Genomic DNA, 115,343 nt, shown 5'->3' with positions numbered 1-115,343 from the left:
ACCTGACTCAAATCAGGAGTATCGGTAGCGGTTATAATTAGCTGATAGCACGAAAAAAAAGCATGTTCCATACTGGTCCATTGAACATCTCCCCATTGCTGAATATAATATAGCTTAACCGCTGACGCAGGCATTGTTGAAAAATCTATTCTTCCAAATGTACCAGATATAGTAACAGTATGTAATTCATCACCGCCAATAGACTCAAAAACATGACTACAAGGCCCGGTTTGATTGGTTAACACAGTTCCATCTCCAAAATCTACAGTATAGTTATTACCAGCCTCATCAACTATCGGTATATTTATCTGATAAGATGGTGCTGTGGCCTGCCATACAGTAATAAAAGGTTCCTGAGCATAAATAAAAGACGTTAAAAAAAATAAAAGTAAAGTAAGGCTGTTTTTTTTCATAATTTAAAAATTGGTTTACGCCCTGCAATATAACACTTTACATATTAATTTTAACATTTTTTACTTACAAAAAAGTCCCGCTCATTAAGCGGGACTTTTAATCAATTTAAATTCTATTTATACTATGCTACAACACCTTTTGGTTTGTCGGTATATTGTATTAGTACAAATGATATGAATGAAGCGGCGATACCAAAAAAGTTGGCATCAAGCCCCAATGGCAGTTTTACCTGAGTTATAATAAGAATTAGTGTTGTAAGTCCGCCCACAACCATAGCTACAACAGCCGCCCTTGCCGAAGGCTTTTTGAGTATTAGCGTACCCAAAACAGGCACTAATAACCCCGATACCATAAAAGCATACGAGTAAAGCATTAGTTCCAGTACGTTTTGCATATTGGTGGCCAGTATAATGGCTAATGCCCCTATTATTAAAGTAATAATTTGTGAGTATTTTATGTGTCCGAACTTTCTGGTGCCTTTAAAATATTCTAAAATATCGGTAGTGAAGTTACCCGAAGCTGCCATTAAACAACTATCGGCTGTAGACATAATAGCCGAGAAATAAGCCGAAAGCATAAGCCCCATTAATCCTACCGGCAATATTGTTCTTAAAAACAGTGGTAATCCCAGTTCGGCATCCAGTTGTGTACCGGGTGCATAACCTATGGCAGTAAATAATCCCTGTTCATAACCTACCCTTGCAAACAACCCTAAGGCTATTCCCATAAAGGCCATTATAGGCCATTCAAACAACCCCGCAATAAACCATGCTTTTTTAGCTGTTTTTACGTCCCTACAGGCAAAAATACGCTGGTACAAAGTCATCCCTACAAACCATATAGGTACTATGGTAATAAGCCAGTTAAAAAACTGTACGAATGAAAGGTTGGACAGTGACATAAACTCTGTAGGAACGGTTTTGCTAATGGCTTCCCATCCGCCTATGTAAGCGTATCCTACCGGAATACCAATAAATATGAGTCCTCCCATCAATATTATCCATTGTATGGTATCGGTATAAATTACAGCCTTAATACCTCCTATTGCCGTGTAAACCACAGCAATTACCCCCATTATAAGCACTGCCATATTTATGGAAACCGAAGGAAATGTAGCTTCGACCAATTTGGCTCCTGCCAGTATTTGCGAACTGGTAAAGCCTACATAACCTATAAGAGAAATGAATCCTGCTATAAGAGCTACTTTACCATTATAATGGTGTGCCAGTGACTGAGGAAATGTAAGGAATTTGTTCTCCCTTGCTACAGGATATATTTTAGGAATTAATAATACCGCGCTTAACCATGCACCTAAAAGTCCTGTAAAAAGCATCCAGCTACCCGATAGTCCCATCATGAAACCAAGACCTCCTAAACCTATGGAGAAGCCTCCGCCTACATCAGTCGCTACTACCGAAAGGCCTATATGCCCAGCCGACATGTTTCTGCCCCCTACATAATAATCATCTTTAGATTTATTACGTCCCATAAAATAGAAGCCAACACCCAGCATTACTATCAGGTAAACTATAAATATTATTAAATCAACAATATGTATTTCCATTATTAAAAAAAGTTTTAGCGTATTTATACATGGGATATATACATATCCCATTATTAATTTTAATTATTTATGCTAATAGCCTTTTTTGTAATAAGCCCCAATTACCATACAGATACTAAAATTTGGTAATACAGATAAGGGCTGAAAGGCATGAAGAATGCGATATGCAATTCTAAAAAGCGATTGAATATCAGCAAATATAATAATTTAGGCTCGCCTAAAAAAATACCCCTTACACTAATGCAGTTAAACACTCTTACAGTTTGTTTTAAAACAGGTTACAAAAAACAATCCCCTGCTTATAGGCAGGGGATTGTTAAAAAAATAACTTAGTTATAGTTCCCAGCCAAATGTAGCCTGGAGAACATAATCTTCCTTACTGGCACCTTCCGGTGGCCTTCTGTCGTAATTATACGTAAACCCGAATTTAATAAAAAATTCAAGTGGTAAATCGTATTTCAGGTCGAGTTTTATATCACTCCTAACCCTATGCTTTTCTGTTAAACTGGGATAAACCACTGCGTTGGTTAACAAGCTGAAATCTTTAATATCAAACATATTAAGCTCAATACCTCCAAATGCCTCGGCACTGTTCCTGTCAGCATTCAGTATTGGTTCATATCTCTCATTATTCCATGCACCACCTATTACTCCGCCAAAGTAAAGCTTGTTGGTATGTACAAAATACTTACCAAAACCAAGCTTGGTAGTTACCCTCATATCCAGTTGCTGCTCATCATTTTGAAGCAGTTCTCCTGATAAGTTTAGAAAATAGTCATGTTTTAAAAACACCCTAAGTCCCAGGCTGGCATCGGTACGGCTAATATCATTACTGTTATCCTGCTTTGTTTTAATGGCATTATAACTTCCCTGCAGGCTCCAGTAGTTTGCAGTATACCCTAAGGTACTCCTCATGGTAAACTGTTTAAAGTTGTCACGCTGTGTTAGGTTTACACCCAGAGACAATGAGGCATCAAGCCTGGAGATGAACCCCTGCTTGATAGATTTGACATACACAATATCGTGTACTGATGTATAAATATATTTCTTTTCGGTTACATCATACAACACTACCCTGCCTCCGTTTATGGAATCGGTTTGCAGCATACTGTTTAACCTGTCTCCGTTCCTAAGGGTTATAAGGAAAGTTTGCTGACTGCTTAGTTTTTTAATATCAAGCCATTTGACATTAAAATCACTATCACTGTAGTCTGTTTCAATAATCAGGACGCCTTTGTCCATCTCTTTAATCTCTCCGATAAGCCTATCCTTATTCTTAAGGATAATGGTATCGTTTTTCTGGGCGCGAGCATTAAAACAACAGCATAAACATACTACCCAAAAAAGGGTAGTATGAAAACGTGGGGTTAAATTGCTAAGCCAATTTTTTGTGTGGGTCATCAGCTTAAATTATGTGGGACAAATAATTAATTTATTCTCTACATAATAGCTTTAGCATTTAATTTTCAGAAATAAGTGGGGACCTGATTTCTTATTCTTAAATATAAAAAATAATCCTTTATTTAACACATAAAGGATTACTTTTAACAAAAAATTAGACCGTTTTTTTATGAAAAAAACTGATTTTTAAAACAATAGCTTATTATTTTTTTTACCTCTTACAGAAAATATATAAACCCACCCAATTAAAAACACCTGTAACGGAACCCTAAACCATAAATAACCTACCCCATTACCGGTATAATTTGCCTCCTTAAGGTTCACATTATGCAGAACGGCATAAATATTTGCTGGAAGTACGAGAACGAAAAACAGTATTATAATAACTCCTGTAGTTGTTCTATAAGCAGGGAACAATAAAAGTATTCCAAATATAAATTCAGCCACTCCCGTTATATACACCAAAGCCTCCCGGTAAGGTATAAAGTCAGGCAACATCATTGCCATTCCCTTTGTAAACAAAAAGTGTCCCATACCCGTAAAGCATAGCATACAACACATGGCAAGATTACCGTTAAAATGCCATTTAAAATCTTTTTGGGTAAGCTTACTTATAAGTATACCTACAATAAAAGCTGTAAAAAGTACTATTAATACATCCATATAACTGTCCGTTTTTTGATCAATGCAAAGTTGGGACTGTTAGAAGAGATAAAAAATGATGTATGTTAGTTTCGTGCGTATTGCTTTCTTATCCGGCTAAGGCTTTCGGGCTGTATTCCTAAAAAGGAAGAAAGGTGTTTTACAGAAATAGCCGCAACAAGCTCAGGGTTTCTTTCCAATAGTCTTACATAACGTTCTTCGGCAGTAAGAGAAAGTAAATCCATTTCCTTTTCCAACCTGTGAGCATACTGCATTTCTGCCATTTTTCTGCCCACTGTGGCACCGTGAAATGATTTTTGGTAAAACACCTCTAAATCTCTGTAAGGTATGACTATTACTTTGGAATCTTCTAAAAACTCAATAGTAACTACACTTGGCGTGCCTGTTATAAGGGAATAAAAAGCTGTAACAAATTCGCCCGAAAAATGAAAAGCAACAGTAAACTCTTTCCCTTCTTTTAAAAAGTAGTTACGTGTTGCTCCCTTTTCTAAAAAATAAATATAGTATTCGTACTCACCTTCCTTTATTAAGGTATCGCCTTTTTGAAAGGTTTTAAAGGTAAGTATTTGCACAAACATATCCCATTCGGCATCGGGTAAGCGATGCAAACTAAACACGGTTTGTTGTAATTTTATAAGCGAATCCATATTTCCCGGTTAGGAAAACTAAGATACATATTTATCTTACTTTGTAGGCATTCATTACATTAACCTCATAGCTGTTTTTATCTAAAAACAGTTGCAGTGTAGAACCATCGGGAGAGAACCATGCCATATTAACCCTTGCTTTACCTTTCATAATAAGTTCATTTAAGTCATTAGAACTCTTATTTGCTGTTCCTTCTGCTCCCACACTTTTGTAAACATCGGGTTTGCCTATTTCAAGGTTGTTCTCAATAAGCATACGCTGTACCAAGCCTATTGCCTTATCAAGTCCCTGTTCGGTTTGTTCAAATTTCATGGTAGCATCAAAGGTATTCCCTATCCTTAACCACTTGTTATAATCTGTTTTTGCAGATGAATAATCTCCTTTAACACTAAGTCCGCTGGCTCCAAAAGTTTGAGCCTGCATGGTTAATGCTCCTAATAAAAAAACGAATGTTATTACAATCTTTTTCATGTTGTTGGTTTTTATTATTTATTAGTTTCCACTAAGTTAGCCAATCTAATATTCATTTTGTTTTAACAAAATCACAAAATAAGCCCTGTTAATAGTTAACTTGCACCTCTAATACAAAAACATGTCTGCAAACTATATACTCGACACACAAATAAACAATACAGTATTCGGCCCTGACGATATTATGTACAAGGATTACGAACGCTGTACTTTTACCGATTGTGATTTTACACAATGTAATTACCTTGGGGTAGCATTTACCGATTGTGAATTTATAAACTGCAACTTTACCGAAGCAAAAATAAACTATGTATCGTTTAGGGACGTGATGTTTACCGGGTGTAACTTTACCGGAGTAAATTTTGCCATGGTAGATGCCTTGCTGTTTAAATTTGAGTTTAAAGAATGTATACTGGATTACACCAAGTTTTATACCCTTAAAATGAGGGGAACGGTATTTACCGGATGCCAGATTATAGCATCTGACTTTATGAATGCCGATATTACCGACGTAATATTTGATAATTGTAACCTTCACAAAACCGTTTTTCTGGATACAATTGCCAATAAAACTGATTTTTCTACCAGTTATAACTTTACTTTAGACCCCGAAAAGAACAAACTTAAAAAGGCAATATTCTCAGAAGCAGGACTTAAGGGGTTACTAACGAAACACGAAATAATAATCAGATAAAATAAAACAGATTTTTGTAGTGTTAATCAAATTTTAGCAATACATTTGCCGCTCATTGCTGGTCATGTTATGGGCCAACAATTTAAAGACCCAGGGGCTTCCACCCACGGGTCTTTTTTATTTAAAAAAATTACACTTGAAGTATTAAAAGATATTATTAATTAAAACCATATTCTAAGTCTTGTACTTGTTTTGACGACAAATCTATTATAGTATCTAGAGCTGCTATTAGTCTTACAAATTGATCATAATTATTAGCCTTTGGGACATATCTATTTGTTATATACCAATACATATAAGCATTCATTGAATTTGAAAGCCAACGAAAATATTTTGCTTTATCTTCTCCAATATATTGTACAAGCAAATTTTTAAGTTCATTCTTTTTAGAATCAGACAGCGATGATGACTTTATAGCGGAAATAATAATTTTTACACTATTGGAAACAGACATGATAAAATTAAATATAGCTTCTAAATCTTTCAAAATAAAAGGTATATTTTTCAGAACTATATCGTAACTATCATTGACAATTTTAGAACCAGTATTTTCTGGAGTTACAGGTAATATATTTGTTTCAAACGGATAAAGATTAGCACCAAGTCTTTCTATTGCTGCATGCCCTGTTACACCTTCAATAATCATTTTATCTATTAATGATTCAATTCTATCAGTCTGATTCAATATTAAATCAGTTATTCTGCTTATTTCAAACTCTTCTCTTGTCTTTGACATTTCCTCCCTTTGAAGATTTAAATCATGTCTTTGATATTTTAAAGCTAAATAAAACAACAATACACTAGCCAAAGTAAAAAAAGGAGTCACCCAATTACTTATTAAACTTGCAATATCTGAGCTTTCGCTTATATTTATACCTGAAGCATCAGCAATAGAGTAATGTGGCTCTATGATATAAAATACTATTATCATAAAAGCAACACAACCTAAAATTATAGAAAAGGCTAAAAACTCATAAAGTGAAAATTTTTTATTCATATAATTATGTACATTTTTTATATAAAAAAAGCCTCTCAAATGGAGGCTTTTTCAATTTAGCTAGTAAACAAAAATAGGTCTTTCACCCATCATACCGTTTACCTCATCAGCTACTTCTTCAATAATTTCTTCATTAGTAAAGTTAGTGATAACCTTATCAATAAGAGCAACAACAGTTTCCATATCAGCCTCAACTAAACCACGTGTAGTGATTGCAGCCGTACCTACACGGATACCCGATGTTACAAACGGAGACTTATCATCAAACGGAACCATGTTCTTATTAACTGTGATTTCAGCTTTTACTAAAGCATTTTCTGCCTCTTTACCTGTAATGTTTTTGTTTCTAAGGTCAATAAGCATCATGTGGTTATCTGTACCTCCTGAGATAATGTCATATCCTCTCTTAACAAAAGCCTCGGCCATAGCCTGAGCATTTTTTTGTACCTGTAGTGTATAACGGAAAAACTCATCACTTAAAGCTTCACCAAAAGCAACAGCTTTAGCAGCGATAATATGCTCTAACGGTCCACCTTGGTTACCAGGGAATACAGCAGCATCAAGTAAAGATGACATCATTCTTACCTCGCCTTTAGGAGTTTTAATACCCCATGGGTTTTCAAAATCTTTCCCCATTAATATCATACCACCTCTTGGCCCTCTAAGGGTTTTGTGAGTTGTAGTAGTAACAACATGACAGTGAGGAATTGGGTCACTTAAAAGACCTTTAGCAATAAGTCCTGCAGGGTGAGAAATATCGGCAAGAAGTAAAGCACCTACGCTGTCGGCAATTTCCCTAAAGCGTTTAAAGTCCATATCACGAGAGTAGGCGGAAGCACCTGCAATAATCATTTTAGGCTGTTCCTGTGTAGCTATCTCCTGTATTTTGTCGTAGTTAAGCCTTCCGGTTTCTTTCTCCACACCATAAAATACAGGCTGGTATAGCCTACCTGAAAAGTTTACAGGAGAACCGTGAGTAAGGTGACCACCGTGAGAAAGGTCGAAACCTAATATTTTATCACCCGGTTTAAGGCAAGCGTGGAATACAGAAGCATTAGCCTGAGATCCCGAGTGTGGCTGTACGTTTGCATACTCAGCACCAAACAAGGTTTTCGCCCTGTCTATGGCAATTTGCTCGATAACATCTACTACCTCACATCCGCCATAATATCTCCTTCCCGGATAACCTTCGGCATATTTATTAGTAAGTACAGACCCCGCTGCTTCCATTACCTGGTCGCTCACAAAGTTTTCTGATGCAATAAGTTCCAGTCCGTTAATCTGCCTGTCTTGTTCTTCAAGGATCAGGTCGAAAATTTGTTCGTCGCGTAGCATTTTATATTTTTTCGTTAATTTGCCGTCAAAAATACAAAAAATCGTTTGTCAAAACGATATAGCAAAGTATATTTGATAATTGAATAACAAAATCATACACAAACAAAGTAATATGACATTAACAGCAAACGACCCTTTCAGAAAATCGTGGCTTGATGTACCCGAAAACAGCGATTTCCCTATACAGAATATTCCTTTTGGCGTTTTTATCACTAAAGACGATGTAATCACCATAGGAACTAGGATAGGAAACTACGCAATAGACTTAGGTGCACTGCAACAGTTAAACTATTTTGAAGGCATTGAGCTTACAGATGATATGTTCATGCAGGATACCCTTAACGATTTCATATCAGACGGTAAAAAAACATGGCGTTTGGTAAGAAACCGTATTGCGGATATTTTCGACATTAACAACCCTAAACTAAGGGATAACGAGAAACAAAAAGAAATCGTAATATTTGACATTAAGGATGTCGAAATGCAGCTTCCGGTACTTATTGGTGATTACACTGATTTTTACTCAAGCCGTGAGCATGCTACAAACGTAGGTAAAATGTTCCGTGATCCTGATAATGCCCTTTTACCAAACTGGTTACATATTCCGGTAGGTTACCACGGTAGGAGTTCTACCATTGTACCATCGGGTATACCGGTACACCGTCCTAACGGGCAAACACTTCCTCCGGGAGAAACCCAACCGGTATTCGGTCCGTCAAAAAGAGTTGACTTTGAGCTTGAAATGGCTTTTATCACTACCGATGCCAACATAATGGGCGAACCAATCCCTGTAAACGAAACAGAAGACCATATATTTGGTATGGTATTGTTTAACGACTGGAGCGCACGTGACATTCAAAAATGGGAATATGTGCCACTAGGCCCGTTCCTTGCTAAAAACTTTGCATCATCAATGTCTCCATGGATTGTAACACTGGATGCCTTAGAGCCATTCCGTACTGCAGGACCAGAGCAAAATGATCCTAAGCCATTAGAATACCTTCAGCAAACAGGAGAGCACGCATTTGACATTAAGTTACAGGTAGGTTTAACTCCTGAAAACGGAGAAGAAACCATAATATCTAACTCTAACTTTAAGTACATGTACTGGAGTATGTCTCAGCAACTGGCTCACCATACTGTAAACGGTTGCCGTGTTAACTCGGGCGACTTAATGGGTAGCGGTACTATTTCGGGACCAACACCAGATAGTTTCGGTTCTATGCTGGAGCTTACATGGGGCGGACAAAATCCGCTTAAATTAAACAGCGGAGAAGAGCGTAAATTTATTGAAGACGGAGATACTGTAATTATGCGAGGTTACTGTCAAAACGATGAGGTTAGAATCGGTTTTGGTGAGGTAAGCAGCAAATTATTACCGCCTTTCAGCAAAAAATAATACATTAAGCCCCTCAAACGAGGGGCTTTTTTATACCACTCCACTACTTTTTTAGCTTAAAAAAATTAATATTTAAAAATTTTGACCTCAAAAAAATTTAAAATATTAAATCAAAATCGGTTTTTGCCTTTTTTTAGTTAAAAATAACGGCTTACATAAAATTTAACAGCCATCGTTTAATTTAAGTTATAAATTTGCAACGATGAATAAAAATAGATTTAATACTAAACTCCCTAAAAATCAAACAGCTATCCGGCTTAACTACCGGGTTGTGCGGTTGGTATAACTATACCTGCCACATACTGGGTGTACTTTATTTAGTATTAATTTTATTTTAACGGAATTGAAAACACTATCTGTTTTTTTAAGGTCTGTAGTAAAAGACCATTCTTTTATATCTAATCCTAATTCTTTAGAGAATCGACGACGATTCAGGCCGTAAGGTCTGCAATATCACTATGGTCCGGTCCGTCCAGCACCGTTTTACCCTGTTTATTTTATTGATCATATATTAATTTATTTCTATTAGTACTGAAATGAATGTATCTATTGTAATAGCTCACGAAGAGCACTACAAATTTGCAGAAGAAATTTGTGAAACCATCAACGCTTCTGCCCTGCAAAGAGGTACGGGTATTGCCCGAAGAACCCCTGAGTATGTTATGAAGAAAATGGAGAACCGCGATGCTGTGGTAGCAACCGTAAACGGAAATTTTGCTGGCTTTTGCTATATAGAAAGCTGGTCTCACGGCAAGTTTGTGGCTAACTCAGGCCTTATAGTGCATCCTGATTACAGGGCGCTGGGCCTTGCAAAAAAAATAAAGGAAAAAGTATTTAAATACTCTCAGGAAAAATATCCGGGAGCAAAAATATTTGGTATCACCACAGGACTGGCCGTTATGAAAATCAATTCTGATTTAGGCTATAAGCCGGTGCCTTTTAGCGAACTTACAGACGATCCAAGCTTTTGGAACGGATGCCGTGGCTGTTCAAACTTCGATATACTTGAGCGCAAAGAGTACAAAATGTGCCTTTGTACCGGTATGCTGTATGATCCCGCCAAAAAGAAAACAGAAGAAAAATACACGTTTAACAAAAAAGTGCTGCTAAGGCTTAAAAATATAAAGCTGGCACTTTTCCTTAAAAAAGAAAAAGTATAATGAAAAAAGTAGTTTTAGCTTACAGCGGCGGTCTTGATACCTCTTACTGCCTTAAGTACCTAAAAAACGAACTGGGGTATGAAGTGCATACCATACTTATAAACACAGGCGGTTTTACGCCTGAAGAATTAAACGGTATAGAAACAAGGGCTTACGAACTGGGCAGTGCTCACCACGTAAACCTTGATATTATTGATAAATATTACGAAAAAGCAATTAAATACCTTGTATTTGGCAACGTGCTTAAAAACAATACCTATCCGCTTTCTGTAAGTGCTGAAAGAGTTTTTCAGGCACTGGAAACGGTTAAATATGCAAAAAATGTAGGTGCCGAGGCTATTGCTCACGGCAGTACAGGTGCAGGTAACGACCAGATACGTTTTGATATGGTATTCCAAACCATCGCTCCGGAATTGACTATTATTACTCCTATACGTGATCTTAAGCTTACGCGTCAGGAAGAAGTGGCTTACCTACAGGAAAACGGTGTGGAATACAGCTGGGAAAAAGCACAGTACTCTATTAACAAAGGAATATGGGGCACCAGTGTAGGCGGTAAGGAAACCCTAACTTCATCACAACCGTTACCTGAAGAAGCCTACCCTTCTCCTTTAACAAAAACACAACCCGAAAAAGTTGTTCTTCATTTTGAAAAAGGCGAACTTACAGGTATCAACAACGAATTTGATAAGCCTTCGGTTAATATCCAAAAACTTGAAGCACTGGCTTCTGCCTTTGCCATAGGCAGGGATATACACGTAGGCGACACCATTATAGGTATTAAAGGGCGTGTGGGCTTTGAGGCGGCTGCTCCGCTTATCATTATCAAAGCACACCACCTTTTAGAGAAGCATGTACTTGGCAAATGGCAACTGTACTGGAAAGAGCAACTGGGCAACTGGTACGGAATGCTTTTCCATGAAGGGCAATACCTTGACCCGGTAATGAGAAATGTGGAAGTGTTTTTAGAGGACACTCAAAAAACGGTAACAGGTACGGTAACGGTAAACCTTAAACCTTATCACTTCACACTGGACGGAATTGAGTCAGCTCACGATTTGATGAATGCTAAATTCGGACAGTATGGCGAGGTTAATAACGCCTGGACATCTAACGATGCCAAAGGCTTTATTAAGATATTAGGTAACGCACAAAACATTTATGCACAGGTAAACGGAGAGAGTTATGATTAACATTGGTATTATAGGCGGATCAGGATATACAGCAGGCGAATTGTTACGACTGCTGGCAAACCATCCGCAGGCAAATATTGATTTTGTTTACAGCACCACAAACGCGGGCAGTCCGGTAGCGAGTGTGCACCAGGACCTGTTTGGTGATCTTGAACTTAACTTTACCGATACGGTTAACCCGAATGTTGATGTGGTTTTCCTATGCTTAGGGCATGGTAAGTCAATCGCTTTTCTGGAAGCTAGTCTCTTTTCAGAAAGTACTAGGATAATAGATTTAGGAGACGATTTCCGTTTGGAGAAAGATGCTGCCTTTAACGGTAAAAGCTTTGTTTACGGTCTTCCGGAACTGAATAAGAACCAGATTAAACAGGCACAGTACATTGCTAATCCGGGGTGTTTTGCTACAGCCATACAATTGGCTTTATTACCACTCGTAGCAAACGGACTGCTAAACAATGAGGTACACATCAATGCTACCACAGGCAGTACAGGTGCAGGAGTTCAGCCATCGGCTACTTCACACCATCCCTGGCGTATAGGCAACATGTCACACTATAAGGCTTTTGAGCATCAGCACATGGGCGAAATCATTCAAAGTCTTGGTCAGTTGCAAAACGGTTTTAATCAGGAGGTATTATTTATCCCAAACCGTGGCGATTTTACCCGCGGGATATTTGCCACTTTATACACCAAAGTAAGCAAAAGCTTTGATAAGGTTACAGCACTGTATGAAGACTATTACAGTAACCAACCTTTTGTTAGGGTAACTACCGATAGTATTCACCTGAAACTGGCGGTACAAACCAACAAATGCTTTATAAGCCTGGAGCAAAAAGGTGATTATCTTTTAATCACATCGGTAATAGATAACCTTATAAAAGGTGCTTCGGGACAGGCAATACAAAACATGAACCTAATGTTAGGGCTGGAAGAAACCACCGGACTACAGCTTAAGGCTACCGGTTTTTAATTAATTCTAAAAAAGTAACATACAATGAGCTTATTCAATGTATACTCTATATATAATATAACTCCGGTAAAGGCACTGGGGGCAAAAGTTTGGGACGATAAAGGACAGGAATACCTTGATTTTTACGGAGGTCATGGGGTTATCTCTGCCGGGCATTCACACCCGGTATACGTAAAGGCTGTGAGTGAGCAGGTAGCTAAGCTTGGCTTTTATTCTAACTCTATCGAAAATCCGTTACAGGAAGAACTAGGCAAAAAACTGGTTAGCTTTTCGGGTTATCCTGACTATAGCCTTTTCCTGTGTAACTCAGGTGCCGAAGCTAACGAGAATGCCCTTAAACTGGCATCCTTCCACAATGTTAAAAAGAAAGTTATTGCTTTTAACAAAGCCTTTCACGGGCGTACATCTGCTGCGGTAGCCGCTACCGATAACCCATCGATAGTTGCTCCAATCAATGCAGGGCACGAAGTGGTTTTCCTTCCGCTTAACGATGAGGAAGCTTTAAAAACAGAACTGGCTAAAGGTGATGTTTGCTGTGTTATTATAGAAGGAATTCAGGGTGTAGGGGGGCTGGACGAGGGCACTACCCTTTTCTTTAAGGCTATAGAGAAAGCCTGCAACGATAATGATGTAGTACTTATACTGGATGAAATACAGAGTGGCTACGGGCGTTCGGGTAAATTCTTTGCACACCAGTACCACGACATAAAGCCGGATATCATTACAATGGCAAAAGGTATGGGTAACGGTTTTCCTATTGGCGGTATCCTTATCTCACCTAAGTTTAAGGCTTCATTCGGTTTACTGGGAACCACTTTTGGCGGTAACCATCTTGCCTGTGCAGCAGCAACCGCGGTGCTTAATGTTATAGAGCAGGAAAATCTTATGGACAATGTTAATGCCATGAGTACCTATTTTAAGGAACAGGCTGCCCTTATACCACAGGTTAAAAACATAAAAGGACGCGGACTTATGCTTGGGCTTGAGTTTGATTTTGAGATAAACGAATTACGGAAAAAACTGATTTATAACGAGTTTATATTCACCGGTAGCGCATCACAAAAAAACCTGTTGCGCATACTACCGCCACTGTCTATAAACAAGGAGGACATAGACCGCTTTTTTATCGGTCTTAAAAATGCATTAAAGGATTTATAAGTTATTTTTCAATTAATTACAAAATGAAACACTTCACTTCGGTAGACGACATTCAGAATCTAAACGAACTGATTGCGTTAGCTAAAAACATAAAGCAGGCACCATTTGCCAACAAAAAAACAGGAGAAAACAAAACCCTGGGACTATTGTTTTTTAACCCGAGCCTACGTACCAGGCTCAGTACACAAAAGGCTGCCCTTAACCTTGGGATGGATGCCATTGTGATGAACCTTAATACCGAAGGCTGGGCACTGGAATTTGAAGACGGCGTAGTAATGGACGGCAACAAAGCCGAACATATTAAAGAAGCCGCACAGGTTGTATCACAATACTGTGACATTATTGCTGTAAGGAGCTTCCCTACTCTTACCGATAAGGATAAAGATGAGGAAGAGCAGGTAATTTCTGCATTTAAAAAATATGCATCTGTTCCGGTAATAAGCCTTGAAGGCGCTACCGAACACCCTTTACAGGCTGTAGCCGATGCCTTAACCATAGAGGAATACAAAACCGTAAAAAGACCTAAAGTGGTACTTACATGGGCACCACACCCTAAGGCGCTGCCACATGCAGTACCTAACTCTTTCGTTAAAGTGATGAAAAAGGCCGATGTTGATTTTGTTATCACACATCCCGAAGGTTATGAGCTAAATGCTGAGTTTACCAAAGGGGTTACAATTACACACAATCAGGATGAGGCTTTTGCCGATGCCGACTTTATTTATGCAAAGAACTGGAGCAACTATATGGATTACGGGCAAATAACCTGTAAAGATCCGTCATGGACAGTAACAGCCGATAAAATGAAACTTACCAACGATGCCAAGTTTATGCACTGCCTTCCGGTAAGGAGAAATATGATTGTTACTGATGAGGTACTGGACAGCGAAGCATCTATCGTAATAGCTCAAGCCAATAACAGGACATATGCCGCACAGGCGATACTAACCAAAATACTGGAACATGGAGAATAAGCCAAAACTTACCGTTGTAAAAATAGGCGGCAATGTGATTGACAGTAAAACTGTCCTAAAGGTATTCCTAAAGGATTTTGCAGCACTAAACGGTTACAAAATACTGGTACACGGCGGAGGTAAAATCGCAACCAAAACAGCCGAAGGTTTAGGTATTATCCCAGTTTTTCATGAAGGCAGGAGAATTACCGATAAGCCTATGCTGGATGTAGCGGTTATGACCTACGCTGGGCTTATCAATAAAGATATAACAGCACAGCTACAGGCGTTGCAAAACAACGCCTTGGGCTTTACTGGAGCCGATGGTAACATGATCCTTTCTGAAAAAAGGAAGAATACAGCTGTAGATTTTGGTTGGGTAGGTGATATCGTTTCTGTAAACCACGAGTTGATAAAAGTGTTATTACAGCAAAATGTAGTCCCTGTATTTTGTGCAATTACGCACGATGGTAACAGGCAACTGCTTAATACCAATGCCGACACTATTGCCAGTGCACTGGCTGTTGCCTGCAGTAACGACTTTAGTGTAAACCTGCTGTATTGTTTTGAGAAAAAAGGCGTGCTTAGCAATACCGATGATGACGATTCAATTATAAAAAATCTTAATTTTAGTAAATACAGCCAGTTACGTAAAGAAAAAGTAATCCATTCGGGCATGCTACCCAAGCTGAAAAACTGCTATGATGCCCTTAATAAAGGGGTATCGGCAGTATATATAGGCAGTCCCGAAATGATAAAACAGAACGATACCGCCTGCACACAGGTATTGCTCTAAAAAGAAAACTTATGAGTTTAAAAACGATACATACCCTAACCGAAGAAGCAATATCCCTCCTTAAATCACTTATTGCTACTCCGTCTTTTTCATCGGAAGAAGAGAATACGGCAAAGGTGATTGAGACATGGTTTAATAATAACAGTATCCCTTTTAAACGGGAAAACAATAATATATGGGCTTTTAATAAGCATTTTGCCGAAGGTAAGCCTACCCTGCTGCTTAACTCACACCATGATACCGTAAAACCGAATCAGGCTTATACATTAGATCCGTTTGAGGCTATAGAGAAAGATGATAAACTGTTTGGACTGGGTAGTAACGATGCAGGTGGATGCCTGGTATCGCTAATGGCTACCTTCACCTACTTTTATGAAGCCGAAAACCTGCCTTACAATCTTGTAATGGTTGCCTCGGCAGAAGAAGAAAGCAGCGGTCCTAACGGACTGAACAGTGTACTGAAACATTTACCCGAACTAAACTGCGCCATAGTGGGCGAGCCTACCGAAATGCAGCTTGCTATAGCAGAAAAAGGGTTACTGGTACTGGATGTAACCATAACCGGAACTCCGGGGCATGCTGCACATCCTAACGATGACATGGCCATTTACAACACCTTAAAGGTTATTAAATGGTTTAGGGACTATAGTTTCGAAAAAGTATCTGACGTATTAGGTCCAGTTAAAATGACGGTAACCCAAATCAATGCAGGAAAACAGCATAACGTGGTTCCGGCAGAGTGTAATCTGGTTGTGGATGTAAGGGTAAACGACTGTTATACCAACCTCGAAATACTAGAGATCATAAAATCGGGTATTGAGAATGATAAGGTAATGGTAAAACCAAGGTCACTGCACCTCAACTCATCATCTATCGCAAAAGAGCATGCTCTTGTACAGGCAGGAATAGCATTGGGGAGAACCACCTATGGTTCCCCTACCCTTTCAGACCAGTCGGTACTAAGCTGCCAGTCGTTAAAACTGGGGCCGGGATTATCACTGCGTTCACACTCGGCAGATGAGTTTATTTATATCAATGAAATTAAAGAAGGAGTTGAACTGTATATAAAGATACTTTCCCAATTCCTTAATTATACTACCAAAACGGCCAGTGAGGCCACATTAAAACAACAGTAATGAAACTTTGGGATAAAGGCATACCAACAGATAAGAAAACCGATATATTCACCGTAGGCAATGACCGCGAACTGGATCTTGTACTGGCAGAATATGATGTTATGGGGTCTATGGCTCATGCCAAAATGCTTGGAAAAACAGGACTATTAAACGATAAGGAAGTAAACGAACTACTTACCGGACTGGAAGAAATACTGGCAGACATTAAAGCCGGAAACTTTGTGATTGAAGACAGCTTTGAAGATGTACATAGCAAAGTAGAATACCTGCTTACTGAAAAGGTGGGTGATGCCGGAAAAAAAATACACACAGCACGTTCCCGTAACGATCAGGTTCTTACCGATGTTCATTTATACCTAAAAGCGGAGCTCACCACCATAAAACAACAGGTAAAGGAACTTTTTGACCTGCTTATGGCTATGGCAAATGAGCATCAAAATATATTGTTACCAGGGTATACGCATTTGCAGGTTGCAATGCCGTCATCATTCGGGATGTGGTTTTCTGCCTATGCCGAAAGCCTCATTGACGATGTTGTTATGCTGAATGCCGCTCTTACCGTAACCGACCAGAATCCGTTAGGTTCGGCAGCAGGATATGGAAGCTCTTTCCCTATAGACAGGACTTTTACCACAAATGAATTGGGCTTTGCTACATTAAAATACAATTCGGTAGCCGCACAAATGAGCCGTGGCAAAACCGAAAAGACGACAGCTTTTGCACTGGCATCGGTAGCGGGGACATTATCAAAACTGGCTATGGACATTTGCCTGTACCTGAGTCAGAATTTCAATTTCATAAGTCTGCCACAGCACTTAACCACAGGGTCGAGCATTATGCCACATAAAAAGAACCCTGATATTTTTGAGCTTATACGTGGTAAGTGTAACAAAATACAGGCACTGCCCTATGAGCTTACCCTTATAACCAATAATTTACCAAGTGGTTACCACAGGGAATTTCAGTTGCTTAAAGAGGGCCTTTTTCCTGCTTTACAAACTTTAAAATCCTGTCTTGAAATGGCACATTATTCCATTAAGGAGATTAAGGTTAACTATACTATACTGGACGATAAAAAATACGACTACCTCTTTACGGTAGATGCACTTAACGAACTGGTAGCTCAGGGTATACCTTTTAGGGATGCCTATAAAATGGTAGGCGAACAGGTAGAGAACGGTACGTTTGTTTCTCCTAAAGCCACAAAACACACTCATGAGGGTAGCATTAACAACCTGTGTCTGGATGAGATTACACAAAAAATGAAAAATATAACTTAATTATTTATTCCCTAAAGGGAAACAATACGTTGTAATATCCTATTCTCTACCAATATAAAATCCCTAACGGGATTTAGAAATTAGCTTGTAATAATTTTATTAAAACCTATATGGATTTGTAATCTAGTATAAAACTCGTATTAACCCTTATTCTATTAAATAAATGTTTAGATGATTTTCTATATATAAATTATTTAATCCCTTTAGGGATTTTATCTCGGTAGAAATTTATATTATCATATTTTTTTCCGTTAGGGAATAAATAGATTTGTTATGTTTGTAGTAAACACCTTACCCATAGCAAATACCTACACTCAAATACATTTACAATTTGTTTTTGCAATTAAATATAGAGCTTCTCTAATTTCTCCTGTCTGGAAAAAAGAACTCTATCTTTATATTTCTGGCATTGTAGAAAATAACGGACATAAACTTTTAGCCATTAACGGCATGCCCGATCATATACACATTTTTATAGGAATGAGACCTACACAGTCAGTTTCTGATTTATTACAGGACATTAAACGAAACTCTTCTCTATGGATTAATAAAAAGGGATTTGTCAAGGGAAAGTTTGAATGGCAGGAAGGCTACGGAGCTTTTTCTTATAGCAAATCACATGTACAAAATGTTATCAACTATATCCACAAACAGGAAGAGCATCATAAAAAGCAATCTTTTAAGGAAGAATATCTTGAATTTCTGAAAAAATTTGACATTGACTATAATGAAAAATACATATTTCATGAGCCCCAATAATATCTACTCCAATATATTTTAAGAATATTAACTATACACTATCCTCTGTACCACACCGGCATCAATAGCACTGTGAGAAGTATCATATATTGCCTTTCCTTCTTTAATCAATATAATTTGTGGTGATTGATGCATCACATCAAATCGGTCGGCAATTTCGTTAGATATATCCCTGTGAGCCAACAGGTCTAAAAAGTACGGTTTAGCCTTATCGGCATCAATGGCATACTCCTGTTCAAACTGCTTTAAAGCCATTCGGCTAACGGCGCAGCGGGTACTGTGTTTAAAAATAATAACAGGAATTTGCTGTGACTCCTCCACTATCTCGTCTAACTGTTTTATTTCTGTTAAATCGTTCCACATTTCTGCTCCAGAACCGCTATCTTTACTGTTAGAATCACCGAATATCTTATCAAAAAAACTCATAATCGTCATGTTTTCAGACACTTTGTCTGTTTAAAAATTAATTTTTCCGGCAAAAACCGACATTTCGTCAGATTTTACTTATTGGAATATAAATTGAATAAAGTATATCAAATTTAAACAATTCGAATATGAACTTTAATAATTATACAATAAAATCTCAGGAAGCCATACAAAGAGCACAGCAAATTGCTCAGGGTTATGGCCATCAGCAAATTGAAAACGAGCACATTATAAAGGCTATTCTTGAAGTAGACGAAAATGTGACTCCGTTCTTACTTAAAAAGCTCAACGTAAATGTACAACTGTTCCAGCAAATACTGGACAGTACACTGCAAAGTTTCCCTAAAGTATCGGGAGGTGAAATGTCGTTATCCCGCGATGCGGCTACAGCATTGACAGAGGCATCAAACATTGCCCGCAAAATGAACGACGAGTTCGTTTCTATAGAGCACCTGTTACTGGCTATTTTCAATTCTAAAAGTAAAGTAGCCCAAATTTTAAAAGATCAGGGCGTTACAGAAAAAGGACTTAAAGCGGCTATTGACGAACTTCGCAAAGGAGAAAGGGTAACATCGGCCAGCGCCGAAGAAACCTACAACTCACTAAACAAATATGCTAAAAACCTTAACCAGTTGGCTAACGACGGTAAATTGGATCCGGTAATTGGTCGTGATGAGGAAATTCGCCGTGTGTTGCAAATACTTTCAAGGCGAACCAAAAACAACCCAATGCTGGTGGGTGAACCGGGTGTGGGTAAAACCGCTATTGCCGAAGGTTTGGCACACCGTATCATTCAGGGTGATGTACCCGAAAATCTTAAAAACAAAATTGTTTACTCTCTGGATATGGGTGCCCTTATTGCAGGTGCAAAATACAAAGGTGAGTTTGAAGAAAGACTTAAATCGGTTGTAAAGGAAGTTACTTCTGCAGAGGGTGATATCGTACTATTTATAGATGAGATTCATACTCTTGTGGGTGCAGGTGGTGGTGAAGGTGCTATGGATGCCGCAAACATCCTTAAACCTGCCCTTGCCCGCGGTGAACTAAGAGCCATAGGTGCCACTACGCTTGATGAGTACCAAAAATACTTTGAAAAAGACAAAGCACTGGAACGTCGTTTCCAAAAAGTATTGGTAGACGAACCGGATACCGAAAGTGCCATTTCCATACTACGTGGTATTAAGGAAAAATATGAAACCCATCATCAGGTACGTATTAAAGATGATGCTATTATAGCTGCGGTGGAGCTTTCACAACGTTATATTACCAACCGTTTCCTACCCGATAAGGCTATCGACCTTATGGATGAGGCGGCATCAAAACTACGTATGGAAATCAATTCCAAACCGGAAGAACTGGATGTACTGGACCGTAAAATAATGCAGCTTGAAATTGAGATTGAAGCCATTAAACGTGAAAACGATGAAACAAAACTTAAATCGTTAGGACTGGAACTGGCTAACCTTAAGGAAGAACGCAACGAGATATATGCCCGATGGAAAAGCGAAAAGGATATTGTAGACAACATTCAGGCTACAAAAACAGAAGTGGAAAACTTTAAACTGGAAGCCGAACGTGCCGAACGTGAAGGTGACTACGGTAAAGTAGCCGAGCTTCGTTATGGTAAAATCAAAGAGGCTCAAGAGAAACTGGACGAAATGGAGAAACAGCTTCAGGAAAGCCAAAAAGGAAACAGCCTTATAAAAGAGGAAGTTACCAACGAGGATATTGCCGAAGTTGTTGCCAAATGGACGGGTATACCGGTAACCAAAATGCTACAGAGTGAGCGCGAAAAACTACTCCATTTGGAAGAAGAGCTGCACAAACGTGTTGTGGGGCAGGAAGAGGCTATACAAGCTGTGAGTGATGCCGTAAGACGTAGCCGTGCCGGGTTACAGGATCAAAAGAAACCTATTGGTTCGTTCCTGTTCCTTGGTACAACCGGTGTAGGTAAAACCGAACTTGCCAAAGCCCTTGCCTCCTACCTGTTTGATGATGAAAATGCCATGACACGTATTGACATGAGCGAATATCAGGAGCGTCACAGTGTGAGCAGGCTGGTAGGTGCGCCTCCGGGATATGTGGGATATGATGAGGGCGGACAGCTTACCGAAGCCGTAAGGAGAAAACCATACAGCGTGGTACTGCTTGATGAGATAGAAAAAGCCCACCCTGATACCTTTAACATACTGTTACAGGTGCTTGATGAAGGTCGTTTAACGGATAATAAAGGACGCTTAGCCGACTTTAGGAATACCATTATCATAATGACCTCAAACATGGGTAGCGGCATTATACAGGAGAAATTTGAAAACCTTAAAAGTAGTATTGAAGCGGCTACCGAGGCAGCTAAAACCGAAGTGCTTGGATTGCTGAAACAAACCGTAAGGCCGGAGTTTATAAACCGTATTGATGATATAGTAATGTTCACTCCGCTTTCACAGGATAACATTAGGGAAATTGTAAGCCTTCAGCTTAAATCGGTTACCAAACTGTTGTCTAAGCAAAACATTACACTCGATGCTACTCCTGAAGCTATTGACTACCTAGCCAAACGAGGTTATGATCCTGATTTTGGAGCACGACCTGTAAAACGTGTAATACAAAAAGAGGTGATGAACGAACTGTCTAAAGAAATTCTTAGCGGTAAGGTTACCACCGATAGTATTATACTACTGGATAGTTTTGACGGTAATCTGGTTTTCAGGAATCAAACCCCGGAAAAGGATAGTGAATAATAGTAGTAAATATAAAAATGAAAAGGGACGCTTATCAGCGTCCCTTTTTTATAAACATTTTCTATATATTTGTTTTTAATAACATACATCACCTTACATGATACATAATAAAGAAGATTATAATAATCTGATAAAACTCTATATGCACCAAGAGTGGCTCATCACAAAAAAAGTTGAGATGTATGATTTATTAGGTATTTGTGATACTTCTGTACACAAAAATCTCATTTTTTCTTTATTAGAAAGATTCTACTACCTAAATGGAGAGAAATTAAACTATTTATATAATGAAATCTGTGATTACATTATCAATGAATCTGGTTTTGACGAAAACTCTACTCAATTACTATCATTAACATATGATGATGAAGCTGACAGCAGTCAAAGGATAATTGATAGCATTAAAGTACCACTTTATAAAGCAGGGTGGAAAAACTTCAAAACAGTTAATCTTTTTGGAAAAGGTGTAAGCAACTATAAGAAAGGAAAAAATCAAATTTTAATTATAGATGAATTTATTGGCAGCGGAAGCACTTTATCAACAAGACTTGATTGGTTAAAAAAGAATATAATTGGTGATTTTGAGCTCAAATGTTGCTTTTTAGCAGGTATTAAAAGTTCTGTAGACATATTAAGAAATAAAGGTATTGAAATCTTTTGCCCTTTAGAACTTGACAAAGGTATAAGTGAATTTTATAAAGGAAACGAATTGATTGAAATGGAAAAAGCCATGCAAAGCATGGAATCCAAACTTGCCGAAAAAATAAATGAAAAAGAATTATCTGAATATTCATTTGGATACGGTAACGCTCAGGCCCTATATAGCATGGAAGGCTGCCAAGGTAACACACCTAACTCAGTTTTCCCTATCTTTTGGTGGACAAAGGATAAAAATGATTCTGAAAGAAAAACAATCTTAACAAGATATGAAACAGGTTTCTAATATGAATAAAACTGAAAGAATAATATTGAAAGATCTCTATGAAAGTACAAATGGTTTATATACTTATACATTCTTTTCGAGATATAAAATAGAGCCTGAAGCTATATTTTTTTTCATAAAAAAATATAGTGAAAAAAAAATACTAGAATACAATAATGACAGATTAAATCTAACATCAGAAGGCAGAGATATAATACTAAAGCAATTATTTAATAATAAACCTGAAAAAGGAAAATTTAATAATATTCCATCAGATTTTTTAAAAGAAAGAATTAATATTAACTCTCCTTATTTACCAAATTTATTTAAATTTAACAAGAAATAAACCCAAAGAAGGTGGAAATGAAACTAGCATATTGAAAGCGAGTCGCTTTTACAAGTTAAAGTCAAATTCAACCGAGATCAAAACAAATCAAAGATTTATTTTGATATCTCACTAGGCAAAGCCTAGATTCGCTCCCAATAATTAAGCTTTATTGGCGCGAGGCTCCAATAAAGCTTAATTATTGGGGTCGCTAAAGGAATGAAAGTAGTTCTTCCACCTTCTATTTTTATATTATATTTTGAATAGTAAACCCTTAAATACAACTAATGAATGGAAACTTTTTTTTAAAAAGAAAGGTGTTTCTAATGATGTTATTGAAAAGTATTTAGAATATATATATCCTTTACTATCAAATAAAGTTCCTATAATATTCGAATTTGATCATTTAAGTCTATTACTTGGCAGACAAATTGATTATCTAGCTTCTGTAATTAATAGTCCTGATAATCATTACACATCTTTTAATCTATTAAAAAGAACCGGAGGAAGTCGAGAAATAACAATACCCTATCCGGCTCTTTTAGAAATGCAATATTGGATATACAATAATATCTTAAAAAAAATTAGTATTGACTCTTCAGCACATGGGTTTGCGAAAAAAAAATCTATTATCACTAATGCAAAAGTTCATATTGGTCAAGAAGAAATTTTAAAATTAGATTTAAAAGACTTTTTCCCTTCTATAAATATTAATAGAATAATACACATATTTAAAAGCTTAGGGTATTCAAATCATATTTCTTTTTACTTAGCTTCAATATGTTCATATAACAAATCTTTACCTCAAGGTTCACCAACAAGTCCTCAAATAAGCAATATAGTTGCCAAAAAATTAGACAAAAGATTAATATCATTATCCAAAAAATTAAATTTAAAATACACTCGTTATGCCGATGATTTAACATTTTCTGGTAAACATATTTCTGTAAAGACTATTGAATATATAACAGAAATAATAATTGATGAAGGCTTTGAAGTTAATAAACACAAAACTAGACTATATAAAAAGCCCGGCAAAAGAATAATAACTGGTGTTTCTGTCAAAAAGGACAGTATTAATATTCCATCAACATATAAAAGAAATCTAAAACAAGAACTATATTATATTTTCAAATATGGGTACGAATCTCACATATCAAAAAAGAAAATAAAAAAATATAATTACTTACTTTCTTTAATAGGAAAGGTTAATTACTGGTTATCTATAGAGCCTGATAATCATTATGCAATAAATGCTAAAATAGAATTAGAAAAAATTTATTCATCAATCTATTTTTCAAATAAAAAAAGGGACGCTTAACAGCGTCCCTTTTTTTATTGTTAAAGGCTAAGGCGATATACCTTATCCAAATCATTGTTATCGCTTACGTTAACCCCAAGGTCTTTTACAATCCCCGAGCCTACTCCATATACCCATCCGTGTAGGTGAAGCGACTGTCCGTTTTTCCACGCACCCTGTACGATAGATGTCTTAGCAAGGTCATACACCTGCTCTTTTACGTTTATCTCTACAAAGGTGTTAAAACGATCGTCCTCGTTTACAATTGAATCAAGGTATGTTTTATGATGACGGTAAACATCTTTAATATGCCTAATCCAGTTATCAATTAACCCTATCGAAGCATTACCCATAGCAGCCTTAACGCCACCACAACCATAATGTCCGCATACAATAACGTGCTTTACTTTAAGTACATTAACAGCATAATCCAGTACGCTAAGCATGTTCATATCAGAGTGAACAACCATATTGGCAATGTTACGGTGTACAAACACCTCTCCCGGCTGTGCTCCTACAATTTCATTTGCAGGCACACGGCTGTCACTGCATCCTATCCATAACAACGGTGGCGACTGCCCCTCGGCAAGCCTTGCAAAATACTCAGGGTCATTGTCAATTTTGCTCTCAACCCATTTCTTGTTGTTTTCCAATAATTGTTTATAAAACTCGCTCATATTTATTTTAGTAAATTATATTCTTTAAACTTAGTTGTTTTTAGTGTTCCTTTTTAGTGTGTTCGAAAAAAACATGTTCAGTATCATCCAGGTCATAAGCATCCTTAAAGCCTACCAGCTGTACCTGTATGTTATTTTCTTTGGCACGTATATTTTTAAATTCTTTGATAAGATCCTGTACATCATGGGCTATATATACAGTATCTGATGCATTTATAACCACTTTTGAGTTTTCAGGAATATCGTTTAAGGTAGATTTTATTGCTGCCTTGTTAAGGAAAGACACTTCCTGTGCCAATTCTATATGTATTACATCGCCTTCCTCATACGCTTCTTTCCTAAAATGGTAAGCCCTTTGCAGGTTACCTTTCAGGATAAATATAATACTTATAACCATACCAAGTGCTACGCCTTTTAAAAGGTCGATCGCTACAACGGCAATAAGTGTAGCCACAAATGGTATAAGCTGGTATTTCCCTTTTTTCCAGAAAAGCTTCAACTTAGCAGGGTTTGCCAGTTTGTAACCTATAAGCAACAGCACAGCTGCCAGTGTAGCAAGCGGAATTCTGTTTAGTACAAAAGGAATAGCTAGTACACATATCAGTAATAAAAATCCGTGAATTACTGCCGACATCTTGGTTTTTGCTCCCGAGCTGGCATTGGCCGAAGAACGTACTACTACCGATGTAATAGGCAGTCCGCCAATAAAGCCGCTTACCATATTACCTATACCCTGAGCCTTAAGCTCCCGGTTAGTATCAGTATAACGTTTCTGTACGTCCATCCTGTCGGAGGCCTCAATACAAAGCAATGTCTCTACCGATGCTACTACGGCAATGGTAGCTGCCGATATCCAAACATCAGGATTTGTAATAACAGAAAAATCAGGGGTGATTATAAAACCGGCTATATCGCTAAAAGACTCCGGCACCGGTAAAGTAACCAGGTGCTCACTGCTTAAAGCGAAATGACTTCCCGTTCTTGTAAAAATCTCGTTAAGTAGTATACCGGTAATTACCGCCACAAGGGCTCCCGGTAACAGTTTCAGTTTTTTTAGCGCAGGTACTCTCTCCCATACTATGAGTATAAGCAGGGATATAATGGTAATGATAACCGCTCCGCCCTCAAAACGCTGAATAATATCGGGGATATCCGAGAAAGGATTACCTCCGTCCAGCCTGAAAAGCGATTCGTTACCGTCATAACTTTTATCATACCCTACAGCATGTTCCATCTGTTTGATAATGATAATAACCCCAATCCCCGCAAGCATACCCTCTATCACATTGGCAGGTATATAATTGGAAATACTACCTGCTTTTAAGAAGCCCAGTGCAAGCTGAATTACCCCCGAAAGGAATACAGCTAGCAAGAACGCCTCAAAAGAGCCAAGGGTAGCAATTGCTGTTAATACTATGGCGATAAGCCCGGCAGCAGGACCGGATACACTTATGTGTGAATTGCTAAGAAAACCTATTACAATACCACCTACCACACCGGCAATAACACCCGATAATGGTGGCGCACCCGAAGCGAGGGCAATACCAAGACACAGCGGTAAAGCCACTAAAAAAACAACGAGACCTGAAGGAAAATCAGACTTAAAATTGGCAAAAAGATTATTCTTTTTTGTCATAACCGATAAAATATAATACAATTAATACAGTATTAAACATCTGCAACAAGCAGACATCCCATTCAAAACCAACTACATAGAAATAGCGGCAGTAATTGAATTATACTCTCTCGGGAGGTGGAGAAAAAATATCTCCAAAGGCATTATCAAGCCTAAGGAGATATTTTGAATTTATAACTTTAGATTTTTTTTCAACTATAATAAGAGGCATTTCGAACTCCGTTTCGGGTCCGGCTTTAATCTCTTTTATTTCTTTGTGAATTTCTTCCTCATTAAGGCTGTATACCATAGAAATATCCGTATCATCTTCCAAAAGGCTTATAACCGTAGGGGTTGCCAGGAATGACAGAAAAAGGAATATTACTATTTTTACAATAAATTTCACATTGCTAAAATAGCGAATATATTTTAAACGGTTCTAAATAAGTTTTTAATTCCGTATGTTAAATTTCCTCTTCGCTCCAAGCCTTCATCATCCAGATGGTTTTTTCCTGCTCGGTAATAAAATCACTCATCATAGAATTTGTACCCTCATCATTAATTTTATCACTTTCGTCCAGTATCACCCTTTCTATCTTTAATAAATCGCTTAATGAGCTCATAATAAGCTGAACAGCATCTACATCTTTAGAAACATTTTTACCTACTTCAAGTCTGTTATTTTTAATATAATCTTCAAAAGTATGTAAAGGTGTTCCTCCCAGTGTAAGTACCCTTTCTGCTATCATATCTATTTTTAGCTGGGCATCATTATATAATTCTTCAAATTTTACATGCAGGTCAAAAAAACGTTTACCGCGAATATTCCAGTGTATTCCTCTCAGGTTTTGGTAATATACCTGGAAGTTAGATAAAAGTATATTTAACTCTGCTGCAATAACTTCAGTTTCTTTTACTGGTAAACCCAATATGTTCGTGGCTTCTGTTTTCTCTTTTTTCGTTTTCATGTTTTACTTTTTATATTATTTATTAGGTTATCTACACTCTCAAAGTTACAGAAAATAACCTTAAAAAAATATAAGCGTTATCGATGATTTTTATAATTTTATCATAAAAATCTATACTTAACACTTTTTAATAATGACCATAACTCAACTGCACTATGTATTGGCTGTAGCCGAATACAAAAACTTTACACTTGCTGCCGAAAAATGCTTTGTAACCCAGCCCACCCTGAGTATGCAAATACAAAAACTGGAGGAAGAACTGGACGTACAAATTTTTGACAGGGGTAAAAAGCCTATTCAGTTAACCGATGTGGGTCAGCAAATTGTAACACAGGCAAGGAGTATTGTCAACGAGTCTAACCGTATTAAAGATATAGTAGACCAACAAAAGGGATACATAGGCGGTGATTTTAAAATAGGTATTATACCAACAGTTATGCCTACCCTACTCCCTATGTTTATTACCAACTTTACTAATAAGTACCCAAAGGTGAATCTTATTATTGAAGAACGAACTACGGAGGAGATTATAAAAATGCTGAAAAGCGGTCAGCTTGATGCAGCTATAGCAGCTACCCCGCTTAGTGAGGAAAGTATTAAGGAAGTGGTACTGTACTACGAACCGTTTGTGGCTTACATACCGGAAAACAACCCGGCTTTTGGTAAAAAAGAATTTAGTGTAAAAGACCTTGAAGATAACCTAAACAATATACTACTGTTACAGGACGGACATTGTTTCCGTAATAATGTGCTAAACATTTGTAAGGCGGCATCACTGCCACAGCATAATCGTTTCCACCTGGAAAGCGGAAGCTTTGAGACAATGGTTAAACTAGCCGACGAAGGTTTAGGGATGACGCTGTTACCATACCTTCATACTCTGGATATGAGTGAAAAAGGCAAATCAAAACTACGTCACTTTACCGAACCAAGACCATCCAGAGAAGTAAGTTTAATATACTCCAAAAAGGAGCTTAAACTACACCTTATAGAGGCATTGCGTACCACCATAACAGGAGTTGTTAGAGGGGCTATTGCCTTCCATAATGTAGAGATTACTTCTCCGCTTCATAAGTAATTATAAAGTGGTTATAAAATAAAAAGGAGCCTTGTGGGCTCCTTTAATTTTTATTGTTCTACATATATAAGACAAGCTTTTAATTCAGGCTTTTCAGTCGTAAAATTATTAAGCCAGTCTACAAGCTGTTCTACCTCATATGGTAATAACAACTTAATTGCTTTTTCTACTTCCTTACAAAACAACTTTGGGTCAAAACTTACGCTTTCCAAAATTGTTTTTGTGTAAGCAAACATACTTCTGGGCATAATTAAAAAAATAATATTGTGTTAAATGGTTAGTGCTTCTATTAGAATGCATGTAAAGATAATAATAAAAATAACATATCGATGAAAATTAACTATATCGATTGCGTTAAAATTCTAATTAACTCAAAGTTTTAACATAATATTAATGTTTAAATGCCCTTAGCATTTCTCTTTTTCCGGGTGGCCCGGGAAGTTTTTCTGTAGTAAAACCCGCTTCCTGCATAGCTTTTTTAATACTTGTTCTGCATGCATAGGTTACCAGTACACTATTGGTTTTTAAAGCCTTATACATTTTAGAAAAAATTTCGGCAGTCCACAATTCGGGTTGGGCATTAAAGCCAAAAGCGTCAAAATAGACAATATCATACAATTCGACATCTTCTATCTCACTAAAAAACTGTTTCCTTTTTAGTAAAGTAAACTTATCATTTATTTCAACCTGTTTTTCCCATTTGGTACCGTGCATGGCCTCAAAAACGGCACTGTGTTGTTGCGCTTCAAGCTGCTCTACATAGTTAAGCAGTTTTACCTCATTTGCTTCTACCGGATAAGCCTCTACCCCTGTGTAGTTAATTTGTTGCCCTGTTTTAACCGACTCCAAAAAAGTAATAAAAGCATTAAGCCCTGTACCGAAGCCTATTTCTAAAACAGAAACAGGCCGATCCTGTAGTAAGGTCAGCCCGTTTTGTATAAAAACATGATACGCCTCTTGGATAGCTCCAAATTTAGAGTGGTAACTTTCCTTCATATCAGGAAGATGTATTGTTACCGATCCGTCCAGCGTTTGTATAATTTCTCTTTTCAATTACTTAATGTATAATTTTTTAATCCTAGGTATAGGACCGCCACATTTAGATGCATGACAGTTAAGGCATGAGGTTACCCCTTCATTAAAGCGATCCTTAACGTTAACCGTATCAATATAAATACGCTTTTGAGCCTCAATATACTCTTTGGCATGCTCTTCAAAAAAAAGATCACGATCTGACTCATCAGTCATCAAAGTAGTATGTATCCTTAAAAAATGTTTTGGAAAAGCCCCTATGGTATCCCCTTTTATAATACGTTCCCTTAGCCTCATGTTGTCAACATACATCTGTTCCATTAAAGCCGCCATTGGAGACATTTCATACATCTCAAATTTCTTTTCGGCTTTAGCTTCCTTTACAGGAGCTTCAGCCTCCGGAGCAGCTTCTTTGACCGTTTTATCGTTACATGATGCCAGCATTATAAAGGCCGACAATACCGGTAATAACTTCCTTCCCATTATTTAGTGATTAAAACACCATCGGCCATAAAGCCGTATGTTATTTCCGGTTCAGTAATTTTAGCAATCTCAGCCTCTGATTTACCTCCGTCTTTAGCATAATGCCTTAACTCATTTACCGATATTTCACTAACAAAAGCCTTACCGCTTACAACAGCGTCCTGCCCTGCAGCGTTTAACGGTACAAAGAATGCATAATCTTTAAACTTCACGAAAGATTCGTTTTCATCTTCAAGTCCTAACGACATCCAGCAGCCTTTCTTTTGGCAAACATCGTTTATATGAGCACGAAATTTTACATTAACCGTATCGCCCGGTTTAAGGCTTTTGTACTTGGCAAACATTTCTTTGTTTGTTAATGCCTGACTGGCATCAATTTCATCGCCAAAAGATGCATATAAACCATCGTTTGTTGTTGCATCAATATGTAATGCCTCTTCATCTTCGTTAATAGAATCGGTATCAATGTTTATTGCTCCGTTTTCAGTTTCAACAACAGTGTCTTCTGATTCCACATTTGTATTGTTTTTACAGGCTGTAAGTGCCAAAAGTAATGACACTGCAAATAATGATTTTTTCATTTTTTTTAGCGAATTATGTTTAGTGTATGCAAATTTATACAGAAAATTATAAAGGCTGCAAAAAGCTAAGCATTATTTATTTTTCTAACATCCAATAATTTACACCCGTTTTACTGCGTATTTTTTAACAAATTCTGCTTTTTGGACTTTTTTTAGTAAATTTGCAAGAACACTACTATTATAACTAATCTAATAAATGAACGAAAACGACATTACAGTAAACCTTGCCCCAGGTTCTAAAATTGATTCAGTTGATTTTGAGAATCTTACTTTCGGCAACGTGTTTACCGACCACATGCTTATTTGTGATTACAAAAACGGTGTGTGGGATAAGCCTGTTATCAAACCTTATGAACCTTTTTTAATAGATCCGTCTGCAAAAGTATTCCATTATGGTCAGGCCATTTTTGAAGGCATGAAAGCCTATAAAGATGATAATGACGATGTATGGTTATTCCGTCCGGATCAAAATTATGAGCGTTTCAACAAGTCGGCCACAAGGCTTGCAATGCCTGAAGTACCTGAAAATGTATTTATGGACGGACTTAAAAAGCTTATTGAAATTGAAAAGGCATGGGTACAAAAAGGCAAAGGTAATTCGCTTTATATCCGTCCGTTTATGATAGCAACAGGACCTGGTGTTTTAGCCGCTCCTGCTAACTATTATCGATTCATGATTATACTTTCTCCTGCTAAGTCATACTACTCAGGAGAGGTTAAAGTACTTATAGCCGAACATTTTAGCCGTGCTGCAAATGGTGGTATTGGTGCTGCAAAAGCGGCAGGTAACTATTCGGCACAGTTCTACCCTACTAAGTTAGCTAACGAGCAGGGGTACCAGCAGGTAATATGGACTGACGATGCTACACATACCAAGCTTGAAGAAGCAGGTACAATGAATGTATTCTTCAGGATAAACGATACGCTTTATACTGCTCCAACCAGCGAAAGAATTCTTGACGGTGTTACCAGAAAGAGTCTTATTGAGGTTGCTAAAAGAGAAGGTATTAATGTAGAGGTTCGCCCGGTACTGGTTAGCGAGCTTATAGAAGCTGCCGAAAACGGTACTCTACAGGAAATATTTGGTGCAGGCACAGCCGCTGTAGTAAATCCTATTGTAGGCTTTAGCTACAAGGAGAAGTACTACGAGTTACCAAAACTGGAAAATTCTGTAGCATTATTCCTTAAAGAGAAATTAAACAATATACAGTATAAACTTGCCGAAGATACCTTTGGCTGGACTGTAAAAATATAATTGCCTTTAAACAGGTATAAAAAAGCCTCAGCAAATGCTGAGGCTTTTTATTTATTTTGTGCTTAGTGTGCTGTATAACTTCTAAACTGAATACTATTTAAGTATTTCTTCAAAGTTTGGTTTAAAGTAGTTAGGACCTTTCATTACCTTACCGTCTTCACGGTAAATAGGCTTACCATCCTCACCCAGTTTACTCATATTACTACGCTGAATTTCATCAAAAACCTCTTCAATTTTATGCTGTAGTCCGTGTTCAATAATAGTTCCGCATAAAATATAAAGCATATCGCCCAGAGCATCGGCAATTTCTGTAAGATCATTATTTTGTACAGCCTCAAGGTATTCCTCATTCTCCTCTTTCATTAGGTTAAACCTTAGCATATTTACAGCCTCTCCTAAATCGGCTTTAGGCTGTTCGCTTATTCCTAATCCAAAAGCACTGTGAAACTCCTTTACGGCATCTAATTGTTTTTTCATGATAATCGTATTTTAAGTTTTAAAAGTATAGAAAATTAAACAGGCTTATTGTAGCTTTGCAAAAAAGATTTCAACATGTTTAGTACAGGCCAATTGTATTTTGCTGCATTTTTCGTTGTAGTGTTTGTAGCAGTCATGATATACGTTTACAGGAAAGACCTTAAACTTCACAAAAAATATTATAAAGGAAGTTACTGGATACTAATAGCTTTCCTTGCATTTATAGCAATTTTATTCTGCATTAAGTATTTTGTAAAAGAATAATCTTACTAAAATTGTTAAAAAATTAAAATTAAAATCCCCTCTAATGGGGATTTTTTTATTACCTTTTGTGTTACAATTTTGTAAACCAACCTTTTAAAACAAAAAATATGAGTGCAACAAATCCCTATGAAACATCAGGAACTTACAGCTCTGCATCAAGGAGCTTAAATCTGGACTTCCACATCACAAAAGAAGATCCTTTAAACAAGTATCAGTTTTACCAGAAGTTTGACATCTCACAAACCATAACCGATGAAAACGGCGACCAAAAGTATTTAAGTGCCGTTTTGATTTTTATGAAAAAGAAAACTGATAACGGAGGAACATTACTAACAAACCTGTCTAACCACAACCTATTGGTTAACAATAGTGATTTAATCCCTTACAGTTCAGAAACATTTGATTATGATGCTGAAGAAGCAGTAGTAGTTCTTTTCCATGATAACACTTTTAACATTGCTTATGCTACTTATTTCTATACTATACTAAATAGCATGTACAACGATATGAAAAAAAACGGACTGACTTTTAAGCGTCAACAGGCACCTGATTTTAAAGCGTTGTCTATCCCTAAAGCAAATATCCCTAACCTTCATAACGATAATCTTGACGACGACGATTTCCCGTTCATCAGACCACGAACTGCAGGTTTAACCATAATTAAAAGAAGCTTTACACCATAACATTGAAAATACATATACAAAAATTAAAAATTATATTCATGCTCATGGCTTTAACAGTCATGGGCATGACCTATGCCCAACAGCCGGGGTTTGAAGAAGTAGAAAACGATATTAATGAAAACAGGCTGGAATCGGCTACACAAAAACTAAAACTGTTGGAAAATGATACCACCGGTTTTGAAAACAGAGCCTGGTATCATTTACTAAAAGCTAAAATTTACGACTACAAATACATTGATTCCTTAGCGTTGCAAAACTACATGTCGGCACGCGACCTTTACAACAAGGCGGGGTTAATAGACAAGGCAATACAAATTAACCTTAATATTGCTTACCTTATCAAATCGCAAAAAAACAGCGATAAACTACATCCCGAAAAGTACCTTAACGAATACCTGGACTATGCCAGAAAAAGTAACGACTCATTAAAGTTAGCCAAGGCATACATAGAGATAGCTTCAATAAAAATATCTTCAGAAGAAAGCGAAGAGAGCTATGAGTACTTCCAAAAAGCAAAGAAAATAAATAAAATACTGGGCAATAAGGAGCTTGAGTCGCAAATAGACAACAATCTTGCTGCTTTATATAACGACTTTTTAAACGAACCGGATTCGGCACTATTCTACCTTAAAAAAGACCTTATTTATATTAAAAGTAAGCCCAATAACAATTATGACATCTGTACAAATTATATAAATCAGGCAGCGTCATATTATTATCTGGGAGATTTTACCACCTCCATACAACTATTAAAAGCTGCCGATACCATACCAATAAATGAGTATCCTATTGGTATTAAAAGCATGATAAATAAAATTTTATCACTCAATTATGTCGAAAAAAATGATTACAAAAACGCCTATGAGGCTTATATAGAATATAAAAGTTTTGAAGATAGTATAAGCGCTCACGAACAGAGCCTTACCATCTCTGAAATGGAAACCAAATACCAAACACGAGAAACTGAACTAAAAAATGAAGTATTAACTGCCGAAGTAAAGACAGGTAAAATTTTGGTATATATATTTATAGGGCTTCTTATAGCCAGCTTAGTTATAGGATTCCTCATTATTAAAAATGCCCGCAGGCGTGTATATATTTCCAAACAGGAAAAACTTATAGAGCAGCAAAAACTTGAAAAAGCATTAAAGGAGTTTGAGCTTAACAGCATTGACCTTATGCTTGAAGGACAGGAAAAAGAACGTGAGCGTATCGCAAACGACCTTCATGACAACCTTGGCAGTATGCTGGCTACACTTAAAATGAATTTTGAACACCTTCGCATGCGTAAAAATGAAATACGTGAAGAGGAAGACAAACTATACGACCGCACAGACCAGCTTATAGAAGACGCTTATCAAAAAGTACGTAGCATTGCTCATGCCAAAAATGCAGGGGTATTTGCTAACGAAGGGCTCATACCTACCATAAGGAAAATGGCAGGAAAAATATCAATCCCTGGCAAGTTAACTATTGAGGTTCTGGCAGTTGGATTTAATAAAAGATTGGAAAATAAAATTGAAATTGCTATCTTTCGGATGGTTCAGGAGCTGAGTACCAACATTATAAAGCATTCTAAAGCAACAGAAGCTTCCATTCAGCTTACCAACCATGACGACAATATCAATATCATAATAGAAGATAATGGTGTGGGCTTTAAAAGTACTACAGCACCATCTTCAAACGGAATGGGCTTAAATACCATTACTAAAAAAGTTGAACAACTTGGCGGCACCTTTACTATAGATTCCACTCCGGGTAAGGGCACTACCATAATAATAGACTTACCAATATGATACGATTAGCTATTGCAGAAGACCATCAGTCGCTTATAGACGGTATCAGGATTTTTCTTGAATACGAAGATGACATTAAAGTTGTGGGTGAAGCTAACGACGGCGAAAGGCTGTTGGAAATTGTACGTTCCAAAAAACCCGATATTGTACTTACCGATATACGAATGCCGAAAACCGACGGCATTGCAGCTACAAAAGAAATAAAAAAGGAATTTCCAAACTGTAAGGTTATCGCCTTTAGCATGTTTGAACAGGAAGAAGCCGTTAGCCAAATGACTCAGGCAGGTGTAGATGGTTATATTATGAAAAACTCTTCCCTAAAAGTAGTTTTAGCAGCCATTAGGGCAGTTATGAAAGGGGAAACTTTTTTTGATGATTCTATAAAAGCGGCCACTCCAAAAAAAGACGAAGGCGATGTACCTCTAAGCAAACGTGAAAAAGAAATTGTAAATCTTGTAGGACAGGGAAAAACATCGCAGGAAATCGCCGACCTCCTTTTTATTGGAAAAACAACAGTAGACACTCATAGAAAGAACATACTTAAAAAATTAAGCCTGCATGGTAAAAGCGAACTCCTTCGCTATTCCATGGAACGGAAATATGATTTTTAGTTTTGGTAGAATTAACAAATCATTTTGATTTTTTTTGTAGTAAAATACCCAGCAATGGGTATTTTTTTGCTTTACCCTAAAATGGAACTTTGTAATAAATAATTTAAAGTACTAACCTTAAAATCAATTTATTATGAAGACAATCAAAACTATCAAAACAATCATGATCTTGTGTATGCTACTAACTGTACCTATAGCATTTGTATCTTGTGAAGAAGAAGAAACTACAGAGGTAAGCGGTAATGACGCCTGCCTTGATCAACTGGAAATACTGGCAGATATTCTGTATGAAAAAACGCTTGTTTTCAGTAACAATGCAACTCCTTCTACCTGTAGTGCCGTTAGGACTGCTGCCCTAAACCTTATCAATGCTGCCGAAGACTGTGGTTACGGTTACCTGTATCAGGAACAGGCACAATTCTGGATTGATTATGACTGTAGTATTTTTAATGATTAATTATCAAAAAAAAATAACAGACTGAAAAACAAACCATTAATTGGATTAATATAAGCTAAACACCTTTTCGGGCATTTAGCTTCCAAAAAACTGGCATCAATGTTGTAAAGAGGTTTTAGTATTATTTTAACAATAACCTTTTTTAAACTATTTTTGAATTATTAATCAAACCGAATAATTATGAAAACTTCTTACAAATTTATTTTAGCTTTTGTTTTAGGATTAGCCCTAACCAGTTGTGCTTCTAAAGTTCAACGTGTAAATGAGGACAGTGTTATAGACCTAAGCGGAAGATGGAACGATACCGATTCCAGACTAACTGCAGAGGAAATCACTGCCGAACTTATGTCACACTCTTGGTACAGTACTTATGCTGCCGAAAACGGAGGTAAAAAACCAGTTATTATTGTTGGTATGATTACTAATAAATCACACGAGCATATTGCTACCGAAACTTTCTCTAAAGACATTGAAAAAGAGATTATCAACTCAGGGAGAATGAAGCTTGTTCAGGGTGGCCCAATGAGAGAAGAGATCAGAGCCGAAAGAGCTGATCAGCAAAACTATTCATCTCAGTCTACCATGAAAAAATTCGGACTTGAAAACGGTGCCGATTTCATGCTTCAGGGAACAATAAACTCTATTGTAGATCAAAAATCTAAAGAAAAAACTGTTTATTACCAAATTGACCTTGAGCTTACTAATATCCAGACTAACGATAAAGTATGGATTGGTGACAAAAAGATTAAAAAATACATTGGTAAGAAAAACATGTAATTTTTGTTTCAATACCAAATAAACAACCAACATGAAAGCAACCAAAAACATACTTAAAATGCCCGCAAAACTGGCATTACTGCTGTTATTGATTGCCTTTCAATCCTGTAGTACCTATAACACCAAAACCGCAGATATTGAAAGCGATTTATTTAATGGTGATTTTAATAAAGCCATAAAAGGCATTGATAATAATAAATTCCTTAACAAAAACAGAAACAGGCTTTTATACCTGCTGGAAAAAGGAAAAGTAGAGCATCTTAGCGGAAATTATGAAGCAAGTAACACTCTTTTTGAAGAGGCTTACATTATGATTGAAGACAGGATGACTAAAACCAATGCAGGACAGGCCATAGCTGCGAAATTTACCAATCCTATGGCCGAGCCCTACAAAGGTGAGGATTTTGAAAAGGTAATTATTCACTATTACAAAGCCCTTAACTATTTTCATTTAGGACAACCTGCCGAAGCACTTGTGGAGGCAAAAAGGATTAACATTAAGTTATATGAACTCAATGAAAAGTACAAGGAAAATAAAAACAGGTATAGTGAAGATGCCTTCTCTCAAATCCTGCAGGGTATACTTTACGAAAGCACAGGCGATATAAACAATGCCTATATTGCCTACAGAAATGCCGAAGAAATTTATGCCCGCAACGGCGACCAGTACTTTGATGTACCTACTCCCCTACAGCTTAAAAAAGACCTGTTAAGGACTTCTAAGTTAATGGGCTTTAGGGAAGATTATGAAAAATACAGCAATAAGTTCAAGCTTACAGATGATGCTGCCACTAAAGCAACCGGAGAAGCCATAGTATTTTGGGAAAACGGATTTGGTCCTGCTAAAGATCAAATTGTGATTACTGCCAGTGGTACCGACGGTTTCTTTTACGGCACCTATTATGACGGAGCCATACAGGAAGAGATATTCATCCCTATACCTGTAGGTTTTGATATAGGTAGTGTAAATGCCATAGCCATCCCTAAATACAGGGAAAGAGGTACTTATTACAGTAATGCAGCCATAGTGGTAAACAACCAGGATGTCCCTTTTAACTTAGCCGAAGACATTTATCCTATTGCAAAGCAGTGCCTTAAAGACAGGATGCTGCGTGAAACCATAGATCTTGTTGCACGTTTTGCTACAAAAAAAGCAGCAAGTGCCGGTTTAGGCGCCTTAGGTAAAGAACTTTTTGGCGATACCGCCGGAGACCTTATTAAACTGGGAGGCGATGCTGCCGGAGCGGCTACCGAAAAAGCCGATACCCGTAACTGGCAAACTCTACCAGCTACCATTAGCTACATTCGTGTACCGTTGCATGAAGGCGAAAACAAGTTCCTAATCAAAAAACAGGGACCTCAGGGTATAGATAGAGATACGATTTATATTCCGTATAAAAAAGGGCTTCAAATAGTCAACTATTTTGATTTTGGAAGAACTCAGCTTATTCCTGTTGCAAACAATAATGCTACAGCAATGGCAACTCCAAAAGCAACTGCTCCGAAAAAAGAGGTCTCTCCAACTATGTCATCGGGACTTACGGCACAAAACCAGTCTGACTTAAAGGTTAAAAAAGCACTTGCTATACCGGCAGAGAAAAGAGCATTCAATCCGGCACCAAGCCATGTAACGGTGAAGTCGGTTATTGATAATTATATTGCTGCTTCCGGTGGTGAGGACAAGATAAGGAACATGAAAACCCTTATGTCGAGAACAAATACGCTAAGCGAGTACAATGGTACTACCACAAAAATTGAAGTAGTATCTAAAATGACAAGTCAAAACGATATGTTTATTCAAAGCTATACAAACGGCAAACTAACTTATACCCTTGTAGTGAATGATAACGGAGGGTATATGAAAATGCCTGACTTAGAACCTACCGAACTGGACAAAACCCTGTATGAATCTATTAAAAACGGAAATACAATTAGAGATAATTACTCTGTTCCGTTAAAAGATCCAAATGTAAGGCTGGAAGGCATAGGTTTTGTGGATAAAAAAGAAGCCTATGTTATTAGTTATAAAGATGCTAAAACCAATGCCGATATGCTAAACTATTATGATGTCGAATCGGGGCTTCTTGTAGCAAGCTCGGCAACAATTGATACGGTAAGCAGTACCTCATATTTTACTGATTACAGAAAAGTAAACGGTCTTGCTTTCCCTTTTAAAACCAAAACAGTAACACCTACAGGTAATACTGAAGTGGTAACGGCTGAGATAAAAATTAACGAAGGAGTAAACGCAACAGATTTCCAATAAAAAAACATTGCTCATGAAAAAGTTTATACTACTCGCATTTTTCTTTTTTGCTCTAAACACTGCTTTTGCCCAAACCGATAACGGATGGGGAGAGTGGCAAAAAACAAGCTGTTACTCAAAAATTGAGTTCCGCTTAAAATATGACGGAAAAAACGGAGAGCAGCACCACTGGAAAGTGCAGTTTAAAAACAATTACAACAATCTTATATCATTTAACTATACAGTGACAGATAAGGTACAGCAATATACATTAACTACTCACAGGAAAACACTTAACGGTGGCAAACAAAGTGATGAAGCTGATTTGTTTACTGATATGGAAGATATTTACATCCTTGTAGACAAAGTGAGTATGACACCTTATCCCGAGAACTTTATAGAATGTGAATAAGACATAAAAAAGTTATAAAAAACTCCGTTTAACGGAGTTTTTTGCTTTTTAGTACTTAAACCTAACAGTTATTTGCTTTCTTACAGGAAATTTATACATTTACGTAAAATAAGAAAGTCACCGCCTATATGAAAATTGTTAAGTACCTATTCCTTCTCTTGTTGCTGGCATCAATAGCAGGAACTGTATTCATAGCTACCCAAAACGGTAAATATGATGTTACTGAACAGCTAACCATAAAAGCCCCAAAAGACATGGTTTACAACTTTGTAGGAAATTTAAAAAACTGGGAAAACTCAGGAATTCTTACAAAAGATACAACTGCAGTCTATACTTTCTCTGACACAACCACCGGAGAAGGTGCCTATGCCAACTGGGCTACAGGCAGTGTAAAAAATCTTGCCACATACCCTAACGACTCCATAACACAAACATCTGTATTAAACGACAGGGAGATTGAAGTACACTGGACATTTAAAGATACCTTAACCGAAGCTACTAAAGTTAACCTTAGAATGAAAGGACAACTTAGCTTTATGGAAAAGGCTTATGCCATACTTAAAGGCGGAACCGATAAAAAGGTATCCAACCTAATTAATCATAGTCTTAAAAGGGCTAACTACATGCTTGTAAACCGTGTCAACTTTTTTGAAATAAAGGTAAACGATGTTATGATAAAAGAAGGAACTTATTATATAGCCGACTCCACCAGTTGCAAAATATCTGAAATGCAACAGAAGATGCCGGGCATGTTTGCCAGGGTAAACAAATTTGTTACCGATAACAACATTGCCACAAACGGAAAACCTTTTACATACTATTATACTTTTGACGAAGCTAAAGACAGTACTGTGTTTATGACCTGTATTCCGCTTGAGGATGAAATACTAATATCTGAAGGAAGTGAATTCAAAGCAGGAGAGATAAAGCGTTTCAATGCGCTTAAAACGACTTTAAAAGGCGATTACAAACATCTTAAAAAAGCTTGGGACGCTGCCTTTAAAAACATAAAGAAAAATAAACTGGAAGAAAATTTTGAACTTCCGTACCTTGAAGTATATACTAAAGGCCCTGCCGATACTAAGGACACTACCGAATGGATTACCGATATTTATATTCCAATAGGTACATTATTACCAGAGGAAGAAGCTACACAGGTTAACGACAGTACTGTAACAGTTACTGAGGCACCTACAGTTTCCAGACCACGCACTACGAGAAAGAAAACTCCAACGGTTACGCCTATAAGCACACAGCCTGTTAGTGTACAGCCTACCATAGCCTTACCTAAAAGGGACACAACATCTAAAAAGAAACCCGTACAGGATACCACAAACCAGTCGGGATTAAAATAAATACCCTTTTTATAAAAAGGGTGCTAACCCTATCTTAACTAACATTACAAACAAAAAATCCCCTTAACGGGGATTTTTTAATGTTTTAGTATATACTTTACAACGGTCTCGGCGGCATGAAGCCCAAACAGAGCGGGCATCCAGCTATTAGTCCCGAAAAATGACTTCTTGAAGTTTTTACCGTCGGTCATTTTAAGGCTTGTCTGATCCGGTTCTTCGGTAGAGAAAACTGCCTTTACGCCTTTTGTAATACCTTCTTTCTTTAAACGCTTCCTTATATTTTTAGCAAGCGGACAATATTCGGTTTTACTAATGTCGGCTACCTTTACCTTAGAGGCAAGGTATTTCCCTCCTGCTCCCATATTGCTAATAATTTTTACCTTCTTCCTTTTTGCCGCAATAATAAGGTTAAGTTTTGGTGTAACACTGTCTATACAGTCCAGTACATAATCAAACTCGGGTGTTACAAGTTCAAAAGCTCTTTCGGGAGAAAGAAACTCCTCTATCCTTGTAAGGTTAAGCTCGGGGTTAATATCCATAAGCCTGTCGCCCACTATTTGCACTTTTGGCTTTCCTACAGTAGAGTGCAGTGCCGGTAGCTGGCGGTTAATATTTGTAATATCTACAGTGTCACCATCAACAATTGTCATGTTACCTACTCCTGCCCTGGCAAGAAACTCGGCTGCAAACGATCCTACTCCGCCAAGTCCCACAACCATTACCTTTGCGTTTTTTAATCTATCAAGCCCTTCTTTTTTAAATAAGAGCTCTGCTCTCTCGGTCCATTCAGCCATTCTTAAAAACGGTTTTAAAATTATTGCTTACTATATTCTTTAATTCTTCTATATCTATATTTTTTGCAGTTGCAGCCTTTTCATATACCTGTTCCAGTCCTTCTTCAATGGTATCTGTCTCCATAAAAAGCCTGTCATTAGGTACTGTGGCAAATACAGCCGAAAGCTCGGGATTACGCAACAGGTACTTTCCAAACGAAATATAAAAACCGTTATCCAGCAATTGTTTTACTACCTGAGCATTTTTGGAAAACCCATGTATTATCATGGGTACCTCCATTTTTAACTGCTTTTTAATAGCTATTGCTTCCTGATAAGCGGCAACGCAGTGCAAAATTACGGGTTTTTGGTATTTTTTTGCTAACAGAAGTTGTTTTTCAAACACTTCCTGCTGCACATTTAAGGGTATTTCAATGCGTTTGTCAAGTCCGCATTCGCCAAGAGCAAGGCAATTATCCGTTGCCAACCTTTGGTCAATTATAGCTAAATGTTCATCCAATTTCTCTAAATCAATGTACCAGGGATGTATACCTGTAGAGAAATAAGGCACATCTATTTCCTCATATGGGTAGCGGTTTACTACTTCAAATATGTCGCTATTAGCCGTGTAGTTATGGGTATGTAAATTATAGAGCATTAAAATTCAGGTTCGTGTTCAATTATTTCTTTAATGACAGCCTTCGAGCCAAATTTACTCAAATAAATCTCAAAAATAATATTAGCACTGCCTTCCTGGTATTCCCTATAAATATTAAGGGTAAGCGTATCGCCTACTAATGATGCTCCTTCAAATGAATCAATCCATCCGTCATGACTATCATATGTAATATAATCACTTACATAATCGTCATTCTTATCCTCTATGGGAATAAACTCCTCTTTTTCAAATTTAGAATTGTACAAAACCATTGGGTTATCACTTCCACAAAAGGTAAGTCCCTCTTCATCATAAACCCCTACGCTAAAATTCTTTGTTGGTATTAATGTAAATTGTACATCATTAACCGTAAAAGTAGTATCCCTGCTCATATCATATTCATATACATCCTTACCATATACCCAACCCCTTACATCAGGATGACTGAGTTTTACAAAATTATGCAACTTGCAGTAATCATTAGCGCCGGTAAGATCATACCTGTTTTGCGAAATACTGTCTGTAGTTACAATCAAACCATACAAGCCTGCTGCCTTTCCGGTTTCCTTCAGGTTTTTGTTATATAGTTCCAGCTCCCCTTTCAGTATAAGTACTTTATTATTGTGCTTTAAAGACTGTATATATTCAGGAGCATTTACCATTTCTTTTTCTTTCCCTTCCATTTCCCCAGGCTCTGCTACAATGGTTTTTCCCTGAACAGTCATTAAATCTTCCTCCTTAGCTTCTTTACAGTTAACAAGCAGTAAGGGAACTAATAGTAGTAAAATTCTTTGCATTAGCTTTTAATTGGTTTTAGCCTGTTTGTTGTCTTTCAAAAAAGTTTCAAACACCTCTTTCTGATTATGACTAAAAGCCATAGCTCGTGTTTGAAATATTATTACATAATTATTAATATAACAGGCATAAGGGAATGTATTAAAATATATGCGGTCTCCATAAGTTTCTACAACAGCAACAGCCTCTTTTGCCTGTTCTTCCGTTTGAAATTCCCATTGTTCAATTATACCGTCTGTTATAAGCTTTTGCTCATTTTTATTATAATAAAAATACCCTATTATACTTTTAGCCTTTTGAAAAGCCTCACAGTTCACATGACCTAAACCTCTTTTTTGCCAGGTATTTTTATAATCAATCTTATAAAAATTCTTATTTGCTACAGATACAACAGAATCTCCCAAGAGTTGTTCATAAAGTTGAATTTTTTGTAACCTTTTATCATCAGATATCCATCCCTGCTGTTCAATCTTACCAACAAAAGTCGCGACCTCGTTAAGAACTAAAACTCCTGAATGATTTTGATTAACTAATGTATCTTTTTGATTATCCTGAACGACATTTGGCAAAGAATCTGTCGCAGATTCCGGAACCGTAATGACAGTAGGCATCTGCTCTGATTTTTTACAGGAAACAAAAAATGACAATATAATTAAAGATAATAGTACTCTTTTCATATTAACAAATATACATTTTACAGCAATAAAAAACCCAACACTTATAAGCATTGGGTTTATATATAAAATATGATATTCTTTATTATGAAATAACGCCCGAACCAATAAGTTCGTCGTTACTATACCAGGCAGCAAACTGCCCTTCGGTAATTGCCGACTGTGGTTCTTCAAAAGCAATGTACATTCCGTTATCAAACATATGCAGGGTTGCTTTTTGTAACGGCTGGCGGTAACGTATTCTTACCATTACTTCCATGGTTTCACCATCTTTTAAAGTTAGGTCTTCACGCACCCAGTGTACCTCGTTACCCTGTATGAATAATGCTTTCCTGAACAGTCCCGGATGGGTGTGCCCCTGCCCGGTATAAATAGCATTACTCGCCACATCAGTAGCTATGATAAACAAAGGCTCTTTTGTACCACCTACATTAAGGCCTTTACGCTGCCCTATAGTATAGTAATGCGCTCCCTGATGCTTGCCTACCACTTTACCCATTTCAGGCTTGTAGTCAATGTTTTTAGCCTCAAAAGCCAGTTGGTCTTTTACGCTATCAAATACCGGTTTGTCTACATTATAAGTATCCTGAGTGGCATCAATCTCATAGATAAGACCTTCTTTAGGTTGTAGCTGCTGCTGAAGAAACTCCGGCAGGCGAACCTTACCTATAAAACAAAGCCCCTGAGAGTCTTTTTTCTCTGCAGTGACCAAATCCATCTTAGCTGCGATTTCACGTACCTGTGGCTTGGTTAATTCGCCTATTGGGAATAAAGCTTTACCAAGTTGCTCCTGCGAAAGCTGACATAAAAAGTACGACTGGTCCTTATTACCGTCTACACCTGCCAAAAGCTGATACACTTCGTTACCGTCTTTCTCAATAGTACCTTTACGGCAATAGTGTCCTGTTGCCACATAGTCTGCTCCCAGGCTAAGGGCAATTTTCATGAACACGTCAAACTTAATCTCACGGTTACATAACACGTCGGGGTTTGGAGTTCTTCCCTGCTCATATTCATTGAACATATAATCTACTATACGTTCTTTATATTGTTCGCTAAGGTCTACCGTTTGAAAAGGTATACCCAACTTTTCGGCTACAAGCAAAGCATCATTGCTATCTTCCAGCCACGGACATTCGTTAGAGATGGTAACCGAATCATCGTGCCAGTTTTTCATAAACAGGCCTATTACCTCATACCCCTGCTCCTGCAACAGGTATGCCGCAACACTCGAATCCACTCCGCCCGAAAGCCCAACTACTACTCGTTTCATTTTTAATTCCTTTCCTGAAAAAATTTCTGCAAAAGTACTACAAAATATTTATTAGTCCCTTGTTACCTCTTTAGGGATTAACATGAACTCCTTTTTTAACAGTTTCTTATTTTCATAATACTCCCAGTAACCGTACTTGTATCCTTTTACAAATTCGCCTTTTGACGATACATTTCCAAACTTATCATAGAATACTGCCTGCCCGTTAAGCTTCCCGTTCTTGTAGTGGGAATCTTCCAGTACAGTACCTTTTTCGTTATATTTTTTATAGATACCGTTAAGTACCCCGTCTTTGTATTCTTTTTCTTCGGCAAGCTCACCTTTGGCAAAAAACACTTTTACCATACCGTTTAACTTCCCTTTAGAGTAATGTTCCAACAGCATTACAGTTTTTCCGTCAGGATGATATGTTTTCCATTCGCCTTCACGTTGCCTGTTTACTTCTTTACCTTCACTTACCTTATTCCCCTTTTGGTCAACAAACGTAGTATAGCTAACGCCGTTACCTTCAGAAAAATCTCTTGTCGCTATAACCGAACCTTTTTGGGTATCGTCAAAAAACTTAAACACTCCGATTTCCTTACCATGATTAAAAGTACCTTCATAGCGCGGTCTTCCGGTAGCATCATAAGTACCTTTCCAAACACCGTGGCGTTTACCGTTACTGTCAAACTTATTGATATCATCCTTGTTTTGAGCAGTAAGCCCAAAGGTTATAAAAAGAGTAATAAGTACTGCAAAGTATCTCATAATAGTATTTACGTTTTATATCTAAACTTAAATTGTACTGTTTTTAGTATTGCAAACTGTGAGCCAATTTATTAAAAAAAGCACTCCGAAGAGTGCTTTACAGTTTATCTTTTATTTTGTTGCTGCTTTTTTTGCTGCTCCTGTGCCTGTTCCATCATTTCCTGCATTTTCTTTTGGAAACGCCCCTGCTTTTTAGGCTTGGTTTTGTTTTCCTGAATTTTTGCATGGATTTTCTCTTCATTTACAATGTAATTCTTAATTACAAACATAATACCTATGGTAATTGTGTTTGATATAAAGTAATACAAACTCAGCCCTGATGCATAGTTGTTAAAGAATATAAGCATCATTACAGGAGAGATGTAAATCATTACCTTCATCATTTTGCTCATATCAGGCATACCTTCCTGTGGCGGTGCCGACATACTTTGATCTCCGGTAGTCATTTTCATATAGAAGAAAATAGCAATAGAAGCAAGTATAGGGAATAAGCTCACGTGGTCACCGTATAAAGGAATACGGAACGGTAAATGATAAACAGAGTCATATGACGAAAGGTCATCTGCCCAAAGGAAGCTTTTTTGCCTTAAATCAAAATAAGACGGGAAGAACTGGAATAAGGCATAGAATACCGGTATTTGCATTAATGCCGGTAAACAACCTGCCATTGGGTTTACCCCCGCTTTATTATAAAGCTTCATGGTTTCCTGTTGCTTTTTCATTGGGTCTTTCTTGTACTTCTCGTTTATCTCCTGTATTTCAGGACGAATAACTTTCATCTTAGCCTGTGACAGGTAAGACTTGTATGTTACCGGAGACATTACCAACCTTACCAGGATAGTGAATATAATAATACCTATACCGTATGGAAGGAATAAAGAAAGGAAAGCAAACACCTTGATAAATATATAACGGTTAATCCAACCGAATATACCCCATCCTAAAGGAATTACCTCGTCAAGGTTTCTGTCATAACTGTTTAATATCTTATAATCTGCAGGACCGTAGTACCAATCCATGTTATAGCTTAGCTCCCCACCATCAAACTCAAGAGGCATTTTTGCAGTAAACTGCTTGGTATAAAGTGTATCTACCTCCTCGTCTTTAACCAGGTTTTCAGATGCAAGATCGGCAGTTTTAAATGCTTTATCTGTTAAAAGGATAGAAGTAAACAGGTGTTGTTTAAAAGCCACATAAGTAACATCATCCGCTTTTTCGCTATCGTTACTACCTACACTTAGATCATCATCTTTACCGTCTTCATACTCATAAATAACCTGAGTATATCTATTCTCGTAAGAGATACTTTTTTCGTTTCTGTAAGTTTTAAGCTTCCACTCTAAATCAATAGGGTTAGAAGTATCAAGCACCTGAGATAAACCTTGTGTACTGATAGAGAAATCTACCATGTACTGTCCCGGTTTCATTTCATAACGGTATTCAAGGAAAGCATTTGCACCTGCCTTTAAACGCATGGTTAACACCTGGTTCTCACCGTTTTTAGTAAGCTGTGGCTCAAAGTACATATCCCTAGTATTAAGGATACGGTTATCTCTGGTTTTAAATTGCAGGTTAAAATCGGCATTGTTATCCTTGATGATTTTCACCATCTCGCCCGAATCCTTTTGGAATTGCTCAAATCCAAGCGGAGTAGCTACACTAATGTAACCACCTTTGTTAGAAACCTCAAGTAAAAGCTTGTCGTTTCTAAGCTCGGTTACAGCTTCTTTTGCAGAAGGTAATGACGCACTGTAAGCAAACGCTCCAAGAGCATCCCTAAGACCTGCCTGTTTTACAGAATCGGTCACTGTTGAATCCTGTTCTGTAATTACAGCTGTTTTTTCATCAGCAAGCTTAGCCTGCTTTTCCTGCTCTACTTTTTCTTTTTCGGCTTTCTCTTTATCAAGTTCTTCCTGCGTAGGTACCTGGTTGTATAACATCCAGCCTAAAAGCACAGCAATTAGGGCAAAACCTATGGCCGATTTGTAATCTAATTTTTTTTCTTCCATCTAATTAATTTGTTACACCATAAAGTGTATCCTTTTACAAGGAATATAATTATCTAAATTATTCGCTTTTTTTCTTAACCGCAGCTTTCACAAAACTTACAAAAAGCGGGTGCGGGTTAGCTACCGTACTCTTATACTCAGGGTGATATTGTACCCCAATGAAGAACGGATGGTCTTTAAGCTCAATCACCTCTACAAGTTTGGTATCCGGGTTAACCCCCGATGTTACCATTCCTGCTTCCTGCATTTCGTTTAGGTATTTACCGTTAAACTCATAACGGTGACGGTGACGCTCTAATATATCTGCTTTATTATATACGCTATAAGCAAGAGTACCTTCGGTTAAGTGACATTTCCATGCACCAAGACGCATAGTACCACCCATATCGGTAATATTTTTTTGCTCTTCCATAATGTTGATTACAGGGTAAGGAGTACTCTCATTCATCTCTGTAGAGTTAGCATCTTTCCACCCCAGTACATTACGTGCAAATTCTATAACTGCCATTTGCATACCTAAACAAATACCAAAGAAAGGTATTTTGTTCTCTCTTGCAAAACGAACAGTTTCTATTTTACCTTCAATACCTCTTCCTCCAAATCCGGGAGCAACAAGAATACCGTCTAAACCTGAAAGTTTTTTAGCAGCCGATTGCTCGTCAAGATATTCAGAGTGGATACTGATAACATTTACTTTAGTCTCATTTACAGCACCGGCATGTATAAACGCCTCAAGGATTGATTTGTATGAATCCTGAAGTTCTACATACTTACCTACAAGACCAATGTTAACAGTATGCTTAGGGTTTTTAAGCTTGAAAAGGAACTCGTTCCATTGTTTTAAGTCCGGATTATTTTTTTCAGCAAGGTCAAGCTTTTTAAGGGCTACCCTGTCTAATCCTTCCTCTAACATAAGGTTTGGAACATCATATATCGTAGAAGCATCTATAGATTGTATAACAGCTTCTTTTTTCACATTGCAGAAAAGTGCCAGCTTTTGTCTTAAGTCAGACGAAAGCTCGTGCTCTGTACGACAAACAAGTATATCAGCTTTAATACCGCTCTCCATTAATGTTTTAACAGAGTGCTGTGTAGGCTTGGTTTTAAGCTCTCCGGCAGCAGCAAGGTATGGTACCAGTGTTAGGTGGATAACAATACCGTTGTTTTCACCAAGTTCCCAAACCAACTGTCTAACAGATTCAATGTATGGTAGTGATTCAATATCACCTACAGTACCACCTATCTCGGTAATAACAATATCATAATCACCCGTTTTACCAAGTTGCTGCATGCGCTCCTTGATTTCGTTAGTGATATGAGGTACAACCTGTACAGTTTTACCTAAAAACTCCCCTCTTCTCTCTTTTTCAATAACCGAAAGGTACACCCTACCAGTAGTAACATTGTTTGCCTGAGAAGTAGGAACATTTAAAAATCGTTCATAGTGCCCAAGGTCAAGATCCGTTTCAGCTCCGTCATCTGTTACATAACATTCTCCGTGCTCATATGGATTAAGCGTTCCCGGATCTACGTTAATGTATGGGTCAAATTTCTGGATAGCTGTCCTGTAACCTCTTGCCTGCAATAATTTTGCTAAAGAAGCCGCTATGATTCCTTTACCTAAAGAAGAACTTACACCTCCTGTAACAAAAATATACTTCGTTTGATTCATTGTACTGTTGTTGTGCTGTTGCTGTTGTAAAAAACGTGGCAAAAATAAGCAATTTTATCCGATAATATGTAATCTGTAAATGAGGTTATTTGAAAATTTCAAAATACCAATACCCAAAGCCTGAAAAACAGCTTTATTTTTCAGTAATTCAGGGTGTTTATTTAACAATTTTTCAATTTTTCAGGGCTTTGGATATTGATTCCTGATATTTCTTATCATCCCCTCAAGTCCGTTAAGCTTTAGCTCATAAACCAGTTGTAGTTGCTTGCCCAGTTGCCCGGCAGGAAACCCTTTATTATGATACCAAACCACATAATGTTCGGGCAAATCAATAAGATAACGCCCTTCATATTTACCAAAAGGCATTTTTGCATGTGCTAATTTTATTAGCAACTCCCTTTGTTCATCCATAAATAGTACTGTAAACAGCAAAGGTAGTAACCTAAAGCCATCCCTAAAACAAAAAAGCACTCTTTATCAAGAGTGCTTTTCTTAACCAAGTGTACACGCGAATGAAACACTTTGCATAAACCAAAGGAATCTAAAAAAACTCCCTGTATCAAATGTACTCTGGCTATAAAACAAAAAAAATACCCAATGAAGGGTATTTTTATATTTAAAACCGAATTACCAGTTAAACGTTATATCTCTTTCAATATCCGGGTGCAGGCTGTAATGAACCGGGCAATGCATTGCTGCTCTTTCCAGTATTAACCTTGCTTTCTCATCGGCATCGCTTTTAAGATTAAAAACAACTTTAATTTTAGAAATTCTTCTAGGATCGGCAGCCATGGTTTTAGTCACCTCTGCAACAGACCCCTGCACACTAACCCCCATATCCCTGGCCTTGATACCCATAATAGTAAACATACAGGTTGCCAAAGCATTTGCAACAGTATCGGTAGGTGAAAAAGCCTCTCCTTTACCATTATTATCAAGCGGAGCATCGGATATAATTTCACTACCCGACTGTAAATGAACAGATGATGTTCTTAAATCTCCTAAATAAGTCACTTTAGATGTCATAATTACTCTGCGTGTTTAATACTTAAATCCTCATCATAATACAGAATATATACCCCGTTATTATAATTACCTCCGTTAAGTACCCTATAAGCAAATTTGTTCTCTACCTGCTCTGACGATTTTGTTACTACTGTTTCCCCAAAACTTTCCGGCTGGAACAAACGTAAAATAACATCAAAAGTTACATCAAAACCTCTGGCAGCAAACTGGTTTGGAGAAACTCCGTTTTTCTCTTTAAACTTCTTGATAAATAAATGTTTCCCTTCTGTATCGGTATCATTAGTTATAGAAGCATACTGCATTTTTAACTGAGTTAATAAATGTAAAGGTACCTCTTCATTATCCAGCACTTCATTTCTTTCAAAAACAGCCAACTGTATTTTATACTCCTCTTTTATTTTCATAAGTACCCTTACCGTGTTAGACACTTTTCCGGCACTTTCGGTATCAAGCAATACATAGTTAATTCCTATTGGATCAAGCAACGGCTTAAGCAACTCTTCGGTTACCATCTGGTCGGTAATTTTGGCTCCGGCATAGTTGTTTTTAATAAACTGTTTTGAACTCAGTTTTTTCTCATCAACAACCGCTATAAGGTTAGCGTTTTTACTTTTTATAAAATTAAGCATTCCCATCCTTACCACATCCGGACTTGGAACCGATTGATACAGGTTTTCAATTGGTTTACCCACCTCTTTAGAAAGTGGTGATATCACTGGGATATTTGTTAGTGTTTGTGCAGCTCTTTCTACGTTGCTTTGAAAAAACGGACCAATCACTGCATTCATCCCTGCAAGGCTTGATTTAAGCCTGTCTACCGCAGATGAATTTTTAGACTCCTGCGAATCCAGTATCTTAACCTTAATAGGCAATCCTAATGTTTTAGCCGAATCAATAGCTATTAAAGCTCCGGCATAAAAATCAAGAGTCATATTAAGAAATCTGTCTGTTCTTACACGCTCTGTTTCCTCCTCACTACCTTGATCTTTTATAAGATTAAAAGGCAGTAATAGCGCTAGTTGTTTTTCTCCCTGCACATTAAGCGAGTCAATAAGACTTATAACTCCAGGTGCTTTTTTTCCGGTAATAAAACCTCCTGTTTTAGGTGCAGGAAACTTTAAAACCATACCTTCTCTAAGTCCACCTTCTTTTAGCTCAGGATTTAGCTCTTCTATTTTTTCTTTGGTTAATCCTGTTGTTTTGGTAAGATTGTACATTGTTTCCTTTGCAGGAACTGTATACATAGTAAACTGAGGCTCATCCTGTTTTAATTGTGCACCGGGACCTATTTCTTTAGTCAGTACCGATGCCTTATCGAGCTTAAGCTTATACCCTAACGGAAGTACATCTTTAACGTCCGGATTAAGCTCTTCCAAAAGTTGCTGAGTCATGCCATACTGTTTAGCTATAGAGTATTTTGTCTCTCCTGCTTCAACGGTATGATACATATAGCTTGGCGCATCTTTTTTCTCAAATACTTTCTCTGCTCTTTCAGCCTGTGCCTCAACACCACTTCCTTTTACCGGAATAATAACCTTTTGTCCTATTTTTAGACCATCAGCCAGTTCTGGGTTTGCAGCAATGAGTTCCTGTTCGGTAACATTATATTGCTTTGTAAGCCCATACATTGTTTCTTTAGCCTTTACCTCATGTATAGGGTTAGAAATCCTGGTAGCTTTCTCTGTAACAGGCAAACTAACAATTTCTGTATTAACTTTACCGGCAGTAGGTATAAGCAATACCGCACCTTCGCTAATACCATTTTGGGAATCAGGGTTAAGCCTGAAAATATCATATGGGGTAACTTTATATTTTTTTGCAATCTCGGTCACCGTTTCTCCCTTAGCTACCTGATGCTTTTTGTATTTACCCTGAGCAAAAGCCGAACCGGATAACAACACGAGTGAAAAAAATAAAATTACAAAATGCTTCATATTCAAGTTTTGGTTTATACTATATTATTTAAGTTGGTGCAAATTTAATTTATGCATTGAGTGCTACACAGTATTTTTATTATAAATTTCAGTTAAAATAACTGCGCAATCTCTCTGTTGTTTTTATTCTTCAGTATCGGTAGTAAGCTGTTTCTTTTTTCTTTTTGGTGTAGGTACCTGTATTGGGCCTCCACGTTCTTTTTCAAGTTTTTCCTTAAAAGCATCAAGATCCTTTTTCTGTGATTTGTGTAATGGGATTTTCAATACACCTCCACCTGTTTTAGTGTCATATCCACTAATAGCCCATTCATTGTATTTATAAATCTCCTTAGGATCTATCATATACTTTCTTGATATCATAATCATTCTTTCCCCCGGAAGAATTTTGTGGTCAATAAAAAATGCATCAGGATCTTCTTCCTCATACATATCGTCATCTGTCATCTCTACAGCATCATCATCGTTGTCGTAATTTTGGTCGTCTCCATAGTTATTCTGTGCCATAGCAGCACTAAAAGAAAAGGTAGTGAACAATACCAATAATAAAAGTTTTTTCATGGCTTGTAGTTTTTTAGTCAAATTTAGTCGCTCTAAAATTAAACGTTTTTTTGGTCAAATTATTAAATCCATTTAACAAATTACCAAAACCCTGCCACAAATAAAAAAATAAGCCTTTGCAACAGCAAAGGCTTATTTAAAATATAAATCAAAAGTATATTATTCCCATTCAATAGTGGCCGGTGGCTTAGAGCTAATATCATAAACAACCCTGTTTACACCTTTCACTTTATTTATAATTTCGTTAGAAACCTTCATCAGGAAATCATATGGTAGGTGAACCCAGTCGGCAGTCATACCGTCGGTAGATTCTACAGCTCTAAGGGCAACAACTTTTTCATAAGTTCTTTCATCCCCCATTACACCTACACTGTTTACAGGCAATAGTATTGCACCTGCCTGCCATACCTGATTGTAAAGTCCGTGATCTTTAAGACCCTGGATAAAAATATGGTCTACTTCCTGAAGTATACGTACTTTCTCAGGAGTGATATCTCCAAGAATTCTTATTGAAAGACCTGGTCCCGGGAATGGGTGTCTTCCTAAAAGCTCAGGATCGATACCTAAAGTAGCACCTACTCTTCTTACCTCATCTTTAAACAGCATTCTTAGCGGCTCTACAACCTGAAGTTTCATAAAATCAGGTAATCCGCCCACATTGTGGTGAGATTTGATTGTTGCAGAAGGTCCTTTTACAGAAACCGACTCAATAACATCAGGATAAATAGTTCCCTGAGCAAGCCATTTCACATCGGTAAGTAAGTGTGCCTCGTCATCAAATACTTCGATAAACACACGACCAATGGTTTTACGCTTAGTTTCAGGATCTTCAATACCTGCAAGCTCACCAAGGAATCTTTCAGAAGCATCAACACCTTTAACGTTAAGCCCCATATCCTTGTATTGGTGAAGTACGCTTTCAAATTCATCTTTACGCAGTAATCCGTTGTTTACGAATATACAGTAAAGGTTTTGGCCAATAGCCTTATTTAAAAGTACCGCAGCCACAGTAGAGTCTACCCCTCCTGAAAGCCCTAGTACTACTTTATCATTTTGGATTTTCGTTTTAAGCTCTTCAACAATATCCTCAACAAAAGTATCCGGTGTAAAGTTTTGAGGTACCTCTGCGATTTTCACAAGGAAGTTCTCAAGCATTTGCTTACCGTCTGTAGAGTGATATACCTCTGGGTGATACTGGATAGCATAAGTAGTTTCGCCTTCTATTTTGTAGGCAGCATTTTCCACATCTTTAGTACTTGCAATTCTCACACCGTTTGTTGGTAACTGCTTAATGGTATCACTATGGCTCATCCATACCTGGCTACCTGCACTAACACCTTCAAGGAACGGCTCATCTTCCTTAATGTAAGAAAGGTTTGCACGACCGTATTCACGGATGTTACTTGGCGCTACCTCTCCTCCATGGAAATGAGCAAGATACTGCGCACCATAACAAACTGCTAATAGAGGCAGTTTACCACGAATTTCAGAAAGGTTTGGATGCGGTGCATCTTCTGCCCTTACTGAGAATGGACTACCAGAAAGTATTACGGCTTTGTAAGACGATAAATCACCCGGTGGGTTGTTGTAAGGGAAAATTTCGCAAAAGATATTTAACTCGCGAACTCTCCTCGCAATAAGCTGTGTGTATTGCGATCCGAAATCTAGAATAAGTACATTGTGTTGCATGCGCAAAAGTAATTCAATATTTTGAAACTGAAAAATGAGTTTTTATGTTTTTTAATTTGATTGTTTTTTAGCAGATTTATCAATAAATATGCACTATTAACATCTAAAACAAGTACTAGTTATCATCAAATAAAAAGTAATTCTAAATTATTATTTTATCTAAAATATAACTAATTTAAAAACCAGCCGTACAAAACAACTGAAAAACGGCAGATTACATTTTCATAATAAAAGAAAAAAAATCAAAATCTGTATTTTAATCTCCTTTTCATATTTTTAGCGAAATTTATTTTTTAAATGACTGCACCTCAAAAAAACTTATGGGATAAAATCTCAAATTTCAGGATGGACGACCCTGATTCCTCTTTTACGTTTTCGGCACGACTTGCCAGAGAAAACGGCTGGACAAAAGAATACACCAAAAGCGTTATTGAAGAATATAGAAAGTTTATCTTTTTATGCTGTGTATCAAAATCATCAGTAACCCCCTCAGATCCTGTAGACCAGGTATGGCACCTGCACTTAACCTACACAAAATCATACTGGATAGATTTTTGCAAAAACACACTGCAAAGGGAAATACACCACAACCCTACCAAGGGAGGAAAAAGCGAAAGAAAAAAATTCAATAACAACTATACTGAACTACATACTATATATAAGAAGATGTTTGATAACAATCCGCCACAGGACATATGGCAGGACAATAAAACCCGTTTCACAAAAATTAACTTCCGTAGGGTTAGTATGGATAATTACTGGCTCATAAAAAAACCTCCTCTTTTAACATTAAAACTTATACAACTCTCTTTTATTGGCTTGGCTGTAGGCATTAGCATTCAGGCTTCAGGTAACAAATTAGGGATAATAGTTGTTATTCTCTTTTTAATAGCTTTATTCCGTGCAATCAAAAAAGGTGGCGACGGTAACGGTAACAGCAACAGCAGCAGCGGATGCAGTACATGGGACAACTTTGACAGCGGATGTAGCTCACACGGAGACAGCGGATGCGGATCGGGTTGCAGTGGATGTAGCGGATGTGGTGGATGCAGCGGAGATTAATTTTCCAATTATATGTTAAAAATTTGATAATTTTCACTAACTTTAATCTATTCAAAACCAACCCCATATGAAATTAATCTATTCTTTGCTAATATTATTAGCAGTACAGTTCTCCTTTGCTCAGGATTTTCAGACTGAAAAACCTGATTTTGATCTTATTGAAAAAAATGTAAAGGATAAAAACTCTCCCCTGCACTTTGATAAGCTGTATGCCAAATATATTGTGGCCGACAGTACCATGACCATCCAGGAAAGAAGACACCTGTATTTTGGGTATTCTTTTCAGGACGAATACGCTCCTTATGAGCGATCTGATGCACAACAGGAATTAAACGAAATTTTGCAAAAAGGGGAAGTTTCCCCTGAAGATTGTGAAAATATACTTGTACTTTCGTCAAAGATATTAAAGGTTTATCCTTTTAGTGTCCGCATGAAAGAATACAGGATATATGCCTACAAGGAGCTCCAAAGGCATGAAGAAGCCGAAAAAGAGACTATACAGGCAAACATGATTCTGGATGCGATACTAAGTACAGGAGAAGGTACATCCAAAGAATCAAGTTTTTACGTAATTAATGTTATGAACGAGTATGAGCTTTTAAACATACTGGGCTTTGAATATGGTGGCGAACAGCAGCTTGTTGAAGGACTGTATGACTATTTAACGCTGAAAGAGAACTCCTATAACATTGACGGACTATACTTTGAAGTTTCCAGGTGCCTTAACTCGTTGAAATTCTAGCAATTTGAATTATGAAGTACACAGTTGAAACAGAAATTGATTTGCCTCTAGGTAAAGTTATCGAGCTATTTGATAATCCGGATAATTTAAAATACTGGATGGACGGGCTTGTTAACTTTGAAAGCATTAGCGGTATACCGGGACAAACCGGAGCTAAATCGCGACTGATATTTAGAATGGGAAACCGCAACATTGAAATGACGGAAACCATTACTGCAAGAAGACTCCCAGATGAGTTTACAGGAACCTATGAGGCTAATGGCGTTTACAACATAGTAAAAAACAGATTCATATCAATACCGGGAAACAGAACCCGCTACATTACAGAAAATTATTTTGAGTTTAAAGGCTTTATGAAAATTATTGCCTTTATAATGCCGGGATCGTTTAAAAGACAATCCATTAAATACCTGCAGGATTTTAAACGTTTTGCAGAAGATGATATAAGAAACCTTAATGTTATACAGCTAAACGGCACACATTAAGCACAAATCTTTTAAAAAAACTCTCTTTTATCCTTATAAATAGTAATCCTCACAAGGTATTAAACCAAGTGAGGTTTTTTTTTGAACTCCCCTGCCTACAACCTTCTAACCATAAAATAAAAAAATGTAAATTCGCATCATGATGACATCCCAAGATATTGCAGAGATTAAGAGTTTATTGGCTTCTCCAAAAAAAATAGCCATAATACCACACCGTAACCCCGACGGAGACGCTATGGGCTCTAATTTAGGTCTTTACCATTTCCTTAAACTTAAAGGACATGATGTTACGGTTATAGCTCCAAACGAATTCCCTGATTTTTTAAATTGGCTTCCGGCTTCAGAGACTGTTAAGGTGTTTGAAAAGGATAGTGCCGACTGTACAACCATTCTTAAAAATTGTGATATAATATTTACACTCGACTTTAATGTACTAAGCCGTACCGGAGAAATGATGGAAGCAGTATTAAAAGAGCTTACCACTCCGTTTATCATGATAGATCATCACCAAAAACCGGGTGATTATGCCAAATATATGTTTAGCGAGCCTAATTATGGCTCTACCTGCGAAATGGTATACCATTTTATTAACGCTTTAGGCGAAGGTTCTCTTATTGATAAAACAATAGCTACCTGCCTGTACACGGGTATAGTGACCGATTCTGGCTCGTTTAGGTTCCCGCTAACAACCGGCACCACACACCGCATTGTAGCAGAGTTTATTGATAAAGGGGTAGACAATAGCGAAATTCACAGTTTACTGTATGATAACCATTCAAACAACCGTTTACAAATTTTGGCAAGGGCTTTGCATAATATGAAGGTGTTACCGGAGTATAAAACATCATACACCTATTTAAGTCAGGATGAGCTTAACAGCTTAGGCCATACCAAAGGAGATACCGAAGGAATTGTAAACTACGGGCTTAGTATGAAAGACATTAATTTCACGGCTATGTTTACCGAAAATAAAGAAGAAGGTATTATAAAAATATCGTTCCGTTCTAAAGACGGGTTTGATGTTAACCAGTATGCACGTGAGTATTTCAATGGTGGCGGTCATATTAATGCTGCCGGAGGAAAATCAAACGAGAATCTGGAAGCAACTTTACAAAAATTTATTGCTACATTAGCAAACATTAAAATATAGACAAGATTATAATGACGAAGAAAATTATATGGCCTGTAGCCTTAATGACACTTCTTATAGCCGGTTGCTCACAACAGCAGGCAAGAGTACCTGTGTCACACAGTTCGGGCTCCTTTATGCAGCAGTCCATAGAGCGCAATAAAGCACTCATCGCCAACGAGGAAATGGCTATAGACTCTATTATAAAAAACAATCCTCAGCACAAATACCATGCTGCCGATAAAGGGTACTGGTACCGCTATGATATAGAAAACACTACCGATACCATTACACCAAAACGTGGTGACATTGCTTATTACTCTTACGACATTAAGGATATTAGCGGAAATGTGATTTATACTGAAGAAGAACTGAAACCTCAGGTTTATTATGTAGACAAAGAGGATATAATGGCAGGACTTCGCTATGGTATCAAGTTAATGAACAAAGGGGAAAAAGTTACCTTTCTGTTCCCTTCAAACCTTGGCTATGGCTATCGTGGTGACCTAAATAAAATAGGCACAAACAAGCCGCTTATGTGTACCGTTACCCTTAACGATATAAAAGCCGACGAGACATCAAAAAATTAATCTAAATCAATAAATGAGACCAATGACAAGTTTATTCTTAAGCATTGTTGCTTTAATGTTTTCATGCAAAAACACCGACGCTCCAAGTTATGACGTCACTAAGCTTGAAGACGGGCTATATGCCGAAATAGAAACTAACAAAGGTAATATCCTGTTAGAACTGGAATACGAAAAAACACCTTTAACTGTAGCTAACTTTGTATTGCTTGCCGAAGGCGAAAACGATATGGTTGTAGGCGACAGAAAAGGAAAACCTTTTTATGACGGTTTAAAGTTTCACCGTGTTATAAAAAACTTTATGATCCAAACCGGAGACCCTAACGGAAACGGTTCGGGCGGACCGGGTTACAAATTCCCTGATGAGATTACCGATTTAAAACATACGGGACCAGGTATACTATCTATGGCTAATGCCGGACCAAACACAAACGGAAGTCAGTTTTTCATTACTCACAAAGCTACTCCTCACCTAGACGGTATTCATACTGTTTTCGGTCATGTGGTAGAAGGACAGGATGTTGTAAACCAAATTGAAAACAACGATACAATGATTAGCGTTAAAATTATCCGTGTAGGTAAAGGTGCTAAGAAGTTTAAAGCCGAAAAAGTTTTCAAAGAATACTACGAGAAAGCTAATAAGGAAATAAAAGAAAAAGCTGAGGCTATTGAAAAAGCTAAAGCAGATCAGGCTGCTCTTATTAACGAAGTAAAAACTTCGGGTACTAAAACAGCATCAGGACTTAGGTACAAAATATTAGAAAACGGTAACGGAGGTAAACCAATACCGGGAACTGAAGTATATATTGAGTATGCCGGATTTTTCCAAAACGGAACTGTGTTTGACACAAGTGATACTGAAACAGCTAAAAAATTTGGTACATACATCCAGCAAAGAGACATGCAGGGCGGTTATATGCCAATTCCTTTTACAGTAGGTAAAAAAACAGGTATGATTCCTGGTTTTATTGAAGCTATAGAACAGTTAAACATAGGAGATAAACTTATTGCTTATATCCCTGCTCATCTTGCTTATGGTGAAAGAGGTGCAGGTCGTTTAATTCCGCCAAATACTGATCTTGCATTCGAAATTAAAATGCTTGACAAAAAACCGGAAAGAAAATAATCCCAAACAGGATAAACATAAAAAAAGGACATCTTATTCAGGTGTCCTTTTTTATGTATTACAGCAAATTAGAATTTCCAGTCAAACTCATCCTTACTGTTAAAAACAGCTCCTAGCTCAAGAGTATCTACCTCATCAAACTCCACCTGGAAAATAACCCAGTTATCTTCATTAAAATAATTATCAGTTATATCAAACGGTTCTTTTTCAAATGATGTTATCTTGTTTTCTTTTAACACAGCAGCAACATCACTCCACTTCTGCCCTATTATTTTATTAGAAAACAGTTCTAATTCAGGATTTGCAGATATGATATACCCAAGCCTGAAATCTTCGTCACTATAAAACGTAAGCCTGAACTTCTCTTTATTATATACATATATAATATTCTCCTCATCGTCTTTATATTCCCTGTCGGGCTCACCGTAAATAGCTTTTACATCCTGCTGTTTCATACCAAACAGTAATTTATCTACTCCGGCTTTTAAGTTTACTTTCATCTTCAGTATTGTTTAATTTTCATTAAAGGTAATAATACATTTTGAATGTATGAGATGAAATTTTCATTAATACATTAATCTATAAAGTAAATATTTAAGAATTATTTAACTACAACACTAAAAAACCAACAAACAATTTACATCGTAATTAACAGTAATACGAACCAGAAACTTTTTATAACATGAAGAAGAATTTTACATTCACGATGTTTTTAGCGGTTTGCCTTCTGTTTGGCTTTGCAGCCAATGCTCAGGTTACGGTAACAAACTCAAACGATAGTGGCATGGGGTCATTACGTCAGGCAGTATTAGATGCCTCTGCGGGCAGCACAATTATATTTGCCCTTACTACCAATGGAAATACAATTACGCTTAACAGCGAAATAACCATTGATAAAGAACTTATTATTAACGGTAACGGAGACGATGCTACTATTATTAGCGGAGGCGACAGCAACAGGATATTCAACATATCGGGCGCTACACAGGTTACCATCAATAACATATCATTTACGGGAGGTGCCGCACCAGATAATGGTGGGGCGCTTTTTATATCGGGTACCGATGTACTTATAAACAACAGTGTCTTTACCAATAATACAGCCAGCGGAGCAACAGCAGGCATGGGTGGTGGTGCTATTTATGTTATGGGCGACAGTGATGTTACCATTAACACCTCTTCCCTAACCGGAAACGAAGCCGATGGCCTTGCAGGTAGCGGTGGTGCTATTTTGGTAGGTACAGGTAGTAACCTTACCGTTAACGACTGTGTTATTACAGGCAACATGGCAGGACGTGCCGGTGGTGGTATAGAAGGAAATTCGGGAGCAGGAACAATGATAACCTTAACAGATGTTACCCTTAACAATAACTCCACTGCATCAAGCCCCGGTAATGGTGGCGGACTGCACATAACAGGTGCAGGTGACACTATGATTACTGGTGGTACGGTAAACAACAATACTGCTTCTGCCGAAGGTGGCGGACTTTGGAACGGTAGTGGAACTATGACTATAGAAGGAACAGTTATTAGCGGTAATACTGCAAGTGGTGACGGCGCCGACCAAGGTGGTGGTGGTATATACAACCTTAGCGGTACACTTAATGTAAATGCCGAAACGGTAATTAGCAATAATACTGCCGATGGTGCTGCAGGTAGTGGTGGTGGTATACTTAATGATGCCGGAGCTACACTGGTAGTAACCGAAGCGGAAATAATAGGTAATGTATCAAACCGTGCAGGTGGTGGTATTGAAGATAATTCAGGAATGATAGGATCGGTATCATTAACTGATGTGATGATTACTAACAATACTACAAACAATTCTCCGGGTAACGGTGGCGGACTACACGTTACAGGTATGGGAATAATTACTATTAGTGGTGGTGAAGTTTCAGGAAACATGGCTGGTGCCGAAGGTGGCGGACTATGGAACGGAACAGGAACAATGAACATTGACGGAACCGTTATTAGCGGTAATACCGCAAGTGGTGATGGTGCTGACCAAGGTGGTGGCGGAATTTACAACCTTAACGGTGGTACACTTGTTATTGCCAATGCTACAATTAGCAATAATACTGCCGACGGTGCTGCAGGTAGTGGTGGTGGTATCCTTAACGATGCAGGTTCGCAGCTTACTGTTACCAATACCGAAATATCTGGAAACATATCAAACCGTGCAGGTGGTGGTATTGAAGATAATTCAGGAATGATGGGATCGGTATCATTAACTGATGTGATGATTACCAACAATACTACTAATAATTCACCGGGTAATGGTGGAGGACTACACGTTACAGGTATGGGGATGATTACTATTAGCGGTGGTGAAGTTTCAGGAAACATGGCTGGTGCCGAAGGTGGTGGACTATGGAATGGAACAGGAACAATGAACATTGACGGAACCGTTATTAGTGGTAATACCGCAAGTGGTGACGGTGCCGATCAAGGTGGTGGCGGAATTTACAACCTTAATGGTGGTACTCTTGTTATTGCAAATGCTACAATTAGTGATAATACTGCCGACGGTACTCTTGGTAGTGGTGGTGGTATCCTTAACGACGTTGGTTCGCAGCTTACTGTTACCGATACCGAAATATCAGGCAATACAGCGGTAAGAGCCGGTGGTGGTATTGAGGACAATTCGGGTACAAGTACTATTATATTGACCAATGTAATGTTAACCGGAAATTCGGCTTCAGGACCTCCGGGTAACGGTGGTGGTTTACACATTACAGGTTCGGGTAGTGCTACTATAACCGGTGGTATGGTAAGCGGTAACTATGCAGGACTACAAGGTGGCGGACTATGGAACGGAAGCGGCTCCATGACCATTACCGATGTTACTATACAAAACAATGAAGCAGCAGGTAGCGCAGCTACCGATGGCGGAGGCGGTGTGTTTAACGTTAGCGGTATGGTAAGTATATCAAGCAGCACAATTACAGGTAACACAGCCACAGGTGTAAGCGGTAGCGGCGGAGGTATATTCAGTTCTAACGGTACTGTGAATATTGATGACACTATGATTACCCTAAACAGCGCTAACCGTGCAGGTGGTGGTATTGAAGTAATTGACGGTACTTTAATGATAAGCGCATCTGCACTTAATGAAAACGATGTTAACGGTACAGCCGGAACCCCTAACCCCGGTAACGGAGGTGCACTACACATTAGTGGAGCGACTATGTTTGATATTAGCGAAAGTACTGTAAGTGCCAATATAGCGGCTCGTGAGGGTGGCGGACTATGGAACCAAAATGGTAGTACTATGACGGTTACCAATGTAACAATTAGCGATAATATTGCTGCGGGAGTTGCTGCCGATGATGGTGGCGGGGGAATTTTTAACAATGGTGGTACGCTAAGCGTTAGTAATTCTACCATTTCGGGTAACAGTGCTACAGGTCTGCTTGGTCAGGGTGGTGGTATCCATATCAATGCAGGATCGGCTACGGTGGTTAAAACTACTATATCAGGAAACACAGCACTTACTAACGGTGGTGGTATTTATAACAATGCCGAGCTTATGATAAACGCCAACACTATCACATTAAACGCAGCTACTATTAGCGGTGGTGGTATCTCAAACAATTCTATGATGTCACCTACTGTTACTAACACCATACTGGCAGGTAACCTTGCTGTTGTGGCAGGAGCCGATGTGTATGCCGAAGGCGAAATGATAAACTCTATGGGGTACAACCTTATAGGTATTGCAGATGCAGAAGCTTATGTTAGCGCAGAGACCGATATTACAGGGTCATTAACTACTCCGTTTACAATTGAGCTACTGGCACTGGGAGATAACGGAGGTAGCACCTTTACTCACAAGCTGGGATGCCCTAGTGCAGCTGCCGATATGGGTGACCCTAACGATAACTCTCAGGATCAGGCGGGACAGGATGTATTTAACGGACGTCGTGATATAGGAGCATACGAATCTCAGGAGGCGTGTTCTCTTGACACCGAAGATTTTGCAGCAAGTGCTGTAAGGAGTATAGTATACCCTAACCCTTCTAACAACGGAGTATTTAATATAGAACTGGCACAAAACCACGGAGATAATGCAGGTGTAGCCGTATACGATTTAGGAACGGGAAAACTTGTTATGGAAATAAAAGCCGATGCTATGGCAACTGCCCTTAATATGGAGGAGTTAGCATCGGGTACTTATGTGATGCAAATTGTAAGCGACTTTGCTACCGAAACACATAAAATTGTAATAAGGAGGTAATTTAGTGTAATATATCTTTATTGGATTGGCAGAAAAGGGCAGCTCATTGGCTGCCCTTTTCATTTTATGTTTTGTCATTTTGACGTCAGCAAAAATCTCTTATTAAGTTCTTAGGGATTCTTCATTCACTTCGTTACATTCAGAATGACAATTTGAAAACGTTTCCTTTTTATTTATACTCCTGCTGTTTCTATTTTTAGCTTCTTCCCTTTTTTTACCACAATATCAGATCCTTCTGCAAGGTAAACCGATACTGGTTTGACATCCTTTAAAAAGGCAAACTCACTGCCGTATACTTTGGCAAAATCAACATCAATTTCATAATCCTTAACCGGGTAAATCTGCCAACGCGGGTGTGCCACCTCATATTCAGATGTTACCGTATCATTCACTTTGGTATATCCCCAAAAATGTTCGGTAATAAATTCCTCCTCACTGTCAGGAACAATATCTACAGGCTGTTTATCGGCAGTAACACGTATACTGTTCCATTCGTCCTTTTTCCAACCGTATTCTACCATAAGCGAATCATCGCGTTCTATCCAGTTATGGCGTGTAGGCAGGGTTTCGTAGTTTTCCTTATACAGCATGTTTGCCACAAGGGTAAGTGCAGGGCGAGGAACAATTTCCTTAATAAACACCACTCCCCTTTTATAACCTTCGGTATCCTTATACTTCACATAAAAGCGAAGGTTGATTTCCTCAAAATTAATATGAAAAGGGATTTTAAGCTTCAGTACTTTAGTATCAACAAACATAAACCCTATAAGGCTTACATAGCAGGTGCCGTTCCATAGGTCGAGTTCAGTATTAAACGGCACATAAGGCTCCAGTACTTTTGGATCAACGGCATAGTTAATCATAACCAGCTTGCGCCATTGTGCATTAAGGAATGTTTTTTTCATGGGTTGGTAAGGTTTATTTACTTATAATACAGGATTCCCCGATTCGCTATCACCACCCGGAATGGAATGCCATTTCGACCGAAATGAAGTGGACTTGAGAAATCTTAAAAAATAATTAAGCCCTAATATAATAAATAAAAAAATCCGCCCAATGGGCGGATTCAGTATTTTAGTATTTAAACGTTCCGTATTCGCTGGTAATGGTAAGCTCTTTCTTATCAGAAGCTTCTACCCTTCCCACTATTTGCGCATCTACATTAAACGATTTTGAAATAGCAATGATATCTTCGGCAATTTCCTGCGAAACATAAAGCTCCATACGGTGACCGCAGTTAAACACCTGGTACATTTCTTTCCAGTCGGTACCGCTTTGCTCCTGTATCAGTTTAAATAACGGAGGTACAGGGAACAGGTTATCTTTAATCACATGTACATTATCTACAAAGTGAAGCACTTTAGTTTGTGCACCACCACTACAGTGTACCATACCGTGAATATCCTGTGGTGTATATTTGTCTAATATGCTTTTAATGATTGGTGCATACGTACGTGTAGGCGACAGTACAAGCTTACCGGCATCTATAGGGCTGTTTTCAACCGCATCGGTAAGTTTTGTTTTTCCTGAGTAAACCAGTTCTGAAGGAACGGCAGCATCATAGCTTTCAGGATATTTTTGAGCCAGGTAGTTATCAAACACATCATGACGTGCAGAGGTAAGTCCGTTACTACCCATACCGCCATTGTATTCTTTTTCGTAAGAAGCCTGACCGAAAGAAGCAAGCCCCACGATAACATCACCCGCCTGAATGTTGGCATTATCTACAACATCCTTACGTTTTATACGTGCAGTTACGGTAGAGTCTACAATTATGGTACGCACAAGGTCACCCACATCGGCAGTTTCACCACCTGTAGAATGAATGGTAACACCAAATTTCCCTAACTCCTCAATAAGTTCTTCGGTACCGTTAATGATAGCCGAGATTACCTCACCCGGAACAAGGTTTTTGTTACGGCCTATGGTTGATGACAGCATGATATTATCGGCAGCACCTACACAAAGCAGGTCGTCAATATTCATGATAAGAGCATCCTGAGCGATACCTTTCCATACCGAAATATCTCCCGTTTCTTTCCAGTACATGTAAGCCAGTGACGATTTTGTACCGGCGCCATCGGCATGCATTATAAGGCAGTAATCCTCATCGTTAGTAAGATAATCGGGTACGATTTTACAGAAAGCTTTTGGGAATAAGCCTTTATCTATGTTTTTAATAGCGTTATGAACATCTTCCTTAGAAGCCGAAACTCCCCTCAGGCTATAGCGTTTGCTGTTATCAGAACTCATGAAATAGGGTTTGTATTACTGTGTGCAAAGATAGTTTTAATTTGCTAATGTGGCAATTGTTTAATTTAGCAATTAACTATCGTTCTGTCATTCTGAGTGAAGCGATAGCGAAACCGAAGAATCTCTGTAAATATATAGCTTAGTTCCTCGCATATAGTATAAAAAACCATTATAATATATTAGTTATAAGCTATAATTAAAGTAATAAGTAAGAACAATGTATATGAGTTATAGATTGATTTTTTTGTGCCTTTTTTATTTATCTTAGTATTCTAATAACCTTAAACACGCTTTACTATGAAACAATTTTTACTTGACTATGGAGAATTAATTTCAATTACCTTAATGCCTCTTTTAATCTTATGGATTGGCTCATATTTTCAAGATAGAAAGGCAAAAAAAGATGCCAAATTAAATTTATTTTTAAGGTTAATGGCTAATAGAAAATCTACACCTATTAATAAAGAATGGGTGGATAGCCTTAATCAGATTGACGTTGTTTTCCAAGATAACCACAAAGTAAGATCTGCGTGGAGGCAATTTTTTGACGCATTACACCCTCGTTCTCCTCATTTTGATAATCAGAATTCTTTTCATCTAGATTTACTCTCCGAAATGGCTAACGACTTAGGGTACAAAAATTTAAAACAAACTGAAATCGACCGTTATTATAGTCCTCAACAGTTTTCAAATGAAATGAGTTTAAACGAGCTACTTGTAAAAGAACAGTTAAGAGTATTAAGTCATTCAAAAGCTTATGGAGCTGAGTTTTCAGAAGAAGAATATCAAGCTCATAGCCAAAGATTAAATAGTCAACCTCAATAATTAAAAGCTTTCATCTAGAATAAAATTAGTTTCTATGGCTACTTTAAAGAAAGTAATTGAACACTGATTACTAAAAACTGGCTACTCGTTTTCCACAACCAAAATCTCCACACGGCGGTTAGCGGCGCGTTCCTCCTCGTTGTTTTCCGGTAAAGGGTAAAGCGGTTGTGAAGTACCAAGCCCTTCAAACGACAGACGGCTTTTTGGCACACCATACTGTTGCAGGAACATAAATATCGCCTTAGCCCTTTTGGTACTCAAATCACGCGGGTCGCCTTCCATACAGCAAATGTGTCCCTGTAATTTGATTTTAAGTTTTGGGTGCAGTCGCATTACCTCAAGTAATTCAAAAAGCCTTGGGCGCGACTCCTGTGTAATGGCAAAAGTATTTTCGTAAAAGTTAAGATTCTTTATCGCCAGGTGTTCACCCGGTTTTGCCGTACCTACCTTTTTCATAAACACGGTATCGAGCACAATCTCGTCCATAGTACCATTTGGATTGCGCAGTACGATTTTCTCGGTATATACAATCGGTTTTGGTTCTGGTTCAGGGGCAGGCTCTTCCTTTATACCCAGTATTTCGTTCTCTAAATGCAACTGGTCTTTACGGATGTAAAATATATCTACCCTACGGTTTTTAGACTTATCTGCCTCCTGTTTGTGAAGCTCACCAAAACTGCGGGTTTTAAAATCTTCACGTATTTTTATATTCCCTTTTATCAGGCTGTACACATAGTCTACCCTGTTTTGTGCCAGTGTGTCATTAAACTGGGTACTACCGTCTTCGTCAGTATAACCGTCTATCGCCACTACTTTAGATTCCTTGTTTGCCGACATCCATGCCTTAAAGATTCGCATTTGGTCGGAAGTAGGGTCTATCTCATATTTATTAGAATCAAAATAAAGCGTATATTGCTTTTGGGCAACAGCCGGCAAAGCAAGCAGTAAAAATATAATGAATAAAACGGGTCTTTTCATCCTTGTGTAATATGGTATTTTTACGAAAATAAGACTTTATTTATTATAAAATATTTAATTCTCAATAATCTCTATCTCTACACGCCTGTTGGCATTGCGTTCATCTTCATTTTTTTCGGGTAACGGGTAAACCGGATTATTACTTGAAAAGCCACGGAACTTTAACCTACTTCCGTCTATCCCATTATAGAGTAAATATTCATACACGGCTTTTGCCCTGTAGTAAGAAATACGCCCTTCATCTGTTGGCTGGCAACATATATGCCCCTGTATCTCAATTTTTAGTTTAGGTCTTTTCTGCATAATAACAAGCAATTCTCTTAATAACGGTTTTGACTTAGGTACTACAATATCGCTGTTATTATAAAAATAAAGGTTAGGTAGTTTTAGCTTATCCCCTACTTTAGAGCGGTCTACTTTTTTAGCCAATTCGGTATCAAGAGGCTCTATGACTTCCTCAACCGTTTCGGGCAGTTCATAATATACCTCCACCTTACGGTTTTTAGCCTGTTCGCTATCCTGCTCAAACTGTTCTCCAAAACCTTTAATCTCAAACCCTTCTGCGAAGTCTATGTTATTTTGTTTTAACCGGTTTACAATATCACTTGCTCTTCTAAGCGATAAATCCCTGTTATACTGCACACTACCTATTTTATCGGCATATCCATATACTTTAAACACTATTGCATCTTTATTTTGTTTTAGCCATGCATCAAAACTACTTACAGACGAGCTGTTTGGCTCATCAATATCTAAATCAAAATAAATGGTATGCTTTTGCTGGGCTTGGGTTAAGGTAAAAAAAGTGAGTAATAAAAAAATACAAATGTTTTTCATGAGGTAAGGATTTATATTAAAACGTAAACTCATACTTTTTAGTACAAAAAAAGCCCCGCAATAGCGGGGCTTTAATTTATATAATAAGCCTGTATTATCTTGTAAATAATAACTCTCTGTATTTAGTAAGTGTCCAAAGCTCATCGTCAACAAGAAGCTCTAGTTTGTCACAGTGCTTTCTTATAACGTCAAAGAATGGTTTTACATTATCACAGTAAGCAGTAGCCTGCTCTTCAGCAGTTTCAAGTGCATTTGCTTTTTTACGCTCTTCAGTCATTTCTTCAACTTTAGAGTTGATACCTGAAATATGCTCAGAGATTTCTTTGATAAGGATAATTTGCTCTTTACCTATATCCTCAAACTTGTTACCGAATATCTCTTTAAGACCTTTTACGTTCTCGATAAGGATGTTTTGGTAACGAATAGCTGTTGGGATTACGTGGTTACGTGCAATATCTCCAAGTACGCGTCCTTCAATCTGGATTTTCTTAGCATACTCTTCAAGTTCAATTTCATAACGTGCTTCAACCTCAACGTGGTTCATTACATCCAGCTCTTCAAATAATGCAAGTGCCTCTTTAGATACTCTTGCTTTAAGTGCCTGCGGAGTAGTTTTGTTGTTGCTTAGTCCGCGTTTTGCAGCTTCCACTTCCCACTCGTCACTGTAACCGTCACCTTCAAACAGAATGTTTTTGGTTTCTTTGATGTACTCTCTTAATACGTTAAAGATAGCATCATCTTTCTTCATTTTCTTAGAGTCGATAAGCGCATCAACCTCTTTTTTGAAGTCTTTAAGCTGCTTAGCAACAATAGCGTTAAGAACTGTCATTGAGTTAGCACAGTTAGAATTAGAACCTACTGCTCTAAACTCAAATTTATTACCTGTAAAGGCAAACGGAGAAGTTCTGTTTCTGTCAGTATTATCAAGTAATACATCCGGAATTTTACCTACTACGTTAAGTTTAAGATCTGTTTTCTCTTCAGGAGAAAGTTTACCGTTAGATACACCTTCCAGCTCCTCAAGAACTTTTGTAAGCTGCTGACCGATGAATACAGAGATAATTGCAGGAGGTGCCTCGTTAGCTCCAAGTCTGTGATCGTTTGACGCAGAAGCGATAGAAGCTCTTAACAATTGCTCGTTTTGGTATACAGCCTTAATAGTGTTAATGAAGAAAGTAAGGAACTGTAGGTTACTCATTGGTGTTTTACCAGGACCTAAAAGGTTTATTCCTGTATCTGTAGCAAGCGACCAGTTGTTGTGCTTACCACTACCGTTAACTCCCTGGAATGGCTTTTCGTGGAAAAGTACTTTAAAGTCATGACGTTCTGCAACTTTCTGCATGACATCCATTAGTAATGAGTTGTGGTCTACAGCAAGGTTAGTTTCCTCAAATATAGGAGCAAGCTCAAATTGGTTTGGAGCTACCTCGTTGTGACGTGTTTTTACAGGTATACCTAATAGCATACACTCGTTTTCAAGGTCTCTCATATAGTTAAGAACCCTTGTAGGGATAGAACCGAAATAGTGGTCTTCTAACTGCTGCCCTTTAGCAGAAGTATGTCCTAAAAGTGTACGTCCTGTAAGTGTAATATCCGGTCTTGATGCAGCTAGAGCTTTATCAATAAGGAAATATTCCTGCTCCCACCCTAGAGTTGGAGTTACTTTCTTTACGTTTTTATCAAAGTAACGGCACACATCTGTAGCAGCTTCGTCTACAGCGTTAAGTGCACGTAATAATGGTGCTTTATAATCCAGCGCCTCACCTGTGTAAGATACAAACACAGTTGGGATACATAATGTAGTACCAAAAATGAATGCCGGAGATGTTGGGTCCCATGCAGTATAACCACGAGCCTCAAACGTGTTACGAATACCACCGTTAGGGAAGCTTGATGCATCCGGCTCCTGTTGTACAAGCTGAGTACCAGCAAATTTTTCGATTGGGTCACTGCCGTCAAAAGATGTTTCAAAGAAAGCATCGTGCTTTTCTGCAGTAGTACCTGTTAATGGCTGGAACCAGTGAGTATAGTGAGTTACACCTTTAGAAAGAGCCCACTCTTTCATACCCATAGCTACATAATCAGCCAGTTTTCTTTCAATTTTTGTTCCATACTGTACAGCTCCTTTTACTGCCTGGTATGCTTCAGACGTTAAAAATTGACGCATTGCTTTGTCGTTAAACACATTGCTGCCAAAAATAGCAGACTTACGGTCCAGCTCTTCTACTTTAACCGGCTTTCTGCCCGCGGTTTCTTTTAAGGCCTGAAAACGAATTGTTGACATGAAACTAAATTTTTAAGTTATTAATGATATTAAAATCGATGCAAATATATGAATTTTTGAATTCATATATTAAGACACCCCTATTTTTTAGGGGGTATATTTCTTAAATTTTATCAACTACACAAAAATAACCCCTGAAATAAAATTACTAACTCCCAAATTTCGTATTCCCACAACATTTATTTAACTTTATATTGAATTTTTCTCAAAGAATTTCTTACATCCGTTAACTAAATTTTAAAATACTCAAAGTATTGTTAATTGTGTTAAATATTCTATAAGCAAAACCCTACCTGAAACGAGAATGTGGTAATTTAGGTTATTCAAGTTTTAATAACCTAAATATATAAAAAAAATGAACAGGAAAATTGTAGTAGGAGTTACAGCAGGTGCAGTAGCCTTAGCAGGAGCAGCTTTATATTTTGCAAAAAGAAGAAATGACAGGAAAAAATTTGAAGCAAACGCCGCAGAAGCAAAAGAACACTTTAAAGGTAAACTAAACGAACTGCAGCGTAAAGCCGGCAAAGAACTTAAAAGTGCTGCAAGCGATGCCAAAGAGGCTGTGAACAGCGCTAAAGAAAGAGCAAATGACTGGGTAAACAATGCCCAGGCATAGAGTTAAGGAATCCCTTATAATTCATAAACACTCGAAAACCGGTTATAAATTACTTATAACCGGTTTTTAAATCTATTTAATTAAAAGCTAAACCCACATAAAAAAACCGTGTCATGAAAAACAGGAAAAATGCAGGAGATAAGTACAAACCCCTGATTATTGAACAGGTGATAAAGGATAATGAGACAAACAATCCGTTACCAGAAATTACAGTAATAACAACTTACCCTCCAAGACAGTGCGGTATAGCAACCTATTCTGAAGATCTTATTAAAGCTCTTAATAACCAATATGTAGATTCTTTTTCCATAAAGATCTGTGCGCTGGAAAACAAAAACGAAAAGCACACCTACACCAACCCGGATGTAAAATATACATTGGATACCTCCCAACCCGAATCGTACACCAAACTGGCAAAAACTCTTAATGAGGATGCCAATGTAAAAATAGTAATGATACAGCATGAGTTTGGGTTGTTTGCCGAAACCAGCGACGCGTTCAATACTTTTATAGATGAGATTGAAAAACCGCTCACTGTTGTATTCCATACGGTATTACCAAATCCTGACGAGGCTTTTAAAGCCAATGTTCAGCATATACTTAACCGCGTAGATTCGCTTATTGTAATGACAAACAACGCTGCCGATATACTGGTGCGCGACTATATAATAGACCGTAGCCTTATTACGGTTATCCCACACGGTACTCACCTGGTGCCTCACAGGGAGAAAAACGAACTGAAAGAAAAATATGGCTTTAAAGGAAAAACTATACTCTCTACCTTCGGGCTACTTAGCTCAGGTAAAAGTATAGAAACAACACTGGAGGCCCTACCGGAAGTGGTAGCACTAAATCCTGATGTACTTTTCCTTATTATAGGCAAAACCCACCCTACCGTATTTTTACACGAAGGCGAAAGCTACCGTAACAGTCTTATCCAAAAAATAAACGAACTAAACCTGCAGGATAACGTAACTTTTATTAATGAGTATGTTCCGTTAAACGAACTATTGGAGTACCTGCAGATGACTGATGTTTACCTGTTTACTTCTAAAGACCCTAATCAGGCGGTAAGCGGTACTTTCTCTTATGCTCTTAGCTGCGGATGTGCCATTGTATCTACACCAATACCACACGCACAGGAGGTCCTAGCCGGAGAAACAGGTATTACCTTTGATTTTGGCGATTCAGATCAGTTAGCTAAAGCGATTAACCGATTACTGAAAGACGACACTCTTCGTCAAACTATGGTACTTAACGGACTGCATAAAATAATCCATACTGCTTGGGAAAACTCGGCTGTAGATCATGCCCATTTAATACAGAAAACCATGGGAAACGGAATGAAACTCCAGTACAGGAATCCCCAGGTAAACCTGAACCATATTAAGAATATGACTACTGATTTCGGGATGCTGCAGTTTTCCAAACTAAACAAACCCGACACCGATTCAGGATACACGCTGGATGATAATGCCCGCGCCCTTATAGCTATGTGTCAGTATTATAAACAGTTTAAGGACAACAGTGTAATTCCTTATATAGATACCTACCTTAATTTTATTGAGTATTGCCAAAGCAAAGACGGACGCTTTTTTAATTATGTAGACTTTAATAAAAAGATTACTGCCCAAAATAACAATGAAAATCTGGAAGACAGTTCGGGCAGAGCCATGTGGGCTTTAGGTTACCTTATATCTATAGCTAACATTTTACCGGATGAGTTAGGTGAACGTGCCGAAGCTGCTTTTCACCGTTCGCTATCGCTTACCAAAAACATTTACTCTACCAGAGCAATGGCTTTTGTAATTAAAGGTCTGTATTATTATAACAGGCGTGTTAAGGACGAAGATACTCTTATATATATAAAACTGTTTGCCGACAGGATGGTACAAATGTACAGGCATGAAAACGAAGAGAACTGGCAATGGTTTGAAAACTACTTAACCTATGCCAATAGTGTACTGCCCGAAGCCCTGTTGCTTTGTTACACTATTACCGGCGATGAAACCTATCGTGATATAGCACGCGAAACTTTTGATTTTTTACTTGATGTGATTTTTGACGAACATTCCATTAAAGTAATATCAAACGACGGTTGGCATTTTAAAGGGGAAGAAAAAAAACGCTACGGCGAGCAGCCTATTGATGTAGCTTATACTATACTGGCATTACGCAAGTTTCACGATATATTTAAAGACGAAAATTACCTTGCCAAAATGGAAATGGCCTTTAACTGGTTTTTAGGCAACAACCATTTACAGCAAATTATATACAACCCATGTACCGGTGGCTGTTTTGACGGACTTGAAGAGCACAACGTAAACCTTAATCAGGGAGCAGAATCAAGTATTAGCTACCTAATGGCAAGGCTTACCATTACAAGATACTTTGGTAATCCTAACGAAGTATATTTTAGAAGGAAACTAAAAAATATTATTACGCGCCATTTAGAGAAATTCTAATTCCGTTTTTTTATAAACGAAAAAGCAGGCACAATTGGCCTGCTTTTTTTTATATTGTTATGTACACCAAATTATTTTTTTGGCTGTAGTGTTTTAATATTGCTTTCGTCAACTTTAAACTCTTTGATTACGTTGTTATAATCTGTAAGGTCAATTCTTGCAGAGTTATCGTAACCCGGTATAATCACTACTCTAAATACCTGATTTTGTAAAAAGTTTGGATCAGTACCTAAATCATAATTTGCTCCCATGTAGAAAACAATATCATTACGGGTAAAATCAAAATCAAACTCTACATAATCACCATTATCATAGTAAAGTGTTTTAGGGATCATTTCCCAAATATCATTACCATTATTTGGATCTACACCTTTTAAACGATATACCAAAACCATATCAGCAGGATATAGAGGATCAGGATTCAAGTCATAATATGAAGTATAGTAACCTGTATTGGCATCAAATGAGAATGTTGCCTGGTTTACTTCAAACACCTCAGCTTCAAAATAATTATCTGTATTGTTATATACCACATCCGGATCGTCATCAACACACGACGATAATGTAAAGAGGCTCACTACGCTTAAAAGTAAAAATATCTTTTTCATAATGTTAAAAGTTTTATTGTTTATAAAGATATTTCCAAAAACTGAACCAAAAAATATTTTCACAGGAAAATTCATGAAAAAAAATTTAAATACCTTTGTATCAGTATGGAGCAAAAACTACGATTATTCAAGGTATTACTGGGCTGCACGCCTAACGGACGCTTAACCGAACAACATGATATTTTTTTTGGAATAGGCACCTCAATCGAGTCTCTTATCCCTGATATGTATACTTTTTGGCCCGATGGCGGAAGGCTGCATGTGGACTCCTGGAGAAAAGTTACACACGTAGGGGAATATGAGATTTCCATTACCAAAAAACAGAATAACAGCAATGCCGAAAAGCTGTTTTTTATAAACCTTGGCGGATACAAACCGGGCGATTTTGAAGAGTATCATTACAAAATCCTTATAGTAACACAAACTATGGGAGAAGCTGTAAAAGCAGTTAAACAAACTACCTTTTACAAACACTGCGGCTTTAAAGGAGCCGAATCGCACGTGGACGACAAATATGCACTTGATATTGATGATGCTTATAACGTAGCCGATATACTTTTACCTAAGTATAAGGAGCAGTACAGCTTTACCATTACAAAAACAGCCCATCCTGTAGAAGATGAGCTGCATATAGGGTATTTAAAGTTAAATGTATAACCTACACTTTCTTCATTGATTTCCTGATTTGTTTATTGATTGGGATAATCATTTTTACCATGGTTCCCCATCCCTGTTCAGCATCTACTTTCATAATACCGCCAATGCTCACAACATGGTTTTCCATTGTTTTCTTGCTGGCCTCATTACGATCGGTACCGGCACCGTTATCTTTAATAGACACCATTAGCCTTGTACCCGAAAACGACATGCCAAAAAATACTTTTGACGCCTGCGGATCTTCGGCAATAGCCTCAAGACTTTCCTTAATAGCTGCGGTTAACTCACGCTGACTCTCTTTTACAATAGTGTTTGTAGAAGGCTTATCGGGCATTGAGAACAATACTTCAACCGGACTATCTTTAAAATAATCGGTTACATATTCCTGAGTATTGGTAATATAGTTAGAAAGCGTAGTAGACCTTGGGGTTAATAACCAAACAAGATCCCTTATGTTCTCTTCCAGTTTTTTAGTAGTATCCTGCATGGCTTCACCACTACTCTTAATAGTAGGCATACCGTGAGTTTTCTCTACAATAGATTCACTAAGGTAATTGATTTTGGAAAGTTTGGAATCAAGATCAGAGTGTATATCCTGAACCATACGAAGGCGCTCCTGCCTTTCGGTTTCATGATTCATTCTTTCCTCTCTCAACTTCTCCTTAAGCTGTTGTTTTCTTTTCCAAAACCAACCTATAACTAACAATACTATTATAGAACATACCCCTATAATTATAATACGTGTACGTTTTGTAGCCTCATATTCTGCACGGCTAATACTATCACCTGAAGAAACAGCCTCCTGCTCCCCTCCGTCAGTACCAAGCAGCCTTGACTCGTTTTCATCACGCTGCTTTATGTACTTTGACTGTAGCGTTTTTAATGCCTGTGCATGCTTTGCATTTACCAAACTATCCTTTTTCTGTTCGTACAGTTTGTGGTAACGAATAGATTCAGGATACTGTTTAAGTTTCTCATAAGCGGTTGCCATACCCAGACATGATGAAATAATAACCTCATTATCTTTAATAGACGAAGCATCAAGGTAAGCCTGCTCATAAAGGCGTAATGACTCACTGTAATCATCGTTAAGTGCATGTACCTTCCCTAAGTCACTTAGTGTAGCAGCCACATTTTTTCTGTCGTCAAGTCCGGCAAAATAGCCCAGCGCCTCCTTGTAGTTTAATATTGACTGTACGTAATCGGTTTTCTTTCTGTAAGCGTTACCCATTTTACTTAGGGTATGCCCTGCCTCGCTATTTTTACCTCTTGCCCTGTAAATGGCAAGCGCCCTGCTGTAAGCATCAAGAGCCGGTTCGGGCTTATCCTGAAGCTCATATACTTCACCAAGTTCCACAAGAACTTCGGCTTCAAGCACCTCATTATTTAATTGTTTTGCCTCCTTAATGGCATAGGTATAGTACTGAACCGAAAGACCATAGTCTTCTTCATAAGCATATAGTTCTCCAAGTTCTTTTGATGCTTTGATAATAGCGTTTCCGTCCTTAAGTGTTTTTGCATGGCTTAAGGATAGTAAGTAGTTCTTAGTAGCCAGTTTTGGCTGATCGGCTTTATGGTAAGCTTCTCCTAAACCTGCATATGCTTTAATAAGCGTTACTTTATCTTCAGATTCTGCTGCTAAAGAAACACTTTGTTTTAGAGACTCAACTGCCTCCACATATTGGTTTTGGGAATTTTGTTTTATTCCCTGATTTAGGAAATAGTCGGCATTCTCTTCCTGTGCGTGACATAAGAGTCCGAGCAATAGCACTAAAATCGGTAGGGTTTTCTTCATTAAAATTTTTGATTGGGCTTAGCAAAAATAGAAAATATCTCAGTGCAATATAAACAAAATGTTAATTTATAACGTATTCTTAAAATACTTTTTACCTAACATATAAATCGTTTTATAAGAAATTTCTATCATAAAATAATATTGAAGTAGAATTATTCCTACTTTATTTTACGGATTCCCGTAAAAACCGTCTAGTTATCAGAACTTTGAAATTTATTGAAAATATTGCTAAATTTTATTTGTAGAATTATTCGTAAGAATAAAATCAAAATGTTTGATTGCTAAAGCATTTATACCCGAAAAGATAGAACGATTTTAAATTAGAAAATAACAAATATTAAGCGTAACAAAAAGCCTCCCTTATCGGGAGGCCTATCACTAATTCATACTATCAATTATAAACTTATAAACATCTTCAGTAAGTTGTTTTATTTCCTTACTTTCCTGTAAGTTTTCCCAATCAAAATTAGCTTCTAAAATATACTTACTTAAATCACTTTTAGGAATCAGCGTTCCAAATACACCTTCATTCTCCTTATAGATTTTATTCAAAACATTAACACCGTCAATCTTTCCTATTTCCTTATCAATCTCATTTAAAAACACACCTATATACTCTTTTTTGTAGTCATCTGAGTTTACAATTTTAAGTGCTTCACTAATTTTGTTTAGTATATCTTCTCTATGTTCAGATAAAAGCTTTTTATTGCAAAAGTTAATCAAAACCTTCTCCCAAACCTTATTAGTCAGGAGATTTTCTATTTCTCTAACTTCCCAAATAATATGTGGCTTAAGATTATCAGTCGCCAAGTCTTCCAGTTTTTTTAGCCTAACACCTTTTTTTGTAGTCTTTTTAGCATTATCAGAATCAGCCAAAAGGAAAATTTTATTACTCAGCGCTAAAGCATTAATCTCTTTATTTATTACTTCTTCATCTTCTTTATTAATTTCATTTTCAAACAAATAATGTTCAATATTAGAACCTGCATATTCAAAAAAAGTATAATCAATATCCTCTTTCAGCGACTTGTATTCCTCATCTTCATTTTTAGCCAAATAATCAATATATGATCTAAGGAAAGCCTTAATATAATTCCTGTCAGACACTCCTTCAACCCATATACTACAGTTTGCAAGAAAAACAGATGAATTATTAACACCTAAATGCTTTAATAACTCATTATCTCCTCTGTTCACATTTTTTATTATAAATTGGTTGTCTTTACCTTTTACTGACTGTTTAGGTGCAAATGAATAAATGGAAACATTATCTTTTTCTAATGTCAAATCCAGAAAATGATTAGAATGGGTACTTATTATATAGGTTAATTTTTTCTTTAATAACTCAGGATTGGTAGCTATTTGCTCTAAAAACAGCCTTTGCATACCAGGATGCAAGTTTAACTCAGGCTCATCAATAAAGAAAAAAGAGTTATCCTCAGCCATAAATATTTTATACATTAATATAATTAATGCCTGTATACCATCTCCTAAATCATGTAATTTCCTTGTTTGTTTTTCTCCCTCAACATGAATAAGTATTAACTCTGAATCTGTTTTACCCTGTTTGCTATCAGATTTATTAAATTTTGCTACAATATCTATTTGCTTTCCATCAAAAAAGTTTTTACTTAAAAAATTCTCAAATAATTCAAACCTCTCTCTTACATTTTTTTCAGCATTTCTACTATTTAACACTTGCTCATATAAATCCATCCCTGTAAAAACATCTAATTTATTATCTAATGAGTAATTTTTTCTCAATGTTTCTAAATAGACATCCTCATCTAAACGTTGATAAGTCGTTTTAATATAATTTGGATTTGAAGTAGCTTCTTTAGTTGCGCTATAAAGTGAATGGGCGGTTCTTAATGTTGGAATATAATAAATCTTAATAACATTCAATTCATCAGTCATATCATCTTGCAGAGGTACAATATTATTAGAGAAACTATATGCAAAGGCATATCTACTACTACCACTTAAAACTTTACTGTTTCTTCTAATATTATGAAATATCGTAAAATCAGAAGTTAACCTTTTTAAGCTTTGATTTTCATTAAAATCAATGTATTTTTCAGCTAGTAATAAATTAAACTCCTCTACTATATCATTATATTTTTCAAAACTTTCTTTATTTACTCTTGTAATTTTTCTTATCCTCATTAAACTTCTCATAAACCTACTTTTACCACTATTATTAGCTCCAACAATAATATTTATAGTATTAAAATTTGGTAAGTAAGTTATAGGTTCATTTTCATCATTTAAAGAGTAATCTTTAAATGATTGAGAATCTTCAAATGTCAGATGGTAAGGTTGTTTCATATTTATATATTAAGGTTTAGTCCAAATTTAACAAAAAAGCCTCCCTTATCGGGAGGCTTCTCTTTAAATATTTCAATCTTAAATTTTTAAATCTAAGTGATAATTACATATTCCTGCGGTACTGACCACCTACCTCAAACAGGGCAGCAGTAATTTGTCCCAGCGAACAAACCTTGGCAGCCTCCATAAGGCATTCAAATATGTTTTGGTTTTGTATGGCAGCTTCCTGTACTATGGCAAGCTGTTCTTTTACCTTTTGTGCATTACCCTCATGTAGGCTTTCAAGAGTATTGATTTGGAACTGTTTCTCCTCCTCTGTTGCACGTATAACCTCTGCAGGAACAACCGTAGGCGAACCTTTAGAGCTCAGGAAGGTATTCACCCCAATAATAGGGAACTCTCCTGTATGTTTAAGCGTTTCGTAATAAAGGCTTTCTTCCTGAATTTTAGAACGCTGATACATGGTTTCCATAGCACCAAGCACACCACCTCTTTCGGTAATACGGTCAAACTCGGTAAGTACTGCTTCCTCAACAAGGTCGGTAAGTTCCTCAATGATAAACGACCCCTGTATAGGGTTTTCATTTTTAGCCAGTCCAAGCTCTTTATTGATAATAAGCTGAATTGCCATTGCACGACGCACACTCTCTTCGGTAGGCGTTGTAATAGCCTCGTCATAAGCATTTGTATGCAGTGAGTTACAGTTATCATAAATCGCATACAGCGCCTGTAGTGTTGTACGGATATCGTTAAAGTCAATTTCCTGTGCGTGTAGTGAACGACCCGATGTTTGAATGTGGTACTTAAGCATTTGAGCACGCTCGTTAGCACCATATTTGTTTTTAAGTGCCTTAGCCCAAATTCTTCTTGCCACACGGCCTATAACCGCATATTCAGGATCAATACCGTTAGAGAAGAAGAACGATAGGTTAGGACCAAAATCGTTAATGTTCATACCACGGCTCAGGTAGTACTCCACATACGTAAATCCGTTAGCTAGAGTAAACGCCAACTGAGTGATTGGGTTTGCACCAGCCTCGGCAATGTGATATCCTGAAATAGAAACCGAATAGAAGTTCCTTACATTTTTCTGGATAAAATACTCCTGTACGTCACCCATTAAACGAAGGGCGAACTCGGTAGAGAAGATACAGGTATTTTGCGCCTGATCTTCCTTAAGGATATCGGCCTGTACCGTACCACGCACTTGCGACAGGGTACGTACCTTAATTTCGTTATATACATCGGCAGGAAGTACCTGGTCTCCGGTTACACCCAGAAGCATCAATCCAAGTCCGTCGTTACCTTCCGGTAATTTACCGTTGTAACGTGGCCTTTCCACACCTTTTTCTTTGTATATCTTGTTTATCTTATCGTCAACCTCTTTTTCAAGTCCGTTTTCCTTAATGTAAAGCTCACACTGCTGATCGATAGCCGCATTCATAAAGAAACCTAACAGCATTGGTGCCGGACCGTTAATAGTCATACTCACCGATGTCATTGGGTGGGCAAGGTTAAAGCCCGAATACAGTTTCTTAGCATCATCAAGACAGCAGATAGATACACCCGCATTACCAATTTTACCGTAAATATCCGGACGGTGATCAGGGTCATTACCATACAGGGTAACACTGTCAAATGCTGTAGATAAACGTTTTGCAGGCATACCAAGACTCACATAGTGGAAACGTCTGTTGGTACGCTCCGGTCCGCCCTCTCCGGCAAACATACGGGTTGGGTCTTCCCCTTCCCTTTTAAACGGATACAGTCCAGATGTATACGGGAATTCTCCCGGTACGTTTTCCTGCAGGCACCATCTTAAAATATCACCCCAAGCCTGATATTTAGGTAGGGCAACCTTTGGTATCTGCGAATGCGAAAGCGACTCGGTATGTGTTTGTATTTTTATTTCCTTATCCCTTACCTTAAAGGTATAAACAGGGTTTTTGTATTTGTTTACTTTTTCGTCCCATGTAAGTATAACCTCCCAGTTGTATGGGTCAAGGTTCATTTTTACACGGTCAAACTCTTTTACAAGTAAGTCAAGGAATTGTTTTTTCTCGGCATCATTTGTAGCTACCGATGTTTCTTCAATACCTGCCTTATTTATCTCAGGTGTTTTTCCGCTAACGGTTTCAATTGTTTTGAAAATACCGTATAGCTTTTGAGCCACATCCTGCTGTGTAGCTGCTGTTTCATCATAACCACGGTTGTTTTCTGCAATTTCGCTAAGGTAACGTGTTCTGCTTGGCGGAATTACAAAAATCTTCTCGCTCATTTCGCGGGTAATCTCAAAGGTCGATTGTAGTTCAGATTCTGTTTTCTCCACAATCTTATCCATAATCGACTTATAAAGCGTATTCATACCCGGGTCGTTAAACTGCGACGCAATAGTACCATACACCGGAAGATCGTCTGGGTTAGCATCCCACAGGTTGTGGTTACGCTGGTATTGCTTTTTCACATCACGAAGCGCATCAAGCGAACCGCGTTTGTCAAACTTGTTAATAGCAACAAGATCGGCAAAATCAAGCATATCAATTTTTTCCAGCTGAGTAGCAGCACCAAATTCAGGTGTCATTACATACAGCGAAACATCAGAGTGGTCTAATATCTCAGTATCACTTTGCCCGATACCAGATGTTTCAAGGATAATCAAATCATATTTTGCAGCCTTAAGCACCTGTATCGCCTCTGCCACATATTTAGAAAGGGCAAGGTTAGACTGGCGTGTAGCAAGCGAACGCATATAAACCCTAGGGTTATTAATGGCGTTCATCCTGATACGGTCTCCCAGTAATGCACCGCCGGTTTTACGTTTAGACGGGTCTACCGATATAAGTCCGATGGTTTTTTCAGGGAAATCAATAAGGAAACGACGTACCAACTCATCTACTAACGATGATTTACCGGCACCACCTGTACCTGTAATACCCAGTACAGGGATTTTAGAGGTTTCGTTTTTCTTATGTATAACATCAAGCGTTTCTTTTGCGATTTCAGGGAAGTTCTCTGCCGATGATATTACCCTTGCAATAGCAGTTGGGTTTTTCTCTTCCAGTGTGTTTACTTCACCGTTTAACTTATCGCCTACAGGGAAATCAGCTCTTTGTACTAAATCGTTAATCATACCCTGTAATCCAAGCTCACGTCCGTCGTCCGGAGAGTAGATTCGGGTAATGCCATATTCATGCAGCTCTTTTATCTCTTCAGGAAGGATAACTCCGCCCCCACCGCCAAATATTTTAATGTGTCCTGCTCCTTTTTCGTTAAGCAGGTCGTACATGTATTTAAAATATTCGTTGTGACCTCCCTGGTAAGAAGTCATGGCAATAGCATTAGCATCTTCCTGTATGGCAGTGTTTACCACTTCTTCCACACTACGGTCGTGCCCCAGGTGAATTACCTCAACACCGGTTGCCTGTATAATACGGCGCATGATGTTTATGGCTGCATCGTGCCCGTCAAACAGGGATGCGGCTGTTACTATTCTAACTTTATGTTTAGGATTATAAGGCTGTACTTGCTCCATCATTATAAGAATCTCAATTTTAAGCCCGCAATTTACGGATTTATTGAAGATTTCAAAACAAACTAACCCCAGAAAAAACGTTATAGTAATTTTTAAAGAACTGCCTTACAAGATTATGGAAATACATGATAATCATCCAGAAAGAATGCATTGAATAATGTAAACTCTCCCATCTTAATAGTTTCAATATTGACATCAGGAATTATCTCGGTTAATAAATCTTCAGGAAAGGGTTTACACCCAAAAGTATTCTCGGCAACTTTTGCCATTTTATCTAACACCGCCTTATCTTCCTCATTCACAATAAGTGCTTTTTTGGGATAATTACTCGTCATCCTGAAAGGGTCTGGAGGATCCTGTAATTTCTCTTTTATATCCCATTCTGTTACATAAGTTGTATAATATGGTACAACCGTGCTAACATTGAGACACAATGAATGTAGTATAGTCCCCCTTCTCTCCACAAAATGGAGATTATGACATCTGTCGTTAGCTGAAAATCTTTGAACAACCCTGAAATTATCCGGATTATTTAGAGATTTTATTTCATAATAAAAATCATTAAACTCACCTTCTTCCTGCCTCCTCTCCATTAAACCACACAAGTTTGCCAACCTTGTAAACTCGGGGGTTGTCATATACAATTCTATATCAAGTATACTATGTATACTTTGGGGAAAATAACGATAGGCAGTAGCAATAAAGTCTTCTTTTGTCATAAGATGTGATTGTATCATCCAAATATAAAGTATCTACCTTACAATATGATACAAATTACCCTCATTCATAAATAAAACCCTTGTAAGGAAAGAAGCCGCTTTAACCTTTGTAGGATACCAGTTTCTGCCCTTTGCTCCTATTATAAAAAGCCCTTGGTCGTCACCCGACACCGTAAATTTACTGCTACGGGGCTGCCTGTGGAATATAGGCACGCCAAACCATTTTTTTAGTTTATTGGCAAGATGAGGGACATCATTAGTAACAAATCCTATTTCACTAATGGAGATGTAGGACTGCGAAGTAAAGTCCTTATCAGATGTTTCTTTATTAGGGTAACGGGTTATAAATTCCAGTATATTACCGTTGTTGTCATAAAAGTAAAACGACTGTGCCTGCCAGTTCCTAAAGTCGGCAATATCATTTTCAGGATCAACCGGAATAAGGTCGGTTTTAGACTTCATAATGGAGTAAGCCTGATCAAATCGGTTATTGGGGATATCAATAGCAAAATGATAAACAGGGTTTAAATCATCCACATGCCTGAATATAAGTTTGGTGTAGCCTATAGAAAAGGTTATAGAAAACTTATCAGACAAATCTGCCTTTAATCCTAACACTTCTTTATAAAAACTCTCGGTCGCTGCTAAATCGTTACTAAGCAGTTCAAGCTCGATAATCTGCATTCCCTTAAATTTTACAAAACACCTATGCAAGTTACGGATAATAAACATCGTACAGGAAATTAAATAGTTAAATAGTGATTAGAAATGTTAAACTATAATACAGCTAAAAAGCAGTGCTTAAAGCTAATTTAGCTCTTTTTTAAAACACAAAACACTGAAATAAAACACATTACATATTCTCAAAATAAGTTTTATTTCTCATGGAACAGTTTTTGTTTATTTTTGGAAAAACATTACTTACATGAAAAAATTAGTATTCGCCCTTTTGTTATTACCACTGGCATCTCATGCACAGCTGGGAGGTCTTCTGGATAAGGCAAAATCTAAAGTATCTGAAGTTACCGGAAGTAGTACAGGTATAAGTAATACCGATATTGCATCTGCCCTTAAAGAAGCCCTTAATCAGGGAGTTAAAGAACAGGTAACCAAACTTACTGCCGAAGATGGTTTTTATAAAAACGAAATGGTAAAAATACTTTTACCGGAAGAACTGCAAAAAGTAGACAAAACCCTGCGCAGTGTAGGTATGGGTGACCTTGCAGATAAAGGTCTTGTAGTACTTAACCGTGCTGCCGAAGATGCCGTGAAGGAAGCTACCCCTATTTTTGTAAATGCCATTACAAGCATGAGTTTTACCGATGCTAAAAATATACTTATGGGCGACGACAGGTCGGCTACAACCTATCTGGAGAATACTACCTCAACCCAACTGTATCAAAAATTCAGCCCGGTTGTAAAAACATCGTTAGACAAAGTAGGTGCCGATAAAGTGTGGGCAACCATTATTGAAAAATACAATTCACTGCCATTAACTAAAGACGTTAACCCTAATCTTACCGATTATGTTACCTCTAAGGCTATGGATGGGGTATTTACCATGATTGCCGTGGAAGAGAAAGACATTAGAACCGATTTATCTTCACGTACCTCTGACCTACTTAAAAAAGTTTTTGCTTTACAGGACTAAAACCAAACCCTATACATGAAAAAAATACTAATCCCTGTTTTTGCCGTTATGCTGTCGGTTTCCTTTTCAGGTTGTGCCGAACTACAGCAAATGGCAGAACAGTTTCCGCAAAACGGAATTATAACTAATGCCGATATCGCCGCCGGACTTAAAGAAGCGCTGGATAAAGGTATTGATAAGCAGGTAAGCAAACTCACCGCTACCGATGGTTTTTATAAAAACGAAATGGTAAAGATACTTTTACCTGATGAACTTAAAAAAGTAGACGAAGGCCTGCGTAAAGTAGGACTAGGCTCACTGGCAGACGAAGGTTTGAAAATGATGAACCGTGCTGCCGAAGATGCAGTGAAAGAAGCTACACCTATTTTTGTTTCGGCAGTAAAGGATATGACCTTTAATGATGCCAAAAACATATTGATGGGCGACGACAGGTCGGCAACTACCTATCTGGAAAAAACCACCACTACTCAGTTATACTCCAAGTTTAACCCGGTTATCAAATCCTCTTTTGGTAAAGTGGGAGCCGATAAAGTTTGGGAAAACATAATAAACAAGTACAACAAACTTCCGTTTGTAGACAAGGTAAACCCTGATCTTACCGACTATGTAACATCACAGGCCTTAAACGGGGTATTTACCATGATATCTGTAGAGGAAAAAGAAATTAGAAATAACATTAGCGAGAGAACCTCCCCGCTATTAAAAAAGGTATTTGCTTTACAGGACAACTAAAAGCTAATACTTTAATTTACAATGATATACATATAACATTACCTTAACATTGGAAACTATTTTTTTTGAGTAATTTGCACGCTGAAACTAAAATAGTTTTCTCACATTTAGTTAGGGTTAGTTAAAGAAAAGTGCCGGTAGTAAACGCTATTGGCATTTTTGTTTTTTACCCCTCTAAAATATTTTTAACCCACTGTTTTTTAAATCGTTTTGTTTTCTACATTTGCGCAAATTGTGGAGACGTGAAAAAGTGCGTATTACTTGTATGCCTTATGCTGAATGCTATGGGCTTTTGCCAGGAGTGGAATATGGATTTGGAAACTGCAAAGAGCAAAGCCATTGCCCAAAATAAAAACATACTATTAGTTTTTTCGGGGTCAGACTGGTGTTCCCGCTGTATTGAACTTGAACGTAAAGTATGGCAAAGCGAAGAGTTTAAAGACGAAGCCGATAAAAACTGGATACTGCTACGAGCCGATTTCCTGCAAAAGAAAGGGGAATCAGAGCCTGTTGACATCAATGATCCAAAAATAATTCTTACCGAACGTTACAACCGTAACGGCTTTTTCCCTTATATCGTACTGTTGGACAAATATGGTCGTGTTATAGACCGCGGTGGCTACGAACAGTTTAATACCGCTAAGGAATACATTGAGTATTTTAAAAAACTGGGGAAGAAATAGCTTTGTCATTACGAGCGAAACGTAGTGCTGTTCCATTTCGACCGAAATGTAATGAAGTGGAGAAATCTTAATTATAGTAGAGATTCCTCCATTACGCTATCGCTACAGTCGGAATGGAAGAAAGATACTTCGTAAGAGTAACACACCTCGCTGTCATGTCGATCCGGAGGCAGACATCTCATAATTCATAAATTGAAGGTTTTTATTTCATTTAAAAATATACTTACAGCATAAGAAAACTGGGATATATCCTTTAAATCATTAATGTTCCCTTTTTTATTGAACAATTCTAAAAGAACAGAATTATATTTGATCTTATTATAAGCTTCGTCCATGAAACCCTTTGCTTTGATTTTATCACTTGGTAAATAATAATCGTCGCATAGTTTATCTATTTGATGTTTATAATAATAAAAATTATCATAAACTTCTTGCCATTGTTCGGTTGTCATTTCTTTTTAGGAATTAAATTATTCCCCTTCTTTTCAAGAAATTCAGTAAAATCATATATGTTAGCAATATGTCTAAATGTACCTACTGCTGTAACAATATCTACCTGCCTATCGTCAACTTCTCTGACTAATATAATCTGATTGAGATTGATAGAAATCTTTTCTTCATTCTCATCGGTAATGTGTAAAAATTCCATATATCATTATTTAAAATTACATCATGGATGCAAGATTTACACCTGTTTTTCTATCGGCTTCTATTTTTTCAGGTTTTAATAACTCTCTAAATTTTTCAAGAGTTGCTGCAAAGGTAAAACTATCTCCATTTGTTAACTTTAACACTATTGATTTACCGCTACTTTTAATACTTGCAATTTCCAAAGTATTAATGATTACATCTTCTTTCCCATAAGGGATTTCAATAAAACTACTCATAACATTATATTTTTGGGATTTATAATGTTACTAAATTAATCAATTACTGTTATTTAATCGTATAATACTTATTAACAGGTAGTTGAAAAGAATTTGTTTTGTATTAGAAAAGATTGCTTCGTCGTACCTCCTCGCAATTACGGGAAGAACACATTACCCGTAACTCAGGAACTGCATCAATAACATCAACGTAAAACTTCGGCATCAGGCTCCGTAGCGTATAGAAAATTACAAACGAGGCGCAAAAAAGCATCCGCTGTTTGAGGCTCAGGCCGAGTTCGGATGGTTTAGCCAAGTGCAGTAATTTTTAGCTTAAGGAGTCATAGCCGTGCCTTTTTCGTTCTTTTGTGGCAAGACAAAAGAACAAGAGATCTTTCACTCCATTACATTACGTTCAAGATGAAAACAATACCTGTCATTCTGACGATAGGAAAAATCTAAATTATAGCAGATTGCCGCGTCGTTCCTCCTCGCAATGACAAATACTTACCAGTATACTAAACCGGTTCTTCTATACGTAGTTGTAGCTGTTTAAAGTAATCAAACGCCTTTACGATTCTGCTGCCGTACCATGAAAACATTTCGCCATCAACAAAAATAGTTTGTGCATGGTGCGTATGCCTACCCAGTTCAAAAGCATCTTCATCCTTAAACGGGTATGGCTCTGACGAAAGGAATATAACTTCAGGGTCTCCCTGTATCCTCATTTTCTGAACGATAACTTCGGGGTAGCGTCCTTCCCTGTCTTCGTATATATTGGTAAAATGGTTCAGCTTAAGCATTTCGTTGATAAAGTTATTACCACCTGCAACCATATACGGATTTTTCCAGATAAAGTAAGCCGACCTTTTAAACGGCCTGCCTTCCATAAACTTCTTAAAATCGGTATACCCGTGGTTTATTTTATCAACCCAGTGCTGAGCCTTGGTACGAACCGAGAATATTTTCCCCAGCTCCTCTATCATTTTGATATTATCTTCAATCGTAATAATATCACTCACCCATACAGGAGCTATTTCGCTAAGTCTTTCAACAATCTCAGGCGTATTCTCCTCCTTATTGGCTATAATAATATCGGGCTCCAGTGCCTTTATTTTTTCATAGTGCACCCTTTTAGTGCCGCCAATAATCCTTTTGGTTTGTTTTAGGTGATATGGGTGAACACAAAACTTGGTTATTCCTACAATTTTATCCTCAAGACCAAGATCATAAAGAAGTTCGGTTTGTGAAGGTACTATAGATACGATACGCATTGGCGCTTTAGTAAGCGTAATGGTATTCCCCAACTGGTCTGTATATGTTTTTGTTTGTTCCAAAATTTCAGTTTATAGTATTAACTATAAAATTGCAGCCATTTCCTGCTGAATCTTTAAAGCCTCTTCTCTTGCTTTTTCGGCGAAATCTTCGCCGTTTGAAGCATAAATAATACCTCTGGACGAGTTGATTAAAAGCCCTACATTATCACTCATACCATACTTGCATACATCCTGTAGGTTACCGCCCTGTGCACCTACACCCGGCACAAGTAAGAAGCTGTTAGGTACAATTTTTCTAATCTCGGTAAAGTATTCAGCTTTAGTAGCCCCTACAACATACATAAGGTTTTCACTGTTTTCCCAACCCTTAGAGGTTTTAAGTACGGTTTTATACAACTCCTCACCTTCTACGGTTTTGGTTTGGAAATCAAAAGCTCCGGCATTAGATGTAAGTGCCAACATAATGGTAAACTTGTTTTTAAAAGTCAAAAACGGCTCAACGCTATCTTTACCCATATAAGGAGCTACGGTAACCGAATCAAAATTCAGGTCTTCAAAAAACGCCTTGGCATACATGGCCGATGTATTTCCTATATCTCCCCTTTTAGCATCGGCTATGGTAAAAATTTCAGGATGCTTTTGATTAATGTAGTTTATAGTTTTTTCCAGTGACAACCAGCCTTTAATTCCGTATGCCTCATAAAAGGCAGTGTTAGGCTTATAAGCTACGGCCAAATCGTGAGTAGCATCAATAATGGCTTTGTTAAATTCAAAGATAGGATCTTCTGTAGCCAGTAAATGTTGCGGAATTTTATTAAGGTCCACGTCAAGGCCTATGCATAAAAAAGATTTCTTATCAAGAATGTTTTGGTGTAGCTGCTGTGTCGTCATGTTTTTGTTTGAGTTTTACCTGTAAAAGCTATTGTGGTGCAAAAGTACGAATTGCTTTTTATTTCAGGAAATAAACCGTTTAACGACAGTTTAAAGTATTTTATCGAAAATATATAAAACTGTAGGACTAATAGTATAGATTTATATCTATAATTTAAATCCTCCAGAATTATTTAATGAATAAAGACGGCGACATAATAATAATTGAAGACGACTCTGACGACAGAGAGCTGCTCATCCACATCTTTAAAGAACTGGGTGAAGAACAAGGCTATCAAAACAGATTGGTGCTTATTGAAGAAGCCGAAGATCTTGCTGATTTCCTAAAGTCAGACGAGGCTAACCCGTTTATTATTATTTCAGATATTAATATGCCTAAAGTGAATGGGTTTGATTTGCGAAACCTTATTTTCAGTGATGCAGAATTAAGGAAAATGGCAATTCCGTTTATTTTTTTAAGCTCTGCTGCTAACAAAGGAGAGTTCATGCAAAAGGCATACGAACTATCCATACAGGGATATTTTGTAAAACCAATAAGCTATCCGGCTTATAAAAAACTGATAAACGATATTATTACCTACTGGAAAAACGCACAAATACTATAACTACTACTAATCCTGATCTACTACTTGAAAGCTCCTGCCTTAAATAGCAGGAGTTTTTTATTTTTGAGTTTCAATTTCACCAAATGAAAAAACACCTTGCTTTATTTTTGCTTTTTATATTGTTTTCAGCCTGCTCAATAAACAAAAACCAGCCTATAAATGATTATATGATACAGTATTTACTAAATGATACTGTGAATGATTCCTTTTACAATAATAAGGTTAGGGATCCATTTGCTTGGATTGGGCACAATAAATTGTCAAAAAAAGATGCATTAAAAGCATTAAATAATACATCACACTATAATAAGAATAATGGCAAATGGGATTTAAAATTTAACCACACAACGCTTTATAATAAAAAGGCATTGAAAAAACTGGTTAATAAAAATGTAGACAATCCATCACCTGATTACTGGACGAGTAACGACTTTTCTTTTAAAAACAGGGTATTCTCCAAACAGGAAATAGATTCTGTAAGAAAGCTGGCAGATTATTCATTACGCGAAAAAGTATACTTTTTTACCGAGGTTATGTATTATAGTAAAAATATCGCTGTATTTAGATTAGAAGAAGTTACAAACCAGTTTGATGGCGGATTATTTAAAGACCGGATACTATTTATGAAAAAAGTGAACGGCAAATGGATTGTTCTTGATGAAGGAATAATAAATCGTTATTAATAATTAAGTAAAGCTCCTGCTTGTTGGTAGGAGTTTTTATTTTAGCGTTTCAATATTTCACTGATGAAAAAACACCTTATAATTGCACTAGTTTACTTATTACCCTGAGATATAAAAAATCCCGCCTGTTGGCGGGATTTGTATTTTTTAGAAAACTTCACTTTCCTTAAGTTTCTCTGTATTGTTTACAAGCTGTATTTCATCAATAAGCTTTTGTATGCTTCCGTTCATTACACCATCAAGGTCATAAAGCGTAAGTCCTATTCTGTGGTCTGTAACACGCCCCTGTGGGTAGTTGTACGTACGGATTTTTGCCGAACGGTCACCACTACTTACCTGCGAACTACGTTTTGCAGCATCGGCTTCCTGTTTCTTGGCAAGTTCCATTTCATATAAACGGGAACGAAGTACCTGTAAAGCCTTGTCTTTATTTTTATGCTGTGATTTCTCATCCTGACACTGCGCTACAAGTCCTGTTGGAACGTGTGTCATACGCACTGCTGATTTTGTGGTGTTTACCGACTGTCCTCCAGGCCCTGACGAACAGAATAAATCGATACGAACGTCGTTCATATCAATTTGTACATCAAACTCCTCTGCTTCCGGTAGTACCATTACAGTAGCTGCCGATGTGTGTATACGTCCCTGAGTTTCGGTTTGCGGTACACGTTGTACACGGTGTACACCCGCTTCAAATTTAAGCGTACCGTATACATCTTCTCCGGTAACTTCAAAGATAACCTCTTTAAATCCACCCGATGTACCTTCGTTAATATCTACAACACTGGTTCTCCAGCCTTTGCTTTCACAATATTTGGTATACATCCTGAAAAGGTCTCCGGCAAAAATACTCGCCTCATCACCACCGGTACCGGCACGAATCTCTACCATTACGTTTTTGGCGTCTTCAGGATCTTTAGGTATAAGCATGAATTTTATTTCTTCTTCAAGCTGCGGAAGGCGCGCTTTATTCTCATCAAGTTCCATTTTAGCCATTTCCACCATCTCAGCATCACTTCCGTCGGCTATAATTTCCTGAGCTTCTTTAATACCTCCTGTTACTTTAATGTACTCTTCACGCTTTTCTACAAGTCCTTTAAGGTCTTTGTATTCTTTATTAAGCTGTACATAGCGTTTTTGATCGGCAATTACATCCGGCTGTATAATAAGGTCAGAAACCTCATCAAAACGCTGTTTTATTATCTGTAACCTGTCTAACATGTTTTTATCTCCTTATTTCGAGGTGCAAAATTACGAATTTTTCCTGTATTATCAGCTTTACTCCATAAAACAAGTTTAGCCTGTATAAATACTGTAAATACGCTACCGAAACAAAACCAGCCTATCCCTGTTAGCTCACTATAAAATTGTATTTGTAAATCGATTGAAACCCAATTTACAAAACCATTAAACTATATTTTTTTGTAAGGATTTACTGTTTGACATCACTTTTGAAAAATGGTTGTTCAAATTAAAACAATCAATAATTATAATTTAAAATTCTATGAAAAAACTAAACCACACTCTACTAAAAACTTTTGCTGTTTTTACAATTCTTTTTATGGTAGCCTGCTCAAACGATGACGACACTAATGCAAACAACGACACTAATGTTATTGTTGACCCTGAAGAAGAAATCCCTGTTGATCCGTTTATCGGTACATGGAAAACTCTAGGCTATTATAAGGATGGCGAATTTTATGAAGACGACGACTGCGAATACAGAATAGTAACCATTAATGAAGATAATACAGGAAACATATTTTATCACGATTGTGATTTTGGTGATGAAACAGGAGACATAACCTGGGAAAAACTGGAAGAAAATAAATATAAGATTACGACTGAAGGTGACAGCTCAATCTTAAACACTGTTTTTGAAGGCAACAAAATGACTACTACTGTTGAAGGCGAAGAAGGCTATGCAGACGTATTCCAAAGACAGTAATACTCCTTCTTAAAATAAGAAACAAATCCCGATAACTCGCGCTATCGGGATTTGTTGTTTTTAGCCATTTTTCATACCACATTGATTTATAGAATTTTACCCCTATCGTTACAAAGTGTACTATTTTTAAGTTTTTACCTACAAAACACATTGATTAACAGCTAATTAACCTCAAAAAAAACCGCTATTTTATATATTTCGTATTATATTTGCATACCCCCTTACGAATACACGTCTATTAATTTATTATGAACAAAACAAAAAAAGGATTTTTTAAAATTACTTCACTAGTCCTGCTAATGAGTCTGATGATTGCATGCAGCGGAGAAAATGATGAAACAGCATCTGCGAACGACTCAGCCAAAACCCCACCTACTATCTTTGCAACCTGGAAAGCAACAGGTTTTATTTATGATGGTGTTTACTCACCTATTACAAATGAATGTCAACAGGAAATAATGACCATAAATCCTGATGGCACTGCCCTATCGGCAAAAAACTGTCCGGAGGGTACATTTTATACCGAGTACACCTGGAGTCAGGTAGAAGGCGATATTTATGCCTTTGATTCTGAATCCACTTACTGGCCGGTAAACTATAAATTGACTTTCCCTATAGGAAACGACAAAATGTATTTCACTTATGCCAAACCTCAGCCACATGAGTTTTCTAAAATATACGAAAAGGTGGAGGTAACACAAGAACAAAGCAGGGAGTTAGCCCTGTAGTTCAAACTCAAATTTATTTATTAACAAACGAGGGGGTCATCTTGACCAGTAAATAAAAAACGGAGGCTGCATGCCTCCGTTTTTTATTATGAACAGTTATTACAGTAGCCCGTAACCCAACTGCTTATTGTTTGTTTTACATATCCCTGCGGCAAGGTTAAGGTAACTTCCTCATCAAGGCACTCTACTTTTTCACATTTGGTACACCTAAAATGAAAATGATCATGGTTATGGTCATGCTTTTCCTGTCCGCAATTAAGGCACAGGGCAAAATAATATTTACCGTTATCGGCCAGTATTCGGTGTGTAATACCATCTTCACAAAAACTGTTAAGTACTCTGTAAATGGTAACCCTGTCCATTTCTCCTTTTACCTTGTCTTCAATCATGTCCTGGCTTAGTGCCGTGCCCGCATCTTTTAGCAGGGTTAAAATAGTACTCTTTGCCGGTGTGTTTCTTCTTTTCATCTCCTTAACGCAATATTGTTGCAATTATTTAATGCAATATTGTTGCAATAATACAAAATTTATATACATTTGCCAAACTACTAAGTTCAATCATCAATCAAAAAATCATACTCATGCAAACAGATTACGAAGTTATAATCATTGGCGGAAGCTACTCGGGACTTTCAGCAGCTATGGCACTGGGGCGTTCCCGCAGAAAAGTTTTGATAATAGACAGCGGTAAACCCTGTAACAGACATACACCTCACTCCCATAACTTTATAACTAATGATGGTAAACTCCTGCCGATATTGCACAACGCGCAAAACAGGAAGTTCTTGCCTACACCACCGTAAACTTTATGAATGATAAGGTTACCAATGTAATAAAAACAGAAAATAGTTTCAGTATTACCACACAAAACAATATGGTATGCAGTGCTAAACGACTGCTTTTTGCTACCGGTATTACCGATATTATGCCTACCATAGACAATTTTGAAGACTGTTGGGGTATAACTGCCGTACACTGCCCTTACTGTCATGGCTATGAAGCAAGAGATAAAAAAACGGGAATACTGGGTAATGGCGAAGCCGCCTATCATTATGCGGGATTATTACAGCAGTTAACTAACGATATTACTATTTACACTAACGGCAAGGCTGATTTTACCGAAGAACAACTGGAAAAATTTGCCAAACACAAAATAGCCGTTATTGAGGACAGCCTCATAAAACTAAAGCAAAGTAAAGGTCAGGCAGAGGCACTTATCTCCCGAGATGGAAAGGCTTACCTATTGGAAGCAGTATATCATAGGGCGGCTTTTGTACAGCATACTTTACTCCCGCAGGATTTGGGTTGTGAACTGGATGATCACGGTTATATTAAAACCGACCCAATGCAAAAAACAAACATACCGGGTATTTATGCCTGTGGCGACTGTACTACTCCTATGCGATCGGTAGCAACAGCTGTGGCTACTGGAAATAAAGCAGGGGCTGTAATAAATAGCGATTTGGCTTTTGAGGTTTTCTAATCTAAAAAAAGAGTAAATTGCAGGTATCTAAATCAATCAATTATGAAACAACAGTTTATACTTACTGTAGCTGTAGGTTGCCTGCTTTTTACTGCCTGTAAAGAAAACGGGAAAACTAAAACCTATACCGAGCTTGAAAAAGCCGAATGGTTTTTAGGACAATGGGTAAACAAAAGCCCTGATGCCGAATTTTCTGAAACCTGGATGAAGGAAAATGACTCGGTTTACACGGGTGAATCTTATTTCATTAGGAATATCAGTGATACTTTGTTTGCCGAAACTATGAATCTTGCTGAAACCAATGGTAAGCTTACCATGATTATTACCGTACCTAACCAAAATGATGAAAAACCGGTTAGTTTTGAAATGACATCGGCTAATGATACTTTACTTGTTTTTGAAAATCCGGCACATGATTTCCCTACTAAAATCACGTACCGAAAAGTAAACAAAGATTCTCTTGTGGCAGAAATATCGGGCTTAAAAAAAGGAGACACTGTTTCCCAAAATTTCCCGTTTAAAAGAAGATAATTGATTTCATCTGCCATTTTGAGGGTAATGAAACGGAGTCGGACCGTTAGGCTAAAAGCCGAACTGGCAAAGCAAACCTCTATCATTAAAAAGTTTAGATTTCTCCACAAGGTCGAAATGGAAAATTTATAACTTTAAAATGTTCTGTCATTTTGAGCGTAATGAAATGGAGTCGAAAAATCTCTAATAATATACTTTATACAAGTAAAAAAGATTCTTCACTCCGCTATGTTCAGAATGACAGACATTACTTTTAATCGCTTAAATGAAGGAATAAAATAACACTATCTTTTCCTATTTTAGCCATAAAACCTTAACTAATGGACTATACCGAAGGAACCGACTTTAAAGGTGTGGATTACACTGTTTGCAATATACCGAAAGGTGAATATGATAACTGCACCTTTACAGGCTGTAACTTTTCTGCCTGCGACCTAAACGGTGTTGTATTTACCGATTGTGAGTTTACCGACTGTAACTTTAGTAATAGTAAAGTGCGCGGTACGGGTTTTAAGGAAGTATTTTTTAAGGAATGCAAAATGACCGGACTCAACTTTAGCGTTGCCGATCCGTTTTTGATTGCTATGCATTTTACCGACTGCCAGTTAAGCCTTACCTCCTTTTATCAGTTAAAACTTAAAAAAGCACGCTTTACTAACAGTAACCTGCAGGAAGCCGACCTTACAGAAACTGATTTTACCGAGGCATCATTTACCAACTGCGACTTTAAGCATGCCATATTTGAAAACACCATACTGGAAAAAGCCGATTTACGCTCAGCTGTAAACTACTCCATCGACCCGCAACAAAACCGTATCAAAAAAGCTAAATTCTCACTACCTGCCGTAACAGGCTTACTGGACAGATTTAACATTATTATAGAATAAAAACTACTTATTACAATTTTTACTACAAAAAAGTCATGTTTTTAATTAAATTTTTATTTTTACAAAAACATAAATCTAAAAACCTTACACTAATGAAAAAAGCTTTTTACTTAATTGTTCCGGCATTTTTGCTTTTTGTTGCCTGTTCTGGTGACGATTCATCTGACACTGTTAACAACAGTGAAATAAACCAGAGTTTTATTTACGGTACCTGGTACCCTAACCCGGACAACCCTGTTGATTATGCTTCAAAATATTTTGGAGAAGACGGTGTTTACATTCAGGATCAGTCTAATTTCGGACTTGGTGATGGTGTAGGAAACTGGGAGTGGGTTGATGATCACACTATAAGAGTTACGCCTGTTTCCGGTGTAGCAAACACTCAACCGGTTGAAACTGAAATTTTCAAACTAACTGCTGATTCTTTAGTAATGCACAGTCAAAGCTACAGGTATTCTCACACACCTCCGCAAGACTAAACAGTATTAATCTAATATAAAAACTCCCCGCAATAGCGGGGAGTTTTGTTTTTATCTCCTTGCTTTAAAATAATCAGAAAAACGGGTACAGTTTGAAGTTAGGTCATCATAAGCTTTAGGATACTGTTCTTTTAGTTCAGTATATTTATGATCTTCATTACACATCCCTATCATCCTTAAACAAAGCGCCTTAAATTTATCTGTTTTGGCATTATCCATTGCCAGTTTATAATATTCAGCAGCTAAAATGGCATTATAATATTCTTTATCATCCTCTAGGTTAGTATGCTGATTGTCTGTCATCACTCTTCTCTTCATGTTCCATACCGTTCCTTTATAAGTCATATTATAGTAACAGTTTGCTACTAAAAAGTAATAATAGTCCCTGTCTTTTTCATTAACATTATTCGCTTTCTCTAAAAATTCAATAAGTTTTTTTATTACAACAGCTTTTGTAAACTTTTGTTTTGTCTCTACGGGTGAAAAAGAATCGGTATACCTTAATTTCATGAAAGGGTCACTCTCAAAACCATCCTGCTCCGTACTCATAAGCTTAAAATAACTATACGCTCCCTGCAAGTCATTTTTTCTCAGGTACTTCATGCCGGTTATATTGTAAAGCTCGTTTAAGTCTCCGTTTACACCTTCATAAATCCAGTTATCAAAAGGTAATTTGGTTTGCTTATTGGTTACAGCCGCTAAAAAATCCTGCATTTGCGGTATGGTATAAGCCGCATCTATATACGACAGGTAATCATAATAGTAATCATCAAAAGATGTAGTAGCCCCGTTTTTTGATTTCCAGGTTACATATCTGCTACGTTGCTGATTGGTAGAATAATATAAATAATTTTCAGAATCGTCACTATCTTTTAATTTAGAGAACAAAAATGCCGCCATTGTAGTATTGCCTCTTTCCTCAAGCTCACGCCCTATGGCAAAGATATATTTACCATTTCCGGCCCTAAGTTCTTTTATAACTAATGTTTTTATCTTTTCAGGTACAACCGCACTACCGTAATCCTGATATGCTGTAAGTACAAGTCCTTCTATTAAATCCAGCGATTTGTTTAAACTACTGTTTGTAGGCAATTGTTTTCTAAGTTGTGCTATATCATAAAGGGCCGTACCGTAATCCTTAACTAAAAACTCAAGATAGCACTTAGAAAGCTTTATAAAATAAGGATTATCAACTTCAGACAGGTCTATCGCTGAAACAAAAGACAATAGATCACAGGCATACATCCTGTCGTCGTCCACCCTGTTTAAAATACGCTGAGTGTTTGAGTTTTCCCAAAAATCCTGCCTTACAGATGGTAAAAACAAAGAATACTGGGGTGTAAGTATCCAGTCTTCCAACTTATTAACTTCTCTTAAAAGCATAAACCCAAAACCATTTGCCGCAGGATTGCTATCATAAATATTTTGAAGATATGATAATGCCGGAGCCGTTCTTCTCACACCATAAATAAGCCATGTATTGGCTATTTCGTCCTTTGTTTTGGCATATTGCAAAACCTCTTCAATAGGAATATTTTTATCCCAGCAGTTATGAGTAGCCGCAACCCTTTTATCGGGCGCATTAGCAAATACCTGTGCTGCCATAAAGTTTGCCTTCGCAGGATTATTTTCGCACATGGCATTAAAATGAAGTACCCAGTAATAAATAAGATCCTTTTTTTCCCTTTGCGAAAATTGTTTTTCAAACACTTCCCTGATTATCGGAGTACCGTCAGTGGTATAATACGCAGTTCTTACCGCAAGAAACAAATATCTATCCCTTAAGTACTCATTTTTTACCTCATCGGCTTTTTTTAACAGCTTATCAATGTAGAGTTTTGCGGCATCATTATCTACAGGTTTCTTTTCCCATGCATCATCCGGAGAGTAGGACGAAAAAACCTCAACACTTTTGGCAAACTTCAGGTAGTCTATAGCATCGGTATCCCCTTTGGCATACAGGTAACGCAACATAGCATTGTTTGAGCTCATCCTAACCTCATCCATACTAAGCTTATATACAGCTTTCTCAATAGCTACATAGCTTATCTTATTGTCACAATACTGTTGCCATAACTCTATATTAGGGCGTTTAAGGTTAAAACCATATCCGTCGTAGGTATCAGCATAGTAATTCCATTCTGAGGTGTAGTTATAAAAGCTGTAAGTGTCGTAACCAACATTACCCGAATGTAAAAAACAGTAACGTACATTTTCTCCATACGGATAAAACCAGCATGCCGAAAGCTTAAAAACAAAACTATTCGCTAAAAGCAGTGTAAAAATGAAAAAGCGCTTCATACGTAAATCTGTTTAACTGTTCTTTGTCTAAATGAAATAGCGATATGGTAACCGTATCTTTTAATACAACTCTTTCTTTAATAATGGCAATAGCCTTATTAATATCTTCTTTCCTAACCTGTTCATATTTCACTCTGTCTCCGGCTCTTAAGTAATTACCCTGAAGATATTTATCTGCTGTTACTTCATACCAAAGAGGTTTTATAGGTTGTAATATCTCTTTTATGCTCTCGGAATCTACATAAAAAACACCCCTGAAATTATTGCCACTATACCACTGTCCCCATGAATATACAGGCAATGCAATATCCAGATGAACCGGATAATCGCGCTTTTTATCAAGATACAAGGAAAGTTCATTTACATCGAGTATTGTATTCTTATCTTCATTTTTTAGCGGATCCATTAGGTTATAACACATAAGGCTAACCTTATCTACAGGAGGAATACCCATTATATCAGGATATTTATAAGGGTAAAGCCGTAAGGTACAGCTAATGGTCTTACCAGAAACTTTTTTAAGGCTTTTAAGAAAATAGAAGTAATTGTTTTTACTGTTAGGCGTCCAGTCACAATCCATCTGAAACTCCTTTAATGGCTGTCCGCACTTCATATCCTTATAATATAAATCTATAAGATAATTAATGTTTGAAGCCAACGTATCTAACTCTTCCTGCGTACTTTTTAAAACTACCTCATTTTTAATATACACTGTAGGAATTACATTTATACTGTCAAAATAATTATCATAGCCGGTAACATATCTCAGGCTTGTTTTAGAGATAGGAATATTACCGTTAACATCACTGTGGTTCACTTCAAAAAACTTAACATAAAGCTTTTTGACATCCAAAGTATCTAATATTTTACCTTCACCATAACCCAAACCCCATTCATCACTTTTCCAATAATAAAAGGCTTGATCTACATAATCAGGTTTGTTGGAACAGGATAGCAACAGTAATATTACTATAGCAGTTAGTATCAGTTTTTTCATTAAATAAGGTGATTTATTAAGTAACGCTAAAAAGCCCCTTAAAGTTATATATTTTAGGGGACTTTTTTTACAAAAAAAGTCCTGCAAAATGCAGGACCTCAATCTTATAGCGAACTAAGCTTTTTACTTAGTTTTTAAGCGGAATATTCTCTACAATCTCCAGTACAAATTTCCAGTACTTTTGAGCCGATTTGATACTTGCTCTCTCATCAGGAGAGTGAGCCCCCTTAATGGTAGGGCCAAATGATATCATATCCATATCAGGGTAGTTAGTACCTAATATACCACACTCTAAACCTGCGTGGCAAGCCACAACATTTGGTTTCTCGTTGTTCTGTTTTTCGTATATCTCTTTTAATACTTCAAGTATTGGTGAGTTTACATTTGGTGTCCATCCCGGGTAAGAACCTGAGAAGTTTACTTCGCAACCAAACAGTTCAAACGCCGAACGTAGTCCATTAGCTAAATCAAACTTAGAACTCTCTACAGACGAACGTGTTAAACATCCTATATGTATTTTACCATCTTTAACAATAACTCTTGCAATGTTGTTTGAAGTCTCAACAAGGTCGGCCATATCGGCACTCATACGGTATACTCCGTTATGAGCTGCATAAATTGCACGTATTAAACCTTCCTGTACGCCCAGCTCCATTACTTTAGCAGGAGTATCGGCCGATTTTTCAATCTTTATTTCAAGGTTAGGTTCGGTAGTTTTGTATTCTGTTTTAATGTCATTAATAACCTCCTGCATATCGAATACAAAAGCCTCATCAAAAATTTCAGAGATAATTGCCTTTGCAAAGCTCTCACGCGGAATTGCATTACGAAGGCTACCTCCGTTTATTTCAGCCACCTGAAGCCCGAAGTTCTCAAAGCTGTCAAATAACAGGCGGTTCATAATCTTATTGGCGTTACCCAGTCCTTTATCGATGTCCATACCACTATGACCACCGTTAAGCCCTTTTACGGTAATGGTATATCCTACAGAGTTCTCTGGAGCTTCCTCCTCGTTATAATCTCTTTCGGCAGTAACATCAATACCTCCGGCACATCCTATATCAATTTCGTCATCCTCTTCGGTATCAAGGTTAAGCAGTATCTCACCGTCAAGTAGTCCGCCTTTAAGTCCCATTGCACCTGTCATACCTGTTTCCTCATCAATAGTAAACAGCGCTTCGATAGCAGGGTGCTTAATATCGGTACTTTCTAAAATTGCCATTATGGTAGCAACACCTAAACCGTTATCGGCACCAAGGGTTGTTCCTTTAGCCCTAACCCAGTCGCCATCTACATACATCTCAATACCCTGAGTATCAAAATTAAAATCAGTATCGGCATTTTTCTGGTGAACCATATCAAGGTGCGACTGCATCACTATGGTTTTACGGTTTTCCATTCCCGGAGTAGCCGGTTTTTTAATAATAACGTTACCTACTTCGTCTTCAATGGTTTCCAGCCCAAGTTTAGCACCAAAATCTTTCATAAAGGCAATTACCCTTTCTTCTTTTTTAGAAGGCCTTGGTACGGCATTCAGGTCGGCAAATTTGTTCCAGAGCGCTTTAGGCTCAAGGTTTCTTACTTCCTGGCTCATTAATCGTGATATTTATCTTCTTAATAATTCGTTTTTCTGTACCGATTTGTAATCGGTGCCACAAAGGTAAACAAATTACAACGATGTAGAGGCAGGCTATACAGCTATTAATCAAAAGATATTGCCGCCAGTAATGCTGCCACGCTTATAGCTACTAACAGCACACTATGATCGAATAGGATATTAAATATTAGAATGTGTAAAATAAAATAATTACGCTAAAAATATTCTTTCACTATTTGCGGTACGGTCTTTTCGTTTACTTCTGCCAGCCATACATTTTGAGGTTGCAGGCAAATTACGGGTGCCTGTTTGCAGTTATCGGTACATTCCATTCGCACAATATCCACATCCTTTTTTAGTCGGGCCTCCTTGAGTTCCTCCTTAAAACATTTGCGTAACAATTTGTTGTAGCGGCCGCATTTTTTTCCGTCACACATAAAAATAACCTTTTCAGGAGCATCAATCTTTTTCATCGGGTTAACATTGTAACAGTTTATCAGTACAAAAATACTACTTATATTTACATCAAACAGATAATACAACCAATGAAAAAAAAGATAATACTGAGTATCCTGCTTTTAGTCCAAATACTGATAGTTAACCTGTTATCTTTTTTTCCTGATTTTGTAGAGCGTTATTACAGTAACGGGCTATATCAGTACATCTCTAAAGGTTCACGTGTATTTTTCGGGCTTATTGGCTTTTCCGTAGGCGATATTATTTATGGTATTGTTATTTTTTTGATCATAAGATGGATTTGGAAAACCCGAAAAACATGGCGAAAGCAATACAAAAACAATATACTTACCGTACTTAGTTTTTGTTCGGTTTTTTATTTTTTATTCTACCTGCTTTGGGCGACCAACTACCACAGAGTTCCCCTGAATGAAAAAATGGGTTTTGAAAAAAAATACACTGAAGAAGAACTTGTATCGTTTACCGAACGCCTTATAACCAAGGCTAACCAAATGCACCTTCAAATTGTGAAAAACGACAGTACAAAGGTAGTTAACCCTTACACAGTACAACAAATATATGGCAAGGCGCTTAACGGCTATGATAAGCTGGCACAAACATACCCCGACTTTACCTATAAAATAGAAAGCGTAAAATCGTCTTTAATAAGTACACCTCTCTCTTATATGGGCTTTGGCGGATACCTTAACCCTTTTACTAACGAGGCTCAGGTAAACTATAACCTGCCATTATACAACTACCCTACAACTACCTGTCATGAAATGTCACATCAGTTGGGTTATGCCAGTGAGAGCGAGGCTAATTTTATCGGTTATATGGCATCTATACATAATACCGACCTTTACTTTAAATATTCGGGTTACGTATTTGCCTTAAAATACTGCATGAGGAATATAGAAAAACTGGATGAAGAAAAAGCCGAAAGCATGCTACCGTTAATCAATAAGGGGATACTGCTTAATTTTGAGGAAAGCCATCAGTTTAACGATCGTTATTCCTCGTTTATAGAAGTTATTTTTAAAGGTTTTTATGATAACTACCTGAAATTAAACCATCAAAAGGACGGACTTGAAACCTACAGCAAGTTTGTAGGCTACCTTGTTAACTACTATAAAGAAAAAGATTTATAACAAAGTGTAACAATTTTACATTTTGGTATACCAATGCATTATGGGATCAGATTTAGAAAGGTCATTTGTCGAACAGTTACAGGAAAATCAAAACCTGATACACAAAATTTGTAGGCTCTACACCGATAGTGAAGATGCCCACAAAGACCTTTTCCAGGAGATTACCATACAACTCTGGAAAGCCTTTCCGCAATTTAGGGGAGATTCAAAATTCACAACCTGGGCTTACCGGGTAGGGCTTAATACTGCCATTACCCTATACAGGAAAAAGTCTAAAACCATAAACACTATTGAGTTTAACAGTACCATACACAAGGTAAACCAGGAAGAATACAATTATGAAGAGGAAGAACACATTAAGCTGCTTTACCAGGCGGTACATCAGCTTAACGATATAGAAAAGGCCCTTGTATTTATGTACCTCGAAGACAAAGATTATGGAGAGATTGCCGAAACGCTGGGTATTAGCGAGGTAAATGCAAGGGTGAAAATGAACAGAATTAAAGGGAAACTTAAAAAAATATTAAATCCGTAACGAGGATATAAGATGGACGTATTAGATAAATTAAAAAACGACTGGAATAAAAACGGAGACCGTTATCCGAAGATTTCTGAAAATGAAATCTACGCCATGCTGCACAAAAGGTCTTCTTCCATAGTAAAATGGATATTGTTTATCAGTATCATAGAGTTTGCGTTTTTCCTAACGCTTACATTTATGCTGAATGATACTCCAAGCGCAAAATCAATAGTAGATTATATAGGTACTTCATTAAATACGGTTTTTGGTGCTATAGATATGGGTATAAACCTTGTTTTTATGTATCTGTTTTATGTTAATTACAAAAAAATAACGAACACAGACACTATAAAAAACCTGATGTCTAATATTTTAAAAACAAGAAAAATTGTATCACGATATATTTTTATTAAATTGGCATACACAGTCGTAATGTCTTTAGTAGTACTATTGATATTGTATTATAACGACCCTGAATGGCTGGCTGCTTTCCATAACTATGAAGAACATGGTAAAAGTGTACAGGCAACACTGGTTTACTTTGTAGGGGGGATTATTGGAGTATCACTTATAGTTACCGTATTATGGCTATTCTATAAACTTATATATGGTATCCTGCTTAAACGCCTTAATAAAAACTATCAGGAACTAAAAAAAATAGAGATTTAACGATACAATGAAGAAGATTTTATTTGCCATTATTGCCTTATTTACCATTGGGGCCAGTGCTCAAAAACTGGACAAATCATTACTTTGGAAAATAACCGGTAACGGCATTAAACAACCTTCTTACCTGTTTGGCACCATGCATATTACCTGTGATGCCACACTAGACGAAAACGTACTTATCGCTCTGGATAGTACCCGCCAGCTTTATCTTGAAATGGATATGGATGATCCTGCCCTAAAATCAGAAATGATGAAGGAGATGATGATGAAAGACGGCAAAAAAATCAGTACTATAGTAAAAGAAGAAGACTTTGCAGTGCTGGACTCCTTCTTTAAAAAGGAACTGGGTGTTTCCGTTAAGCTAATGGATAACCTAAAACCTGCCCTTATAAGCATGTCCCTTATCGCTAAAATGATTGATTGCCCTATGCAATCCTACGAGGAAGAGCTTATGAAAATTACTCATGAGCAAAAAGAGGAAGTTTACGGGCTGGAAACCATAGAAGAACAAATGGCTGTTTTTGACCAGGTACCTTATGAAGTTCAGGTGGAAGAACTGGTAAAAACCGCAAAAGATAACATGGAGCACGATAAGGCCGAATTCAAAAAGGTTATGGAGGTATATAACTCCAAAGACCTTAATGAGATTATGAAGGTCATGAATGAATCTGAAAATAAGATATATGGCGATAATGACGATATTTTATTAACCAACCGCAACAAAAACTGGATACCTAAAATAGAAGAAATTGCTAAAACAACTCCTACCTTTTTTGCTGTTGGCGCTGCCCACCTTGGCGGAAAAGAAGGCGTTATTATACTTTTACGTAAAAAAGGTTATACTGTAGAGGCTGTAAAATAGGCCGTATTTCAATACTCTTCTTAAAGGTTTTCAATAACATAACAGCTGTAAAAGTTGTACTGGCATTTTTTTTGATAGTAATGCCAAAAAATTGCTCAGATAAACCAAACCAAATTTCGTAACCTCATTGTTTAGGGATTGCCCTCCCTGTCAGTTAATTTACGATACCAAAACCAACACCTTATGAAACCAATTTTAACCTCAATCCTTTTAACTTTCTCGGTATCTCTCTATGCTCAGGATAAAAATACCGCTAACGATTCCATAAAAAAAATGGAAACCGAACTGGATGAAGTGGTACTGGAGAAAAAGAAAAAAGCAGTTGAGCGACAGGCAGATCGTGTAATATTTGATTTTTCCGAACAATCACACCTAAACTCAGGAATGTTGCTTGACGGACTAAAAAAACTACCGGGACTTATCGTTTCAGACGTTGCCGGAATGATGTACCAAGGGAAAGGACTACAGGTATACATGGACGGTCGTCCGCTTAATATTTACAGTCAGGATCTAACCACATATCTTGAAGGAATACCGGGAAACACCATTGAGAAAGTAGAGATCATTACCCATCCGGGGGCTGAGTTCCCTGCCACATCGGGCGGTGCGATTATCAATATTGTATCTTCAAAAAAATCTCAAAAATATCTTAGTGCTACCTACTCTAACGGATACAGCTATACTAACTATGATACTTCAAGACACCGGTTTAACAATAGCCTTACGCTAAACTCAGGTAATAGCCTGTTTAACTGGCAAATAAATGCAGGTCAAAGTTATAGTGAAAACTATCAGTCCAGCGAGTTTTTTAGTCCTGATTATTTAATTTCCCGAAATTTAACCGACAGAAATAATCGTTATTATTACCTTAAAACAGGACTGAAGTTTGATTTTAAAATGGACAGGCTTCTTGTTAATTATGATATAACTACTAACAACACGTCTTCTTACATCAATGCAGTAGGTGATGGTTTTATATCGGACGATAAAGGGAAAACCAAAAACTTTTATAATGATGTAATGCTTACCTATCAAAAGCGTTTTGAAGACCCGTTTAAAAAACTGGATTTCCGTGTAAACTACAACAACAATAACGGAAACTTTGATCAGGATTCAAGGTTAAACGATAACATCGTTTTGAATAACGACAGTGACCAAAATTTCTATCAGTTTAAAACCGATTACTCCCAACAGTTGGAGTTTTTAGATAAAACAAAAATAAGTGCAGGTGCCCTTGCCGACAGATTGGATTTTGAGGCTAAAAGTTTTGGTAATACAAACCTTGACTATTCGCGTACCACACTGGGTTTTTATGCCGAAGGTCATGCCAATTATAAAAACTTTGAGTTTATTGTAGGGAGCAGGCTGGAATCTTACGATATTAATGGTACTACAGGGAATAACGACCTTATACCGTTTAAACAAACCCGATTTTTCCCTAACGCGCTGGTACAGTATAATGTAATGCCACAAATACATGTAAATGCCAGTTATAACAAAAAAATAAGGCTGCCTAATACATCGGCGTTAAACCCTAACAATACAAGCTACCAAAACCCTAATCTTGGTTCGTTTGGTAACCCTTTCCTGCAACCTACTATTTACAACAACTACGAGCTGGAACTTAACGCGTTTGAGTACTTTTTTATAAATTACTCCATAACCGATGCCAATAACCAAATTATAAGCAGGGTAGTTACTACTGATAATGGTGCTGCCATTACAAATGAAAACGTAGATAATGCCACTATATATAACTTTAACTTTGGTATCCCTATACCTTATATGCTTTTTACAAAAGGTTTAAAGAAAACCCTTGAGTTTGATTTTAACCCCGATGAGATTAATTTCCTTTTCATATATGTAGGAAATCAGAAAAACATAATACCGGGACTTGATACCAAAAGTGTTTGGAACATTAACCTGACCTCACAAATTATACTACCTGCTAAGGTTAAGTTTACGGCTTCTTACGGAACAACAAACACAGGTGGTTACTATAACTATTATATAGTTGATAAACCTCTTAACCAAAGGGTAGATTTAACTTTCTCTAAAAAGTTCCTGTCAGACAATCTTTCGGTGTCACTATATGTAAACGATTTATTTAATACCGTTCACCAAAACCTTAGTATTGCTCAAACCGACCTGATATACAACAGTCGCTATGACTCACGAAGGGTAGGTTTTTCGCTTAGCTACAAAATACCAAGTAAAAACAAACAGGCTAAGGAAGAAGGTAATATATTAAATAGTGTCCCTACTAATGAGGAACAAAATACAATAGGTAATTAATAGTACTGAAAATGGCCAACTTATTAAACCAAAATGAGTTTGAAGTTAATCTAAAATGGCAGGATTTTAAAAAGTATTATGTTGCTATATTTTTACTTACTATGGCCTTAACACCTTTAATCTTTTTAATAAGGTGGCTTACAGATGTATCTGAAACGCTAAGAGACCTACTTATTTATATTACAGTTTTTATAATTTTTGCTTCCCTTGTAGTATTTCCTGTTTTTATGTTCAGGCGCTCTAAACGTGCTCCTTTACTAAACAGTAAGTTAATTGCTAAAAGTCTTGCAATACTTGTTACCTGCTGGTTTGTGGCCGGAGTATCCTCATTAAAGTTAACTAGTATTATTATAAATATTCAAAAGTATGAGTCGGCAAACTTAGATTTATATGATATTCCAAGTGATTTGTTCGGACTGGCTATAGCCTTAATAGTAATACAGGCTATCGCTTTTTTAGTACTGTTCCCAATATCATTTCTACTCAACAAATACTTCCCTTGGGAGTTACCTTATAAAACCAAAAAAGAGGCTAAATAGCCTCTTTTTTGGTTTATGTAAGTAAGTGGTTAGTAATCCCACTGTCGTTTTTTATTCAGTTCCTCCTGTGCCTCCAGTTCTTCGGCAGGTATTACCTTAAGGAAAGACGGATGCTGCTCTATGGCAAATTCAATTTTCTCTACAATTTCATCTATTGTTTCGTTTTCATAATCAATATCAAGCGGCTCTTTAATGATAAACGACTGTAATATGCCTTTCTTTTTCATTCTAAGCCCCTTTTTGTCGAATGAACGTCTAAACCCGTCAATAACAATAGGTACTACAATAGGCTTGTGTTGTTTTATAATGTGAGCCGTACCCTTACGGATAGGCTTAAACGGTTTTGTAGTTCCCTGTGGGAAGGTAATAACCCAACCGTCATCTAAGGCTATTTTGATATTCTCTGTATCGTTCGGGTTAACATCACGTTTAATCTCCTCCCCTTTTGCTCTCCAGGTACGTTCTACCGTAATAGCACCGGCATAAGCAAGTACCCTTGGTAACAGTCCTGATTTCATGGTTTCCTTAGCTGCTACATAATAAATATTAAGCTTAGGATGCCACAGGTATCCTACGTTCTTTATGCTGTCTACCCTCCCCTTAAGGCTGGCATTAAACACATGGAACATAGCTACCACATCGGCAAAATAAGTTTGGTGATTAGATATAAAAAGAACATTGGTTTCCGGTAATGCTTTTATAATTTCCGACCCTTCTATCTGCAACTCATTAAACCCTCTGTAGCGTTTGTGTGTCATTACGCCAAAGAGCCTTATAAGCCATCTTTTTAAAAATAATATATGTCCAAACGGATTTGTTTTAAATAAACCCATAGTTTTTTTCTAAAGTACAAGCTACAAAATTACAAAATCGGCAGCATTATAGTACTCTTTTTATGGTTTCTTTCAATTCGCTTAATATCATGGCAGTAGCTCCCCAAACGATATAGTCTTCAAACTTAAAGGCCGGAACTATTATTTTTTTGGAGTAAGATGTTTCCATTTCGGTTGTAATTACTATCGAATCGTCCAGAAAAACACGCAAAGGCAATTCTATAAGCGCGGTAACTTCATCGGGGTTAGGGATAAAGTGTGGTGTTTCTGCCGTAAGGCCTAAAAAAGGTTTTACCAAAAAGTTACTGGGTGGTATATAAATTTCGGTAAACGGCATTACCACATCAATAGCCGACGGTATAACCCCTACTTCTTCATAGGTTTCACGCAGGGCAGTTGCTTTAAGATCAGTATCTACAGGGTCTACCTGACCTCCCGGAAACGATATCTGGGCAGAATGTACTCCCGGATATTCATTTCGGCGTATTAATATTAAGTGTGCTTCCTCCTGTTTTGGGTAAAACAGCATCATCACGGCACTTTGTTTCGGGTTGTTATCTTTATAGTAATCAGGGTTTAGTGAACTAATACGTTCTATAGGAGCCATTTTTGCGTGCGCATTAAAGGCTGGTAACTCCTGATTTATTATTTTTGGCACATAATTTAAAAAGTCTGTAAACTTCATCAGGCAATAATCTAATTTATTTAATAAAGATACTCCAAAAGGAGCACAATTAAAACTTATAAGCCATGTTTAGCAAAGCCGAATCACAACAAATGAAAAAAGAGTTTTGGACCGCATTTGCCGATGCCTATCCGCGTAAATGGCTTTTGTACAATACCAAGATTAAAGATGTTACCTTTAAATTTTTTGTAGATAACAAAAAGGCTCAGGTTATGCTGGATATAGAGCCTAAAGATGAAGAGAAACGCAAAATATACTTTGAGAAAATAGAGTCGTTAAAAAACATATTACTTGAAGAACATTTACCCGATGCTATTTTTGACAGGCACCATCACCTGGAAAACGGTAAGGTTATAAGCCGTATTTGGGTAGAAAAAACAGGAATAAGCCTGCATAACAAGAACTCATGGAATGATATATTTGATTTCTTTAATGAGAAAATGGGGGCGTTTGAACTGTTTTTCTACGAGTATGAAGACTACATCAAAGATCTTGAAATCAATACCTAAAGCGAGTCCAGCAGTTGTGTTTTAGTACGATATAACTCTTCCTCCCTAAAGGTTTTGGAATGCACTTCCCCACAGGGGTTTTTATCTATTACGCACCAAATATCTATAGCTTTTTTACTCTTTTTGATAATGACGTTAGTTACTTTAGCTTTACGTACACCATTCATGTACATAAAATAAACTTCGTCACCAATATCATGCTTGTAACTCACTTGGTATTTAGGTTGGTTTTTAAAGAACGGTTTCATTTAAAGGTGTTGTGTGGGTTTGAATATGAGGCGGGGGAAACCGGTATAAAATTAACCATTTTTTCCCTATTGGTAACAATAACCTTAAGGGTATAACATTATAAGTTAATACGTAATTACTTATAACATTTTCCCCTATAATAGCTTTATTTATCTAATAAGTGAAAAATGCCCTCTGTGTTGCCTTCCGTCCTGTCTGGTCACAACAAACCAATAATCTGTAGATGGTAACGGACGCCCGTTAAAAGTACCGTCCCATCCTTCATAATTAGGCCCGAATGTTACCAGTAGCTTACCGTAACGGTCGTAAATATCGATCCGTAAATCAGGCTCTTTAAATGAAAATTGTATTCTCCAGCGTTCATGATGTCCGTCTCCGTTTGGAGTAAAGTAATTAGGGTAATGTAATAAGGTAACTTCGTCGGTTTTAGAGCCACAGCCATTTTTATCCCTAACATATATTTGGTAAATACCGGTTTCCAAATCGTAAAAATGATTATCGTCCTGATACGTTACTCCGTCAATAGAGTACTCGTAATCTCCTGTTCCCTGTGCCAGCACAGTAATTACATTCTCATCGTCAGTCCAGTCATCAATAGAAACCTCCAGCATTGACGGTGCTGCAGACGGAATTACATCTGTCGATGTAATCCCTTCACAAAACCTGTCTCCGTAAGAACGTTGTACCGTAACACTATATGTTCCCGGTTGTGAAACCGTAATTGTTCTTGTAGTCTCTCCCGTATTCCACAGGTATGAAGCATAACCGTTTTCGGCCACAAGCTGTAACGTGCCGTCGTCACAAATTACACCTGTAGTATTGATAACAGGCTCCGGTATCTCTCCTACAAACAATTTAAAGGAAGTTACATCAAAACAAATATCAATTTGGTTGTGTTCTACCCTGGCATAAATAGTTTGCCCGTTAATAACGTTAGTATATAATGATGAAAGAGCATTAGCACCTGTCTCGGCATTTTGGAGTGTAGTATAATAAGTTATAGTATACAGCGAAGCCGACTGTTCTCCTAATAATCCGGCATTTTGCTGAGATAAATCGAACTCAAAAGTATTACCCGAACCTTGAGGCACACAAACAATCATATCACTTACATCGTTTGCCGTAGCAATAGAAGGTAGTGACTGTACGTTAAACGAACGGATAACAATATTACCGCAGTTATCTTCTACCCTAAAAGTATATTCTCCTTCTGCAAGATTGGTAAACACAGGGTCGGTTCCGTTATCAACTACAAAAGGAGCACCGTTCATGTGCGTAATTCTTATTGAAGTTGGATAACCCGCTATATCAAGAAAAACATCATTAGGACTCCCAGCACATGCCAGTGTATATGCACCTGCTATTGTTAAGGTTTCGGTATAATTAAACTCACCTAAAAGCTCCAGGCAACTTATGTTTTCCTGAGTTCCGTCACCAAAACCTTCATGGTATTTAATAATCCTGAAATCTCCCGAATAATTTAAGTTATTTACAGGTGTATTATTTTGCACCTGTAGCGAATTGGAACTATTAGGTATTGAACCCCCTGTATAAGCTACTCCTGTTTGCGGATGTCCCCACGTTTGTGTGGCAGTATTAAATCGTTGTAACCAGTACTGAGCTCCCTGAGTGCCGTTACTATCATCGGTAACTTTTACACTAAAACTACCACAAAGCGGAGTAAATTCAAATGCATCTGTTGGCGGATGATAGCCTTCAATTGTAATAGTAAGTGTTTTGGTTAAATCACAAACATCAGTACCCTGAAAAACATATTCCCCTTCAGGCAAATTAGCCATAAACAAGTCTCCTACGGTAGTATCTATAAACTCGGTAACATCATAAGGCAGTGGCTCACCAAAGCCCGCAGGTGCTGATATGATTTGCATAGAAGTAAGCGAACCATTACCACTGCTAACAGATACACTACCTATTCCCTCCTCACACGACGGGATAGTGGTGCCTCCAAACTCCTGTTCTACAAACTCAGGCACTTCTACTTCCTCCTCATATTCATAACCACATTCATCAATAAGATGAAGCGTATAAACACCAAGTGGCATATTATTTAACGCCAAAACTCCCTGACTGGTAATATGATCACTTACATCTTCAGGTAAAGTTGCTTCATAAGTATCCGGAGCCGATATTATCTCGGCAAAAACAATCTCTAAATCCTCAATGCTGGCTCTTATTCTTCCAAAAAGGGAAAAACATCCATTATTACGTCCTGTTACAGAAGGGATGTAAGGCTCAAACTCAACATTTAGCTGAGCCGTAGCAGTACGACCACACTCATCTTCCACCAATACTTCATAAACACCAAACGGAACTGGATTATCCTCATCACCATAAGCTATAGATGGTTCTGTATAGGGTCCGTTTGGATTAGGTACAAAATCAGCAGGATCAAAACCATTCGGTGTATCTAAAAAAGTAACCGTATACGATTCCATAAACTTGGAAACGTTAAGTACCAAAAATTTGTTACCACAAATACCTTTATAGCTTGATAATACAGCCTCAATATTAGGTTCTACAAAATTAGGCTGTGATGTAACCGAATCCCCACATCCGTTGGTAATGGTAATTTCATAACTCACACCATCTACAAGCGGTAAAACCTCAGATACTTCTATAGAACTCGGTGCACCGCTATCATATACCTGTGTGGTGGTGGTATCGGGTTCTCCCGGAACATGAATATTATATTCAATAGTAACAGGATAAGATATGGAACCGGTTTCAAGTGATACCGTATTGCTAACAGTTATCGAATCACACGAATTGATAACAACATCAGGGTAAAATGAAGCCGATATTTCCGGATCCAAATCAAGTACTTCCAGCACATATGTTTTTACCTTACCAATACCACAGGCATCAAAAGCCCTTACATTGTATGTACCGGCAGGTAAATTATTGAATTCGTTTTCAGTTTGTAACGGTCGTGTTACCGGACCTGATATAATTTCACACTCAGCTAACTCTCCCGAAAGTGCATTAACCACTATGGTCGCTCCGTTAGAACAAGCCTCATCTGCCGATGTTACTTCAATTGCAAAATCTACAATGAGGTTATCAATAGTTATATCCTGTTGTTGCGTATTAGATTCGTCATCAAGTGTTTGGGTAGCTAGAACACGATACTGCCCTGAAGTAAGACTGCCAAGGGTATTTTCTGTAATAACTGCTATAGGATTGTCTGTATCCGGAAGTAAATAAATGGTATAGAATACAGTTGCATCGGGGGTAAGGTTAGAAACTTCGAAAGTAAGGCTACCATTCCCGAAACAGGTTTCATCTGTTTTTATAACATTTAGATCAAAATCAAATAACTGGGCATTTACACTACCTGTAAATAACGCCAGGGCGATTAATAAAAACTTCATCAACTTCATCTTCTGTTCAGCGTATATACTTATCCCTTTAAGAGTAATTATTATGCATAATGTAAAATGGTTGATTTGCAGTTTGGTTATACAATGATATAATTATTTTTTAAATAACTGGCTCTTAAATCGTTATAAAGCTACAATTCATCGATAAACGGTTGTGATTATAGCTAATAAATAAATAACAGCTAAAAAATAGTTTTCCCTACCAAAAGTTATATAAAACAAAAAACCCTATCCGATATTGGATAGGGTTTTGAAAAGAAAGGCAGTGTCATACTCTCCCACAAATTGCAGT

The 115,343-nt window shown here is 37.3% G+C and carries 113 protein-coding genes (1 of these 113 running past the window's edge); 55 read left to right on the top strand and 58 right to left on the bottom strand.

Translation table 11 applies throughout. The features are described 5' to 3' along the window. The 6 genes from V3Z67_RS09410 to V3Z67_RS09385 form a co-directional block, all read right to left on the bottom strand. On the bottom strand, nucleotides 1-413 hold the start of the coding sequence (locus V3Z67_RS09410) for a BspA family leucine-rich repeat surface protein (RefSeq protein ID WP_330443058.1). Its footprint begins 2,641 nt before the window's first position; 413 of the gene's 3,054 nt are visible here — the first part of the coding sequence; its start codon is at nucleotides 411-413; the stop codon falls past the left edge of the window. Between the two features lie 122 nt (nucleotides 414-535). Beyond that, entirely contained in the window at nucleotides 536-1,978 is a 1,443-nt protein-coding gene (locus tag V3Z67_RS09405; protein ID WP_330443057.1) for a sodium:solute symporter family protein, read from the bottom strand. A gap of 333 nt (nucleotides 1,979-2,311) precedes the next feature. Then, a complete protein-coding gene (locus tag V3Z67_RS09400; protein WP_330443056.1) occupies nucleotides 2,312-3,379 on the bottom strand; it encodes a DUF481 domain-containing protein in 1,068 nt (355 codons plus the stop codon). A 186-nt stretch (nucleotides 3,380-3,565) separates the two neighbouring features. Then, nucleotides 3,566-4,042 (bottom strand): DoxX family protein, encoded by a 477-nt coding sequence (locus V3Z67_RS09395; RefSeq protein WP_330443055.1) that lies wholly within the window; start codon nucleotides 4,040-4,042, stop codon nucleotides 3,566-3,568. 65 nt (nucleotides 4,043-4,107) lie between these two features. Next, entirely contained in the window at nucleotides 4,108-4,689 is a 582-nt protein-coding gene (locus V3Z67_RS09390) for a Crp/Fnr family transcriptional regulator (protein WP_330443054.1), read from the bottom strand. Between the two features lie 31 nt (nucleotides 4,690-4,720). Next, on the bottom strand, nucleotides 4,721-5,161 hold the full coding sequence (locus tag V3Z67_RS09385; RefSeq protein ID WP_330443053.1) for a hypothetical protein: 441 nt from the start codon (nucleotides 5,159-5,161) through the stop codon (nucleotides 4,721-4,723). Between the two features lie 121 nt (nucleotides 5,162-5,282). Between V3Z67_RS09385 and V3Z67_RS09380 the strand changes: the two genes are divergently transcribed. After that, a complete protein-coding gene (locus tag V3Z67_RS09380; protein ID WP_330443052.1) occupies nucleotides 5,283-5,855 on the top strand; it encodes a pentapeptide repeat-containing protein in 573 nt (190 codons plus the stop codon). A 157-nt stretch (nucleotides 5,856-6,012) separates the two neighbouring features. Here the strand turns inward: V3Z67_RS09380 and V3Z67_RS09375 are convergent, their stop codons facing one another. Both V3Z67_RS09375 and glyA read right to left on the bottom strand, forming a co-directional pair. Further along, nucleotides 6,013-6,852 (bottom strand): hypothetical protein, encoded by an 840-nt coding sequence (locus V3Z67_RS09375; protein WP_330443051.1) that lies wholly within the window; start codon nucleotides 6,850-6,852, stop codon nucleotides 6,013-6,015. 60 nt (nucleotides 6,853-6,912) lie between these two features. After that, the gene (gene glyA / locus V3Z67_RS09370) at nucleotides 6,913-8,187 is read right to left on the bottom strand and encodes a serine hydroxymethyltransferase (RefSeq protein ID WP_330443050.1); all 1,275 of its coding nucleotides are present in this window, start codon (nucleotides 8,185-8,187) and stop codon (nucleotides 6,913-6,915) included. A 112-nt stretch (nucleotides 8,188-8,299) separates the two neighbouring features. On the opposite strand from glyA, the gene fahA reads away from it, so the two are divergent. The 10 genes from fahA (at nucleotide 8,300) to tnpA (ending at nucleotide 18,991) form a co-directional block, all read left to right on the top strand. Further along, a complete protein-coding gene (fahA, locus tag V3Z67_RS09365) occupies nucleotides 8,300-9,586 on the top strand; it encodes a fumarylacetoacetase (RefSeq protein WP_330443049.1) in 1,287 nt (428 codons plus the stop codon). 536 nt (nucleotides 9,587-10,122) lie between these two features. Next, nucleotides 10,123-10,746 (top strand): GNAT family N-acetyltransferase, encoded by a 624-nt coding sequence (locus tag V3Z67_RS09360; protein WP_330443048.1) that lies wholly within the window; start codon nucleotides 10,123-10,125, stop codon nucleotides 10,744-10,746. Next, complete coding sequence (locus V3Z67_RS09355) at nucleotides 10,746-11,939, top strand: argininosuccinate synthase (protein ID WP_330443047.1); 1,194 nt, start codon at nucleotides 10,746-10,748, stop codon at nucleotides 11,937-11,939. Before V3Z67_RS09360 ends, V3Z67_RS09355 begins: the two co-directional genes overlap by 1 nt. Continuing rightward, nucleotides 11,932-12,909 (top strand): N-acetyl-gamma-glutamyl-phosphate reductase, encoded by a 978-nt coding sequence (gene argC, locus V3Z67_RS09350; protein ID WP_330443046.1) that lies wholly within the window; start codon nucleotides 11,932-11,934, stop codon nucleotides 12,907-12,909. The genes V3Z67_RS09355 and argC overlap by 8 nt, the downstream gene beginning before the upstream one ends. Before the next feature lie 24 nt (nucleotides 12,910-12,933). Next, entirely contained in the window at nucleotides 12,934-14,067 is a 1,134-nt protein-coding gene (locus V3Z67_RS09345) for an aspartate aminotransferase family protein (RefSeq protein ID WP_330443045.1), read from the top strand. A 23-nt stretch (nucleotides 14,068-14,090) separates the two neighbouring features. Continuing rightward, nucleotides 14,091-15,041 (top strand): N-acetylornithine carbamoyltransferase, encoded by a 951-nt coding sequence (locus tag V3Z67_RS09340; protein ID WP_330443044.1) that lies wholly within the window; start codon nucleotides 14,091-14,093, stop codon nucleotides 15,039-15,041. After that, entirely contained in the window at nucleotides 15,031-15,816 is a 786-nt protein-coding gene (gene argB / locus V3Z67_RS09335; protein WP_330443043.1) for an acetylglutamate kinase, read from the top strand. The genes V3Z67_RS09340 and argB overlap by 11 nt, the downstream gene beginning before the upstream one ends. An 11-nt stretch (nucleotides 15,817-15,827) precedes the next feature. Further along, on the top strand, nucleotides 15,828-16,952 hold the full coding sequence (locus V3Z67_RS09330; RefSeq protein ID WP_330443042.1) for a M20 family metallo-hydrolase: 1,125 nt from the start codon (nucleotides 15,828-15,830) through the stop codon (nucleotides 16,950-16,952). Beyond that, nucleotides 16,952-18,232, top strand: a complete 1,281-nt coding sequence (gene argH / locus V3Z67_RS09325; protein ID WP_330443041.1) for an argininosuccinate lyase — start codon at nucleotides 16,952-16,954, stop codon at nucleotides 18,230-18,232. Before V3Z67_RS09330 ends, argH begins: the two co-directional genes overlap by 1 nt. A gap of 297 nt (nucleotides 18,233-18,529) precedes the next feature. Continuing rightward, on the top strand, nucleotides 18,530-18,991 hold the full coding sequence (tnpA, locus tag V3Z67_RS09320) for an IS200/IS605 family transposase (protein WP_442902264.1): 462 nt from the start codon (nucleotides 18,530-18,532) through the stop codon (nucleotides 18,989-18,991). Between the two features lie 27 nt (nucleotides 18,992-19,018). Here the strand turns inward: tnpA and ytxJ are convergent, their stop codons facing one another. Next, entirely contained in the window at nucleotides 19,019-19,417 is a 399-nt protein-coding gene (ytxJ, locus tag V3Z67_RS09315; RefSeq protein WP_330443039.1) for a bacillithiol system redox-active protein YtxJ, read from the bottom strand. Nucleotides 19,418-19,545: 128 nt separating this feature from the next. On the opposite strand from ytxJ, the gene clpB reads away from it, so the two are divergent. From clpB to V3Z67_RS09295, 4 genes are all read left to right on the top strand, one after another. Then, entirely contained in the window at nucleotides 19,546-22,155 is a 2,610-nt protein-coding gene (gene clpB, locus V3Z67_RS09310) for an ATP-dependent chaperone ClpB (protein ID WP_330443038.1), read from the top strand. 97 nt (nucleotides 22,156-22,252) lie between these two features. Continuing rightward, entirely contained in the window at nucleotides 22,253-23,098 is an 846-nt protein-coding gene (locus V3Z67_RS09305) for a phosphoribosyltransferase-like protein (RefSeq protein WP_330443037.1), read from the top strand. Beyond that, nucleotides 23,082-23,423, top strand: coding sequence for a hypothetical protein (locus V3Z67_RS09300; protein WP_330443036.1), 342 nt, complete (start codon nucleotides 23,082-23,084; stop codon nucleotides 23,421-23,423). The genes V3Z67_RS09305 and V3Z67_RS09300 overlap by 17 nt, the downstream gene beginning before the upstream one ends. A 238-nt stretch (nucleotides 23,424-23,661) precedes the next feature. Beyond that, nucleotides 23,662-24,723 carry a reverse transcriptase family protein gene (locus tag V3Z67_RS09295; RefSeq protein ID WP_330443035.1) on the top strand — a complete coding sequence of 354 codons (1,062 nt, stop codon included), beginning with the start codon at nucleotides 23,662-23,664 and terminating at the stop codon, nucleotides 24,721-24,723. Nucleotides 24,724-24,743: 20 nt separating this feature from the next. Here the strand turns inward: V3Z67_RS09295 and can are convergent, their stop codons facing one another. The 4 genes from can to V3Z67_RS09275 form a co-directional block, all read right to left on the bottom strand. Further along, complete coding sequence (can, locus tag V3Z67_RS09290; protein ID WP_157481970.1) at nucleotides 24,744-25,379, bottom strand: carbonate dehydratase; 636 nt, start codon at nucleotides 25,377-25,379, stop codon at nucleotides 24,744-24,746. A gap of 40 nt (nucleotides 25,380-25,419) precedes the next feature. After that, entirely contained in the window at nucleotides 25,420-27,015 is a 1,596-nt protein-coding gene (locus V3Z67_RS09285) for a SulP family inorganic anion transporter (protein WP_330443034.1), read from the bottom strand. Nucleotides 27,016-27,115: 100 nt separating this feature from the next. Beyond that, on the bottom strand, nucleotides 27,116-27,400 hold the full coding sequence (locus V3Z67_RS09280) for a hypothetical protein (protein ID WP_330443033.1): 285 nt from the start codon (nucleotides 27,398-27,400) through the stop codon (nucleotides 27,116-27,118). A gap of 58 nt (nucleotides 27,401-27,458) precedes the next feature. After that, nucleotides 27,459-27,962: a Dps family protein gene (locus V3Z67_RS09275; RefSeq protein WP_330443032.1), complete on the bottom strand. Its 504-nt coding sequence runs from the start codon at nucleotides 27,960-27,962 to the stop codon at nucleotides 27,459-27,461. 133 nt (nucleotides 27,963-28,095) lie between these two features. Here V3Z67_RS09275 and V3Z67_RS09270 point away from each other — a divergent pair, with 133 nt between their 5' ends. Next, the gene (locus tag V3Z67_RS09270; protein WP_330443031.1) at nucleotides 28,096-29,040 is read left to right on the top strand and encodes a LysR substrate-binding domain-containing protein; all 945 of its coding nucleotides are present in this window, start codon (nucleotides 28,096-28,098) and stop codon (nucleotides 29,038-29,040) included. A 50-nt stretch (nucleotides 29,041-29,090) separates the two neighbouring features. On the opposite strand, the gene V3Z67_RS09265 is transcribed toward V3Z67_RS09270, so the two are convergent. From V3Z67_RS09265 to V3Z67_RS09250, 4 genes are all read right to left on the bottom strand, one after another. Then, a complete protein-coding gene (locus V3Z67_RS09265; protein ID WP_035131889.1) occupies nucleotides 29,091-29,288 on the bottom strand; it encodes a hypothetical protein in 198 nt (65 codons plus the stop codon). Nucleotides 29,289-29,430: 142 nt separating this feature from the next. Next, nucleotides 29,431-30,093, bottom strand: a complete 663-nt coding sequence (gene mnmD / locus V3Z67_RS09260) for a tRNA (5-methylaminomethyl-2-thiouridine)(34)-methyltransferase MnmD (RefSeq protein WP_330443030.1) — start codon at nucleotides 30,091-30,093, stop codon at nucleotides 29,431-29,433. Continuing rightward, nucleotides 30,094-30,555, bottom strand: coding sequence for a hypothetical protein (locus tag V3Z67_RS09255; RefSeq protein WP_330443029.1), 462 nt, complete (start codon nucleotides 30,553-30,555; stop codon nucleotides 30,094-30,096). Continuing rightward, nucleotides 30,555-31,136 (bottom strand): DUF4920 domain-containing protein, encoded by a 582-nt coding sequence (locus V3Z67_RS09250; RefSeq protein WP_330443028.1) that lies wholly within the window; start codon nucleotides 31,134-31,136, stop codon nucleotides 30,555-30,557. The genes V3Z67_RS09255 and V3Z67_RS09250 overlap by 1 nt, the downstream gene beginning before the upstream one ends. Nucleotides 31,137-31,332: 196 nt before the next feature. Between V3Z67_RS09250 and V3Z67_RS09245 the strand changes: the two genes are divergently transcribed. After that, nucleotides 31,333-32,391, top strand: a complete 1,059-nt coding sequence (locus V3Z67_RS09245; RefSeq protein ID WP_330443027.1) for a branched-chain amino acid aminotransferase — start codon at nucleotides 31,333-31,335, stop codon at nucleotides 32,389-32,391. Nucleotides 32,392-32,484: 93 nt separating this feature from the next. On the opposite strand, the gene V3Z67_RS09240 is transcribed toward V3Z67_RS09245, so the two are convergent. After that, nucleotides 32,485-32,868 carry a MazG nucleotide pyrophosphohydrolase domain-containing protein gene (locus V3Z67_RS09240; RefSeq protein ID WP_157481979.1) on the bottom strand — a complete coding sequence of 128 codons (384 nt, stop codon included), beginning with the start codon at nucleotides 32,866-32,868 and terminating at the stop codon, nucleotides 32,485-32,487. A gap of 371 nt (nucleotides 32,869-33,239) precedes the next feature. Between V3Z67_RS09240 and V3Z67_RS09235 the strand changes: the two genes are divergently transcribed. The 8 genes from V3Z67_RS09235 (at nucleotide 33,240) to V3Z67_RS09200 (ending at nucleotide 41,468) form a co-directional block, all read left to right on the top strand. After that, complete coding sequence (locus V3Z67_RS09235) at nucleotides 33,240-33,815, top strand: hypothetical protein (protein WP_330443026.1); 576 nt, start codon at nucleotides 33,240-33,242, stop codon at nucleotides 33,813-33,815. A 44-nt stretch (nucleotides 33,816-33,859) separates the two neighbouring features. Further along, the gene (locus V3Z67_RS09230; RefSeq protein ID WP_330443025.1) at nucleotides 33,860-35,611 is read left to right on the top strand and encodes a sensor histidine kinase; all 1,752 of its coding nucleotides are present in this window, start codon (nucleotides 33,860-33,862) and stop codon (nucleotides 35,609-35,611) included. Beyond that, nucleotides 35,608-36,222, top strand: coding sequence for a response regulator transcription factor (locus V3Z67_RS09225; protein WP_330443024.1), 615 nt, complete (start codon nucleotides 35,608-35,610; stop codon nucleotides 36,220-36,222). The genes V3Z67_RS09230 and V3Z67_RS09225 overlap by 4 nt, the downstream gene beginning before the upstream one ends. A 133-nt stretch (nucleotides 36,223-36,355) precedes the next feature. After that, a complete protein-coding gene (locus V3Z67_RS09220; RefSeq protein ID WP_330443023.1) occupies nucleotides 36,356-36,679 on the top strand; it encodes a hypothetical protein in 324 nt (107 codons plus the stop codon). A 180-nt stretch (nucleotides 36,680-36,859) separates the two neighbouring features. After that, on the top strand, nucleotides 36,860-37,456 hold the full coding sequence (locus V3Z67_RS09215; protein ID WP_330443022.1) for a penicillin-binding protein activator LpoB: 597 nt from the start codon (nucleotides 36,860-36,862) through the stop codon (nucleotides 37,454-37,456). 31 nt (nucleotides 37,457-37,487) lie between these two features. Beyond that, entirely contained in the window at nucleotides 37,488-39,722 is a 2,235-nt protein-coding gene (locus V3Z67_RS09210; protein ID WP_330443021.1) for a COG3014 family protein, read from the top strand. Nucleotides 39,723-39,735: 13 nt separating this feature from the next. Next, a complete protein-coding gene (locus V3Z67_RS09205; protein ID WP_330443020.1) occupies nucleotides 39,736-40,113 on the top strand; it encodes a hypothetical protein in 378 nt (125 codons plus the stop codon). 128 nt (nucleotides 40,114-40,241) lie between these two features. Further along, nucleotides 40,242-41,468: a GyrI-like domain-containing protein gene (locus tag V3Z67_RS09200; RefSeq protein WP_330443019.1), complete on the top strand. Its 1,227-nt coding sequence runs from the start codon at nucleotides 40,242-40,244 to the stop codon at nucleotides 41,466-41,468. A gap of 77 nt (nucleotides 41,469-41,545) precedes the next feature. Here V3Z67_RS09200 and V3Z67_RS09195 read toward each other — a convergent pair whose 3' ends face one another. The 13 genes from V3Z67_RS09195 to guaA form a co-directional block, all read right to left on the bottom strand. Next, entirely contained in the window at nucleotides 41,546-42,262 is a 717-nt protein-coding gene (locus V3Z67_RS09195; RefSeq protein ID WP_035131872.1) for a tRNA threonylcarbamoyladenosine dehydratase, read from the bottom strand. Continuing rightward, nucleotides 42,255-42,899, bottom strand: coding sequence for a TatD family hydrolase (locus tag V3Z67_RS09190; RefSeq protein WP_330443018.1), 645 nt, complete (start codon nucleotides 42,897-42,899; stop codon nucleotides 42,255-42,257). The genes V3Z67_RS09195 and V3Z67_RS09190 overlap by 8 nt, the downstream gene beginning before the upstream one ends. After that, the gene (locus V3Z67_RS09185) at nucleotides 42,899-43,696 is read right to left on the bottom strand and encodes a hypothetical protein (protein WP_330443017.1); all 798 of its coding nucleotides are present in this window, start codon (nucleotides 43,694-43,696) and stop codon (nucleotides 42,899-42,901) included. Before V3Z67_RS09185 ends, V3Z67_RS09190 begins: the two co-directional genes overlap by 1 nt. A 6-nt stretch (nucleotides 43,697-43,702) precedes the next feature. Further along, entirely contained in the window at nucleotides 43,703-44,371 is a 669-nt protein-coding gene (locus V3Z67_RS09180) for a hypothetical protein (RefSeq protein ID WP_330443016.1), read from the bottom strand. 82 nt (nucleotides 44,372-44,453) lie between these two features. Further along, complete coding sequence (gene mnmA / locus V3Z67_RS09175; RefSeq protein ID WP_330443015.1) at nucleotides 44,454-45,641, bottom strand: tRNA 2-thiouridine(34) synthase MnmA; 1,188 nt, start codon at nucleotides 45,639-45,641, stop codon at nucleotides 44,454-44,456. A 51-nt stretch (nucleotides 45,642-45,692) separates the two neighbouring features. Further along, nucleotides 45,693-46,391, bottom strand: coding sequence for a toxin-antitoxin system YwqK family antitoxin (locus V3Z67_RS09170; RefSeq protein ID WP_330443014.1), 699 nt, complete (start codon nucleotides 46,389-46,391; stop codon nucleotides 45,693-45,695). A gap of 104 nt (nucleotides 46,392-46,495) precedes the next feature. Next, on the bottom strand, nucleotides 46,496-48,400 hold the full coding sequence (yidC, locus tag V3Z67_RS09165) for a membrane protein insertase YidC (protein ID WP_330443013.1): 1,905 nt from the start codon (nucleotides 48,398-48,400) through the stop codon (nucleotides 46,496-46,498). 58 nt (nucleotides 48,401-48,458) lie between these two features. Then, nucleotides 48,459-50,072 (bottom strand): CTP synthase, encoded by a 1,614-nt coding sequence (locus V3Z67_RS09160; RefSeq protein WP_157481994.1) that lies wholly within the window; start codon nucleotides 50,070-50,072, stop codon nucleotides 48,459-48,461. 180 nt (nucleotides 50,073-50,252) lie between these two features. Then, nucleotides 50,253-50,483 (bottom strand): DUF3820 family protein, encoded by a 231-nt coding sequence (locus V3Z67_RS09155; RefSeq protein WP_157481995.1) that lies wholly within the window; start codon nucleotides 50,481-50,483, stop codon nucleotides 50,253-50,255. A 216-nt stretch (nucleotides 50,484-50,699) separates the two neighbouring features. Continuing rightward, nucleotides 50,700-51,098, bottom strand: coding sequence for an OsmC family protein (locus V3Z67_RS09150; RefSeq protein ID WP_330443012.1), 399 nt, complete (start codon nucleotides 51,096-51,098; stop codon nucleotides 50,700-50,702). Between the two features lie 2 nt (nucleotides 51,099-51,100). Beyond that, nucleotides 51,101-53,032, bottom strand: coding sequence for a LysM peptidoglycan-binding domain-containing protein (locus tag V3Z67_RS09145; protein WP_330443011.1), 1,932 nt, complete (start codon nucleotides 53,030-53,032; stop codon nucleotides 51,101-51,103). A 123-nt stretch (nucleotides 53,033-53,155) separates the two neighbouring features. After that, complete coding sequence (locus V3Z67_RS09140; protein ID WP_330443010.1) at nucleotides 53,156-53,590, bottom strand: hypothetical protein; 435 nt, start codon at nucleotides 53,588-53,590, stop codon at nucleotides 53,156-53,158. A gap of 159 nt (nucleotides 53,591-53,749) precedes the next feature. Beyond that, nucleotides 53,750-55,279, bottom strand: a complete 1,530-nt coding sequence (gene guaA / locus V3Z67_RS09135; protein WP_330443009.1) for a glutamine-hydrolyzing GMP synthase — start codon at nucleotides 55,277-55,279, stop codon at nucleotides 53,750-53,752. 297 nt (nucleotides 55,280-55,576) lie between these two features. Between guaA and V3Z67_RS09130 the strand changes: the two genes are divergently transcribed. The 6 genes from V3Z67_RS09130 to V3Z67_RS09105 all read left to right on the top strand — a co-directional run bounded on the left by V3Z67_RS09130 (nucleotide 55,577) and on the right by V3Z67_RS09105 (nucleotide 60,410). After that, complete coding sequence (locus V3Z67_RS09130; RefSeq protein ID WP_330443008.1) at nucleotides 55,577-56,341, top strand: glycine-rich domain-containing protein; 765 nt, start codon at nucleotides 55,577-55,579, stop codon at nucleotides 56,339-56,341. Nucleotides 56,342-56,408: 67 nt separating this feature from the next. After that, nucleotides 56,409-57,083, top strand: coding sequence for a DUF4919 domain-containing protein (locus V3Z67_RS09125; protein ID WP_330443007.1), 675 nt, complete (start codon nucleotides 56,409-56,411; stop codon nucleotides 57,081-57,083). 11 nt (nucleotides 57,084-57,094) lie between these two features. Next, nucleotides 57,095-57,568, top strand: coding sequence for an SRPBCC family protein (locus V3Z67_RS09120; RefSeq protein ID WP_330443006.1), 474 nt, complete (start codon nucleotides 57,095-57,097; stop codon nucleotides 57,566-57,568). A 139-nt stretch (nucleotides 57,569-57,707) separates the two neighbouring features. After that, nucleotides 57,708-58,718, top strand: coding sequence for a DHH family phosphoesterase (locus V3Z67_RS09115; protein WP_330443005.1), 1,011 nt, complete (start codon nucleotides 57,708-57,710; stop codon nucleotides 58,716-58,718). Nucleotides 58,719-58,729: 11 nt separating this feature from the next. Then, entirely contained in the window at nucleotides 58,730-59,287 is a 558-nt protein-coding gene (gldI, locus tag V3Z67_RS09110) for a gliding motility-associated peptidyl-prolyl isomerase GldI (RefSeq protein WP_330443004.1), read from the top strand. 13 nt (nucleotides 59,288-59,300) lie between these two features. Beyond that, nucleotides 59,301-60,410 carry a peptidylprolyl isomerase gene (locus tag V3Z67_RS09105; RefSeq protein ID WP_330443003.1) on the top strand — a complete coding sequence of 370 codons (1,110 nt, stop codon included), beginning with the start codon at nucleotides 59,301-59,303 and terminating at the stop codon, nucleotides 60,408-60,410. Nucleotides 60,411-60,478: 68 nt separating this feature from the next. Here V3Z67_RS09105 and V3Z67_RS09100 read toward each other — a convergent pair whose 3' ends face one another. Then, complete coding sequence (locus V3Z67_RS09100) at nucleotides 60,479-60,910, bottom strand: hypothetical protein (RefSeq protein ID WP_330443002.1); 432 nt, start codon at nucleotides 60,908-60,910, stop codon at nucleotides 60,479-60,481. Nucleotides 60,911-61,092: 182 nt separating this feature from the next. On the opposite strand from V3Z67_RS09100, the gene V3Z67_RS09095 reads away from it, so the two are divergent. Beyond that, nucleotides 61,093-64,647: a right-handed parallel beta-helix repeat-containing protein gene (locus tag V3Z67_RS09095; RefSeq protein WP_330443001.1), complete on the top strand. Its 3,555-nt coding sequence runs from the start codon at nucleotides 61,093-61,095 to the stop codon at nucleotides 64,645-64,647. Between the two features lie 173 nt (nucleotides 64,648-64,820). Here the strand turns inward: V3Z67_RS09095 and V3Z67_RS09090 are convergent, their stop codons facing one another. Further along, nucleotides 64,821-65,552, bottom strand: a complete 732-nt coding sequence (locus V3Z67_RS09090) for a YqjF family protein (RefSeq protein WP_330443000.1) — start codon at nucleotides 65,550-65,552, stop codon at nucleotides 64,821-64,823. 169 nt (nucleotides 65,553-65,721) lie between these two features. Then, a complete protein-coding gene (locus V3Z67_RS09085; protein WP_330442999.1) occupies nucleotides 65,722-66,900 on the bottom strand; it encodes an AIR synthase related protein in 1,179 nt (392 codons plus the stop codon). 297 nt (nucleotides 66,901-67,197) lie between these two features. Between V3Z67_RS09085 and V3Z67_RS09080 the strand changes: the two genes are divergently transcribed. Further along, nucleotides 67,198-67,725, top strand: a complete 528-nt coding sequence (locus V3Z67_RS09080; RefSeq protein WP_330442998.1) for a DUF6680 family protein — start codon at nucleotides 67,198-67,200, stop codon at nucleotides 67,723-67,725. Nucleotides 67,726-67,806: 81 nt separating this feature from the next. On the opposite strand, the gene V3Z67_RS09075 is transcribed toward V3Z67_RS09080, so the two are convergent. From V3Z67_RS09075 to V3Z67_RS09065, 3 genes are all read right to left on the bottom strand, one after another. Continuing rightward, nucleotides 67,807-68,703: an OmpA family protein gene (locus tag V3Z67_RS09075; RefSeq protein WP_330442997.1), complete on the bottom strand. Its 897-nt coding sequence runs from the start codon at nucleotides 68,701-68,703 to the stop codon at nucleotides 67,807-67,809. 54 nt (nucleotides 68,704-68,757) lie between these two features. Beyond that, nucleotides 68,758-69,540, bottom strand: coding sequence for an OmpA family protein (locus tag V3Z67_RS09070; protein ID WP_330442996.1), 783 nt, complete (start codon nucleotides 69,538-69,540; stop codon nucleotides 68,758-68,760). Nucleotides 69,541-69,634: 94 nt separating this feature from the next. Continuing rightward, a complete protein-coding gene (locus V3Z67_RS09065; protein ID WP_330442995.1) occupies nucleotides 69,635-71,824 on the bottom strand; it encodes a glutamine synthetase III family protein in 2,190 nt (729 codons plus the stop codon). Between the two features lie 355 nt (nucleotides 71,825-72,179). Here V3Z67_RS09065 and V3Z67_RS09060 point away from each other — a divergent pair, with 355 nt between their 5' ends. Both V3Z67_RS09060 and V3Z67_RS09055 read left to right on the top strand, forming a co-directional pair. After that, a complete protein-coding gene (locus V3Z67_RS09060; protein WP_330442994.1) occupies nucleotides 72,180-72,440 on the top strand; it encodes a hypothetical protein in 261 nt (86 codons plus the stop codon). 113 nt (nucleotides 72,441-72,553) lie between these two features. Then, a complete protein-coding gene (locus tag V3Z67_RS09055) occupies nucleotides 72,554-74,905 on the top strand; it encodes a glycosyltransferase (RefSeq protein ID WP_330442993.1) in 2,352 nt (783 codons plus the stop codon). 71 nt (nucleotides 74,906-74,976) lie between these two features. Here the strand turns inward: V3Z67_RS09055 and V3Z67_RS09050 are convergent, their stop codons facing one another. Beyond that, nucleotides 74,977-75,513, bottom strand: coding sequence for a hypothetical protein (locus V3Z67_RS09050; protein WP_330442992.1), 537 nt, complete (start codon nucleotides 75,511-75,513; stop codon nucleotides 74,977-74,979). 105 nt (nucleotides 75,514-75,618) lie between these two features. Here V3Z67_RS09050 and V3Z67_RS09045 point away from each other — a divergent pair, with 105 nt between their 5' ends. Then, nucleotides 75,619-76,170 (top strand): DUF1543 domain-containing protein, encoded by a 552-nt coding sequence (locus tag V3Z67_RS09045; protein WP_330442991.1) that lies wholly within the window; start codon nucleotides 75,619-75,621, stop codon nucleotides 76,168-76,170. 1 nt (nucleotide 76,171) lies between these two features. Here the strand turns inward: V3Z67_RS09045 and V3Z67_RS09040 are convergent, their stop codons facing one another. From V3Z67_RS09040 to V3Z67_RS09020, 5 genes are all read right to left on the bottom strand, one after another. Then, nucleotides 76,172-77,965: a tetratricopeptide repeat-containing sensor histidine kinase gene (locus tag V3Z67_RS09040; RefSeq protein WP_330442990.1), complete on the bottom strand. Its 1,794-nt coding sequence runs from the start codon at nucleotides 77,963-77,965 to the stop codon at nucleotides 76,172-76,174. Nucleotides 77,966-78,343: 378 nt separating this feature from the next. Further along, nucleotides 78,344-80,293 carry an AAA family ATPase gene (locus V3Z67_RS09035; protein ID WP_330442989.1) on the bottom strand — a complete coding sequence of 650 codons (1,950 nt, stop codon included), beginning with the start codon at nucleotides 80,291-80,293 and terminating at the stop codon, nucleotides 78,344-78,346. Nucleotides 80,294-80,396: 103 nt separating this feature from the next. Continuing rightward, a complete protein-coding gene (locus tag V3Z67_RS09030; RefSeq protein WP_330443150.1) occupies nucleotides 80,397-83,825 on the bottom strand; it encodes a methylmalonyl-CoA mutase family protein in 3,429 nt (1,142 codons plus the stop codon). A gap of 113 nt (nucleotides 83,826-83,938) precedes the next feature. Further along, nucleotides 83,939-84,562: a hypothetical protein gene (locus V3Z67_RS09025; RefSeq protein ID WP_330442988.1), complete on the bottom strand. Its 624-nt coding sequence runs from the start codon at nucleotides 84,560-84,562 to the stop codon at nucleotides 83,939-83,941. Between the two features lie 15 nt (nucleotides 84,563-84,577). Then, on the bottom strand, nucleotides 84,578-85,228 hold the full coding sequence (locus tag V3Z67_RS09020) for a VOC family protein (RefSeq protein ID WP_330442987.1): 651 nt from the start codon (nucleotides 85,226-85,228) through the stop codon (nucleotides 84,578-84,580). Between the two features lie 241 nt (nucleotides 85,229-85,469). On the opposite strand from V3Z67_RS09020, the gene V3Z67_RS09015 reads away from it, so the two are divergent. The 3 genes from V3Z67_RS09015 to V3Z67_RS09005 all read left to right on the top strand — a co-directional run bounded on the left by V3Z67_RS09015 (nucleotide 85,470) and on the right by V3Z67_RS09005 (nucleotide 87,610). After that, nucleotides 85,470-86,195, top strand: a complete 726-nt coding sequence (locus V3Z67_RS09015; protein ID WP_330442986.1) for a DUF4197 domain-containing protein — start codon at nucleotides 85,470-85,472, stop codon at nucleotides 86,193-86,195. A 15-nt stretch (nucleotides 86,196-86,210) separates the two neighbouring features. Then, entirely contained in the window at nucleotides 86,211-86,927 is a 717-nt protein-coding gene (locus V3Z67_RS09010; RefSeq protein ID WP_330442985.1) for a DUF4197 domain-containing protein, read from the top strand. A gap of 242 nt (nucleotides 86,928-87,169) precedes the next feature. Then, entirely contained in the window at nucleotides 87,170-87,610 is a 441-nt protein-coding gene (locus V3Z67_RS09005; protein ID WP_330442984.1) for a thioredoxin family protein, read from the top strand. A 185-nt stretch (nucleotides 87,611-87,795) separates the two neighbouring features. Here the strand turns inward: V3Z67_RS09005 and V3Z67_RS09000 are convergent, their stop codons facing one another. The 5 genes from V3Z67_RS09000 to pyrF form a co-directional block, all read right to left on the bottom strand. Next, nucleotides 87,796-88,062, bottom strand: a complete 267-nt coding sequence (locus V3Z67_RS09000) for a hypothetical protein (protein ID WP_330442983.1) — start codon at nucleotides 88,060-88,062, stop codon at nucleotides 87,796-87,798. Next, a complete protein-coding gene (locus V3Z67_RS08995; protein ID WP_330442982.1) occupies nucleotides 88,059-88,259 on the bottom strand; it encodes a hypothetical protein in 201 nt (66 codons plus the stop codon). The genes V3Z67_RS09000 and V3Z67_RS08995 overlap by 4 nt, the downstream gene beginning before the upstream one ends. Nucleotides 88,260-88,275: 16 nt before the next feature. Next, a complete protein-coding gene (locus tag V3Z67_RS08990) occupies nucleotides 88,276-88,497 on the bottom strand; it encodes a hypothetical protein (protein ID WP_330442981.1) in 222 nt (73 codons plus the stop codon). 497 nt (nucleotides 88,498-88,994) lie between these two features. After that, nucleotides 88,995-89,750, bottom strand: coding sequence for an ABC transporter substrate-binding protein (locus V3Z67_RS08985; protein WP_330443149.1), 756 nt, complete (start codon nucleotides 89,748-89,750; stop codon nucleotides 88,995-88,997). An 84-nt stretch (nucleotides 89,751-89,834) separates the two neighbouring features. Beyond that, nucleotides 89,835-90,644, bottom strand: a complete 810-nt coding sequence (gene pyrF, locus V3Z67_RS08980) for an orotidine-5'-phosphate decarboxylase (RefSeq protein ID WP_330442980.1) — start codon at nucleotides 90,642-90,644, stop codon at nucleotides 89,835-89,837. Between the two features lie 176 nt (nucleotides 90,645-90,820). Here pyrF and V3Z67_RS08975 point away from each other — a divergent pair, with 176 nt between their 5' ends. Further along, the gene (locus V3Z67_RS08975) at nucleotides 90,821-91,249 is read left to right on the top strand and encodes a response regulator (protein ID WP_330442979.1); all 429 of its coding nucleotides are present in this window, start codon (nucleotides 90,821-90,823) and stop codon (nucleotides 91,247-91,249) included. A 167-nt stretch (nucleotides 91,250-91,416) separates the two neighbouring features. After that, a complete protein-coding gene (locus V3Z67_RS08970) occupies nucleotides 91,417-91,932 on the top strand; it encodes a hypothetical protein (RefSeq protein WP_330442978.1) in 516 nt (171 codons plus the stop codon). Between the two features lie 147 nt (nucleotides 91,933-92,079). Here V3Z67_RS08970 and prfA read toward each other — a convergent pair whose 3' ends face one another. Beyond that, entirely contained in the window at nucleotides 92,080-93,153 is a 1,074-nt protein-coding gene (gene prfA, locus V3Z67_RS08965) for a peptide chain release factor 1 (protein ID WP_330442977.1), read from the bottom strand. A gap of 283 nt (nucleotides 93,154-93,436) precedes the next feature. Here prfA and V3Z67_RS08960 point away from each other — a divergent pair, with 283 nt between their 5' ends. Next, nucleotides 93,437-93,880: a hypothetical protein gene (locus tag V3Z67_RS08960; RefSeq protein ID WP_330442976.1), complete on the top strand. Its 444-nt coding sequence runs from the start codon at nucleotides 93,437-93,439 to the stop codon at nucleotides 93,878-93,880. A 248-nt stretch (nucleotides 93,881-94,128) separates the two neighbouring features. Further along, nucleotides 94,129-94,608 (top strand): hypothetical protein, encoded by a 480-nt coding sequence (locus V3Z67_RS08955; RefSeq protein ID WP_330442975.1) that lies wholly within the window; start codon nucleotides 94,129-94,131, stop codon nucleotides 94,606-94,608. Nucleotides 94,609-94,694: 86 nt separating this feature from the next. On the opposite strand, the gene V3Z67_RS08950 is transcribed toward V3Z67_RS08955, so the two are convergent. Next, nucleotides 94,695-95,075, bottom strand: a complete 381-nt coding sequence (locus V3Z67_RS08950; protein WP_330442974.1) for a Fur family transcriptional regulator — start codon at nucleotides 95,073-95,075, stop codon at nucleotides 94,695-94,697. 113 nt (nucleotides 95,076-95,188) lie between these two features. Between V3Z67_RS08950 and V3Z67_RS08945 the strand changes: the two genes are divergently transcribed. The 5 genes from V3Z67_RS08945 (at nucleotide 95,189) to V3Z67_RS08925 (ending at nucleotide 97,987) form a co-directional block, all read left to right on the top strand. Then, entirely contained in the window at nucleotides 95,189-95,410 is a 222-nt protein-coding gene (locus V3Z67_RS08945) for a hypothetical protein (RefSeq protein ID WP_330442973.1), read from the top strand. A gap of 5 nt (nucleotides 95,411-95,415) precedes the next feature. Next, nucleotides 95,416-96,090, top strand: coding sequence for an NAD(P)/FAD-dependent oxidoreductase (locus tag V3Z67_RS08940; protein WP_330442972.1), 675 nt, complete (start codon nucleotides 95,416-95,418; stop codon nucleotides 96,088-96,090). A gap of 42 nt (nucleotides 96,091-96,132) precedes the next feature. Beyond that, entirely contained in the window at nucleotides 96,133-96,621 is a 489-nt protein-coding gene (locus V3Z67_RS08935; RefSeq protein ID WP_330442971.1) for a DUF6265 family protein, read from the top strand. A 320-nt stretch (nucleotides 96,622-96,941) separates the two neighbouring features. After that, complete coding sequence (locus tag V3Z67_RS08930; protein WP_330442970.1) at nucleotides 96,942-97,508, top strand: pentapeptide repeat-containing protein; 567 nt, start codon at nucleotides 96,942-96,944, stop codon at nucleotides 97,506-97,508. A gap of 92 nt (nucleotides 97,509-97,600) precedes the next feature. After that, a complete protein-coding gene (locus tag V3Z67_RS08925; protein WP_330442969.1) occupies nucleotides 97,601-97,987 on the top strand; it encodes a hypothetical protein in 387 nt (128 codons plus the stop codon). 51 nt (nucleotides 97,988-98,038) lie between these two features. Here V3Z67_RS08925 and V3Z67_RS08920 read toward each other — a convergent pair whose 3' ends face one another. From V3Z67_RS08920 to V3Z67_RS08905, 4 genes are all read right to left on the bottom strand, one after another. Further along, a complete protein-coding gene (locus V3Z67_RS08920) occupies nucleotides 98,039-100,288 on the bottom strand; it encodes a hypothetical protein (RefSeq protein ID WP_330442968.1) in 2,250 nt (749 codons plus the stop codon). After that, complete coding sequence (locus tag V3Z67_RS08915) at nucleotides 100,248-101,285, bottom strand: hypothetical protein (protein ID WP_330442967.1); 1,038 nt, start codon at nucleotides 101,283-101,285, stop codon at nucleotides 100,248-100,250. The genes V3Z67_RS08920 and V3Z67_RS08915 overlap by 41 nt, the downstream gene beginning before the upstream one ends. A 127-nt stretch (nucleotides 101,286-101,412) precedes the next feature. Then, nucleotides 101,413-102,879 (bottom strand): aminoacyl-histidine dipeptidase, encoded by a 1,467-nt coding sequence (locus tag V3Z67_RS08910; protein WP_330442966.1) that lies wholly within the window; start codon nucleotides 102,877-102,879, stop codon nucleotides 101,413-101,415. A 218-nt stretch (nucleotides 102,880-103,097) separates the two neighbouring features. Continuing rightward, complete coding sequence (locus tag V3Z67_RS08905) at nucleotides 103,098-103,355, bottom strand: (2Fe-2S) ferredoxin domain-containing protein (RefSeq protein WP_330442965.1); 258 nt, start codon at nucleotides 103,353-103,355, stop codon at nucleotides 103,098-103,100. Nucleotides 103,356-103,427: 72 nt separating this feature from the next. On the opposite strand from V3Z67_RS08905, the gene V3Z67_RS08900 reads away from it, so the two are divergent. From V3Z67_RS08900 to V3Z67_RS08875, 6 genes are all read left to right on the top strand, one after another. Next, the gene (locus tag V3Z67_RS08900; protein WP_330442964.1) at nucleotides 103,428-104,489 is read left to right on the top strand and encodes a DUF3810 domain-containing protein; all 1,062 of its coding nucleotides are present in this window, start codon (nucleotides 103,428-103,430) and stop codon (nucleotides 104,487-104,489) included. Between the two features lie 40 nt (nucleotides 104,490-104,529). After that, entirely contained in the window at nucleotides 104,530-105,024 is a 495-nt protein-coding gene (locus V3Z67_RS08895) for an RNA polymerase sigma factor (protein ID WP_035136061.1), read from the top strand. Nucleotides 105,025-105,036: 12 nt separating this feature from the next. Beyond that, a complete protein-coding gene (locus tag V3Z67_RS08890) occupies nucleotides 105,037-105,678 on the top strand; it encodes a hypothetical protein (RefSeq protein WP_330442963.1) in 642 nt (213 codons plus the stop codon). Between the two features lie 7 nt (nucleotides 105,679-105,685). Beyond that, nucleotides 105,686-106,540, top strand: coding sequence for a TraB/GumN family protein (locus V3Z67_RS08885; protein WP_330442962.1), 855 nt, complete (start codon nucleotides 105,686-105,688; stop codon nucleotides 106,538-106,540). A 183-nt stretch (nucleotides 106,541-106,723) separates the two neighbouring features. Continuing rightward, complete coding sequence (locus V3Z67_RS08880) at nucleotides 106,724-108,835, top strand: outer membrane beta-barrel family protein (protein WP_330442961.1); 2,112 nt, start codon at nucleotides 106,724-106,726, stop codon at nucleotides 108,833-108,835. An 11-nt stretch (nucleotides 108,836-108,846) separates the two neighbouring features. After that, nucleotides 108,847-109,374 (top strand): hypothetical protein, encoded by a 528-nt coding sequence (locus tag V3Z67_RS08875; protein ID WP_330442960.1) that lies wholly within the window; start codon nucleotides 108,847-108,849, stop codon nucleotides 109,372-109,374. Nucleotides 109,375-109,403: 29 nt separating this feature from the next. On the opposite strand, the gene V3Z67_RS08870 is transcribed toward V3Z67_RS08875, so the two are convergent. Next, on the bottom strand, nucleotides 109,404-110,207 hold the full coding sequence (locus V3Z67_RS08870) for a lysophospholipid acyltransferase family protein (protein ID WP_330442959.1): 804 nt from the start codon (nucleotides 110,205-110,207) through the stop codon (nucleotides 109,404-109,406). Between the two features lie 46 nt (nucleotides 110,208-110,253). Further along, nucleotides 110,254-110,892 carry an NUDIX hydrolase gene (locus tag V3Z67_RS08865; protein ID WP_330442958.1) on the bottom strand — a complete coding sequence of 213 codons (639 nt, stop codon included), beginning with the start codon at nucleotides 110,890-110,892 and terminating at the stop codon, nucleotides 110,254-110,256. Between the two features lie 65 nt (nucleotides 110,893-110,957). Between V3Z67_RS08865 and V3Z67_RS08860 the strand changes: the two genes are divergently transcribed. Continuing rightward, the gene (locus tag V3Z67_RS08860) at nucleotides 110,958-111,401 is read left to right on the top strand and encodes a DUF4268 domain-containing protein (RefSeq protein ID WP_330442957.1); all 444 of its coding nucleotides are present in this window, start codon (nucleotides 110,958-110,960) and stop codon (nucleotides 111,399-111,401) included. Here V3Z67_RS08860 and V3Z67_RS08855 read toward each other — a convergent pair. Both V3Z67_RS08855 and V3Z67_RS08850 read right to left on the bottom strand, forming a co-directional pair. Continuing rightward, nucleotides 111,398-111,649 (bottom strand): hypothetical protein, encoded by a 252-nt coding sequence (locus V3Z67_RS08855; protein ID WP_330442956.1) that lies wholly within the window; start codon nucleotides 111,647-111,649, stop codon nucleotides 111,398-111,400. The genes V3Z67_RS08860 and V3Z67_RS08855 overlap by 4 nt on opposite strands. Nucleotides 111,650-111,799: 150 nt before the next feature. Continuing rightward, nucleotides 111,800-115,042 (bottom strand): T9SS type B sorting domain-containing protein, encoded by a 3,243-nt coding sequence (locus tag V3Z67_RS08850; RefSeq protein ID WP_330442955.1) that lies wholly within the window; start codon nucleotides 115,040-115,042, stop codon nucleotides 111,800-111,802. Nucleotides 115,043-115,343 lie beyond the last annotated feature (301 nt).

It is taken from the genome of Flavobacterium sp. C4GT6 (genome assembly GCF_036347315.1).
GTDB lineage: Bacteria > Bacteroidota > Bacteroidia > Flavobacteriales > Flavobacteriaceae > Flavobacterium.
The sequence above is the reverse complement of the archived record's forward strand: the minus strand, read 5'-3'. Positions and strand labels throughout refer to the sequence as shown.

Bases quoted from the DNA above. Each gene is read 5' to 3' on its own strand.
- V3Z67_RS09405 (WP_330443057.1), bottom strand. From the start codon at position 1,978: ATGGAAATACATATTGTTGATTTAATAATATTTATAGTTTACCTGATA.
- V3Z67_RS09400 (WP_330443056.1), bottom strand. From the start codon at position 3,379: ATGACCCACACAAAAAATTGGCTTAGCAATTTAACCCCACGTTTTCAT.
- V3Z67_RS09395 (WP_330443055.1), bottom strand. From the start codon at position 4,042: ATGGATGTATTAATAGTACTTTTTACAGCTTTTATTGTAGGTATACTT.
- V3Z67_RS09390 (WP_330443054.1), bottom strand. From the start codon at position 4,689: ATGGATTCGCTTATAAAATTACAACAAACCGTGTTTAGTTTGCATCGC.
- V3Z67_RS09385 (WP_330443053.1), bottom strand. From the start codon at position 5,161: ATGAAAAAGATTGTAATAACATTCGTTTTTTTATTAGGAGCATTAACC.
- V3Z67_RS09380 (WP_330443052.1), top strand. From the start codon at position 5,283: ATGTCTGCAAACTATATACTCGACACACAAATAAACAATACAGTATTC.
- V3Z67_RS09375 (WP_330443051.1), bottom strand. From the start codon at position 6,852: ATGAATAAAAAATTTTCACTTTATGAGTTTTTAGCCTTTTCTATAATT.
- glyA (WP_330443050.1), bottom strand. From the start codon at position 8,187: ATGCTACGCGACGAACAAATTTTCGACCTGATCCTTGAAGAACAAGAC.
- fahA (WP_330443049.1), top strand. From the start codon at position 8,300: ATGACATTAACAGCAAACGACCCTTTCAGAAAATCGTGGCTTGATGTA.
- V3Z67_RS09360 (WP_330443048.1), top strand. From the start codon at position 10,123: ATGAATGTATCTATTGTAATAGCTCACGAAGAGCACTACAAATTTGCA.
- V3Z67_RS09355 (WP_330443047.1), top strand. From the start codon at position 10,746: ATGAAAAAAGTAGTTTTAGCTTACAGCGGCGGTCTTGATACCTCTTAC.
- argC (WP_330443046.1), top strand. From the start codon at position 11,932: ATGATTAACATTGGTATTATAGGCGGATCAGGATATACAGCAGGCGAA.
- V3Z67_RS09345 (WP_330443045.1), top strand. From the start codon at position 12,934: ATGAGCTTATTCAATGTATACTCTATATATAATATAACTCCGGTAAAG.
- V3Z67_RS09340 (WP_330443044.1), top strand. From the start codon at position 14,091: ATGAAACACTTCACTTCGGTAGACGACATTCAGAATCTAAACGAACTG.
- argB (WP_330443043.1), top strand. From the start codon at position 15,031: ATGGAGAATAAGCCAAAACTTACCGTTGTAAAAATAGGCGGCAATGTG.
- V3Z67_RS09330 (WP_330443042.1), top strand. From the start codon at position 15,828: ATGAGTTTAAAAACGATACATACCCTAACCGAAGAAGCAATATCCCTC.
- argH (WP_330443041.1), top strand. From the start codon at position 16,952: ATGAAACTTTGGGATAAAGGCATACCAACAGATAAGAAAACCGATATA.
- ytxJ (WP_330443039.1), bottom strand. From the start codon at position 19,417: ATGAGTTTTTTTGATAAGATATTCGGTGATTCTAACAGTAAAGATAGC.
- clpB (WP_330443038.1), top strand. From the start codon at position 19,546: ATGAACTTTAATAATTATACAATAAAATCTCAGGAAGCCATACAAAGA.
- V3Z67_RS09305 (WP_330443037.1), top strand. From the start codon at position 22,253: ATGATACATAATAAAGAAGATTATAATAATCTGATAAAACTCTATATG.
- V3Z67_RS09300 (WP_330443036.1), top strand. From the start codon at position 23,082: ATGAAACAGGTTTCTAATATGAATAAAACTGAAAGAATAATATTGAAA.
- can (WP_157481970.1), bottom strand. From the start codon at position 25,379: ATGAGCGAGTTTTATAAACAATTATTGGAAAACAACAAGAAATGGGTT.
- V3Z67_RS09285 (WP_330443034.1), bottom strand. From the start codon at position 27,015: ATGACAAAAAAGAATAATCTTTTTGCCAATTTTAAGTCTGATTTTCCT.
- V3Z67_RS09275 (WP_330443032.1), bottom strand. From the start codon at position 27,962: ATGAAAACGAAAAAAGAGAAAACAGAAGCCACGAACATATTGGGTTTA.
- V3Z67_RS09270 (WP_330443031.1), top strand. From the start codon at position 28,096: ATGACCATAACTCAACTGCACTATGTATTGGCTGTAGCCGAATACAAA.
- V3Z67_RS09265 (WP_035131889.1), bottom strand. From the start codon at position 29,288: ATGCCCAGAAGTATGTTTGCTTACACAAAAACAATTTTGGAAAGCGTA.
- V3Z67_RS09255 (WP_330443029.1), bottom strand. From the start codon at position 30,555: ATGGGAAGGAAGTTATTACCGGTATTGTCGGCCTTTATAATGCTGGCA.
- V3Z67_RS09250 (WP_330443028.1), bottom strand. From the start codon at position 31,136: ATGAAAAAATCATTATTTGCAGTGTCATTACTTTTGGCACTTACAGCC.
- V3Z67_RS09245 (WP_330443027.1), top strand. From the start codon at position 31,333: ATGAACGAAAACGACATTACAGTAAACCTTGCCCCAGGTTCTAAAATT.
- V3Z67_RS09240 (WP_157481979.1), bottom strand. From the start codon at position 32,868: ATGAAAAAACAATTAGATGCCGTAAAGGAGTTTCACAGTGCTTTTGGA.
- V3Z67_RS09235 (WP_330443026.1), top strand. From the start codon at position 33,240: ATGAGTGCAACAAATCCCTATGAAACATCAGGAACTTACAGCTCTGCA.
- V3Z67_RS09230 (WP_330443025.1), top strand. From the start codon at position 33,860: ATGGCTTTAACAGTCATGGGCATGACCTATGCCCAACAGCCGGGGTTT.
- V3Z67_RS09225 (WP_330443024.1), top strand. From the start codon at position 35,608: ATGATACGATTAGCTATTGCAGAAGACCATCAGTCGCTTATAGACGGT.
- V3Z67_RS09220 (WP_330443023.1), top strand. From the start codon at position 36,356: ATGAAGACAATCAAAACTATCAAAACAATCATGATCTTGTGTATGCTA.
- V3Z67_RS09215 (WP_330443022.1), top strand. From the start codon at position 36,860: ATGAAAACTTCTTACAAATTTATTTTAGCTTTTGTTTTAGGATTAGCC.
- V3Z67_RS09210 (WP_330443021.1), top strand. From the start codon at position 37,488: ATGAAAGCAACCAAAAACATACTTAAAATGCCCGCAAAACTGGCATTA.
- V3Z67_RS09205 (WP_330443020.1), top strand. From the start codon at position 39,736: ATGAAAAAGTTTATACTACTCGCATTTTTCTTTTTTGCTCTAAACACT.
- V3Z67_RS09200 (WP_330443019.1), top strand. From the start codon at position 40,242: ATGAAAATTGTTAAGTACCTATTCCTTCTCTTGTTGCTGGCATCAATA.
- V3Z67_RS09195 (WP_035131872.1), bottom strand. From the start codon at position 42,262: ATGGCTGAATGGACCGAGAGAGCAGAGCTCTTATTTAAAAAAGAAGGG.
- V3Z67_RS09190 (WP_330443018.1), bottom strand. From the start codon at position 42,899: ATGCTCTATAATTTACATACCCATAACTACACGGCTAATAGCGACATA.
- V3Z67_RS09185 (WP_330443017.1), bottom strand. From the start codon at position 43,696: ATGCAAAGAATTTTACTACTATTAGTTCCCTTACTGCTTGTTAACTGT.
- V3Z67_RS09180 (WP_330443016.1), bottom strand. From the start codon at position 44,371: ATGAAAAGAGTACTATTATCTTTAATTATATTGTCATTTTTTGTTTCC.
- mnmA (WP_330443015.1), bottom strand. From the start codon at position 45,641: ATGAAACGAGTAGTAGTTGGGCTTTCGGGCGGAGTGGATTCGAGTGTT.
- V3Z67_RS09170 (WP_330443014.1), bottom strand. From the start codon at position 46,391: ATGAGATACTTTGCAGTACTTATTACTCTTTTTATAACCTTTGGGCTT.
- yidC (WP_330443013.1), bottom strand. From the start codon at position 48,400: ATGGAAGAAAAAAAATTAGATTACAAATCGGCCATAGGTTTTGCCCTA.
- V3Z67_RS09160 (WP_157481994.1), bottom strand. From the start codon at position 50,072: ATGAATCAAACGAAGTATATTTTTGTTACAGGAGGTGTAAGTTCTTCT.
- V3Z67_RS09155 (WP_157481995.1), bottom strand. From the start codon at position 50,483: ATGGATGAACAAAGGGAGTTGCTAATAAAATTAGCACATGCAAAAATG.
- V3Z67_RS09150 (WP_330443012.1), bottom strand. From the start codon at position 51,098: ATGACATCTAAAGTGACTTATTTAGGAGATTTAAGAACATCATCTGTT.
- V3Z67_RS09145 (WP_330443011.1), bottom strand. From the start codon at position 53,032: ATGAAGCATTTTGTAATTTTATTTTTTTCACTCGTGTTGTTATCCGGT.
- V3Z67_RS09140 (WP_330443010.1), bottom strand. From the start codon at position 53,590: ATGAAAAAACTTTTATTATTGGTATTGTTCACTACCTTTTCTTTTAGT.
- guaA (WP_330443009.1), bottom strand. From the start codon at position 55,279: ATGCAACACAATGTACTTATTCTAGATTTCGGATCGCAATACACACAG.
- V3Z67_RS09130 (WP_330443008.1), top strand. From the start codon at position 55,577: ATGACTGCACCTCAAAAAAACTTATGGGATAAAATCTCAAATTTCAGG.
- V3Z67_RS09125 (WP_330443007.1), top strand. From the start codon at position 56,409: ATGAAATTAATCTATTCTTTGCTAATATTATTAGCAGTACAGTTCTCC.
- V3Z67_RS09120 (WP_330443006.1), top strand. From the start codon at position 57,095: ATGAAGTACACAGTTGAAACAGAAATTGATTTGCCTCTAGGTAAAGTT.
- V3Z67_RS09115 (WP_330443005.1), top strand. From the start codon at position 57,708: ATGATGACATCCCAAGATATTGCAGAGATTAAGAGTTTATTGGCTTCT.
- gldI (WP_330443004.1), top strand. From the start codon at position 58,730: ATGACGAAGAAAATTATATGGCCTGTAGCCTTAATGACACTTCTTATA.
- V3Z67_RS09105 (WP_330443003.1), top strand. From the start codon at position 59,301: ATGAGACCAATGACAAGTTTATTCTTAAGCATTGTTGCTTTAATGTTT.
- V3Z67_RS09100 (WP_330443002.1), bottom strand. From the start codon at position 60,910: ATGAAAGTAAACTTAAAAGCCGGAGTAGATAAATTACTGTTTGGTATG.
- V3Z67_RS09095 (WP_330443001.1), top strand. From the start codon at position 61,093: ATGAAGAAGAATTTTACATTCACGATGTTTTTAGCGGTTTGCCTTCTG.
- V3Z67_RS09090 (WP_330443000.1), bottom strand. From the start codon at position 65,552: ATGAAAAAAACATTCCTTAATGCACAATGGCGCAAGCTGGTTATGATT.
- V3Z67_RS09085 (WP_330442999.1), bottom strand. From the start codon at position 66,900: ATGAGTTCTGATAACAGCAAACGCTATAGCCTGAGGGGAGTTTCGGCT.
- V3Z67_RS09080 (WP_330442998.1), top strand. From the start codon at position 67,198: ATGAAACAATTTTTACTTGACTATGGAGAATTAATTTCAATTACCTTA.
- V3Z67_RS09075 (WP_330442997.1), bottom strand. From the start codon at position 68,703: ATGAAAAGACCCGTTTTATTCATTATATTTTTACTGCTTGCTTTGCCG.
- V3Z67_RS09070 (WP_330442996.1), bottom strand. From the start codon at position 69,540: ATGAAAAACATTTGTATTTTTTTATTACTCACTTTTTTTACCTTAACC.
- V3Z67_RS09065 (WP_330442995.1), bottom strand. From the start codon at position 71,824: ATGTCAACAATTCGTTTTCAGGCCTTAAAAGAAACCGCGGGCAGAAAG.
- V3Z67_RS09060 (WP_330442994.1), top strand. From the start codon at position 72,180: ATGAACAGGAAAATTGTAGTAGGAGTTACAGCAGGTGCAGTAGCCTTA.
- V3Z67_RS09055 (WP_330442993.1), top strand. From the start codon at position 72,554: ATGAAAAACAGGAAAAATGCAGGAGATAAGTACAAACCCCTGATTATT.
- V3Z67_RS09050 (WP_330442992.1), bottom strand. From the start codon at position 75,513: ATGAAAAAGATATTTTTACTTTTAAGCGTAGTGAGCCTCTTTACATTA.
- V3Z67_RS09045 (WP_330442991.1), top strand. From the start codon at position 75,619: ATGGAGCAAAAACTACGATTATTCAAGGTATTACTGGGCTGCACGCCT.
- V3Z67_RS09040 (WP_330442990.1), bottom strand. From the start codon at position 77,965: ATGAAGAAAACCCTACCGATTTTAGTGCTATTGCTCGGACTCTTATGT.
- V3Z67_RS09035 (WP_330442989.1), bottom strand. From the start codon at position 80,293: ATGAAACAACCTTACCATCTGACATTTGAAGATTCTCAATCATTTAAA.
- V3Z67_RS09030 (WP_330443150.1), bottom strand. From the start codon at position 83,825: ATGGAGCAAGTACAGCCTTATAATCCTAAACATAAAGTTAGAATAGTA.
- V3Z67_RS09025 (WP_330442988.1), bottom strand. From the start codon at position 84,562: ATGATACAATCACATCTTATGACAAAAGAAGACTTTATTGCTACTGCC.
- V3Z67_RS09020 (WP_330442987.1), bottom strand. From the start codon at position 85,228: ATGCAGATTATCGAGCTTGAACTGCTTAGTAACGATTTAGCAGCGACC.
- V3Z67_RS09015 (WP_330442986.1), top strand. From the start codon at position 85,470: ATGAAAAAATTAGTATTCGCCCTTTTGTTATTACCACTGGCATCTCAT.
- V3Z67_RS09010 (WP_330442985.1), top strand. From the start codon at position 86,211: ATGAAAAAAATACTAATCCCTGTTTTTGCCGTTATGCTGTCGGTTTCC.
- V3Z67_RS09000 (WP_330442983.1), bottom strand. From the start codon at position 88,062: ATGACAACCGAACAATGGCAAGAAGTTTATGATAATTTTTATTATTAT.
- V3Z67_RS08995 (WP_330442982.1), bottom strand. From the start codon at position 88,259: ATGGAATTTTTACACATTACCGATGAGAATGAAGAAAAGATTTCTATC.
- V3Z67_RS08990 (WP_330442981.1), bottom strand. From the start codon at position 88,497: ATGAGTAGTTTTATTGAAATCCCTTATGGGAAAGAAGATGTAATCATT.
- V3Z67_RS08985 (WP_330443149.1), bottom strand. From the start codon at position 89,750: ATGCGTATCGTATCTATAGTACCTTCACAAACCGAACTTCTTTATGAT.
- pyrF (WP_330442980.1), bottom strand. From the start codon at position 90,644: ATGACGACACAGCAGCTACACCAAAACATTCTTGATAAGAAATCTTTT.
- V3Z67_RS08975 (WP_330442979.1), top strand. From the start codon at position 90,821: ATGAATAAAGACGGCGACATAATAATAATTGAAGACGACTCTGACGAC.
- V3Z67_RS08970 (WP_330442978.1), top strand. From the start codon at position 91,417: ATGATACAGTATTTACTAAATGATACTGTGAATGATTCCTTTTACAAT.
- prfA (WP_330442977.1), bottom strand. From the start codon at position 93,153: ATGTTAGACAGGTTACAGATAATAAAACAGCGTTTTGATGAGGTTTCT.
- V3Z67_RS08960 (WP_330442976.1), top strand. From the start codon at position 93,437: ATGAAAAAACTAAACCACACTCTACTAAAAACTTTTGCTGTTTTTACA.
- V3Z67_RS08955 (WP_330442975.1), top strand. From the start codon at position 94,129: ATGAACAAAACAAAAAAAGGATTTTTTAAAATTACTTCACTAGTCCTG.
- V3Z67_RS08950 (WP_330442974.1), bottom strand. From the start codon at position 95,075: ATGAAAAGAAGAAACACACCGGCAAAGAGTACTATTTTAACCCTGCTA.
- V3Z67_RS08945 (WP_330442973.1), top strand. From the start codon at position 95,189: ATGCAAACAGATTACGAAGTTATAATCATTGGCGGAAGCTACTCGGGA.
- V3Z67_RS08940 (WP_330442972.1), top strand. From the start codon at position 95,416: ATGAATGATAAGGTTACCAATGTAATAAAAACAGAAAATAGTTTCAGT.
- V3Z67_RS08935 (WP_330442971.1), top strand. From the start codon at position 96,133: ATGAAACAACAGTTTATACTTACTGTAGCTGTAGGTTGCCTGCTTTTT.
- V3Z67_RS08930 (WP_330442970.1), top strand. From the start codon at position 96,942: ATGGACTATACCGAAGGAACCGACTTTAAAGGTGTGGATTACACTGTT.
- V3Z67_RS08925 (WP_330442969.1), top strand. From the start codon at position 97,601: ATGAAAAAAGCTTTTTACTTAATTGTTCCGGCATTTTTGCTTTTTGTT.
- V3Z67_RS08920 (WP_330442968.1), bottom strand. From the start codon at position 100,288: ATGAAGCGCTTTTTCATTTTTACACTGCTTTTAGCGAATAGTTTTGTT.
- V3Z67_RS08915 (WP_330442967.1), bottom strand. From the start codon at position 101,285: ATGAAAAAACTGATACTAACTGCTATAGTAATATTACTGTTGCTATCC.
- V3Z67_RS08910 (WP_330442966.1), bottom strand. From the start codon at position 102,879: ATGAGCCAGGAAGTAAGAAACCTTGAGCCTAAAGCGCTCTGGAACAAA.
- V3Z67_RS08905 (WP_330442965.1), bottom strand. From the start codon at position 103,355: ATGAAAAAGATTGATGCTCCTGAAAAGGTTATTTTTATGTGTGACGGA.
- V3Z67_RS08900 (WP_330442964.1), top strand. From the start codon at position 103,428: ATGAAAAAAAAGATAATACTGAGTATCCTGCTTTTAGTCCAAATACTG.
- V3Z67_RS08895 (WP_035136061.1), top strand. From the start codon at position 104,530: ATGGGATCAGATTTAGAAAGGTCATTTGTCGAACAGTTACAGGAAAAT.
- V3Z67_RS08890 (WP_330442963.1), top strand. From the start codon at position 105,037: ATGGACGTATTAGATAAATTAAAAAACGACTGGAATAAAAACGGAGAC.
- V3Z67_RS08885 (WP_330442962.1), top strand. From the start codon at position 105,686: ATGAAGAAGATTTTATTTGCCATTATTGCCTTATTTACCATTGGGGCC.
- V3Z67_RS08880 (WP_330442961.1), top strand. From the start codon at position 106,724: ATGAAACCAATTTTAACCTCAATCCTTTTAACTTTCTCGGTATCTCTC.
- V3Z67_RS08875 (WP_330442960.1), top strand. From the start codon at position 108,847: ATGGCCAACTTATTAAACCAAAATGAGTTTGAAGTTAATCTAAAATGG.
- V3Z67_RS08870 (WP_330442959.1), bottom strand. From the start codon at position 110,207: ATGGGTTTATTTAAAACAAATCCGTTTGGACATATATTATTTTTAAAA.
- V3Z67_RS08865 (WP_330442958.1), bottom strand. From the start codon at position 110,892: ATGAAGTTTACAGACTTTTTAAATTATGTGCCAAAAATAATAAATCAG.
- V3Z67_RS08860 (WP_330442957.1), top strand. From the start codon at position 110,958: ATGTTTAGCAAAGCCGAATCACAACAAATGAAAAAAGAGTTTTGGACC.
- V3Z67_RS08855 (WP_330442956.1), bottom strand. From the start codon at position 111,649: ATGAAACCGTTCTTTAAAAACCAACCTAAATACCAAGTGAGTTACAAG.
- V3Z67_RS08850 (WP_330442955.1), bottom strand. From the start codon at position 115,042: ATGAAGTTTTTATTAATCGCCCTGGCGTTATTTACAGGTAGTGTAAAT.